The following is a 115,343-nucleotide window of genomic DNA, read 5'->3' as shown; positions in this document are numbered from 1 at the left end:
CTGAAATGTAATCTCCATTAAGATTCATTGTTGCAACCACATCGTGATCAGATGGACGCGTTAAAATTTGTTGTAAGAAAATATCAGCAATTGAATCTTTAATGATGATTTTGCCTTCATTTTCAGCTTGTGCTTGTGTAGCATTTGCTTCGTCTTTTCCTTTTTCTTCAACAATTTTATCATATTGTTGCCATGTGAAGACTTTATCTCCAAATTCACGTTCAGCTAAATCATAGCCCCATTGTTTAAAAGCGCCTTCAGTAAACTTCATAATATTACCTTTGTGCACAAGTGTCACTGACTTGCGGTTGTTGTCTAATGCATATTGAATCACCGCGCGTACTAAACGCTCTGTACCTTCTTTAGAAACTGGCTTAATACCGATACCAGATGTTTCTGGGAAACGAATATTTTTTGCACCCATTTCCTTTTGCAAGAAGTCGATTACTTTTTTAACTTCTTCTGAACCTTCTTTAAATTCGATTCCTGCATAAATATCTTCCGTATTCTCACGGAAAATCACCATATCTGTATCTTGCGGATTTTTAACCGGTGAAGGTACACCTTGGAACCAACGTACAGGACGTAGACACGTAAATAAATCTAACTCTTGACGCAACGCTACGTTTAATGAACGAATGCCACCACCAATAGGTGTGGTCAAAGGTCCTTTAATAGCAATAAGATATTCTTTAATAGTATCTAAAGTTTCTTGAGGTAGCCATTCACCTGTTTGATCAAAAGCTTTTTGACCTGCCAATACTTCTTTCCAAGAGATTTCTTTTTCACCGTTATATGCTTTCTTTACCGCTTCATCAATAACACGGCTAGCAGCTTTCCAAATGTCTGGCCCAATACCATCTCCAATAATGAAAGGAACGATAGGTTGATTAGGTACGTTTAGACCTTCTGCTGTTTTAACAATCTTTTCACTCATTATAAAGTAACCTCCATAAATTGTTTATCATTATCTTCTAAATTACAATAAATTAATTGCGTTTTTCAATAGGTTCATACTTGCGGTTTGTTTCACCAATATATGTTGCTCTTGGGCGCATAATACGGTTATCACGTAATTGTTCTAAAATGTGTGCTACCCAACCTGATGTACGACTCACAGCAAATATTGGTGTGAATAAATCATGGTCAATATCCATGCTATGGTAAACTGTCGCACTATAAAAGTCTACGTTAGGCAGTAAACCTTTTTCTTCTTTAACGATTTCAGCAATCTTTAAAGAAATTTCAAATAATTCACTTTGACCAGTTTCATCAGTAATTTTTTGACTCATTTCTTTTAAATATTTTGCTCTTGGATCTCCATTTTTATAAACACGGTGTCCAAAGCCCATAATTTTTTCTTTGTTTTCGAATGCTTTTTTCAAAAATGGTTCTACTTTATCTACTGAACCGATTTCAGTAAGCATTTTCATTACGCGTTCATTTGCTCCCCCGTGCAATGGCCCTTTCAACGATCCAACAGCTGCAGTAATACCAGAATACATATCTGACATTGAAGACACTGCACAACGCGCAGTAAACGCAGAAGCATTTAGCTCGTGGTCAGCATGTAAAATTAAAGCTTTATTAAATCCTTCAACTTCTACATCTGTTGGCTTTTCACCTCTTAACATGTACAAGAAGTTTGCTGCGTAGGAGAGTGATAAATCCGGTTTAACCGGCTTTTTGCCCTCACGTACGCGTGCAAAAGAAGTTACTAATGATGCAATTTTTGCTTGAATACGAATACCACGTTCATATAAAGCCGCTTCATCGTTATCATCAGCATTGTCATCAAAATGTGCTAAATATGAAACCGATGTACGCAATGCTGTCATTGGATGCACTTCATCTGTAGCATATTCTTCAAAATGACTATACATACGTGGATTAAGCGTCATATAGTGATGTAATTTATCTTTTAATTCTTGTAGCTCTTCCTTGTTTGGTAAACGATAGTTCCATAGAAGGAATACGACTTCTTCAAACAAAGCATTTTCCGCTAAATCATCAATATCATAACCAGCATAAGTTAATTGACTATCGATGATGGAACTAATCTTTGTCTCTGCTGCAATTACACCTTCTAAACCTTTCTGTAGTTCTGCCATGTAAATTTCCCCTTTACTATATATTCGCTCTTTTGTAATGGCTTTCATAAGTCATTATAGCTAATATAACGCAATTTGTGAATATTTAATGAACGTTGAAATATCTGAATAATCTATTATTAATTAATGTATTAATTAATGCGCTATAGGCACAAATACCGATATGACAGCGTTTGACACCTATTTTAGCGCAAATATACTTACTTCATTTGCTATCATTTGCTTTCTTTATCACATTTAATAATAAGATATGATATGTATTAAACTTCACATTTGTATTTTATCGCTGTGTTATGCGCATATTTACATGAGTGGCATATATGTATATAAAAACCACTCTATATCAGTTATACCCGATATGGAGTGGTTTTGTCTTATCTTATGCTTTAAATTAAGCAATACTATTATAAAACGTTAGCGTATCCTTCAAACACTTTGCCTTGTGATGCATCTACCGTTACAAGTATATTATCTTTCACATTTTGTGTCACATTGTCTACGCCTACAACAGTTGGAATGCCTTTTTCAAGGCCTACAATAGCACTTGGTGACGTTAAACCGCCCTCTTCAGTGATGAGACCTACAGCATTTTCTAAATAAGGTACGAATGTCTCATCTATTGATGATGTGACAACTACAGCTTGAGATAAATCTTTACCTTCTAATTCAGACGCTTCATTTACAACTATTGTACGTCCTACTGCCGAAGTACGACCAATACCTTGGCCAGACGCAATTTCATCTCCGATAAGGTGTAGTTTCATTAAGTTTGTTGTACCTGTTTCACCTGTTGGTACACCCGCTGTAATGATAATAAGATCACCGTTTTCTACACGTTCTGATTCAATTGCAGTCGCAACCGCATTATTTAATAATTCGTCTGTTGTATAATTACCTTTTTTAACAATTGGATGTACACCCCAAATTAAAGAACATTGACGTGCAGTTGTTTCATTTGGTGTTACAGCAAGAATATCTGATTTCGGACGATATTTAGAAATCGTTTTAGCTGTGTTTCCACTTTCCGTAGCTGCAACGATAGCTTTAACATTTAAGTTTAATGCTGTATGCGCTGCTGATACACCGATAGCATTAACAAGTGATGTTTCAACTAGTTTAGTACGGTCAGACAATAACTTTTTATAATCTTGTGCCTGTTCAGCAGCAACAGCAATATTGTGCATCGCTTTAACAGCTTCTTCTGGATATGAACCAGCTGCCGTTTCACCTGATAACATAACCGCATCTGTACCGTCATAAATGGCATTTGCGACGTCTGAAGCTTCAGCACGTGTTGCGCGTGGATTGCGTTGCATAGAATCCAACATTTGTGTAGCTGTAATGACAGGTTTACCTAATTTGTTACATTTACGAATTAAATCTTTTTGTACAATCGGCACAGTCTCTGGAGGTATTTCAACTCCCATATCGCCACGAGCTACCATGAGACCATCTGACACTTCAAGAATTTCATCAATATTGTCGATACCTTCTTGGTTTTCAATTTTAGGAATAATACTAATTGTGTGATGATTTGCTTCTTCTAATATTTTGCGAATTTCTAATACATCACTTGAACGTCTCACAAAACTCGCTGCAATGAAGTCTACATTTTGTTCAATACCAAAGCGAATGTCATCCGCATCTTTTTCAGTAATTCCCGGTAAATTGACACTTACACCAGGTAGGTTAACCCCTTTTTTGTTTTTAAGCTCTCCGGTATTTAAAACTTTACAATGTACGTGGCCTGCTGGTTGGTCAATACGCTCAACTTGCAATTCAATCAAACCGTCATCTAATAAAATATATGAGCCTTCATGAACATCATTGATTAAATTTTCATATGTTACAGAGAACATTTCTGGTGTGCCTTCAACTTCTGTCATACTTACTGTGACATTAGCACCTTTTTCAAGGGTAATTAGACCATCTTTCATGTTATGCGTACGGATTTCAGGGCCTTTAGTATCTAATAAAATACCTATATTGTAATTCAGTTTATTTGCAATTTTGCGGATAGACTCTATACGTGCACGATGCTCATCATGAGAACCGTGTGAAAAGTTTAAGCGCGCAACATTCATACCCGCTTTCATTAATTTTTCCAACATCTCTTCTGATTCTGATGCTGGGCCAATTGTACACACAATTTTAGTTTTTTTCATGGCAATGCCTCCTAATATTAAATCGATAATTCTTTTGTTAATTCAAGCATACGTTGATTAATTTTCTTATCTTGAGCTGCATTGAAAATGTTATCAAAATCTGTAGCTGTTAAATGGTTGTCTTTAATTCCTACCCCTTTAGCAGTCTCACCATTCATTAATAATTCCATAGCATAGCCGCCAAGTCTTGAAGCTAGTACTCGGTCGACACCTGTAGGACTGCCACCACGTTGAATATGACCTAATACAGAAACGCGAGCATCTACATTAATATATTTAGTTAGCTCTTCAGCACATTGATTTCCTGACATACATCCTTCTGCCACAATAATAATAGAATGTTTTTTGCCACGATCGATACCATGTTGAATTTTTTCAGCAATATCTTGAATGTTGTAGTCTGTTTCTGGTAATATGATTGATTCTGCACCAACTGCTAAACCTGACCATAAGGCTAAGTCACCACAATCACGTCCCATTACTTCAATGATAAATGTACGTGCATGACTTGAAGCGGTATCTCTAATTTTATCGACAGATTCTATAATAGTGTTAAGTGCTGTATCAAAACCAATTGTAAAATCTGTGCCATTAATATCATTATCAATCGTACCTGGAATACCGATAGTTTGAATTTCTTGGCACTCCTCGCTGATACGTTGCGCACCACGATAACTACCATCGCCGCCTATAACAACAAGACCTTCAATACCACGTTTTTTTAAGTTTTCAATCCCTTTCGCCCGAACATTTTTGTCTTTAAACTCAGGACAACGTGCAGAATATAAAAACGTTCCACCACGTTGAATCGTGTCACCTACTGACCCAAGTTCAAGCAAATGAATATCATCGTTGATTAAACCTTGATACCCCTGATAGACCCCATAAACTTCAATATTGTGATAAATCGCTTTACGAACAACTGCTCGAACTGCTGCATTCATTCCCGGCGCATCTCCGCCACTTGTTAAAACTGCAATTTTTTTCATGTAGACATTCCCTTTCTCGCTTTGTTGTTACTTTAAAAATAACATAAATCATAAGGGCAATCCATTAAAAAAAGAGGCTTCGATAGATGAAAACGGTTTAATGTCAAATTGTCAACAAACGTTCATATTACACGTTTTCATATGTGTTTTCACAAAGCAATATATGTCATTCTATTCGGGTGAAAATAGGCAATCAATATGTCATAATCAAATCATTTTTAAGCCATATACAATTAAATGTAGAAGCATTTAATACGCAAGAAAATAATCACTTTGAAACGTATTGCGCGCTTTTAAAGCCTCTCAATAATTAATAATCTAATGTAAATGATGACACAAACTAAAATCGCAATCTTATGAAATACCCATAAGACCGCGATAATACTAGCTACGCCAAGCAATATACAGCTTTACAATGAATCATATACTATTTGAGTATAACATTCCAATGAAAATTTTCAAACAATAACAAAATGCATTATTTATAACAGTATAACTCTATATAATTAGACGCCCTAAGATCTACTTTAATCATTTTAAACCCTATATTACTATTTCAGTATACAAAATAAAGGGCTAGCACATTTTGTTGTCCTCGCCCTTTTTATTGTTATTCTACGAAAGTACCCATACGTCTAAATTTTTCAAAACGATCTTCTTTAATTGCATTGGCACTCATAGTTTCAAAGTCTTTTAAGTGCGCTTCAAACTTCTCTTTAATTTGTGCAGCTTGTAACGTAACATCTTGATGCGCGCCGCCAAGTGGTTCTTTAATGACTTCGTCAATAATGTCGAGCTCTTTCAAATCATAAGCCGTGATTTTCATTGTTTCAGCAGCAATTTTTGCTAACGTACTGTCTTTCCACAAGATTCCAGCAGCACCTTCAGGAGATATAACCGAATAAGTACTGTTTTCTAGCATTAATATACGATTACTCACACCTAATCCTAGTGCGCCACCACTACCACCTTCACCTATAACAAGCGCTATCACAGGGACAGTCAATCCTGCCATTTCAATGAGGTTTCGTGCAATCGATTCACTTTGACCGCGTTCTTCAGCCGCTTTACCCGGATACGCACCCTTTGTATCTATGAAAGTGAAAATAGGTCGTTTAAATTTTTCGGCCTGTTTCATTAAACGTAAAGCTTTACGATATCCCTCTGGATGCCCCATGCCAAAATTACGATATATATTATCTTTCGTATCTTTACCACGCTGTTGGCCAATGACTGTAACGGGCTTGTCATTAAAGTAGGCTACGCCACCAATGATAGCAGGATCATCTCTAAAATTTCGATCTCCATGGAATTCTATAAAATCATCAAAAATATGAGGGATATAATCTAACAATGTTGGTCGCTCTTGTAAACGTGCAATTTGTACACGATCCCAAGGTTTTAAAGTTGTGTAAACTTTCTCTTTTTCTGCATGTAATGCAGCTTCTAACATGTCAATCTCATCAGAAAGGTCTACATCATTTTTAGACTGTGCTTCTTTTAAAGAATCAATTTTATTTTTTATTTCTTGAATTGGTTTCTCAAATTCTAGCATTATGACTTCACCTCACGATGCATTTCAAATAACTGTGCCAATGTTTGTTTCATTTCGCTTCGATGTACAACTTTGTCAAGTTGACCGTGCTCAAGTAAAAATTCAGCAGTTTGAAAGTCATCTGGCAATTTTTCATTAATCGTTTGTTCAATAACTCTACGTCCCGCAAAACCGATTAACGCTTTAGGTTCTGCTAAATTAATATCTCCAACCGACGCAAAACTTGCTGATACGCCACCTGTTGTAGGATGCGTCATATATGAAATAAACAATAGACCCGCTTCAGAATGTTTTTCTAAAGAGACACTTGTTTTAGCCATTTGCATCAATGAGATAATACCTTCTTGCATACGTGCGCCACCTGAAGCTGTAAACAATACAAATGGCAAACGATGCTCTGTACAATAATCAACAATTCTACATATCTTTTCTCCAACAACCGATCCCATGCTTCCCATTCTAAAACGTGAGTCCATCACACCTACGCCAAACTTAATGCCGTTAATGCTAGCCGTCCCTGTTACAACAGCTTCATACAACCCCGTTTTAGTTTGGTCTTTTTCCAATTTTTCTTCATAACCAGGAAAATTTAAAGGATTGGCAGAGGTCATTCCTTTATCAAATTCATTAAACGTGTCTTTATCAGAAATTGCCTCAATGCGACTATGCGCAGACAATGGAATGTGGTGGTCACAATTAAAACAAACATTGAGGTTTTCTGTGAGTTCCTTTGTATACATGATTTTTTTACAATTAGGGCATTTTGTCATAATCCCTTCAGGAACATCGTTTTGTTTTGAATCCTGCACCGTCACATATTTTTTCTTCTTTGAATTTCTGTTGAAAAAATCTTTAAACATACATATACCTCCACACTACCTTTATCTCTCTGAGTTATTTAAGGTCAGTTAATGCTAATGTCTTTTGATAAATCTCTTCAGGATCGACGTCTATTCTTGCCACTCCTGATTCCATCGCCGCTCTAGCAACTTCTCTCGCTACAGATGGCGCAACCCGTTTATCAAATGGGCCAGGTATCACATAGTCAGAATTCAATTCATCTTCAGTGATTAAGCTCGCAATTGCTTTTACTGCTGCTTGTTTCATTTTTTCATTAATGTGTGTCGCACGTACATCTAACGCGCCTCTGAAAATGCCCGGAAATGCTAACACATTGTTAATTTGGTTTGGAAAGTCTGATCGACCAGTTCCGATAACTTTAGCACCTGCTTTTTTGGCAAGATTTGGAGTAATTTCAGGGTTAGGATTTGCCATTGCAAAAATAATTGGGTCATTAGCCATTGTTTCAACCATTTCTTCAGTTAAAATATTAGCTACTGATACGCCGATAAATACATCTGCGCCTTCAATAACATCCGCTAATTTGCCGTTGATTTTATCTTTATTTGTCCACTTTGCAACAAACGCTTTTGTTGGGTTCATTCCGTGAGGACGCCCTTCATAAATAGCGCCTTGTGAATCACACATAATCATATTACGCACGCCGTAAGAATATAACAATTTGACAATAGCAATACCTGCAGCACCGGCACCATTTAAAACGACGCGGATATCTGCAATATCTTTGTTAACGATGCGTAATGCATTCATTAGTCCAGCCATTGTAACAATTGCTGTCCCGTGCTGATCATCATGAAACACTGGAATTTTTGTTTCTTTTTTTAAGCGTTCTTCGATTTCAAAACAGCGTGGCGCAGAAATATCTTCTAAATTAATACCGCCAAAGTTAGGTTCTAAAAGCTTAACGGTACGAATAATTTCTTCTGTATCTGTCGTTGAAAGGGATAATGGAATGCCGTCAACACCTGAAAAGCTTTTAAATAAAACTGCTTTACCTTCCATTACTGGGATACTTGCCTCAGCACCAATGTTGCCCAACCCTAAAACTGCTGTACCATCAGAAATTACTGCAACTGTGTTACTTTTCATTGTATAATCATAAACCTTTTCAGGTTGTTCATGGATATCTTTACAAGGTTCTGCAACACCTGGTGAATAAGCTAAGCTAAGTTCTTCCTTATTCGTTACTTTCACTTTAGGTGCTACGCCTAATTTCCCATGGTTTTCTTTATGCATATGCAAAGCATCGTCTCTTAAAGACATTCACTATCAACTCCCATTTTTACTGTCTCATTTTGATAACTGCTTAAACAGTCGAACTTAAACGTCATTATACTATAGGTCTTTAAAAATTGATATATAAATTACATTTCCAACCCTTTTATAACAATCTTATATTTTCAGGATTAAAGTCTTGAATAAAACTTTCAACATCATCTCGCTGAATATAACCAAGCGTTTGAGTCGCATTGGTTTTATCATCGAAAAACAAGACACTTAAAATATTTTGTTGATTGTCTTGTTGCACCACTGTGCGCTTTAACAATTGTTGTTTAGCTTCAGATAAGTGTTCACGCGTGACGATTTGATTGGCAAACCCTAACTTGTGTTGTTCATACACTTTTAAAGTATTCAGTTGGTTCACGACAATTTGAACTTGGTTGTTACGTTGCTCAAATTTTCCTTCAATGACATAGAAACTTTGTGTATCTAGAGAGGACTCCACCGTTTGATATAGTTTTGGAAATATAACGCCATCAATTTGACGCAAACCATCGTTGAATACTACAAACGCCATCTTTTGCCCTTTTTTAGTACGAATGACTTTAATCTCTTCCAACATCACCAAAATAGGTTCGTTATGGGCTTTCGTTGTAAGTGGATAAACACCAAGATACTGTTTTGCGCGAAATGCTTTTTCTGCTGGATGCATCGATACGTAAAAGCCTAAATATTGTTTTTCATAATCCGATTTCTGCTGTTCAGGCATTTCTTCAGTTTCTTGATATTCTTGTTTCGTTGTGGAAAAAGCTTCTAAAAAGCTTTGATCAAGGTCAGATTGTATATCACTTACTTTATCAATAGATTGCAAAAGGGTCGCTCGGTTCTTTTTAAAACAATCCATTGCTCCTGAAAGAATAAGCGCTTCCAATAATCTCCTAGAACGGATACGTGTAGGTATGCGCCGACAAAAATCAAAGAAATCTTTATAAGCACCATTTTCTATTCGCTCTTTAACGATTGTTTGAACACTTTGATAGCCAATACCCTTTATTGCCCCTAACGAGATGTAAATTTGATGTTTTACTGCACGATAGCGCCATTGGCTATGATTAATATGAGGTCCGTTAATTTGAATGTGTTGTTGCTTGGCCTCCAAAATAATTTGTGCCGTTTTCGTTTCGTTCCCTACCACATTGCTTAAAATATTCGCATAAAAATAAGGTGCATAGTGTACTTTTAAGTAAGTCATGATGTAAGCAATTTTAGAATAACTAACAGCATGCGCTCTAGGAAAACCGTAATCCGCAAATTTTAAAATCAAATCAAAAATTTCTTTACTCAATGCTTTTGAGTAACTTTTTTTACTTGCCCCTTCAATAAAATGTTGGCGTTCATTTTCCAAAACTGCACGGTTTTTCTTACTCATTGCACGTCTTAAAATGTCAGCTTCACCATAGCTAAAGCCTGCGAAGCGACTTGCGATTTGCATAATTTGCTCTTGATAAATAATGACACCATATGTCCGTTTTAATATCGGCTCCAAGTCCGGATGTAAATATTGAACTTCAGAAGGGTTATGTCTTCGTTTTATATATGTCGGTATTTCTTCCATTGGACCAGGACGATACAATGAGGTGACCGCGACAATATCCTCAAAATGCTGAGGTTTTAATTTTTGAAGTACACGACGTACACCTTCTGACTCAAGTTGGAAAATGCCTGTTGTATCTCCTTTAGATAACAATTGAAACACCGCTGCATCGTTAAAAGGAATACGTTCTATATCAATAGCAACGCCTGTATCTTTTTGAACTTGTTTCATCACTTGGTGAATAATTGTTAAGTTACGTAAACCTAAAAAGTCTATTTTTAATAGTCCAATTCGCTCCGCTTCTGTCATTGTCCATTGTGTTAAAACACCTGTTTCACCTTGGGTTAAAGGGATCGTTTCATATAATGGTTGATCATTGACGATAACACCTGCCGCGTGCGTCGAAGTATTACGAGGTAGTCCCTCAAGTTTTTTACATAATTCAAACCACTGCTCATGTCTGTGGTTTCGATGTACAAATTGTTTAAAAGCCTCTGTTGCATAGGCATCTTTTAACGTGACACCTAATTTACTTGGAATAAGTTTTGATGCTTCACTTAATGTTGCTTCGTCAAAGCCCATAACACGTCCGACATCACGCGCAACAGCTTTAGCAAGTAAATGGCCGAATGTAACAATACCTGCAACTTTAAAAGCACCATATTTTTCTTGCACATAGTGAATGACTTTTTCTCTTTGAGTGTCTTCAAAATCAATATCTATATCTGGCATAGTCACACGTTCTGGATTTAAAAAACGTTCAAATAGCAAATCATATTTCAATGGATCAATCGTCGTAATGTTTAATAAATAACTGACTAAAGAACCTGCTGAAGAACCACGACCTGGCCCAACCATAACACCGTTATTTTTAGCATAATTAATCAAATCACTAACGATTAAAAAGTAGTCGCTATACCCCATCGCTTTAATCGTATTGAATTCATGCACCACACGTTGTTGATATGCATTTTGGTTGAGTTGTTTTTTTTTCATTGCAGATTGAAGCTGTTCCCATAAATAATCGTCTGAAGTCATACCTTGAGGTGTGCTGAATTCAGGCAATAGTGGTTGATGGTATGTTAATGTCGCTTCGCATAGTTGAGCGATTTCATCCGTCGCTTCAAGCCATTGTTGCTGAAGATTCATATGGGTAAGCTCATCTATTGTTTTAAAATGTTGTTGCTTAGATATTGATTGTTCCACTAAATTCACTTTCGTATTATCCCGAATCGCACCTAACACTTCTACCGTATCCGCATCACTCGGACTTTCATAAAATGCGGATTCAATCCATACTTTTGGAATAGTACTAATATTGGAAAGGTGGTCTACATAAACAGAGGTAGATTTCGGAACGTTATCAAGCCATGTGGCTGTTTCATGTGTCAATGCTTTAAATATCACTACTGTATCTTCTATGTATTCGGGCAAATCATAGATATTAATATGACGTAGACGCTTTGTATTAATATCTGAAGACAATTTGAAAAGACGCTTTAACCCGTCGTTATTTTTTGCTAAAAGCACAGCTTCTTTCTCTACTAAATCGTCTGTTACATAGAGCGTCAGCCCTAAAATAGGTTGAATATTTGCTTTTAAACATGCATCAAAAAATTGAGGCACGCCATACATCACGTTAAGGTCGGTAATTGCAATGGCTGCATAACCTTCTTGCTTTGCTTTTGAAACGATCCGTTCGATTCTAATACTTGAGTTGAGCAAATCATATGATGTATGGATATTTAAATGTGCAACCATTGCAAATCCTCCTTACCTTTACGACAATTTTTCTTTTAAAGCTTGTGCTAACGATTCAAATGCATCCCAACTGTCCACAGATACACCGGATGCATTAGGGTGACCTCCACCACCAAAAGCTTGCGCAACATCATTAATCACAATTCCTTTCGAACGAATGCGACAACGAATTTCAGTGCCTTCATCAACGGCAAAAACCCAAATGCGTAACCCTTTGATTTCAGCAACCGCATTGACAAATAATGAAGCTTCATTAGGTGGAATTTGATAGGTTTTTAAAATATCGTTTGTAATTTGAACTTTACAAAAGCCATCTTCATCCAATTGGAAATTTTGTAGTACATAGCCTTGAAAAGCAAGTAAATATGGTTCTTTTTCCGCCATTTTGTTTAATAAATCATGGTGATCAATATCTTGTTCTAAAAGTGTGGCTGCCGCATTCATTGTGTGTGGCGTAGTATTATTGAATAAAAAGCGACCGGTGTCTCCCACGATACCTAAGTAGAGTGCAGAAGCGATCGCTTTATTAATCAACTGCTCATCTTGTGCTGCATGAATCATAGAAAAAATAATCTCGCTTGTGGATGATGAAGATGTATCTACATAGTTAAGCATGCCATAATTGTCGACCGGTGGATGATGATCAATTTTGATAAGATAATTTCCTTTATCATAGCGATGATCATCAATTCTAGGCGCATTCGCTGTATCACATACAATGACTAGTGCATTTTCATATAACGTATCATCAACACTATCCATTTTTCCAAATAAAGAGAGCGTTGGTTCATCACTCCCCACGCAATAAACATGTTTTTCAGGATATTTTGCTTGTATATATTTTTGTAAGCCTGTTTGGGATCCTAATGCATCGGGATCTGGTCTTACATGTCGATGAATAATAATTGTTTGATATTCTTTTATTTTTAACTGAATGTCTTCAAAAGTATTCATATTTAGCACTTCCTAACTATCTAATAATTGACACATCAATAAAGCTTTAGCAACTGGTTGTTGTCCACTTTGCATCATTACTTCTAACTTCGCAAAGTTACGTCCCATATCTAGTATATTATACAGAACTTCAACCTCATTCTCGATTTGTACGGTTTTGATATAAAAAATATTGAGACTTTCAATCATCACTTCAAGTTTCTTATGTTTACGCATCACATATTTAATCGTTTCTTCAATGATTGCCACAGAAACAGATTTACTCAACGTTCCAAACTGGTTCGTTAATTGCGGCGTAATTTCAACATGAATTTGATTATTACGAATATCAATATGTTTAGCAACTTGATCGTTAATCGTCTCTCCAACTTGCGGTTGACGCCCCGCAATCTGCATTGCTTTTAATACATCTTCACGAGAAATGACACCTATCAGTTTTCGATCAGCAGAAGTGACAGGTAGTAATTCAATACCCTCCCAAATCATTGAATGGGCACAACTCGCAACAGTCGTGCTTAACTGAGCACTCATTGGAGGCCTTGACATTACTTTATTCAATTGTACTAAAGGGGACTGACTTAAAATGTCTTTACTTGTAATAATACCCGTTAATTTCATTTCTTTATCAACGACAGGAAAACGCGAATGCCCTGTTTCCTGAGCCTTTTTACTTACTTCTTCTACCGACATAGAATCAAACAAATAAGACGTTTCTTCTAATGGAATGACGATATCTTCCACTAATAATATTTCTTTTTTTATCATTTTATTATACATCGCTCGGTTAATGATGTTCGCTACCATAAACGTATCGTAATTAGACGAAATGATTGGCAACTCGTGTTCATCCGCATAATGCTTAATCTCATTCGAGGCATCGAATCCACCAGTAATTAAAACGGCGCTCCCTTTTTTTAAAGCTGCTTTTTGAACATCTTCTCTATTCCCAACAATGAGTAATGTGTTTTTCGATACATAATTCACTACGTTTTCAAGTTCCATGGCGCCAATTGCAAATTTTGTTAGTGAATTAAATTGTCCTCCACGTCCCGCGATAATTTGTCCATCGATGATTTTAGCAATTTCACCAAAGGTTAATACATCTAACTGTTCACGTGACTTTTTTTCGATACGCACCGTCCCTACTCGGTCAATAGTCGCCACAAGCCCACGTTGTCCCGCATCTTTAATCGCACGGTAAGCCGTTCCTTCTGAAACATCTAAATCTTTTGCGATTTTACGAACTGATATTTTTTGACCGATAGAAAGTTTCTCTATATGCTTTATAATTTGTTCATGTTTTGTCATTTTAAATTACCTCAACCATATGTATCAATTTTAAAATAATCCCTTTTCGTTATAGATGTTTTTGTCCTATCTATTATACCTTTTTTTATACTGTGATGTGAAAGAGAATCCTATCCTTTCTGGATGATATTTAATGGAAATCAGCAAATGTTTTGTTTACAATAAAATAAAAAGGAGGAACTCTTATGCACAAACATATTTTATTAGCTGTTGATCCTGATTTAAAAAATGCTAAAGCAATTGAAGAAGTCAAAAAGTTAGCAGATGATGAAACATTAGTGACATTACTTCATGTCATCGGTGAACAAGATGTTCAAGCCTCTGTTCGTATGGGTACACATATCAATGAACTCAAAAAAGTTCGTGATGACAAAATGCAAGCTACGAAAGCACAATTAGAAGCGGATCATATTCAATATGAAGTCATTATTGAGCGTGGTAACCCTAAAGAAAAAATCGTTGCTTATGCTAATAGCGGTCGTTACGACATTGTCGTTGTAAGCAATAGAAAAGCCGAAGCGGCTAAAAAGTTCGTTTTGGGAAGCGTAAGTCATAAAGTCGCTAAACGCGCTAAAATCCCAGTTCTAATTGTAAAATAACAATACTTTTTAAATGTATTTTTACGAAGTGAAGTAAGGAGACCAAGACTTCAAAATGTCTTGGCCTCCATATTTTATGACAACTCAACAGACTCACCGGGTTTCAAAATTTGAACTTCACCGTGTGTGACTGCTTTTTTGAAATCTTCAGGGTTTTGTTCAATGAGCGGGAATGTATTATAGTGGATTGGCACACTAATTTTAGGTCGAATTAACGAGTTAATCGCATAACTTGCATCCTCAATCCCCATCGTAAAGTTATCGCCAATTGGCACAAAACATACATCTACAGGATGACGGTCTGCAATCAGCTTCATATCACTAAATAATCCTGTATCCCCAGTATGATAAATTGTTTTATTATCAAGTTCCAACACAACGCCCATTGGCATTCCTAAATAAATAGGTTTACCGTTATCGTCCATTAAACTTGAACTGTGAAAAGCTTGGACAAATTTTAATGTTCCAAAGTCAAACTCCCATTTGCCACCAATATTCATGCCATGAACATTTTCTATACCATGCGCTGAATTCAAGTAATTTGCCATTTCAGCCGTACCAATTACGGTTGCATTTGTACGCTTCGCAATCTCAAGCGTATCACCAAAATGATCTTCGTGACCATGCGTTAAAATAATATAATCCACTTCAAGTGTTGATGCATCTAAATCTGACAATTCATTTCCAGTGATAAATGGGTCAATAATTCCTTTTTTGCCATTTGCTTCAAAATACACTGTTGATTGTCCGTGAAACGATAATTTCATTATGCCATCCTCCTTTTTGCTATTAATATCACTATACCACGTCTTTATACGAACAACACATTCTAACAGTTTGAATTGTCTCAGATTTTTTATTTAAAATGTTTATATTAAGGAGGCGCTTCAAATGACACAAATCAATCAACTAATTTCAAAAATTAAAGCATCCAATGCAGATGCCGCTTGGATTTCTAATCCAATTAATATTTACTATTACACAGGTTACAAAAGTGATCCTCATGAAAGACTTTTCGCACTTCTCGTGAAATCAACTGGAGAACGCATTCTGTTTTGTCCACAACTTGAAGTCGAAGAAGTAAAAGCATCCCCTTTTGACGGTACAATTATAGGTTATCTCGACACTGAAGATCCATATGCGAAGTACAAAGATGAGCTCAATACGGTCTTAATCGAAGAAAACCATTTAACTTATCGTCGATACAACGAACTTAAATCTGCTTATCAATTGCAAGAAGTTCGTCCTGTCGATGCAATCATTCAAGAAATGAGAAATGTTAAATCTCAGGAAGAAATTGATATTTTAGCAAAAGCAGCTGAACTCGCTGACAAATGTATGGAAATTGGAGAAGCCTTTTTAAAAGAAGGTGTCACTGAACGCGAAGTTGTCAATCATATCGAAAATGAAATCAAGGCTTTTGGTGTCCATGAAATGAGTTTTGATACGATGGTGTTATTTGGAGATCATGCTGCAGCCCCACATGGCACACCTGGCGATCGGAAGCTTAAAAATAATGAGTTTGTCTTATTTGATTTAGGTGTGATTTATCAAAATTATTGTAGCGATATTACGCGAACAATACCATTCGGCACACCTAGCGATGAAGCTCAAAACGTTTATGATATTGTAAAGCAAGCACAATTAGCAGCGATTTCTAAAATTAAACCTGGTGTTAAAGTGAGTGAAATTGACAAAACTGCACGTACCATCATCTCAGAAGCCGGTTATGGTGAATTTTTCCCACACCGCTTAGGTCATGGTTTAGGATTAGAAGCGCATGAATATCCAGATATTTCAGAAACGAATGACCTTCTTTTAAAAGAAGGCATGGTGATTACAATCGAACCTGGTATTTATGTTCCAGATGTTGTAGGTGTCCGTATTGAAGACGATATACTGTTAACACAAAATGGATACCAATCATTATCATCGTATAAAAAATAGTTAAAAACAACAGCGGTAAGACGTTACATCCTACCGCTGTTGTTTTGATAACTTTTATTTTAATACTTCTGAAACCGGAGTGAAGTCTTTATTAAACGCTTCAGCTACAGCTTTATTCGTCACTAAACCATTATACGTATTTAAACCTTCAGATAAAGGTACGTTGTCGATAAGCGCTTGTTTATAACCTTTATTAGCAAGTTGGAGTGCATAAGGTAATGTCGCATTATTTAAGCCAATGGTAGACGTGCGTGGAACAGCGCCTGGCATGTTAGCAACTGCATAATGCACTACACCGTGTTTAATATAAGTAGGGTCATCATGTGTTGTAATGCGGTCTGTCGTTTCGAAAATACCACCTTGGTCGATCGCAATATCAACTACAACCGAACCTGCTTTCATTTTTTTAATCATATCTTCAGTTACAAGTTTAGGTGCTTTGGCTCCTGGAATAAGCACGGCCCCAATCACTAAATCACTCATTTTCACATGTTCTTCGATATTTAGCGGGTTGGACATAATCGTATGGACACGGCCGTCAAATAATTCTTCAAGCTGTTGTAAACGTCTAGGATTAACATCTAAAATCGTCACATCAGCGCCAAGGCCTAAAGCAATGCGTGCTGCATTTGTTCCAGCTTGGCCCCCACCGATAATTGTTACTTTACCTTTTTGAACACCAGGAATACCACCTAGTAAAATGCCCATACCGCCATTAAATTTCTGTAAAAATTGCGCACCAATTTGAGCAGACATACGTCCCGCTACTTCACTCATTGGTGTAAGTAATGGTAATGAGCGGTCAGCTAATTGTACTGTTTCATAAGCAATAGCCACCACTTTATTTTTAATTAACGCTTCCGTTAACTCAGGCTCATTTGCTAAGTGTAAATAAGTAAATAAAATAAGCCCTTCTCTAAAGAAATCATATTCTTCTTTTAAAGGCTCTTTAACTTTAATTACCATATCTACGTCCCAAACTTTTGCTTGAGCGTCGATGATTTCTGCACCAGCCTCAACATAATCAGCATCTTCAAAAAAAGAACCTAATCCTGCTGACTTTTCAACGACAACAGTATGACCTGCTTCGACTAATGCGTGGACACCACTTGGTGATAATCCCACTCGATTTTCGTTGTTTTTTATCTCCTTAGGAATACCAATTTTCATTCTCCCTGCACCTCCCAAGGCTAATGATAACGTATGTCTTTTGTAAGCGCAATCATAAGTTCTAATTCTTTTTTACAACTTATTTATAATTGGCAGAATTTACAAAAAACGTGATATAATAATAGTGAAATAAGAAAGGAGTTTTGGCCATGTTAATGTACAAAAATATTCTAATTGCAGTTGACGGTTCACACGAAGCAGAATGGGCTTTTAACAAGGCAGTTGCAGTAGCTCGTCGTAACGATGCGAAATTAACAATTATGAATGTAATTGACTCTCGTACCTATACTTCTTTTGAAGTGTACGACTCTAATTTCACTGAAAAGTCAAAATCATTCGCTGAAAAATTGTTAGACGGTTATCGCAAAGTCGCAGAAGAGGAAGGCGTGACACATATTGAAACCAAATTAGAGTTTGGTTCTCCGAAATCTATCATTCCTAAAAAAGCGAGAGAAGAAGGCAACATTGATTTAATCATGTGTGGTACTTCAGGCTTAAACGCTGTTGAACGTTTTATTGTTGGCTCTGTATCAGAAGCTATCGTACGCCATGCAGAGTGTGATGTGCTTGTTGTTCGTACTGAACAAATCCCTGAAACATTCGAGCCACGTGTTGCCACAAAAGAACTCCTACAAGATTACAATATTTAATCAACACTGCAATACTGCCAATGAAATGATGTACGCACTCTAGAGCAATAAAAATAATGTGATTCATATGCCAACAAATACGCCCTCTTCCATTTTGCCGGTATATGAATAATCTAATAACTTTACAGCATTACATTTATAGAAAGCGGACGTATGAGTAATTATGTTTACTTCATACGTCCGCTTTTTATTTTTCGATTAAACATCAATCAAAGAGATTGAAGCATTACCGCTTACTACTCTAGAAAACCGCTCAACGGTGTTTCATATGTAAGATTTTGCCTCAACCTCTTCAAATCATTTAACCAATGCCCTCATTCGGTCGTTTTATAAGCCACCAAATTTCATTACATCACGTGCAATCATAACTTCTTCATTTGTAGGAATGACTAACACTTTAACAGGAGAATGCGGATAGTTCAATTCTGCTTCCTTGCCGCGTAATCCTTCGTTTTTACGTGGATCCCAATAAACGCCCATAAATTCTAAACCTTCTAAAACACGTGCACGAATAACGTCTGAATTCTCACCAACACCAGCAGTGAAGACGATGACATCAACACCATGCATACGTGTTGCATATGAACCCATATATTTATGAATACGTGATGCAAAAACTTCTAATGCAAGTTCTGCACGTTCGTTACCGTTGCTTGCATCATCTTCAATATCACGTAAGTCACTTGACGTTCCTGTAATACCAAGTAATCCAGATTCTTTGTTTAAAGTATTTAATACTTCATCTGCTGTTTTACCTGTTTTCTCCATGATAAATGGAATTAAAGCAGGATCAATGTTACCTGAACGTGTCCCCATCGTAACACCTGCTAATGGCGTGAATCCCATAGATGTATCTACAGATTCTCCGCCATCAATAGCTGCAATTGAAGCACCGTTACCAATATGGCAAGAAATAATACGTAATTCTTCAACAGGTTTACCTAAAATTTCAGCCGCACGTTGTGATACATATTTGTGGCTTGTACCGTGGAAACCATATTTACGAATACCGTAATCTTTATAGTAGTTATATGGCAAACTGTAAAGATATGCAGATTCAGGCATTGTTTGGTGGAATGACGTATCAAATACTGCTACATGAGGGATATTAGGTAATAATTTTCTAAAAGCTTCAATGCCCATTAAGTTTGCTGGGTTATGCAAAGGGGCTAAGTCTGTTAATTTTTTAATATCTGTAACGACATCATCAGTAACTAATTCAGATTCAGGGAATCTTTCTCCACCATGTACCACACGGTGACCTGTACCATCAATATCATTGATGTCATTAATAATACCATGTGCTTGTAAACTGTCTAACATCATGTTTACAGCTTCTTCATGATCTTTAATGTCTTTTACTTCTTTTACTTTCTCTCCATTCACTTCAACAGTGAAAATAGAATCTTTAAGGCCAATACGTTCTATTAGACCTTTAGTAATTAATTTTTCTTCTGGCATTTCAATTAATTGAAATTTCAATGATGAGCTACCAGCGTTAATTGCCAAAATTAACTTAGACATGTAAACGTCCTCCAATATTTATAGTTTATATCCAAAATCTATTTAACCATTATCACAGTTGGATTTCAAGAGTACTACAGATTATTTTTTCGGGTGATTTTGATTCATCCAATTTTGGAGTTCACTCAAGAAATTTTGAAAGTTTTGTGGCTGTTTCAAATCAGGGATATTGGCTAACAAAACTTCAACAGGTCGGGTTACACCTTGTTCTTTTTTCTGAAGAATAAGCAATGATTTTTGCGCACGTTCGTTTTTAAATAAATTTTTAGGCAAATTAAGAAACGCTTGCATTTCCGTTTCTGTTGCAATAAAATTTTCTAACTGTTTCACTTTCTCATCTTCAAACAATTGTGTAGGAACGACTAAAAACGCATAGCCTGATGGTTTAAGCGCTGTAATCGCTTGCTCAATAAATAAATGGTGTGCATAGCTATGCCCTTCTTCAAAACCCAATTTCATCTGATGACTGCGTTCATCTACAGGATAGTAACCAATAGGCAAATCTCCTATCGTCACATCTGCTTCTTCAAATGGAAGTGGCATTAGTGCATCTTGAGGATAAACATCAAATGGTATTTCAAGAAAGTTCGCAAGATGTACGCTTAATCTTGATAAAACCGGATCCACTTCTACTAAATGATGCATCATCGTCTTATCAGACATCACTTCATGAATGGTAGCACTTAAATGCCCCGAACCGCCACCTAAATCTGCAATATGAAACGCTTGATTTTCTGATTCAAATTGTGAAATTAAATATCCTAAAATCAAACCAATTGAATCCGGTGTGATTTGATGGTTCGCTTGGACCTCTTCTTTTTGTAATTGACTTAAATACGCAAATTGGAAAGCTTTACGTCTATCTTGCAACGTCGCTTGCTCAATTAACTCACGATTTTTAGTGTACATTTGTTCCATAGCAAGTCCTAGATTTTCAATAAAGCTTTGTCCATTTTCTTTATTAAGTTGATGCGTGATTTCATCCAGTTTTTTATAAATTTTTTCCATAACTGTCTGTGATTCTGACATATTCTACGTCCTTTCAAAAAACAAGGCTGGTACATCAAAAAATGTTCCAGCCTCAGGATTAATTTATAATTCTTTATAGCTGACGATATGCTTGTAAAGCTGCATCAAAATTAGGAAAATCTGTACCTTCTGGCACAATTTCTTTATAAACAACTTTATTGTTTTCGTCTAAAACAAATACTGATCGCGCGAGTAATTGTAGCCCGTCCATCAATACGCCATAAGCTTCACCAAATGAACGATTTTGATAATCACTTAAAGTGATCACATTATCTAAACCATTCGATGCACACCATCTTTTTTGTGCAAAAGGTAAATCTAAAGACAATGTCAATACGAAACCATCTTCATCGTTCGCTTGTTCATTGAATTTGCGTGTTTGTTGATCACACACACCCGTATCTAATGATGGTACAACATTTAATAATTTTTTCTTCCCATCAAACTTTGCTAAAGTCACTTCTTGTAATTGCGTATCTACAACTTTGAAATCAGGTGCTTGATCACCTACATTGACTTCGTTCCCTAAAAGGTTAACAGGATTTTGTTTAAATGTAATTTGTGCCATAAATCTATTGCCTCCTTAAATAAATCCAAGTCATTTACATTATACGAGTTCTCATGATTCTTCGCACGTCATAGGCCTTCATTTTCTTTAATGTAATTAAGATATTTCTTTTTAACTACAACCGTATCTGCAAAATAATCGTGTACACCAATATGTTTTGGTGTAAAAATCACCGCAAGATACGGTAAGCCTAACATAATATTCGAAATGATACGTCCAATCCACTCACGAAATAATACATCTGACCATTGAAATGGTTTGAAATCATTACGATACACTTGAATACCTAAAATCATTTTACCAAGTGTTTGTTGGAAAAATTTTGTCATTAATACAAAATATAAAAAATAAAGTAATGCGTTGAGTACATTTGAAAGACTGAAATAATCAATCCATAATTTAAAACTATCGGCTCCTGTCAATGTTAAGAGCGGATTAATCACAATATTTGATACCGCCCAAAGAATAATTAAGTCTATGATATAACTTAAAAATCGAATACCGAACCCCGCGTAAAAAAATGCATCTAACTCATATTGATATTTTGTAAGAATATGAGGTGGTTGTTGACCTTGCATAGGTTCAAACTGCGACGGCGACACGTTTTGAAATCGAGACGTTTCCACTACGAACACCTACCCTTCATACATATACATTGGACGCGTGTCTGATTTGTTAGTTAAAATGTTACGCGCTTGTTGAATATCTGATTTTAAACCTTCATATGCAGATTTCAAGCCAAATAACGAACCAAATTTAGCACTATCTTCACTAAAAGATATAATTTGTGGGTTTTTGACTTTTAGCTCTTTTTTCATTTGTTTCAAAGCCGCATCTTTGTATCCAATTTCATCAATTAAGCCTTCAGACTTCGCTTGTTGCGCACTGTATATACGGCCGTCTGCAAGCTTACGCACTTTACTTTCTGACATATGACGTCCTTCTTTAACTACATTAACAAACTGATCAAAGCTATCTTTATTCACAGATTGTAAAATATTTCGTTCCTCTTGCGTCATTTCTCTATCTGGACTCATAATATCTTTATGACTTCCAGATTTTATCGTATTCGTTTTAACTCCTAAATTTTTCAATAGTTCTGAGTAGTCCATCGATTGAGAGATAACGCCAATCGAACCCGTTAACGTTTGAGGTCCCGCGTAGATTTTATCTGCAGGCATAGAAATATAATATCCTCCAGAAACGGCAACTGTTTCCATCTGTACATAAATTTTCTTGCCTTTTTCTTTAATTTCTTTTAATTTTTGATAAAATTCGTCACTTTCATATGTTCCACCGCCAGGCGAATTAACTGTTAACAATACACCTTTAATAGAATCGTCTTTCTTAATAGTATCTAACTGCTTCAATGCTGCTGCATGATCATAACCTTCACTACCCCCAAAAAGACCACCTGAGGCACTTCCAGTAATCTCACCTTTAACTGCAATTTCAGCAATTTGTTTTGAAGCGTCTCCTTTTTGAATGATACTACTTGGAGCATCTTCAACTTCACTTACATCACTACTAAAAAAAGATGAAGCTAGTGTAGTCAAAGTACTCATCAGTATACCGCCCATAACGATAACCACTGCTAAAATAATTGCTACAATTCTTTTCGACATGCAAAACTCCCTCTCCTTGTAATTTATTGTTTCTACAATAAATAGTTTATCATTTTATTAGCCATTTAGAAAAACCTACTAAGTTAATCTGCAAAAAAATTTATTTTATAGAAGATTTTGTCCTAATATGTAATTGCTTTTGATTAAAGTATAAAATCTTTAAAATAATCAAAAGCGTTTTTTAAGATAAGTACTAAAGTAACGCAAACAAATAGAACTTTAACAAAGCTAACACCTTTCCTGATAGCAAATTGCGCACCTGTATAAGCGCCTACTATGGAACTTATCAATAGGAAAAAGCCTAAAATATAGTCTACGTGTCCTAAGTACATAAACATAAGTAGCGCACCTAAATTAGAAGCAAAATTAAGCACTTTCGCATTTCCAGCAGCGCTCAAAAAATCAAACCCGACTATGAGTAACGCAAACATTAGAAATGAGCCCGTTCCTCCACCTAAAAAGCCATCATAAAAACCAATTAACATAATCAGTAAAACAAATAGTAACGCCTTGATAGTCGTTAATTTGGTATAGGTACGCGTAGCACCCCAATCCTTTTTGAGCAAGGTGTAGCAAAGCACACCTGCTAAAATGAGAATGACAATAGGCTTTAAAACTTCTGCTGGTAAAAATACAGCTAGCGACGTTCCTCCTATCGCGGTCAAAAAAGAGAGTGGAAATAATTTACTCACTATAGGTAAATCGACTTTCTTAGCACGAACAAATCGTAGTGCACTCGTAAATGATCCTGCTGCGCTTGCCATTTTATTTGTTCCTAAAGCTGTGGCGGGCGTAATGCCTAGGGCTAAGAGCGCAGGGATTAATATTAACCCCCCTCCACCAACGACTGCATCAATAAAGGCAGCTAAAAAAGCAAAGGCGACAGCGATTAATATGATTGTAATGTCTAATTCCATCCCCTTCACCCCAAACTAAAAGTTAAAATAAATCGTCATCCCATTGCGTCGTTTCACTTTGATGAATTTGATAATTTTTGTCAATCACTAGTGTTTCGATGTGCTCAACCGCTTCATTCAGCATAGGTTCGAAGTCAAAACCGGATTCATATTGAATGACTTTGTCGAATTGAGGTTCTGTAACAGGATTCTTCGGTGTAAAAATTGTGCAACAGTCTTCAAAAGGCTGTATAGACGTTTCAAATGTCCCCAACACTTTTGCCTTGCTTATAATCTCTTCTTTATCTAGTGATAATAACGGACGAAGCACAGGCGTAGATGTAACAGCATTGATTGCATACATACTTTTTAAAGTTTGACTTGCCACTTGCCCTAAATTTTCACCATTGACAATTGCGTCTGCACCAATTTGTTGAACGACTTTGTCTGCAATACGCATCATCATACGTCTTGTCGACGTCATTGTGTAGCGTTCATGTACCACTTTATGAATTTGCTTTTGAACTTCAGTAAATGGAACAATATGCAATTTAATTGTACCCACACGTTCTGCCATAATACGTGTAAGTTCAATCACTTTCTCTTTTGCTTTCTCACTGGTAAAAGGCGGGCTGTGAAAATGAATCGCTTCAATCGTTACACCTCTGCGCATTACTTCCATACCTGCTACAGGTGAATCGATGCCACCAGATAACATCAATAACGTTTTTCCTCCTGTTCCAACAGGAAGTCCTCCTATCGCAGGAATGACTTTATCATACATATAAACTGCATCAAGACGCACTTCTATTTTAATCTCATGGTCTGGTTGACGGACGTTAACATGTAAATCTTTTGAATGTTTTAATACAGCTCCACCTACCATGCGTTGTATGGCAAACGTTTCATATTCAAATTGTTTATCTGAGCGTTTAACTTCAACTTTGAAGCTATCCCCTGATTTATATTGTTCTGCAAAGATAACAGCATGCTGATACATCGCATCCATAGACTTTTCTATTTTTAGCACAGGGCTAATTGAATGAACACCATATACTTTAGAAATACGTTCTATCATGCTATCGATGTCAGCATGAGGCTCAAGTTGAATATACATTCTATCTCTATTTGCTTTTACCTCATAACCTTGCAAAGGCATCAATGCACGCTTCACATTCGAACGCAATTGATTGACAAACGTTTTACGATTTGCCCCTTTTAATGTTAGCTCTCCATATCTTACTAGAAGATGATCATAAATCATTTCCTTAGCAACTCCTCTACTTCTTTATATACAATATCTAATACTTCAAAAAATCGGTTTACATCGTCCATGGATGTATGACGATCAAAAGATAGACGAATACTACCCAAAATATTGCTTGAATCAATATTCATCGCACTTAATACTTCATTTAATTTGGCGTGCTTCGATGAGCATGCGCTTGTGGTTGAAACCATGACATCATGTTTTGAAAATGCATTGACTAAAACCTCTCCGCGCACCCCAGGAAAACTAATATTCAAAATGTGTGGCGAGGCGTCTTCTGGAGAATTAACAACAATACCCGGGTACTGTTGAAGTTGGTTTCTTATAGCCATATTAACGCCTTTTAATCCTTTGATTAATACATGCTGATGTGACACCGCCAAGCGAATCGCTTTAGCCAATGCTACATCACTTGGTAAGTTAACTGTGCCACTGCGCAAACCAAATTCTTGGCCGCCGCCTTGAATAATCGGCGTTAGTGCATGTGCATTTTTCAAAATTAATAAGCCTTGTCCTTTTAAACCATTAAATTTATGACCACTGATTGCTATACTATCAATATCTTGCATAACGATCGGTTGTTTACCAAGCGCTTGAACCGCATCCACATGAAAGTGCACTTTAGGATATGCTGACAACAACTGACTCATTTCTCTTATTGGTTGGATTTGTCCCATGATATTATTCACTTGCATACATGTCACTAAAATCACATCTGAATTCAATAAAGATTCAAAATGTGTTAAATCAATTTGCCCTTTATCAGTGACATTGACAAATTTCAATTTGAATCCTTCAGTTTCAAGTTGACGCATCACTTCTAGCACAGAGGGATGTTCAAGCACAGAAGTAATAATCGTTTTACCGAATGGCTTTTTTTGGTACGCCGCTCCTTTTAAAGCCATATTATTAGACTCCGTCGCTCCGCTTGTAAAAATGATAGTTTCCTCATTCAAATGTAGCGACTGTCGAATTTGCGCACGCGCTTCTTCTAGTAAACGTTGTGCTTCACTCCCTTTGACGTGTGGACTGTTAGGATTATAAAAAAACGTTTGATTCACCTTCATAAAACTGTTTAACACTTCTGGTTGAACACGTGTCGTTGCAGCATTGTCAAAATATAACATGATACAGGAACTCCTTGAATAAGATTGTGAATTATTATTATTGTACTACAATATTTCCACTCACATAAAACACATATTAGCTATTTTCTAAAATTTATCGCTTTGGGTCAATAAATAATTTAAAAGCGACCTTAAACCATTGCATCATAAGCGATGAGGAATGATAAAAATTAAAAAACTGAGACTTTAACCCGTCTCAGTTTTTAATCATATTTAATGTGTTTGTTGATTCATAACTTCGCGCTCGATGGCTTCTGAAATACCTGGCTCCACTCTTTCTAACGCTTGTGCCGATATCTCACTGGAACGCTTATAGCGGTTATTTTTAAATAAACGTTCTGCTTCGTTTAAGCTTTTATCTAGCTCATGATGGTCTTTTCGATAACGGTTACCATATTGAATGAGCTTTTCAGCATAAACCGCATTAATGAGTACATCATTAGCTTCATCTTCAAATTTATTCATTTGAAGGACAACTTTGTTCACTTTATCTTTAAGGTGTTGTACGTTAACTGGTCTTTCACTAAAGCGCACGTTCACTTCTCGAACTTCGTAATCGATCTCATTTTTAAGAATGATGAAACGCTCCGGTACACTTGTAAGGTTTGAAGCGAGTAAACGACGATAAATCTCTTCTTTTTTACTTTGAACACGTAAAATATGTTCTTCTGCTTCCGCTTCATCTTCGCGTAATGATACGAGGTGGTTTTGAAGTTTTTGTTGTTTTTCATTAATCACTTTCACATGATCTTCGATGTATTTAAGGTTATCTTGAACTTCACTATAACGTACGGATGATTTTGCCATTTCCATTAAAATCTCATCATAGACGGCAATCAAATTTTGAATTTCATTTTCAAATTGACGTACGCTTTGGATATCACTTTCATTAATATAATAGTTTTCGCGACCATACTCTATTTCAGTTTGAAGTGTATAGTTCATATCTTTAGCGAGAAACAGATCGTCAGTAATACGCTCTTTTGATTCTTCAACCGCATTTTTAGATTTAACTTCATGCTCAATTAAATCGTACATTTCGTCTAATTGTTGGTTAATATTTTCCAATTTTTTGTTTGCGTCTTCTAGCTCAAGTCGACTAATCATTGGTTCAACAAAACTTAGTTCTGTTTTCAATGATTGTAATGTACTATCAACTTTCACATGATCCAAATCGTAGCCTTCCACTTTCAAATCACGTACGCCGTATTTTAAATCTTGAAATTGACCAGGTAATTCTTTTTGAGCTTCGCGAATTAATTCTGGAATTTCTTTCATGTCTTCTTTTAAATACGTCAAGTCGTCATTTAAATTTTTAATGTGCTCATGTGCTTGTCTGTAATTGCCATCTTGTTTCAATTCTTCGTATAAAGACAGCTCTGGCTCGATTTGTTCGATTTCTTTTTCTAATGGAGGTGCCGCTTCACCGTATTGATGACGATTTGCTAAAACTTCTCGTTTTAACTTACGATGTTCTTCTTTAGTTTGATCATATAACGCGTCGCTCTCGTGATGCACTTTAAGTACTTTGTCTGCCTTTTCCGTTAACTCTAGATGTTTAGATTCGTAAGCATCCATCATTTCATGAGCATCATTAATGTCCGTTTCTGCTTGCGCAAATTTAAACTTATCTAAGTTCACTTCAGCTTCATGTATTTTTTCATCCACTGGCATTAAATAATCATTGTGTGATGATTTCCAAGAATCATTTAATGCATCATATTCAGCTTTCGTTTGGCCAGGCATATTAAGTTGTTCTAGTTTATGTAAGCTTTCGTCATATGAGAGGTCATTTAATTTTGCTTTACGATCTTCCGCAGTTTGGATCATTGTTCTTTTGTTTGATCGCATCATGAAAAGTACACCGATGCCTATCAAAATAATAATGATAATAGCTAAGATAATATATAATGCCATGTCCTTTCGTCTCCTCCTACAAACATAAATTCATTATAACGTAATTTGTAAACGCATTAAAATGAAATCTTAAATAATGATATACTTTTTAAAAGTTTACCATAGATTCTCTCTAAATTGCGCAGAACCTCTAAAAAGGCTATAATTATTTCAAAATTTTAAGAGATGAGGGATATTTATGGAAACGAACACCAATTACGATCTTTTAACACGACAACTTGATGCATTACTTTCTGGCGAAACAGACTTAATCGCAAATTTAAGTAATACCTCTGCGCTACTCAACGAAAACTTGTCTCAAATTAATTGGGTCGGCTTTTATTTGATGAAAAATAATGCTTTAATTTTAGGACCTTTTCAAGGAAAACCCGCATGTGTACACATCGAAGTTGGAAGTGGTGTGTGTGGAGCAGCAGTTAAACATGATGCTATTCAACGTGTAGCAGATGTCAATGCTTTCCCAGGGCACATCGCATGTGATGCGAACAGTCAATCAGAAATCGTACTCCCTCTTCATAAAAACGAGGAAATTATTGGCGTTTTGGATATCGATTCCCCTATTAAAAACCGTTTTAGCGAAACAGATGAAGCAGGGTTAAAAGCAATCGTCGACGTTTTACAACGCCATCTTTAAATATCATCATTTCACCTTGACTTTTAATAAGTACGTGGTAAAATGGACTTTGTGTGAAAAACGAAAATAGCAGTTGAATATTGTAAGGCGCTATGATATTCCCAAAGTGGGCGTGCCGTGTAACCAGAGCTATGAGGCGAGGACACATAAAATATCATATCTTTACGAGCATTCAACACTCTTTTTTGTTTTTTCATAACAACAAAAAAGAAATAAAGGAGGAGTCAATTATGGCTCGATTCAGAGGTTCAAGCTGGAAAAAATCTCGTCGTTTAGGTATCTCATTATCAGGTACTGGTAAAGAATTAGAAAAGCGTCCTTACGCTCCAGGTCAACATGGCCCAACACAACGTAAAAAATTATCTGAGTACGGATTACAATTACGTGAAAAACAAAAATTACGTTACTTATATGGAATGACTGAAAGACAATTCCGTAACACTTTTGAAGCTGCTGGTAAACAAGGTGGGGTTCATGGTGAAAACTTCATGATCCTTTTAGCTAGCCGTTTAGATGCGGTTGTTTACGCATTAGGTTTAGCACGTACACGTCGTCAAGCACGTCAATTAGTTGGTCACGGTCACGTTGAAGTAGATGGTAAACGTGTTGACATTCCATCTTACACTTTAAAACCTGGTCAAGTGATTACAGTACGTGAAAAATCACAAAAATTAGCAATTATCGAAGAGTCAATCGAAATCAACAACTTCGTTCCTGACTATTTAGACTTCGATGCTGACAACTTAAAAGGTACTTTCGTACGTCTTCCAGAACGTAGCGAATTACCAGCTGAAATCAATGAACAATTAATCGTTGAGTACTACTCACGTTAATATTGATTTTGTTAACCACCATGTCTCTTGCATGGTGGTTTTTCTTTGTCCTCCTTTTTTAGACAGAAGAAATCTTTATATAAATGTCCTCACTACGAACGCGCACTTTTACAATTTAGAAATCTTTACGTATACTAACATCAAATGTAAAGGAGGAATATCATGAAATTTTGGAATGAAAATGACATCCAAGCTATCTATCACATGTCTGACGCCATAAACGATATCGAGACCCTATTTACAAACATGAATGCGATTACACAAACACAGCGTATGGTTATCTCGACGGGAACCGGTGCAAAATCAATGCTGTATATGCCTTGTATACATAAAGACAAACAAATCGGCATCATTAAGATCACTTCAATCACACCTGAAAACCCTCAACTTGGCCTTCCTACAACACAAGCCAATATCATCATTACAGATATTAAAACAGGAAAACACCTTGCAAGTTTAGATGCAAGTTACCTCACACGATTACGTACGGGCGCTTTAAGCGGGATAGCACCTAAATATATGAGTAACTCAAATAGTCAATCACTCGGAATGATTGGCACAGGCGGGATGGCTTATGAGCAGTTTTTAGGTAATATCGAAGTACGCAATATCCAAAACGTTTATCTTTACAATCGTAGCCGCGACAAAGCAGAACATTTTAAGAGACAACTTCAACAAGCCCATCCCAATTTAGATATAACGGTTACAAATAATGTTCAGACTTTAGTTCAAAAGTCTGATATTATTAATTGCCAAACACAGTCAACCTCCCCTGTCTTTGAAGCAAAAGACATTCAAGATGGAACACACATTAATGGTATAGGTTCCTATCGTCCAGATATGAAAGAAATGGATAATCAACTCTTTCCAAGAGCAAGTCATGTCGTATTCGATGATATTGAAGGTGTTAAAGAAGAAGCCGGAGAATTTATCGAACCTCATGAAAAAGGAATTTTTAAATTTGAAGAAATAGATGGCGATTTAAAAAGCATTGTTTCAAAAAAACAACTTTTACGTCAATCATGTGAAGCCATTACAATTTTTAAATGCGTCGGTGCCGCGCACTTTGATTTAGCAGTTGCGATAGGTGCATATGAGAAATTAAATAAAACACCGCAATCATAAAACTAAGTGGTCAAGACATCGCGAGTAGAATTTCGACAAAACATTCATGATGCACAAAATAACTTCCATTTTGACGCATCGTGAATGTTTTGTTGAAACTTTTGCTTTTTTCTTAAAGCAATAACATGCCGTGTCCTCATCCTTGATTTTCAATATTATAATTTGAATAAACGGTCAGGTGCGTCCGTAATCACACCATCAACACCTAGTTTAATTAATTTTTTTGCGTCATCTATGTCATTTACCGTGTAAGGAATGACTTTCAATCCCTCTTGATGTGCGCGCTTAATAAATTTACGATTAATCAGTTTATAATTAGGATTAATATAATCTGCATACGTTGCAATGTCTTTGTAAGGTGGTTGCTTCAACCAATATTTCCGTTTACTAATTAACACACCTAATGTTAAATAAGGCGCAAGTGTATGAAACGTTTGAATAGATTTCGTATCAAAAGATTGAATGATAATTCGATGTAATGGAAATTGTTGATTTTTTATTTTTTGTAAAACGGCTTTTTCAATGCCTGGATAATTTTTAGGTGTTTTGATTTCAACTAACAACGTTTTAGAATAGTTTTTACATAACGTTAGCACTTCATCAAACGTCATTAATTCTGCCTTGTGATTTAACCCCTTCCAACTTCCAAAATCAAAATCTCTTAACGTTTCTAAAGTAAAATCTTTAATTGCACCTTTTGAATTAGATGTTCGATCAATTGTGTCATCATGAATTGCCACAAGCGCACCATCTTTTGTCATATGCAAATCAATTTCTAACATATCAATATGTCGGCCTAGCGCCGCTTGATACGCTTCACGCGTATTTTCTGGATAACTTTCAGAAAAGCCACGATGTGCAACCACTTTAAATGATTTAAACGGTTTACTCAGCTTCACAGGTTTAACTTCCTTTCCATTCTACTAATTTTCTACTACACTTAACTTAACACATACACAGGAGGAGTGAAGTAAAATGGTTCAGCATGATTTTAAAGTCTCCTTTCAATGGCAAGGTGGAGGCGATCAGTCCGGCCAATTAGATGGCGACATTATTAAAGAAACATTCTCTATTCCTTCAAGCCTAGGAGGAACTGGCATAGGTACAAATCCCGACGAATTACTCGTTAGCGCAGCTGGCAGTTGCTTCATTATCTCATTAGCCGCTACACTTGCGCGTGCTCATTTTAGAATAAAATCATTTAAACTTACTTCAATAGGAACAGCTGAATATCGCCACAACCGATTTTCAATGAAACAAATTACGCATAACGTAGATATTTATGTAGAAGATTCGGAAACTAAAGATAAACTGCTCCGACGCATCGATCGATTACTTCAAACTGCTGACGCCAATTGCATGGTCTCCAATAGTTTACGAGGAAATGTCACGATTACTACGCAGTCACATATATATTTAATTTCACAGAACGTATAGTTTGTGAAATCTCCCCTGTTAATTTGTCAGAATATTTGTTAAAATGTAAAAATATTATTCGAGGAGGTTGCTTATGTATTTCCAACACCCTTTATTATTAACACCTGGCCCCACACCCGTCCCTTTGCATATCCAAACAGAGATGAACTTGCCTATGGTAGGTCATCGTTCATCGGACTTTGAAGCTATTGCAAAAGAAGCCTTTGAAGCACTTAAACACGTATTCGGTAGTCATCAAGATGTTATGATTTTATCTTCAAGTGGTACGAGCGCCCTTGAAGCCAGTATGGTGAATTTATTAGAACCAGATGACCACTTTGTCGTTATCGTTTCAGGCGCTTTTGGTAATCGTTTTAAACAAATCGCAGAAACGTATTATACAAATGTACATATTTTCGATGTCCCTTGGGGAGAAGCATTCGATACAAAGCAAGTTATTACTTTCATCGAACAGCTAAATGCGCCTATCAAAGCTGTGTTTACTCAATACTGTGAAACTTCTACAGCCGTGCTCCATCCTGTCGCTGAACTCGGCGTAGCTTTAAAAACTTTAGATAATGAGATTTACTTTGTCGTCGACGGTGTGAGTTGTGTTGGCGCTGTGGACGTCAATATGGAAAGAGACCATATCGACATTTTAGTTTCAGGTAGTCAAAAAGCTATGGCATTACCTGCGGGCATTTCTTTTGTTGCATGTAATCAACGCGCTTTAGAGCAAATTAATGCAAGCACCACTCCAAAATTTTACTTAGATTTAGCCAAACATTATAAGTCACTGCTCGAAAGTTCTACACCTTATACTCCTAATATCTCTGCATTTAGAGGTGTCATTGCATACAGACGTTATATCGATGCTATAGGGTTCGATAACGTCATTCAACATCATTATCAAATAAGAGATGCTGTAAGAGCAGCCTTGAAAGCGTTAAATTTTGAGCTACTTGTCAATGATACTTATGCTTCCCCTACTGTTACAGCTTTTATTCCAAAAGACGAAGCTGAACTTCAAAAAATAAAAAAAGAACTCAAAACCCAATTCAACATCACCATTGCAGGTGGTCAAGGAAAATTAAAAGGCCGCATTTTACGTGTTGGACATATGGGAGATGTTTCGCCTTTTACTTTATTAAGTTTTATAGCTGCACTAGAAATATTGCTTACTCAGCATCGTAATACGTCATTCATCGGTCAAGGTACAAAAGTATTTACGGAGGTTTTAAAAGATGTTATATAAAGTGCTTGTCGCAGACCCTATCTCTGAAGAAGGCTTAAAAAGTTTAAATGAAGATCAACGTTTTGATGTGATACATCAAACAGGGTTAAGTGAAGCTGAACTAGTAGAACTCATCCCTGAATTCCATGCGCTTATTGTACGTAGTCAAACACAAGTCACAGCATCTATTTTGAAAGCAGGTACGCAATTGAAAGTCGTTGCGCGTGCAGGTGTTGGTGTCGATAATATCGAACTCGATAGTGCCACTAAAGAAGGTATTATTGTGATTAACGCACCGGATGGCAATACTATTTCTGCAACTGAGCATTCAGTAGCAATGATTTTAGCGATGGCACGTAATATTCCACAAGCTCACGCTTCACTTAGCCAAGGAGAATGGGACCGCAAAACGTTTCGTGGAACAGAACTGTACCGTAAAACTTTAGGCGTCATTGGGACTGGACGCATCGGTATAGGTGTCGCTAAAAGACTACAAAGTTTTGGCATGAATATTCTTGCTTATGATCCCTATCTTTCAGAAGATAAAGCAAAAGAGTTAGAGTTCACAAGAGCTACTGTAGATGAAATTGCTCAAAACGCTGATTTTGTGACCGTCCATACGCCGTTAACAGAAAAAACGAAAGGCATTGTAAATAAAGCTTTTTTCGACCAAGCAAAACCCAATTTACGAATTATCAACGTAGCACGTGGTGGTATTATTGACGAGCAAGCACTTTTAGAAGCACTCAATCATAATCAAATTGCGGGAGCCGCGTTAGATGTATTTGAAAATGAACCCGCCAATCATTCACCTATTACGCAACATCCGAAAGTGATCGTTACACCCCACTTAGGTGCTTCAACAGTTGAAGCGCAGGAAAAAGTGGCCATATCAGTGGCAGAGAATATTATCGACATACTCATCAATCAAAATATTTCACATGCTGTAAATGCACCGAATGGCATTTTCAGTGAAGATGAAGCATTACAACCTTATGTCCAATTAGCTAAAATGGCTGGTGAAGTCGGTATTCAATTATTACCAAAAGCTCCTCGTGAACTCAAAATCACATATGCTGGAGACCTTGCATTAGATGATACGAGTTTAATTACACGTACGCTTGTTAAAGGCGTTTTACAACAAGATATGGGTGACCATGTTAATCTTATTAATGCTTTAGTTTTATTAAATGAGCAAAATGTTACGTATACCATCGAAAAAACGAAAAGTAAAAAAGGGTTTAGCAATTATATTGAGCTAGAACTGATCAATAAAGCTGATAGCATCAAAATTGGCGGTACTGTATTGAACGGCTTTGGCCCTCGAATTGTACGTATTAATCAGTATCCAGTAGACTTTAAACCCGAACAATATCAACTTGTCATTCATCATTATGACCGACCTGGAGTAGTAGGTAAAACCGGACAAATTTTAGGAGAATATGATGTCAATATTGCTTCTATGCATTTAGGTCGTACACATATCGGAGGAAAAGCTATGATGATTTTGTCCATCGACAAGCCGATTCGTGACGAAGTAGAAGCAGAACTCTTAAATGTTGAAGGATTTAATTCGGTTACACCAGTTACATTAACGTTATAATAAAGGGAGCTGATGATCCTATATTTTTATAACGAGTAGTGGGACGACGAAATCAAATAGATTTCGTCGTCCCACATCTAATAAGAAGATTGCTGTTAAAAAGCTACAGTAGATGGCTAGACTAAAATTTCGCTTATTAGCTCTTTTCAATCGTTGTTCACCTTGTGGGGGACAAGGAAAGCAAATACGTACGCTTGATTTTCATTTGTATTATAAAAATATTGAACGAATATCTAAAACATTATTCACGATTTTATCAGCATGATAATGTTCTAATTCTTGTTGTGCCCCTTCTCCTTTTAAGCCTGTTAATGTTCCAATAAAATAGGCGTTTATTTTTTGAGCACAAAGCAAGTCAGCGAGTGAATCACCTACAATCGTAACGTTCTGCGGTTGAACACGATTAACTTGTGTTGTTGTATAATCAAAGTAGTCCTTCTTTTCATTGCCATTCAATGCCGCAATATAGCTAAATGGATTAGGCTTTCCGAGTGGTTTTAAATTTGGATAACGGGTTTCCGCTTCTATCACTTCACTTGCCGTAACAATATGTTCGTCTTCAAAAAATTGTAATAAACCTAGCGCTTCAAATGGAATTAAAGTTTCCGTTCTTGTACGTCCTGTTGCAATTGCAATTTTGTAACCTTTTTCTTTTAATGCTTTTAATAAAGATTGCGCTTCTTCTACTGGGACCAGCACTTTTTCATCATAAATATATCCTTGTTTATAATCTGATTTGGCAACTTGTCCTTCCACGTCTTCAAATAAATTTCGACCTAAATACCATTCTTGATAAATAGATTGAGTAAACTGCCATAATGGGCTTTGAATATCAAAAAGTGAACACGCCTCGGTATTTAATTGTGCTTTTGCGTAATGTTTTAATTCTTCATAAAGTACTTCTTTCCCTTCGGAACATGATGCTAAAAAATCTAAAGGTGCTGCATAGTCTAACGTGTTATGCGTAAGTTTTCGGCCTATTTCTTGTAGTTGTTTTTGAGAGATTGAGCGAGATTGTAAAAAAATTGTTCTTTCAGATTCTGAAAGTTGTTTTAATAAATGGATGAAATGAACTGAAAAGACAACGAATAACATGTCCCAATTTGAATTTATTCCTAATGATTTCAGTTGATTTAAAATCATATCATTTTCAAAAATTTCATGTCGAATCGATTGGATTTGAGAATCTGTTAAATTAGATAAATCCACTTTTGAGCCTAAATTTAAATACGTTTTATCGCGCAATATTTCATACACGGTTAAAGCAGCGACATCAAAACATCTTCCCTCGTCTAAAAAGACGCCATCTACATCAAATAATATTACTTTTTGCATCAGATACCCCCATAAACAGAATTTTCAGACAAAACCACTATAACATAAATATGAGGCAAAGTAGAAATGAATATCTGAAACATTTAACCTTCATTTTCAATACCTTGCCTCTAGCAACGCGTAAAACGTATTTATTTTTGTTTTACATAATCATTTAATTCTTTTTGTAATTCGCGTGTACGTTCGGAAATTAAATTTGTAATATAATCTACTTTCTCTTGTCGTTTTAAATCTTTTGGAAGTGCTGTCGTATCAATCGGCTCACCAAATTTAATGTACGCTTTTTTAGTAAACAAATGCAAAATTTTAGTTGGACCAACATAGGCAGCAGGTAAAATTGGCGCCTTCCCTAGCATCGCAATTGTCGCTGCACCTCTTTTTAAAGGTACTTCAACAGCTGTACGTTGACCGGATGGGAAAATACCTACTGTTTTGTTTTGATTTAAAATCTTTACAGGTATTTTTAATGTGCTTGGTCCTGGATTTTCTCTATTAACTGGAAACGCATTTAGTGCTGTAAAAAATTTATGCAACCATTTCTTTTTAAATAATTCTTGTTTTGCCATGAAATGGATTTCATTAGGAAACAATGCTAAACCTAATAAAATAATTTCATTGTAACTTTCATGATTACATGTCACAACGTAGCGATTGGTTTCTGGCTTTTGTTCCTTACCTATAACTTCTAAATTTTTAAGTCGTTTAACAATAATAGTATCTAATACTTTTGCGATTACTTTATATAACATTTTGACACCCACTTTTTACATCTTTTAACCCTTTAAATTCTATCACTTACGAGACATTTCAACAACCACATTTAAAATACGACTAAAGACGTAGAGCACCAGACTAGTCAAAGCATTGATTAAATAGGATAATAGTTATAAAGGAGGCATTTTATGAAAGAAGAACACAATTATAATCCTTCACATCAATCAAATCCACATCAATCCGCGGAGCCTTATCGATCGAAACGAAAATTTCCTTGGTTCAAAACGATACTTATAGCGCTAGCAGCGGGATTAATAGGTGGTCTCATTGCATTTGGTTTAACTAGTCTGTTTTCTAATTTTTCTTCCCCATTCTCAACGAAACCCGGCTCACAAGTGAATGAAGCTTCGCAAAAGCCAGGTGGCAATACACTCGATGGCAAAAGTGAAAAATATAAAACAGTGAATCAAATGATTAATGATAAAGCGCCTGCAATCGTAGGTGTCATTAACGAACAAAAAGTTCAAAATTTAGACGATTTACTTCGCGGTAAGTCAGCTAAGTCTAAACCATCTGGTATAGGTTCAGGTGTCATTTATCAAAAAGATGGTAAGAACGCCTACATCGTTACGAACAATCATGTCATTGAAGGGGCATCATCAGTCAAAATACAACTTCACAATTCTCAACAAGTTTCTGCTGAATTAGTAGGTAATGATCCTTTAACTGACTTAGCTGTTTTAAAAATTAAAGACCGTGATGATATAAAGACGATGTCTTTTGCAAATTCAAGCAAAGTTAAAACTGGAGACAGCGTTTTTGCAATGGGTAACCCTCTAGGATTAGAGTTTGCAAACACAGTAACTTCAGGGATTATTTCTGCAAATGAACGTACGATCGAAACAGATACTTCAGCAGGACCAAACAAAGTCAATGTTATCCAGACAGATGCTGCCATTAATCCTGGAAATTCAGGTGGTGCGCTCGTCGATATAAACGGAAATCTGATAGGTATTAATACATTAAAAATTGCAGCACCACAAGTTGAAGGCATCGGCTTTGCTATCCCAAGTAACGAAGTGAAACTCGTTATTGATCAACTGGTAAATCATGGAGAAGTGAAACGCCCTTCTATTGGTATTGAAATGATTAATGTGACGGATATTCCTGATAGCTATAAACGTCATGTCAATACAGATTCAGGTGTTTACGTCGCCAATGTTCCTCGACGCGGAATTGATTTAAAACGTGGCGATATTATCACTGAGATTGATGGACATAAAATTGATAGTGATTCTGATTTACGTAGTTACCTCTATAAAGATAAAAAACCAGGTGATAAAGTAACATTTACTGTAAATCGAGACGGTAAATCTACACAAATTAAAGTCACTTTAGATTCAGCAAAGTAAAATATGAAAAAATCCCTCTACAAACCCATAAGTAGAGGGATTTTATATTATGAATAATTAACCATGAAATATTTCTTTTTACCACGACGTATAATCGTAAAACTATCATCGTACTTATCATCGTTTGTCAGTGTATATTGTAAATCTTGCTGACGTTCGCCATTAATATAAATGGCACCATTTGTAACATCTTCTCGTGCTTGACGTTTTGATGGAGATATCTTCGCTTCAACCAATGCTTCAACAATGTTCGTTGTTTCGCTTGAAATTGTTACTTGTGGTACATCTTTGAAACCTGCTTTAATCTCATCTGCAGTTAACGCTTTTAAGTCGCCACTGAATAATGCTTTTGAAATACGTTCGGCTTCTGCTAATGCTGCTTCGCCGTGAATAAAACGTGTGACATTTTCTGCAAGCGCTTTTTGTGCTTGACGCAAATGTGGCTCAGTTTCAACAGTTTGCGCTAGTTTTTCAATCTCCTCTTGAGTTAAGAATGTAAAGTACTTCAAGAATTTAATAACATCCTCATCACTTGTATTAATCCAAAATTGATAAAACTCATATGGACTTGTTTTATCTCGATCTAACCAAATAGCGCCTGATTCAGATTTACCAAACTTTTTCCCATCAGATTTTGTCACTAATGGAATCGTCAAACCGTAAACTTCTGTCGTTCCATACATACGGCGCATTAATTCAATACCACTCGTGATATTCCCCCACTGATCTGAGCCCCCGATTTGAATTTTACAATCAAATTCACGATTTAAATGTCCAAAATCAATCGCTTGTAAAATGGTATACGTAAACTCAGTGTACGAAATGCCATTGGCTAAGCGTGATTGAATTGAATCTTTAGCCAACATGTAATTTACACCGACATGTTTTCCAAAGTCTCGTAAAAATTCTATTAATGAGATTTGGCTCAACCAATCTTTATTATTTACAAGAATTGGTCCATTCTCCGTTTCAAAATCAAAAAGTTGCTTCATTTGATTTTGAATACCTTGAACATTCACTTCAATTTGCTCTTCTGTTTGAAGCACACGCTCTTCTGACTTACCAGAAGGATCTCCAATCATTCCTGTTCCACCACCGATTAATACAATCGGACGATGACCATGCTCTTGAAAACGACGAAGTGTTAAATAAGGTAATAAATGTCCAATATGCAAACTATCCGCAGTTGGATCCGCACCACAGTATAGTTTAACTTCTTCTTTATTTAATAATGTTTCGATACCTTCTTCATCTGTTTGTTGATAAATCAGACCACGCCATTTAAGCTCTTCTAACAATTGATTTGCCATAAAAAAACCTCCTTAAAAATAAAAAAACACCACTTACTAAAAATGTAAGGGCGCTATCGCACGTTACCACCATACTTGGAAACTCTTACAATGTTACGCACATTGTCAAAACGTTGAAATCATTATAAGAGGTGTATTCGCTTTAATTTGTATGTCAGTTCTCACCTTCCACTGACTCTCTGAAAAACAAACGTAAAGTTACTTGTCCTCAATTTCAAATCCTATTGATAATGACTTATATTATAAAATGCCACTATTGAAAAGTCAATGAAATGTAGTATTAAATTAAAGAAACGCCTAAAATCAAATTATGCTATACTATAATTGTTAAAAAGGAGGTGATCGTCGTTTTGGATGACAGTCATCGATTAACTCAATTTCTTAAAGTATATGATGATTATTTTAAAAACATCAAACGTCTTTTTATGATTATCATCATCCTATCGATTTGGTTCTTTATCTTAGTATCCGGCATTGCACTAGGCTATTTTGCGAGTATTGTATCAGATGCAAATGAAATCAATGATGATGCGCTCGTAAGAGAAGTCACGCATCTTCCAGAAATGCCACAATTACAAACACGTAATGTGAATTTAATCGAACTTTATAATGCGCAAACACCTTTACTCATAGCTGGACCTGCTGAGGTGTCTCCATATGTTACAAAAGCCATTGTTTCGAGTGAAGACGCACAGTTTTACACACACCATGGCGTCTTACCAAAAGCCATTTTTCGGGCAATGTATCAAGACATTTTTAATCGAGACAATCCTACGGGCGGTAGTACAATAACGCAACAACTCGTTAAAAATCAAATGTTAACGAATCAAAAAACGTATGATCGTAAAGCCAAGGAAATTATGTACGCGATGCGCTTGGAAAACTTAATGACTAAAGATGAAATCATTTATACTTATATTAATCGCATTTCTTTTGGACGAGATACTTATGGCCAACATATTACCGGCATCACCTCAGCCTCTTATGGTGTTTTTGGTAAGCCTCCTAAAACGTTAAATTTAGCAGAATCCGCTTACCTTGCTGGAATTGTACAAAGTCCTTATTACTATACGCCTTATACAAAAGACGGTGACATCAAAAACGCCAAAGCGATTGCCCCTTCGATTCAACGTCAAAGATATGTTTTAAAACGGATGTATATCGAGAAAGTCATCACTAAAAATGAATATCGCGTTGCATTAAAATATCCGATTTCTGAAAAATTCATATAAAAAAGCCCTCCAAAGTATACGTAACCTCTACTTTGAAGGGCTTTTTTAATATCATTTTATATTACTTAGAATAAACCAATTGCATGGCCATCCGGAGTGACATCCATATTCAATGCTGCAGGCTTTTTAGGTAGACCTGGCATTGTCATAATCGCACCTGTCAACGCTACGATAAATCCTGCACCTGTCTTAGCCTCTAATTCACGAATTGTGATTTCAAAGTTTTCTGGTGCACCGAGTTGTGTGGCATCATCTGTAAAGGAATATTGTGTTTTAGCCATACATACTGGGTAGTTGTCCCAACCGTTTTCTTTAAATTGTTTAAGTTGCTTTTGCGCTTTGCTTGAGAATGTGACTTTAGAACCGCCATAGATTTCTTTAACAATTTTTTCAATTTTTTCTTCTAATGGTAATTCTAAATCATATAAACGTTTAAATTCATTAGGCTGTTCGATGACTTCGAGCACTTTTTTCGCTAAGTCAACGCCACCTTCGCCACCTTTTTCCCATACTTCCGTCAATGAAAGTCGCACATTATTTTTGGCTGCCCAATCTTGTACGAATTGTGTTTCCGCATCCGTATCATGAATAAATGCATTAAGTGCAATAACAGGTTCTACGCCAAATTTTCTAATATTTTTAACGTGACGTTCTAAGTTTTGAATACCTGATTTTAATGCGTCAACGTTCTCTTCTTTTAAATTATCTTTTGCGACACCACCATGCATTTTAAGCGCGCGGATTGTGGCAACTAATACAACTGCATCTGGTTCAAAATTAGCTTTGCGAGATTTAATGTTAATGAATTTTTCAGCACCTAAATCAGAGCCGAAGCCCGCTTCAGTTACAACAACATCAGCTAAATCACGCGCAGTTTCAGTTGCAATGATTGAATTACAACCATGTGCAATATTGGCGAACGGACCACCATGAACGAGTGCTGGTGTACCTTCAATTGTTTGTACAAGGTTCGGTTTAATCGCATCTTTAAGAATCATCGCTAATGCGCCTTCAACCTTTAAGTCTTTAACTGTAACAGGTTTACGATCACGTGTATAACCGATTGTAATATTAGCAATATTTTGTTTTAAGTCTGTAATACCAGTACTTAAGCATAAAATTGCCATAATTTCAGAAGCTACTGTAATATTAAAACCATCCTCACGAGGAACGCCTTGTGTCGGACCACCAAGACCTACGACAACTTGACGCAACGCACGATCATTCATATCTAAAACACGTTTCCACTCAATACGACGTTGATCGATGCCTAGTTCATTACCTTGATGAATGTGGTTATCGATAAATGCTGATAAAGCATTGTTGGCTGTTGTAATCGCGTGAAAATCTCCATTGAAGTGAAGATTGATATCTTCCATTGGTAAAACTTGAGCGTAACCACCGCCTGTTGCGCCACCTTTAATACCAAATGTAGGTCCTAACGCAGGTTCACGTAATGCGACCATAACGTTTTGATTGATTTTATTAAATGCATCAGCAAGACCTACAGTTACCGTTGATTTACCTTCTCCAGCAGGTGTAGGACTCATTGCTGTAACAAGAACAACCTTACCTTTTTCGCCTTGTGTGTTCACTTTAGAAATGTCAATTTTAGCTTTATAATGTCCGTATTGCTCAAGTGCCTCTTCCGAAATGCCAGCTTTTTGAGCAATCTCACCAATTGGTTTTAATGTCGATTGATTTGCAATTTCTAAATCTGATAAATGACTCACTATATTCAGCCCCTTAAATGATTTTCATTAACATTCATACGTATGTAGACGTATACAAACAATTATAAAAAACTATTTCCAATTTTAATAATAACGAACTCTTTCTTTAATGTCGAATATAAGTAGTTATAAAAGCCGTAACGCTCACTCAAAAAGCAATGCCATTACACCTTTCATTATAGAAGCACAATCCATTGTTAAACTTAATATCGATCAACAAAAACAGAGATTGAGACAAAATGACGATATGCTCTAGGAATCCAGTAATCGATATCCTAAAAAGCAAGGATTTGGTAGAAAGGTTCATGATAAGCAAAATATGCATATTTTGCTTATCATTCGCCCTCTACTCAAATCAAATCGCTTTCATCTCAATCTCTTGAAACGCATCTTTGAAACGTGTCATTATTTTTAAACCAATATTATAAAATGACTTGATGCATAATCGTAGCCATATTCCACTACTTAGGAGTATGTGTTTAAAATGTCATTACATATTATTGTCTATTATAAAAATGCGCGCATTAGTCTTCCATTGTACTTAAATCACCTGTAGGAAGATCAAGTTCCCAAGCTTTTAACACACGACGCATAATTTTACCTGAACGGGTTTTTGGTAATTTGTCTTTAAATTCTATTTCACGAGGGGCTGCATGTGCGGCAAGTCCTTCTTTCACAAATTTTCGAATGTCTTCCTTCAATTGCTCAGAAGGCTCATACCCTTGTCTTAATGCAACAAAGGCTTTAATAATTTCTCCACGTACAGGGTCCGGTTTACCGATGACACCCGCTTCAGCTACAGCTTCATGCTCTACCAATTTAGATTCTACTTCAAAAGGACCTACCCGTTCCCCGGCTGTCATAATAACATCATCTACACGGCCTTGGAACCAGAAGTAGCCATCTTCATCTTGATAAGCAGAATCACCAGAGATGTACCAATCTCCAATAAAATACGATTTGTATTTTTCTGGATTCTTCCAAATTTTATACATCATTGACGGCCAACCCTTTTTTATGGCGAGGTTACCCATACGATTGGGCGGTAGTGGATTACCTTCATTATCGATAATTGCCGCTTCTACGCCAGGTAACGGTTTCCCCATTGAACCAAGTTTAATGTCTATTGTTGGGTAATTGACAATCATATGACCACCCGTTTCTGTCATCCACCAAGTATCTAAGACACGTTTGTCATAAACCTTTTTAGCCCATTTAATAACTTCTGGATTGAGTGGTTCACCTACTGATAAAATACTTCTCACAGATGATAGATCATATTTTCCAACTAAATCATCTCCTGCACTCATAAGCATACGTAATGCAGTTGGGGCAGTATACCAAATTGTAACTTTAAAGTCTTCAATCATACTGTACCAACCTTCAGGAGAAAAACGACCGCCAGCGATACAGTTAGTTATACCATTAAGCCACGGAGCAAATATTCCATAAGAAGTCCCTGTAACCCAACCGGGATCTGCTGTACACCAATAAACATCATCATCTTGTAAATCAAGCACATATTTTCCTGATATGTAATGAACTAACATTGCTTTTTGGACATGTAATACCCCTTTAGGTTGCCCTGTTGACCCAGAAGTGTAATGCAATATCAAACCATCTTCTTTATCTAACCATTCAATTTCAAAATCATCGCTCGCTTTTGCTAATTCTTGGTTAAAATCAACGTATCCTTCCTCTACATGATCATCAACGATAATAATCGTTTCTAAGTTTGGTAAATCGTCTTTAGGAATACGCGATAATAAACTGTTCGTAGTAATCACGACTTTTGCATCACTATTTTCTAAGCGATCTTTTACCGCCTTTTCCATGAATGCTTCAAATAAAGGGCCTACAATTGCCCCAATTTTCAAAATCCCTAAAAATGCAAAATACAATTCAGGTGTACGTGGCATAAAGATAAAGACACGGTCACCTTTTTCAACATGTGCCTTATCTTTTAAAACATTGGCCGCTTGATTGCTTTTTTGTTGCATTTCTTTGAAAGTATAACTTTCTTTACGAGTGTCATCTTTATAATTTAAAGCAATTTTATCGCCTTTACCTTCATCAACGTGGCGATCTATACATTCATATGCCATATTAATTTTACCTGTCTCATGCCAAGAAAATGCTTTTTCTACATCTTCCCACTTAAAATCTTTATATGTTTTTTCATAGTCTTTTAAATTGAAGTTACCTTCTTCCCCTTTATAAATTTCGACTTTCATGTTGATTACCCCCTTGTTTGAAATCGCTTTCACGACAATTATAGCCTATCAAAAATCAATTTTCAAAAAATTATACTTATTCTGAATAATGCGTGAAAATAAATTTTTAATTCGCTATACTAACACTAATAGCATGGTAGAAAGGAGCCGCTCATGAAACATATTAAAACTTATGAAAAAGAAGCTGTAACGATAGACAATAAAACACTGATACTAGAGGGGCCAGTTGAAAAAGAACAACTCGAAACAATGACATTTGATGAAGGCTTAAATGCATTCCGTGTCCCTTTGGAACAATTTCAAGCCATCCAAGAAATTAGTACATTAGACGAAGGCAGAATTTATATTATACGTGAAAACAACCATATCGTCGGTTATGTAACCTACTTATATCCAGATCCTATGGAAAGATGGTCTAATGGAAATTTGCCCTATTTATTAGAACTTGGTGCTATAGAAATAAGTTTACCTTATCGAAATTATGGTCTAGGGCGGGAGCTATTAAAGTTGAGTACAAGAAGTCCGGAATTAGAAGATTACATAATCATCACGACTGAATACTACTGGCATTGGGATCTTAAGAACTCTGGATTAGACGTTTTTGAATATAAAAAATTAATGCAACGTATGATGGCAAATGGCGGCTTGGAAGTTTTTGCAACAGATGACCCTGAAATCACAAGTCATCCAGCTAATAGTTTAATGGCGAGAATTGGAAAAAATATTACTGTAGAGCAAATGAGCGCTTTTGATGATATACGTTATATGAACCGGTTCTTTTTTTAATGGGGGGAAGCAAGATGGAAACACAACACGCTTTACAAACGGGCTATGTTTATTCAGATGCACTTTTACAATACCGCTTTCATAATGAGCATCCATTTAATCAAATGCGACTCAAGTTAACTACTGAATTATTACTATCTACAGGCTTATTGAATGAGGCACAGTTTATCAAACCTAGAATAGCAACCGTTGATGAAATTTCTACGGTACATAAATATGATTATATTCAAGCTATTAAACGTGGTGAACGCAATCTACTCGCACCTGATGAAAAAGCAAAATATGGTTTAGAGGGCGAAGATACACACATCTTCCCAAAAATTCATAGAAGTGCTGCCACTATCGTTGGTGGCGGACTCAATTTAATTGATGCAATCATGGAAAATCGTTTCAAAAATGGCTGTCATTTAGGCGGCGGTTTGCATCATGCTTTAGAAAGTCGTGCAAATGGATTTTGTGTTTATAATGATGCAGCCATCTATATTCACTACTTAATTCATAAATACAATCAGCGTGTATTATACGTTGATACAGATGCTCATCATGGCGATGGTGTACAATGGCGCTTTTACACTTCAAATGAAGTCATGAATTATTCTATTCATGAAACAGGTAAATTTTTATTTCCAGGATCCGGTCATTATACTGAACGTGGCGATGACCAAGGATTTGGTTACACAGTTAATGTCCCTCTTGAACCCTATACAGAGCATGATAGTTTCATGTCTGTGTTTAAACAAACGTTAGAAAACGTTGCAGCTACCTTTAAACCGGATTTTATTGTCAGTGTGAACGGCTCCGATATACATTATCTTGATCCACTCACACATATGCATTGCGATTTAAATACACTTTATGAAATCCCCTATTTTGTAAATGCTATTGCAGAAAAATATGCGAATGGGAAAATAATCATGCTTGGTGGTGGCGGTTATAATATTTGGCGTGTTGTCCCACGCGCTTGGAGCCATGTTTATTTAAGTTTAATCAATCATCCGCCTTTACAAGGACATTTACCTGAATCATGGCTAAAAAAATGGAAACAGTATAGCCCATGCCCAATCCCTGAAAAATGGGAAGAAGATTTTCCTGATTTCCAAACGATACCAAGATGTGAAGAAATCACTCAAAAAAACGAAAGTGTTGCTAATAAAATCCAAAATTGGTTTTAAAATTAATAACACTAGACTTATATAAAGAAAAACCCTTGTATCATCGTTTCATCTTAAAAGTCGTTGTTATACTTTTAAGCATGCAGTGACAAACAAGGGTTTTATTTTATATTTTTGTTGTTCCGCGATACCTTATTTTATGCGGTAAAATCACATTAGGTTCTTCAATGTTTTCGTTATTCATATATTTCGTTAACAAACGCATGCCTACAGCACCGATATCATATAACGGTTGAATAACACTAGATAATTGAGGTCGCACCATTTCTACAAGTCGCGTGTTATTAAAGCTGATAACTTGAATGTCTTCAGGTACTTTAAGACCATGGTCCATTGCTCCGTGAACGATTCCAATAGCTTGTTCATCGCTAATAGATAATACGGCATCGGGTTGATACGTACTTAATTTTTCGAAAGCGCGTAAACCATCTTTGTAAGTTTCGTTACCAACGTACATCAAATGATGATCCACTTCCATATTATGTTGAGAAAGTTGTGTTTTCAAACCTTTTAATGCATCATCTTGTGCTTTTTTAGAATGGCCTCCGCCGACAAAAGCAAACTTAGTTGCACCTGATTGGATTAATTGCTCTGTAATTTCCTGACTCGCTTTTTCAAAGTCAATATTCACTGAAGCGATACCATCATCTTTACCATTTGTTCCGGATACAACAACAGGAATTGAAGCTTTAGCAATTTGTGCTTTAATTTCTGAAGTTAACGTACCGCCTAGAAAAATAATACCGTCGACCTGTTTACTTAACAAGTTATTAAAAATTTCTTTTTCTTTTTCAGGATCATCATCGGAATTTGAAATGATTGTGTGGTATTTATACATTGTTGCAATATCCTCTAAACCTCTTGCAAGTTGAGAATAATAAATATTCGAAATATCAGGTATAATTACACCTACTGTTGTTGTTTTTTTGCTTGCAAGCCCTCTTGCAACCGCATTAGGACGATAGTTTAATCGCTTAATCACTTCATTAACTTTTTCTCTTGTTTCTGGTTTTACATTTTGATTGCCGTTGACAACACGTGAAACTGTCGCCATTGAAACACGCGCCTCGCGTGCCACGTCGTAAATGGTTACCGTCATCTTTTCAACCTCCTTGGAAACGCTTACTCTATTATTATATTCCGTTTTCATCATATTTTCAAAGTTTACCATAATATTGTGTGTTTAGAAATATAAAAGTGAGGTTGTCATATGTTTGTCACGAATTAAATCAAATTTTACTACTTTAAAACAAACAAAAGGAACAAACTGAATAACATTTGTCCCTTTTGTAAAAAATTACTTATTTTAAAGTGTTGTTATTGTACATTTCAGATAATGGTTTAATTTCATTGTAAAATGCATCAAACTCATTTAAATCCATTTGTTGCGCGCTATCACTTAAAGCTACAGAAGGATCTGGGTGTACTTCTGCCATCACCCCATCTGCTCCAATTGCTAAAGCTGCTTTAGCTGCTGGTAACATGATGTCTTTACGTCCTGTACTATGCGTCACATCTACTAACACAGGTAAATGCGTTCCCTGTTTAAGAATCGGCACAGCTGAAATATCTAGTGTGTTACGTGTCGCCTTTTCATACGTACGGATACCACGCTCACATAAAATGATATTTTGATTCCCTTGCGATGCAATGTATTCTGCCGCATATACGAATTCTTCAATCGTTGCAGATAGTCCACGCTTTAACAAAATCGGTTTCGACGTACGTCCTGCTTCTTTCAATAATTCGAAATTTTGCATGTTTCTAGCGCCAATTTGAAATACATCTAAATACTCATCTGCAACCGCAAAATCATTCGGATGTACAATTTCACTGACTACATTTAAATCATATTTATCTTTAATTTGTTTGAGAATTTTTAACCCTTCTTCACCTAAACCTTGGAAATCATATGGAGACGTTCTAGGTTTAAATGCACCACCACGAATAAATTTCTCACCTTTTTGTTTTAAATTTTTGGCTACAGCTTCTACTTGTTCGTATGATTCAACCGAGCATGGGCCAAAAACGAAGGACTTCATGCCTTCACCTAATTTACCACCATTTTCAAACGTCACAATCGTGTCTTCAGGTTTGAGCTTACGAGAAACGTACAAATGTTTTTCATTATCAGATTTTTGTAAATCCGTTGAGGCTTTAAAAATTTCTTTAAATAACTGTTTAATCACATTGTCATTAAACGGTCCTTGGTTTTTATCTATTAACACATTCAACATTTCTTTTTCTCTTTGAGGGTCATAAATTACAGTACTTTGTTTACGTTTTTCCTCACCTATTTTCTTGGCAAGTTCGCCTCGCTTGGAAAGTAATGTTAAAATCCGTTCGTTAATTTCTTCTATTTCTTTTCTATATGTTTCTAAATGATTCGTCATACAATTCACCTCAACTCAGATTTTCTCACTCACTTTAAAGTGGTAAAATTAATTAATGATATTTGGTATTCTAACAAGAATAAATTATAATTTCAACCCATGATTCACAATTATCCTAAATTTTTAGAAAATTCTATCAATATAGTTGATTTTAAAAAGACTTACACACTATGTCAAGATGCTTTTACAAACAAAAGCGTAGTAATCTTCTTTCCAATAATCCTATTACAGCTTGTTTAAAATATGTATATACCAATATGTTTCCTGTAAAAAGATTTAAAAAGGCAAAGGCACGTTACTGCCCTCACCCTTTTAAATTAAACGCTTATTTATCAAATGTATGTTTATCGACTTTACTGCTTGTTTTTTTGCCCTCTTCACTTACTTTTCCATCGTGCTTTGCTTGTGCTACATCATTTGATTTTTCATGTGTAATAACACCTTTGTCAAATTTAACTTCTTTACGTGGTTGTTTTTCCACTTTTTCAGTACTTTTCTTGTGTGTAGTATTGTTTTTAGTATCTTTTTCCAATGCTTGACTTTGTGCACCTAAAGAGGTTGTTGAAGTGCGCGCACTAGCTTTTTCAGTATTAAGGTGTTTGTCTTTGCCTTCAGCTTTTGCTGTTGATGTAGGGCCTGTTTGTCCTTCTAACCGGTCAGAATCCACTTCTGCACGAATTGCACGCTTTTGAGCGTCTCTTGTGTCTTCTACCTTTTTACTGTCTTTTGCTTTATTTTGCGATTGACTGCTTTCAGCTGCTTTTGCTAATCCTTGTCCTGAGATGCCTGCTGTAGGTGCATGATCAGAAGTAAAGTGTGCCGTTTCTTTACGACAAGTTTCAGACTTTTGACTCTCTGATTGATGCTCTTCTACTTCGCTTTGAATCGCACGACGTTGAGCAGCTAATTCTTTTGAAGAAGGATCTTCAGAATTTGTTAGAGCCGTACGTTTACGCTCAGAGTCTTCACGTACACGACGTGCTTGTTCTTTTAATGCATCCGCTTTTCGTTTCGCTTCATCGCGTAAAGTTGTATCTTGATCATTAATTTTAGTTGTTTTAACTTTGTCTTGATGTTGCGCTTTTGCTTTTTTAGATTCTAATGTCGGTTTTAAAAGGAGTCCTAGAGAACTTCCTAAAACTGCTCCAGCTACAAAACCAAATACTAAATCTAAACGGTTTCTAGCTTCTCCGTCATATTGTGGGACTTCATAACTTTCTAATCCTTTAGAGTGTAAATCACGATTATACTTTTCCATTTGATTGTCCTCCTTAAAATAAAAGCACTTAAACAAAGGAATTACCTCATTTAAGTGCGTGAAATTAAGACTTATTCAACTCAGCATCGACTTATTTACGATTCGAATCATCATTTAAAGTCGTGTATTTTGTGTTTACTGATTCAGGATTTGTGTTGAAATCATCTAAGTCTTTATTTTCATATTCACTCTTCACTAATTCTTCGTTAGATAAAGATGAACCTGATTTAGAACTACGATTGACATCAGATGACACGTTGTTCGTTTTATAAGCTGCACTGTTTCTACGACTTTGACGGTTTTGCCATTTATCAGCAATTTCCATCGCAACATTTGACCATTGAACAACTTGAGAAATCTTGTCTTCATTTTGTGAAATGTTATTCGTAATTGAGTGTGTTACACGGTCAACAGAACCATTTAATGTTTGTACTGATTCGCCAACGCCTTTTACAGCATCAACAACAGAGTTTAAACGGTTTGATTTATCTTGGATATCTTCAGTTAAGCGATTCGCTTTATGAAGTAAATCCGTAGATTCACGTGTAATCCCTTGGATTTGGCCTTCCACACCATCAAGTGTTTTAGCAACATGATCCAAGTTTTTCTTAACAGAAACTAAAACTACAACGATTCCAATACATAAAATTAAGAATGCGATAGCAGCAATAATTCCTGCGAGTGGTAAAATCCATTCCATTCGTAAACGCCTCCTATTGACTTTTAAAATATGCTATTTATTTTATATAGATACCCAAACTCTTGTCACTCAAACATCAAAAACTATGTTCAACACCAATTTTTTCTAAGTATGCTTTTAAAACTTTTTGGATATCTCCAGCACCCATGAAAAGTATTACCGCATTTTCGTGTTTTACAAGCGCTTCGACGGTAGATTCAGAAATTAACTGGCCATTATCAACTAAGTCCAACAAATCATGAATCGTCAATTCGCCTGCATTTTCACGAATAGAACCGAAGATGTCACATAAGTATACGGCGTCTGCTTCGTTAAGTACGTTAGCAAATTCCTGTAAAAATGTTTTTGTTCTAGAGAAAGTATGCGGTTGGAATACAGCCACAACTTCTTTGTTTGGATACTTTTTCCTAGCTGATTCAATTGTAGCACTAATTTCTCTTGGATGGTGAGCATAATCATCAACTAAAACCTGATTTTTTGTGAAAATTTCATTGAAGCGACGTTTTACACCGCCAAATGTAATTAATGCGTCTTTAATATTGGATGTATCTAAGTTTTCCATAAATGCAATCGCTAACACGGCTAACGCATTCAGGATATTATGATCCCCGTATTGTGGAGAAATAAAATGATCGTAATACGCCCCTTTAACATATACGTCAAAAGCCGTACCCTTTTCGGTAACTTCAATATTATCTGCATAGATGTCCATCGATGAATCAAAGCCATAATAGTAAACTGGAATATCTACTTTAATGTCTTTGACATGAGGATCATCTCCCCATGCAATAATCGCTTTCTTAACATTGTTGGCCATGCCTTGAAAAGCATTAACAACGTCCTCGACATCCGCAAAATAATCTGGGTGATCAAAATCAATATTAGTAATAATGGCATAATCAGGTGAATAACTTAAAAAGTGACGGCGGTATTCACAAGCTTCGAAAGCAAAGTATTCACTTTGAGGTAATCCCATACCTGTGCCATCACCAATAAGGAATGACGTCTTTTTATCTCCGTTCATCACATGAGACAAAAGACCTGTTGTTGATGTTTTCCCATGCGCGCCTGTCACTGCCACTGAAGTATATTCGTTAATCACTTCTCCTAAGAAATCATGATAACGTATCACTTTTAAATTAAGTTCATGCGCTTTTTGTACTTCTTCATGCGTATCTTTAAACGCATTGCCTACTATCACCGTTAAATCTTCAGTGATATTGTCCGCACTAAAAGGCAAAATTTTTATTCCTTTATTTTTAAGTGCAATTTCAGTAAATACATATTGTTCAATGTCAGAACCTTGAACATCATAACCTAAATCATGAATAATTTGAGCAAGCGAACTCATTCCTGCTCCTTTGATACCGACGAAATGGTACTTTGTCATGATTATATGCCCCTTTCTATATTTATGAGTCTTGTAAGTCTGCTTCAGTGAGAAAGACATCTCGCGGTTTTGAACCATTTGAACCAGAAATGTAGCCGAGTTGCTCTAATTGATCGATAATTCTTGCAGCTCGATTATAACCAATTTGAAAATGTCTTTGAATAAGAGAGGTTGAAATGTTACCCTCTTTTATCATAAATTCACAAACTTCGTTGAATAATTCATCTTTAGGTGATTCTTCTGTTTTCTTCAGGAGCTCTTTCTCTTGGAATAAATATTCAGGTTCTCTTTGTGATTTAATGTATTCTACTACTTCATCAATTTCCTCATCTGAAACAAATGTGCCTTGAACACGAATCGGCTTATTCATACCACCACCAAGATATAGCATATCTCCATAGCCAAGCAAGCGTTCAGCGCCGCCACTATCTAGTATCGTTCTAGAATCTACGCTAGACGAAACCATAAATGCGATACGCGTTGGGATGTTTGCTTTAATCAATCCTGTAATGACATTAACAGAAGGTCTTTGCGTTGCTACGAGCATGTGTATACCACACGCACGCGCTTTTTGAGCAATACGTGCAATAGATTGTTCTACATCTTGTGGTGCCATCATCATTAAATCGGAAAGCTCATCGATAACGATGACTATTTTCGGCATACGCTGATCGTAACTCACCTTTTTATTAAACGCTGTAATGTTTCTTACATGTGTTTGCGCGAAACGTTTGTAACGGCGCTCCATCTCTTCTACCGCCCACTTCAAGCTTTGCGTTGCTGCTTTTACATCTGTAATAACAGGTGCAACGAGATGTGGAAGATCATTATAAGGTGCAAGCTCTACCATTTTCGGGTCAATTAAAAGTAATTTCAATTCTTCAGGATGATTGCGATAAAGCAATGATAATAAAATGCTATTAATTGAAACGGATTTACCTGAACCGGTAGCCCCTGCAATAAGCGCATGTGGTGTTTTAGCAATATCCATCAATAAAGGTTCATTATTAATTCGACTTCCCATTGCAACAGTAAGCTTTGACTCCGCATGCTTAAACGCTTGTGTCTCAAGAATGGAGCGTAAATTCACTTTCGTTGGGTGTTGATTAGGTACTTCTATACCTACTAAACTCGTCCCAGGTATTGGCGCTTCTATGCGAATGTCTTTTGCGGCCAAAGCCATTTTAATATCATCTTGTAAAGCGGTGATACGAGAAACTTTAACACCTCTTTCAACTGAAAGTTCGAATCTCGTTACACTTGGCCCTTCAATTACATTCACAACTTCTGCAGGCACGTTAAAATAGTAAAATGCATCGTTTAACTGTTGCTTCTTTTCTTCTATCCAAGCATTGTCACGTTCTTGTATTTCAGGCTGATCCAGTAAGTCTATACTTGGTAAATTCAGTATAGGACCACGGCGAATTTTTTTAGTTTCTTCACCATTTTCTGTCGACACTGTTGAGGCAGCGACTAATTCCGGACTTTCAACATGTTCAGATGACTTCTGTTGTTCAATTTGTAATTGAGATTGAGCTGCCCTGTCAACATTATTATTGTTTTTTGATACTGAAACATTTTTATCTGAATGTTGTACGTGCGCTTTATTTAACTTTTCACGATTCAACATTCTCTTTTTATCAGAAGGTGTCATGACAACATTAAACGGCTTGCTGCCCTTTCGAATTGGTGTTTTTGGCTCTCGCGTTTTGGGTTGTGGCTTGATTTCTGGTTTTAAAGGTGGCTCTTCTTGATTTGATTGCTTTACGTCCGCATTATTCAAATCTGCTTGCGCATTTAATTTCTGATTTTGACGCTCATTGATCGCTGGCGTTAGTTGAGGTTCATCGACAGTTGTTGATGTCGTCTCCTCTAATGGTTCCTCTTGGTGTGATTGAATATCTGAATGTGAATCATCGTATGTTTCGCGCTGCACATTAAACTTCGTATCATGAGTTTCTCTATTATCATTTTGATCAACATCTGTATAATCAATCTCATCTTCATTAGAGGTATTATCGTTTTGATTAACATTTTTACTTATTTTACCATCAGTGCCCATATCAGAATGCTGTGGCTGTTCTTGAGTTACCTCTGTTAATTCAGTGCCATTAGAGTTATCCTCTACCTCACGATTAGTTTCCCAAGCACTATTTAACGCTTCTTCACTATCACTAACGTTTTCACTCACATGCTCTATAGCTTCATTGACAGCTACATTTTCATTTGTCGATGTTGCTGATGTTGCATCCGCCTTATTCGTACTAGAGGTAATCTGATCTAAATCAATCTCTTCATATTCCATCTCTTGTATTGAGAGACTATCTTGACTATCATGAGACTCTTGTGCATTCATATCCACACAATCGTTTGGAACTGCGTCCTCTTGCTGTTCATCATTTTCAGATGCCGCGTATTGTTCTCCTAAAAGCTGACGCGCTTGTGATGCGTGCATTTCATCAATTGCTTTTTGCATGTCGGCATTTGCATCCGTTTGGTGTGCTTCTCTTTTTTGTTGTAACGCTTGTTTAAAGCGTTTCTTTTGCAACATTTTCTTTTCACGTTCTCTGCGAATCTCATCAACGATTTGAGACGCACAAATATTCTCAATATTTACCGTATTATCTCGTTTAGAATGTGTCGGTATGCTTTTCTTAGTTGTCGCAGTTTCCATCTTAGATTGTGATGCCTCAGAACGCGTACCAGGCGGTTGATTCAAACCACTTTTTTGTATTGGTTTACGATTTTGTGTACCAAAAATAGCAGAAGGCACTTCACTCGCCTTGAATTCTTGGTGATGCGCTAAATACGTATTCGTTTGTTGTTGTTTTTGAGAAGTACGACGACTTGTTGATGGCGACGATGTCGGTTGATGCTCTCGGGCTTTAGGATTGTTCCAACTTCTATTTGAGACATGGTTCGGATAACGATTGACATCCGAACGATTTGAAGTATGGAATTGGCTACGACGTGAGCTATCCTCATGCTGCGTCTGTGAGGTAGTAGCGTGCCTTTGTGTACGATGACGTCGTGACTTGCGATCTATACTATAAGCTTGTTGAGCTGTCCTTTCAGTCTTCTGAACGTGTGAATGATTAGATGGCTCTACATTTTCAGTTCTTTCTGAAAGTTGCTCTCCCATAGATATAGGGAATCTAAACTTCCCTCTCGGTCTTTGATAAACGTCATTCGTCTGCGGGATGAGGCTATGATTCTGTTTTTCAGTGATTGTGGAGCGTTTGTTTTTCGCAGATGTTTGGTCTGATGGATTGTCGTCTCCAAATAATTTATCAAACCAGCTCATATATTCACGCCCTCCTTTTTAAGCATTAAAAAATGATTGTCCTACTGTATAACTGTCATCTAAAACCATAATCCCTTTTTCTTGAGGTGCATTAGGCAAATTTAATTCTTTCATTGAACAAATCATGCCACTTGAAGCAACGCCGCGTAACGCTGCATCTTTAATTAACATGCCACTTGGCATTACTGCGCCAACTTTAGCTACAACTACCTTTTGTCCTTGTTCAATATTAGGTGCACCACACACAATTTGCAAAGTTTCTGTACCTACATCTACTTGACACACACTGAGTTTATCTGCATCTGGATGCTTTTCTTTGCTTTTTACGTATCCAACTACAAACTTCGGAGAAAAGTCAGCATTAAGCTGGTAATCTAAAGCTGATGCATCAATTGCTTTTTGAATTGCATTAGCATGTGCTTCAGTAAACTTAATATGGCCTTGCCCTTCTAACGTAAGATGTTCGTCTGCATTAAAAATATTCAACCCAACGACTTGGTTTTCTTTTTTGATTGCTACAATATCACCATATTTTTCATATTCGAATGGGCCTTCAACAGTATCAATTTTTAAAAAGGCAACATTTCCTACACCTTTAGGGTTATAAAATAAATTCATCTTAAACATCTACTCCTTATTTGCGTTTGTTTTGATCTTTTCTTGCACCTAAATGTTGAACGACATTAGGTGATGGGTTTGTTTTTTGTTTGTTATTTTCACCTAAAATAAACACAGGTTCAAAATGTCCCTTTTCATAGCCTAAAGACAACGATGTAATAGGCACTAAACCATTTGTAAAAAATTCCATCGTCATATGTGCCATAACATCATATCCTGTTTTATTTCTAATATCAGCAATAATTAATACATCTTGATGTGGAATCGCCACGAGCATTTCGCCCTCTATTTTATTTTCAAAATCATTTAATAAAGATGTATTTAAAATGCGACTCGCATCATAGCCATCATTCGTATTTATAAAATAGAATTGATTCCCTTTTACTTCATCAACTTTGTATGCATTGTTTAATTTGCGTATATTAAATAACGCCATTTCCTTAACTTGTTGTTTGGATAACTTTAATTCATTTAATAGCTCGGAATCAATTAATCGATAAGATTTCCCTAAATCTAATGCGTAATATATTCTGGTTTCTGCAGTATGAGACTCAGTAACAAACGCACGGCCTTCTTTTGTTTCGGTTGGAAAGCTCGTCGCACGTATGACTGGCATAATCCGCTTTTCATTCAATGTTTTATGGGCTTCGTCTTTCATTTGATGAATGGTTTCTTCAACATAATACACAATCTCGTCAACAATATGTACTTGCCCTTTATTAAATTTAGCTACTATTGGAGATAGTTTTACCGTAACTCCTTTTTGATTATCTGTTCGATAAATTCTTAACGATTCTTTATCACGATTAAATTGATAGTGAACTTTTAAATGGGTTAATCGTGATTTTAATAAATCTCTCATTTTAAAGACATTCATTTTTTCACTCCTAAATACATGCCTTACATTAGTTTACAATAAAAAGCCCCTCAGGACTAGAGAAAACCCATGTCCTAAGGGCGAAAATATCATTAAAATTGTGATAAAAAGTCATCAATTTGAGCTATTGATTTTCGTTCTTTACCAATGTAGTCTCCTACACGTTTCCCGTCTTCATATACGATAAAACTTGGAATACCCATAACGCCCTCTTCAATCGCTAAATCAATAAACGCATCACGATCCACAGAGATAAAATTAAAATTGGCATACTTTTCCTCCAACTTAGGGAGATCGGGTTCAATAACACGGCAATCTGGACACCACCCAGCTGTAAACATAAATACTGTTTTCTCTTGTGTTAGCTTTTTATAATCTGCTTCATTTTGTATTGTTTTCATTTTTGTTCCTCCTTTAGTCTCCATATTGTAAATGTTGAATTTTAGTTTCGTCGAGAGAATGAATTGTGCTCATCAACCATTTTTTAGCGTTGTCGTAATCACGTATGTCAAAAACGCTGTCACTGCTATGGATATAACGTGCACATACTCCAATGACTGCTGTCGGCACGCCCGTAAGCGATTTGTGAATGACACCACCATCTGTTCCTCCAGGAGAAATGTAATATTGATACATGACTTCATTTTCATGAGCAACATCTAATAAAAATGTTTTAAAAGCAGGTTTTAGCAACATTGTCCCATCTTTTATTCTTAAAAGCGCACCTTTTCCTAATTGTCCAGAAAGACCAGATCGGCCTTTCATATCATTAGCCGGAGAACAATCAACTACAAAAGCAATATCTGGTTGAATCAATTGTGTAGCCGCTTCTGCACCTCTTAATCCTACTTCTTCTTGCACATTCGCACCTACATATAAATCAACGTCTAATTCTATATCTTTTAGTGCTTCTAACAATTCAATTGCTATAACACACCCATAGCGATTGTCCCAGGCTTTCGCCGCAAATCGGTGTTCTGATAATTGATGTAATTCTGTATGAGGTACAATCGGGTCACCAATAGTCACACCTCTTTGATAAACCTCTTCATCATTTTCAGCACCAATATCTAATAATAAATCTTCAATTTTAGGAGCGCCTTCTTGTCCTGTGCGGAAATGTTTCGGAATATTGGCAACAACGCCTATAATTTCTTCATCGTTATTCGTTCTCACTTTTAAACGCTGTCCTTGCCAAATATCGTTCGCTACTCCGCCTAAAGCTGTAAATTTAATAAAGCCTTCTTTCGTAATTTCTGTAATCATAAATCCGATTTCATCCATATGCGCAGCAACCATCACGCACGGTGCATTGTCCTTTTTGCTCTTTTTAACGCCGTAAACACCGCCCATCCGGTCGTTAACAAATGTATCAACGAAAGGTGCCATTTCTTGTCTTAAAAAGCTACGCACAGGCGCTTCGAAATTAGGTGCACCATGTAATTCTGTCAAAGTTTTAATACGTCTTAACGTTTTGTTATTCACATATTTCACTCCTTAGTTATGCAATCACTTTATTACAGTATATCACTTAAATTATGGTAAACTGTAGCTAAGTCTTTCAAGGAGGCGAATACTATGTTTACGAAAAAGAACTGGCCCTTGATTATTCCAATTGCCGTAGGAACATTGATGGCAGGAAGTTATTTCTATGTTCTACGTCTTGAAAATGATAAAAACATTCCTCCAAATGAAGTGTTAGAATCTGTAAAACAATACTTCCATAATGTCACAGGTTCTTTTATTTTGTATGAGACGATTTCTTATCAGAAAGCTAACACCGACTATATTGCGTATAAAGGCGGCATTACGACAGAAAGAAATAACATCGTTCATCAATATACCTTTTACGTTGACGCGAAAACCGGAGCAATTATAGATATCATTGAAAATCAAGAAAGTTAATATGCGCAATACAGGCGCATAACTCAAACGTACACACATACAAATACACTTTATAGGGGCACCCACTCGGGCCTCTATTTTTTATGGAATCGACAAACCAAAATATAGTATCCTACTTTTAGCTTTCACTACATTGAAAAAACCGTTTTATTCATTCATCTCTTTTAATGGAAGACATGATGTGCTTACCATCTTCTGTTAATTTAATCGCTAAGTGTGAGACATCATGATAAAACAAAATCCAATATCCTTCAGCCGCATATTGCCGTGTTAAACGTTCTTTTTCACGGATAGATTGCATAGGATAGTCATCGTATGCTGTAACCCATAACGGGTTAATATGAGCAGTTGTCGATAAAATATCCGCCATATGAACCGCTTTTTCACCTTCACTTTGAAATTCAATAATACAATGTCCAAAGCTATGTCCTCCCGTATGTTTCATTTTAATCCCTGGATATGGTTCAATCTCATCTTCAAATAAAATAAGTTTCGATTCATATGTGCCTCTATTTTGTGTCCAATACGTGGCTTTACTTCTTATATTTGGACTGATAAACTCATGCCATTCATCTTGTTGAACATAATGCCATGCATTAGGAAATATAGCTTTGCCTTCACTATCGGTTAGACCTGTCGCATGATCGAAGTGCATATGTGTCATTAAAACAAGATCAATGTCTTCTACAGTAAGATGCTGTTTGGCTAGCGCTTCTCCTATTTTGCTTTCTTCAGTTACACCATAATTTCTAATTTGTTTTTCTGAAAGTTTCCCTCTTCCAATTCCAGTATCGATGATAATATTTTTATCTCCTGTTCGAATAAGCAATGGATGTGTGACAAGTGGCACTTGATTGTTTTCATTCACTGGATATTTTTTTGACCATAACGGTTTCGGAACGACGCCAAATATTGCTCCGCCATCCATTTGCGTCTGCCCCCCATTCAAAGCAATAATTTCAAAAGCCCCTACCTTCATATTTTTCACTCCTTCGTTAAAATAAAAAAGCGAGACACGAATCAAACCATGTTCATTTGATCTCAGTATCTCACTTTTAACTATGTAAAACCTAATATTGTATCTTTAATCTTTGTTCATTTTATGTTCAAAGTTGTGATGAAATTTGGCTTCCATACGATAAATACGTGAGCCTTTTTCAGAAAATTTATGTTCATATTCCGTTGGGATATTATCCCCTTCATCCTCTTGATGAAGATTGAGGTTGATTTTAGTAAAATACATACCAAACTGAGACATACTTTCTAGACTGTACGCATATAAACCGCGGTTATCCGTTTTAAAATGAATTTCACCATCTCGCTCTAAAATTTGCTTATAAATTTCTAAAAAGCGATGATTCGTAAGCCGGCGTTTGGCGTGTCTCGTTTTTGGCCAAGGGTCAGAAAAGTTCAAATAAATTCTGTTGATTTCATGAGGTAAAAAGTAATCTGTTAGTACAACAGCATCATTACATAACAATTTAATATTCTTTAAATTGTGTTCAAGGACTTTATCTAAAACTCGAATCATTACGTTTTTATCACGCTCAATCGCAATATAATTAATATCAGGATTTTGTGCAGCGAGCGTCGTAATATATTTTCCCATACCAGATCCTATTTCAATATGAATAGGTTGCTTTTTTTCAAACCACATAGCTACTTGTTGTTTGTGATCACAATCCAAATCAACAATATCTACATGTTCTCTAAGATACGTCTCAGCCCATGGTTTATTTCGCATTCTCATGATTCATAGTCTCCTTATATAAATACATCACTCTTCATCACTGCATGCAAAAATTTGAGCCATGTATTCATGTCCTTAAATCGTTTATGTTCTTCATTCCACTGGACCATACCAATAGATTGAATCACTGTATACCATTTCATACGTTTTTTTAAATTCATCGTTTCTTTAACTTCGTAAATATCAAACCATGACGACCACTCATTTTTTGGAACGTAATTGTATAAGAGCATTCCAATATCGATTGCTGGATCAGCAATCATTGCACCTTCCCAATCAACTAAAAAGAGTTCATTTTTATCAGATAATAACCAATTGTTGTGGTTAACATCTCCATGTACGACGGTATAAAAACGAGAATCATATTCAGGAACATGCGATTCTAAATATGTTAGCGCATGACGAATAATATGATGCGTCAACACATCACTTGATAGCGAAGCATTAATTTTATTCAGCATAATTTCCGGTGTAATTGGCTCCATTTCCATACGCTTTAACATTGTTAAAAGTGGGCGTGATTGATGAATTTTTTTCAATAAGTGAGCAACTCGATGTTGATTCATCTCATCAGCTTCTAGTTCTCGTCCGTTTTTCCAATGTTGCGCCGTTACTACTTCACCTGTCTCTATTCTTTTTGTCCAAACAAGCTTAGGCACAATTCCTTCTGCAGATAAAGCTGCTATAAAAGGATTGGAATTACGTTTCAAAAACAATTTTTGACCATCTTGTTCTGCCATATACGCTTCACCTGATGCGCCACCAGCTGAATCGAGTGTCCAACCTAATTGATAGAACTGCTCCACAACACGTTCACCTCACTTTCAAAGAGAAAAGGCTCTAGAAAGGTATTCAAGAGCCATATTAATAACATTTTTACTTCGTGTACGTTCGTTTTCTCATTTAGCACTCAATAAAGATTTTATAATTAATACACTAATTTTTCAACCAAAAATGAGACACTAAAGTTCACTTTTTTCTATTTTCAAACCCATCCTAAAACAAAGTATTTCAACTTAATAAGTCTCTTTATTCAGAGTGGGATTGAATATATTTCTCAAATCCGGCTTGTAAGCGACGTGTGATGTCTCCTACTTTGCCATCTGCTACATCTTCACCATCAATTTTTACTATTGGCATAACTTCAGCAGAGGTACTTGAAATGATGACCTCATCTGCATTCTTCAAAAAGTCTACTGAAAAAGCTTCTTCCTTAAATTCGATGTTTTCATCTTCGCATACCCATTGTATAACTCTGCGTGTAATACCATTTAAAATATAATTGTTAGCTGGATGTGTGTATACGACATCGTCTTTTACCGCATAAACGTTACTAGATGCACCTTCTGTTACCGTATCACCGCGATGTTGTATCGCTTCTTCAGCATTGTATTTTGCGGCATATTCCTTCGCTAATACGTTACCTAATAAATTTAAACTTTTAATATCACAACGTAACCAACGAATATCTTCAGTTGTAACCGCAAAAACGCCCTCTTCAAGCTTTTGATAAGGTCTGTCATATGCTTTTACAAATCCAGTTAAAACAGGAGTGACTTCTGGCGTTGGAAAAGCATGATCACGTGGCGCAACGCCTCGTGTCACTTGAATGTATACACCGCCATTTGAAACGTCATTTACTTGCGCAAGCTCACGCACGAGTGATGTTAGTGATTCAACCGTATGATTGAGTTCTAATCCAATTTCACTAGCACTACGTAAAAGACGCTCGAAATGTTCTTTAGCTGTAAAGAGCTTATGATTATAAATGCGAACGTATTCATAAATGCCATCACCAAAGTTATATCCTCTATCATTAAATGCAACTTTAGCTTCTTGTTCTTCTACAAATGATTCATTTAATAATACTTTTGTCATATTATTCCTCCACACATATAGAGTGAATTGCTTCTAAATAAATGCTTGTCGCGTCAAAAAGCTGCTTTTTCGTAATATATTCATTTTTTTGATGCATTAAATCTTCAGAATCCTCAAACATCGCACCAAATGCAACACCTTTTTCAAGGTTACGTGCATACGTTCCACCACCAATAGTAAATGATTCACGCATGTCACCTGTCTGGTTACGGTAAGCAGTTAATAGTTTTTGAACAAATGGGTCGTCAGGATTTACAAAATGTGGTGTTTGAACTTTACCCACGTTCAACTCAAAACCTAGTGGATTTATTTCATTTGTAAATTCTTGAATCACTTTTTCAAATTCAAATCCTTCTGGGTATCTTAAATTAATACCAAACTTTCCACCAGTATCTTTCTGATATTGAATCACACCAATGTTCGTTGTTAAGCTACCCATAGCATCCGTATGAAAACGCATACCCATCTTTTCTCCAAAATGAGAATCAAATAAATACGTATCGCTTAACTGCACCCAATTTTTAGCATTTTGATCTAATTTTAAAGTGTTTAAAAAGTGTGTTAAATATAAACCAGCGTTCACACCGATAGACGGATCCATACCGTGTACTGCCTTACCTTCAACACATAATTTTAATACACCACTATCTACTTCATGATGTCCTTTTAAAGTATGCTCTGATAAAAATGCTTCAAAACGTTGAATGCAATCTGTCATATTTTCTTTCACTAATAAATTCGCTTCAGCAAAGTCAGGCACCATGTTATAACGCTCACCAGATTCAAAGCGCAGCAATTCTACTTCTGGTTCGTCATCATCAGCGACACTTTTTGTTTGTTTAATATCAAATGTTGTAATCCCTTTTTCCCCATGAATTAATGGAAATTCAGCGTCAGGCGCAATTCCAATTGAAGGCATTTCTTCTGTTTTAAAATAGCGATCTGTACATAACCAATCTGACTCTTCATCTGTACCGATAATAATATGTATACGCTTTTTCCAATCTACATTCATATCATTTAAAATTTTCACTGCGTAGTATGCCGCGATTGTTGGACCTTTATCATCTAATGTGCCACGCGCAATAATACGATCTTCAGTAACTACTGGAGAAAATGGATCAGAATCCCATCCATCGCCTGCAGGTACAACATCTACATGTCCTAAAATACCAAATAATTCTTCGCCTTTGCCCGCCTCAATTCGGCCAGCAATATGATCTGTGTCAAAGGTCGTAAATCCGTCACGTTTAGCTAAAGTATACATATACTCCAAAGCCTCTTTAGGGCCAGGGCCTACTGGCATCTCTTCAGATGCATTTGCATCATCACGGACTGATTTAATCGCAAGTAGTCCTTTTAAATCTTCAACGATTGCCGTTTCATATTCACGTACTTTTTCTCTCCACATGTTGATCATCTTCCTTTTGTGTTTGATGTCTCCTATTTTACACGATTTGGATCATAAACAACAGCAGAACCCTAAAACATTGTTTTGATTTTTCTGAAAACAATGTTTGTCGAGGATTCGATTGCGTTATGTAAAGTGATTTAAATTCAGCTCAATACCTTATCTCTTAAGACGCACAACAAAATCACTTTAAATTCGTCAATCACATTTTATAGATAGGGTGTAACGAATGAGTCCTTACGAAAATTGGGGAACAGTGTCCTAATCCACATTAAAAGTGCTAGATATGCTTCTACAAAGCGAAAAGAGGCTGGGACATAGAAATGTCCTAGCCCCTTCCAATAACTTCTTTTTATTATTTGTCAGTACCGCTATTTTTATTATTTTTTAAATCTTCTTCTGTGACTACACGTAAATTGTTAGACGGGTCTCCGCCGCCTTCAGCATCAAATGCTGCTTCTCTTGCATTATCGTGTGAGGCATCGCTACTACCTTGCGTAAATTGTTCTTTTTTATCGTTTAAGAATGCTTTTGGATCTTGCTTAGCTTCATTAACGTACGCTTTTGGATCAGCTTTTACTTTATTAAGTTCTTCTGTTGCTAATGCACCTACATTAGATACTTTTTCGCGTGCATTTTGTTTATAACTTTCTGGATCTTCTTTGTATTTATCAATTTCTTGTTTCAAAGCATCGCGATTTTGTTTTTTTGATAAAACAACCGCTAATGCTGCACCACCGATACCGATGATTGCTTTTAATAGATTTGTTGATTTCGCCATTTTAATCACCTCTTTGAATTCTAACAATACCATACCCATTATGATATTTTATAAACATTTTAAATCAATTTATGCATGCATTTCAAATAGACAAAGTCATCGACATCCAATACGATTTAAGCCATTTATATTTCATCCTCATTAAAAGCTAAACCTAATAAACTAAATTCTTCAGGTTTCAATTTTCGATATTCACCTAGTTTTAGATTATTATCTAAGGTCAAATCAGCGATTTTAATACGTTTTAGATAAGTGACTTCATTATTTACCGCATGAAACATACGTTTAATTTGATGAAATTTACCTTCTGTAATTGTTACATAAGCTGCCTTCGTATTTAAAATTTGTAGTTCTGCTGGTTTTAGCTTGCCTTCTTTTAAAATCACACCGTCTTTAAAACATGCTATAGCTGAGTCTTCGATAGGGTTTAGCGTTTCAACATAATACGTTTTTGGTACATGGTGGTTTGGACTCATAAGTTGATGGTTAAATTGCCCATCATTGGTAATTAATAATAATCCTTCTGTATCTTTGTCTAATCTGCCAACTGGAAAAAGATTTAAATGTGCATACTCCTTAATTAAATCTATAATTGTACGATGCGCATCATCTTCCGTTGCAGAAATCACACCTTTAGGTTTATGCAACATTAAATATACATAAGGCTCATATGCAATCAATTGATCATCCACCGATAAGCGGTCACTATTCGGATTAATTTGTAACTTTGGCGATTTTACAATTGTATCGTTCAATTTGATTTTGCCTTTTTTGAGCAAAAGTTTAACTTCAGATCGTGAACCTACACCCATTTGAGATAAAAATTTATCAATTCTCATTATAGAAAGTTCAGTCCTAACTTACGGCGTATTTTATTTGGCAACTCGCCTAAAAACTTATCCGCTAGCCTTGTGCGCATTGTCATAGCACCATAGAATAAACCACCAACGATAACGCAAATTATCGTGATAATGAGGGCGCCCCACTGTGTAGTAGGCGTAACGAGTAGTTGAATTATGAAATACGTAATTTCTACTGCAATCATCATAATGAAACCAAACAGTAAGATTTTACAAACATCAAAAATAGTGTCTTCAAATTTAAAATGTGCATATTTCTTCAATACAAACAGATTACAAACTATGGCAAATGTTAGAGCGATGCATGTGCTTAAAATAGCGCCTGCTGTATGAAATACAACAATTAAAGGCGTATTTAAAATAAATTTGATTAACACTGATCCAACAACGATAAACACTGTAAGCTTTTGTTTATTAATCCCTTGAAGCATTGATGCCGTCACACTTAATAAAGAAATTAGAATGGCAGCTGGTGCATAAAAGAATAATAGTCTACTTCCGTCATAACTAAATTCATAAAATACGGTATATAGAGGAACGGCTAAAGCCATAATTCCCAAACTCGCTGGCACTGTAATGTACATCAATACACCTAACGATGTGCGAATTTGCTTATGCATTTCGTGATAATCCCCTGACTCATACGTTTTTGTAATATAAGGAATTAAACTAATTGCAAAACCTGCTGCTAAAGATGTTGGTATCATTACAATTTTATTTGTAGTCATATTAAGCATCGTAAAAAACGTATCCTGTAAACGCGGCGCAAAACCTGCAATATTAAGCGCATTGTTGTGCGTTAATTGATCCACAATAATAAATAATGGGAAGTTTAAACTTACAATAACGAATGGGATACTATACGAAATAATTTCTTTATACATTTTGCCATAAGAGACGTCAATCCCAGTCATATCAGATTCAACCATTTTTTGAATATGTGGTCTGCGTTTAATCCAATACCACCAAAGTGTTAACAGCCCTGCAATTGCACCAATGGCTGCACCAAATGTGGCAATCCCATTCGCAAATAGTACCGAGCCATTCGCTACATTTAATACAATGTAACTTCCGACTAAAATGAATAGAATACGCGCAATCTGTTCAGTCACTTCAGATAAAGCGGTTGGCCCCATAGATTTATATCCTTGGAATACACCTCTCCATGTGGCTAGTAATGGGATGAATATCACTACAAAACTAATCGTACGAATAATGGATGTGATTTGGTCAACCGTCCATCCTTCTGCTTCATTGGAATGATTAGCGATTGTAATAGAAGCGATGGTAGGTGACATGAAATATAAAACTAAAAAGCCAATGACACCTGTTATACTCATTACGATAAAACTTGATTTGTATAATTTTTGACTCACTCGATATGCTCCGAGTGTATTATATTTTGCGACGTACTTAGAAGCTGCTAATGGTACACCAGCAGTGGCTACAGCAATCGCAATATTATAAGGACCATAAGCATAGTTAAATGGCGCTAAATTATCAGCACCGCCTATAATTTTGTAGAAAGGAATGATATATATAATCCCTAAAATTTTAGTAATAAGAATGCTAATTGTTAGAAGAAAGGTCCCTCTCACTAATTCTTTATTTTCACTCATAGCTCAACCTACCTAACCTACTGATTTCAAAAATTTATTATAACATAATACGGTCATTATACACATAAACGCAATATGTTAAAATCGTTATATCAAAACGAAGGAGAAATCATTCTATGTGCTATCAAACAATTGTCATAGGTGGTGGCCCTAGTGGTTTAATGGCAGCCATATCTGCCAGTGAACAGGGCCAACGCGTATTGCTTATTGAAAAGAAAAAAGGGCTCGGCCGTAAACTTAAAATTTCAGGCGGCGGCCGATGTAACGTTACAAACCGGCTGCCATATAGTGAAATTATTAAGCACATTCCTGGAAACGGTAAATTTTTATATAGTCCATTTTCCATTTTTGACAATACGTCTATTATCGAATTTTTTGAATCACGTGGTGTCCCTTTAAAAGAAGAAGATCACGGCAGAATGTTTCCAGTCAGCAACCAATCCGAAGATGTGCTCAATGCACTTACGCAAACATTAAAAAAGCAACATGTAACGATTAAAGAAGAAACGACCGTAACGACAGCTTATAAAATCGAAAACAATCTATTTGAAGTCGTCACACAAAATCAAACGAAATATACTGCGAAAACATTAATTATCGCTACAGGTGGTACGAGCGTGCCACAAACTGGTTCTACAGGTGATGGTTACCGATTCGCAAAACAATTTGGTCATAGTATTACCCCACTCTTTCCTACAGAAGTGCCTATAAAATCTTCTGAGCCTTTCATAAAAAAGCAAGTACTTAAAGGTTTAAGCTTAAAAAATGTAGCGCTTTCTGTACTGAAGAAAAATGGTAAAAAACGCATTACACATCAAATGGATATGCTTTTTACTCATTTCGGAATTAGCGGTCCTGCCGCTCTTAGATGTAGTCAATTCATTTATTATGAACAAAAAAGTCAAAATCAGCAATCTATTACGATGCACTTAGATGTGTTTCCAAATTTGACTGAAGCTGACCTAAAACTAAAAGTTCAAAAAATGTTCGAAAAAGCACCGGATAAAAAGATTAAAAATAGTTTGCATGGTCTGATTGAAGAACGTTATTTAAACTTCATTATTCAAAAAGCTGATATCAATCTTGAAACAACTTTCCATCACTTGGCTTCACATCAATTGAATCAATTCGTACATTTGTTGAAAAATTTTACATTTCTCGTTAATGGTACTTTACCCCTTGATAAAGCATTTGTCACGGGAGGCGGCGTCTCTATTAAAGAAATCACACCTTCAACTATGGAATCCAAACTGACACCAGGGCTTTTCTTATGTGGCGAAGTTTTAGATATACACGGCTATACCGGAGGCTACAATATTACAAGCGCCTTAGTTACTGGCTATGTTGCAGGCTACTTTGCCGGTTTTCACGCGGAATAAAGTTATAAAAGACGTGGCGATGCCAATGCACGCCACGTCTTTAAATTTAAATTCTTTTATATTCTAAACCTTCATCGCCCCATGCTCTCATGCCACCTTCAACATTGACAGCATCGATATCTTGATCATTTAAATAGTCCACTACTTTGGCACTTCTAACGCCACCGGCACAAACAATATAGTATGTTTCTTTTTGATTAAACTCATTTAAATGATTCGGAATTTCATTCATAGGTATATGTTTCGCATCGGGAATCATACCCATCTCAACTTCTTCGTCCTCACGTACGTCTACCACATTGACACGATCATGACTCAATAACAAAGATTTTAATTCCTCTGTAGTTATTTCCTTCATTTTTGAAACATCCTTTCATTTATTATTTGGCAACGATATTTACTAACTTTTGTGGTACAGCAATTACTTTTTTAATATCTTTGCCTTCAATTGCTTGCTTAATATTGTCGTTTTCAAGCGCAAAGTGTTCCATTTCTTCTTTAGAAGCATTTTTAGCAATTTCTAATTTGGCACGTACTTTACCATTTACTTGAACTACTATTTCAACTGTATCCCCTTCAAGTAACTTTTCATCGTAACTTGGCCATGGTTGATATGTGATTGTGCTTTCGTGACCAAGAATTGACCACAATTCTTCACCGATATGTGGCGCAATTGGCGCTAACATTTTCACAAAGCCTTCTACAAAAGACTTATTGATTTTTTCCGCTTTGTAACAGTCATTTATGAAAACCATTAATTGACTGATCGCCGTATTGAAGTTTAATGTTTCAAAATCCTCAGTTACTTTCTTAACTGTTTGATGATACGATTTTTGCAATTCAGGTGTTTCTTCATCAACCACTTTCGCACTTAACGTATGAGCTTCAGTCACAAGCAAACGCCATACACGGTCTAAAAAGCGGCGTGAACCATCCAAGCCATTTTCACTCCAAGCAATCGAAGCATCTAGAGGTCCCATAAACATTTCATACAATCGTAATGTGTCAGCACCATGTGACGCCACAATATCATCAGGATTGACTACATTACCTTTAGATTTACTCATTTTTTCGTTACCTTCACCAAGAATCATGCCTTGGTTGAATAACTTTTGGAATGGTTCTTTTGTAGGAACTACACCAATATCATAAAGCACTTTGTGCCAGAAGCGAGCGTACAATAAATGTAACACAGCGTGTTCTACGCCACCAATATATAAATCAACAGGCAACCAATGCTTTAACTTTTCTGGATCTGCAAGCATTTGATCATTATTAGGATCGATGTAACGCAAGTAGTACCAACAACTTCCTGCCCATTGCGGCATCGTGTTCGTTTCGCGACGTCCTTTCATGCCCGTTTCAGGATCAGTCACATTTACGAAATCGTCTATATTCGCTAATGGTGATTCGCCAGTGCCTGATGGCTTAATTTCATCCGTCTTAGGTAACAATAGCGGTAATTCATTTTCTGGAACTGTTGTCACCGTGCCATTTTCCCAATGTATGATTGGAATTGGCTCTCCCCAATAACGCTGACGACTAAAGAGCCAATCACGCAATTTATAATTTACTTTCTTTTCGCCGCATCCTTTTGATTCTAAAATTTCAATTGCTTTGGCAATGGCTTCTGTATTATTTAACCCATTTAATTCGTTGGAATGAATATGTGTACCGTCTCCAGTAAAGACGCCATTCGTCAAGTCACCTTCAATAACATGTTGAACTGGCAAATTGAACACTTCTGCAAATTCATAGTCACGCTCATCATGACCAGGAACAGCCATGACTGCACCTGTTCCATACGTAGAAAGCACATAGTCAGCAATCCAAATAGGGATACGTTCACCAGATAAAGGATGAATCGCATAAGCACCAGTAAAGACGCCCGATTTTTCTTTCGCAAGATCCGTACGCTCTAAATCTGATTTTTTAGCCGCTTCCGTTTGATAAACTTTAATTTTCTCTTTTTGTGCTTCGGTAGTAATTTCATCTACTAAGGCATGTTCAGGGCTCAATACTAAAAATGTTGCGCCGTAAATTGTATCTGGACGTGTAGTAAATACTTCAATGGTTGCATCTGATTGCTCCAAGTTGAAATTCACTTTTGCACCTTCAGAACGTCCAATCCAATTGCGTTGCATATCTTTAAGAGATTCAGGCCAATCTAAATCGTCCAAATCTTCTAAAAGACGGTCTGCATAAGCTGTAATTTTTAAAACCCATTGTTTCATTGGACGACGCACAACTGGGTGTCCACCACGTTCAGATACCCCATCAACCACTTCTTCATTAGATAAAACTGTACCTAACGCTTCACACCAGTTAACTGGCACTTCATCAATATAAGCAAGACCTTTTTTATACAGTTGAATAAATATCCATTGCGTCCATTTGTAATATTCTGGATCTGTTGTACTTACTTCACGATCCCAATCATAACTAAAGCCTAATTCTTGAATTTGACGTTTAAAAGTTTGAATATTTCTCTTAGTGAACTCAGCTGGACTATTACCCGTATCTAAAGCATATTGCTCTGCTGGCAAGCCGAAAGCATCCCATCCCATCGGGTGAAGAACGTTATATCCTTGCATACGTTTATATCGTGATACGATATCTGTAGCAGTATACCCTTCTGGATGCCCTACATGTAGTCCTGCACCAGAAGGATACGGAAACATGTCAAGCGCATAAAATTTCTTTTGACCTAAGTTATCTTTCGTTTTAAATGTTTTATTTTCTAGCCAATAATTCTGCCACTTTTTTTCAATTTCTTGATGATTGTAATTCACAAGTTTTCCTCCTAATTTAAAAAACATCCCAATTCAATTATGTTTAAGCAGGGACGACTTTTGCCGCGGTACCACCCTGGTTCACTTTAGTGCACTTCATTACATAATGGATTGAGATGTCATCGAATTGAATTATAATGTCGGCAAGTTCACTTCTTATATTACGTTAGTTTGCACCACCACTAACTCTCTTTAGAAATATGAAAAAGTTACTACTCCTTGACTTGTCACCTTTCAAAAATGCGACAAACCCATGTTGTTGTGTTTTATAGTCACACAGTATATTCATTACTATCATATGAAATTTAAAGATTTTATGCAAGTTTATAAGATAACTTAGCGATAAAGCATTTTTTTATCAATTCGTCGGTCGAAAATCGACAGAAAACCTATTGATACGAACAATAAACCAATCATAAATAAAAACATAACTTGCATATTAAATATATCTACAAGTATGCCTCCTATCAGTGGTCCGAATGCTTTACCTACAGTAGATGCTGAGTTAACGATGCCTTGATAAACGCCCTCTCTTCCTTTTGGAGAAAGCGCATTTGCGATTGTAGGAACTGCCGGCCAAACAAACATTTCTGCAAAAGTCATAATGACCATACCTACGACAAACATTGAAAAGCTTTCAGCAAAACTTGTCACAAAAAAGGAAACGATAAAAACAAAGACACCAACATAAAGTTGCTTTTTCAATTGTCCTTTAAGCAGTTGGATAATCGGTAAAATTAAAGGTTGGCCGAGTAAAATAAGCGCACCATTGACTGTCCATAGCAAACTATACTGGCTCATCGAGATGCCAATTTCTTGAGTGAATGATGCAATTGTAGTTTGCCACTGTACATAAGCAATCCAACATATCGCAAACATGACACAAATGAGCATTAATGCTGTAAAATGTTTTTTATTTTGCACATGTGTCATACCTTCAATCGTCTCAGCTGTTTTCACTGTTGCATGATACTCCATTTTAAAATTAAATAAAGCAATAAGGAAAAACGCAACATACATCATTAAATTAGCGAGAAAGATATAATTAAAACTCATTTCCGCAACAAATCCACTTAGAGCTGCCCCGACAGCAACACCAATATTTTGTGCTAAATAAATCGCATTAAACGTTTGACGCCCACCTCTAGGCCATACCGCCCCCGCCATTGCATAAATCGCTGGGACAATCATTCCGCCACCGAAACCTAAAATAACAAGCCATAGTGGATACCAAGGCCAACCATGAAAAAAGTTTAATCCTGCTGTTGCAAATAAACTGATCCATGTTCCTAACATTATCGTGCGATACCCACCTAAACGATCAAACAATGTACCTCCGATTAAATTTCCAGCGACCATACCAAAAGCATTTACCATCAAAACAACACCCGCAGTACTTAACGATTTACCAAGTACCTCATTCATATAAATGGTGTTGAGCGGCCATAAAAAACTGGCACCTGTGATGTTAATTGCCATTCCAATCACGAGCCACCATATTTCTTTCGGCATTTTCATATGTTCGACACCTCTTTAATTATTTCTCTATATTCATTCACTATAACACGTCATCGTTAAAATATGTTAAAATCTTGAAATACATTGAATTAAAGAAAGGAAGTTGCAACACATGGGCAAATATTTCCCCTATGCTTTTGAAGACAAACGATACCACACTTTAAATTATCATCTTAAAAATCGTTTTGGTCAAAAAATATTTAAAGTTGCATTAGATGGTGGTTTTGACTGCCCAAACCGAGATGGCACTGCCGCATACGGAGGTTGCACATTTTGTTCGGCTGCCGGAAGTGGTGACTTTGCTGGTAATCGTGCAGATGCGATTAACGTTCAATTCAAAAAAATTAAAAATCAAATGCATGAAAAATGGCATGAAGGTCAATATATTGCTTATTTCCAAGCTTTTACAAATACCCATGCACCTGTAGAAGTATTGCGCGAAAAATTTGAAGCTGCTTTAAGCGAAGATGGTGTCATTGGTTTATCCATTGGAACGCGCCCTGATTGTTTACCAGATGATGTTGTGGACTATTTAGCAGAATTGAACGAACGTACCTACTTATGGGTAGAACTTGGTTTACAAACGATACACCAAGAAACCTCTGACCTTATTAATCGTGCGCATGATATGGCTTGTTATTATGAAGGTGTTCAAAAATTGAGAAAGTATAATATCAATGTATGTACACACATTATTAATGGATTACCCGGAGAAAATTATCAAATGATGATGGAGACTGCACAAACTGTGGCACAAATGGATGTTCAAGGCATCAAAATTCATTTGCTCCATTTACTTAAAGGAACACCGATGGTAAAGCAATATGAAAAAGGATTGCTTGAATTCATGACGAAAGAACAATATATTAATTTGGTTTGCGATCAACTCGAACTATTGCCTCCATCTATGATTGTACATCGTATCACTGGTGATGGTCCTATCGACTTGTTAGTAGGTCCGATGTGGAGCGTTAATAAATGGGAAGTTTTAAATGATATCGATAAAGAGCTTGAAAAAAGAGGCTCTATGCAAGGCAAAAAATATACATTACAAAGGGCGACTTTTTCATGAAAGTACAACGCATCCTCCCTTTCGCCAAATCTTTAATTACGTCACATATCAATGAAGAGAGCGTTGTTATAGACGCAACATGCGGCAATGGACATGACACGCTTTTTCTAGCTGAAGCTGTTCCAAATGGTCACGTCTATGCTTGTGACATTCAACAACAAGCTATCGAAAATACGCAAGATAAAATTAAAGATTTTACCAATGTTACGCTTTTACAAACTGGTCATGAAACAGTAACCGATAATATCAATACAGTACATCGCCAACACATTGATGCTGCTCTTTTTAATTTAGGTTATTTACCTAAAGGAGATAAATCTATAGTGACCACTGCGGAAAACACCATTCAAGCCATTGAGAAAATTTTCAAATTGTTAAGAACAGATGGCATTATCGTACTCGCAGTTTATCCAGGTCATCCAGAAGGGTTTGAAGAAAGCCAAACCTTAATGGAATATTTTATAAACTTTGATCAACAACAGGCTCATATATTAAAATATGAATTTATCAATCAACAAAACAATCCTCCATATATTATCGGCATAGAAAAAAGGTAGCCTTAACATGTCGATATATGTGAAGCATTATAGTTACAGAACAACTAAACAAAAACGACTGTACACTTTATATGGTGGTTATGTATCTATAATAATTAAGCCGCAAACTTCCAATTGCTTCTTCGAATCTCGCTTTCCCAGGCGCCTTACCTCTGAATGAACACGTTTGAATGTAATGATATACGTGTTCAGTACACATGCGAACATAAGTAAGCAGGTGTTCCTTTTCAACGCAGTCTATGACTGGGAGTGGGACAGAAATCTATTTGATTTCGTTGTCCCACCCCCACAAGGCTGACTAGGATTGAAAGGAGCTAGTAAGCGAAGTTTCAATCCAGACAGCTACTGTGACTTTTTAACTGTTATTCTCTCATTAAATGCGGGACAGAAATCTATTTGATTTCGTTGTCCCAGCCCCTAGGCATAGTTGCGGGGGAGATACTACGAAATCAATGTTATGTGATTTCTGTATCTCTCCCGGATTTTCGGTTTCGGCTCTATGCCTCGGGAGTCTCGACTCGGTACGCAATCTATTTAAGCAATTTCACTATTGAAGAGTGGGGTTGCTTTTTTCTTTGGTCACTTAAAATTATTGAGGCATTTGCGCTATTTTCTTACAAAAAAGCAGGATGACTTATGTCATCCCACCATAAAAAATGAAGAACCACAAAAACAAGCCAGGACATCATAGTGCCCTGGCTCTTATATTAAGTAATATAAAACGAAAATCAATTGTTAATCTTTTAAACTACACTGTTATAACTTACAACCATTAATAATAGAGTCGAGTTGACGTTTTAAGCTTTCTTGACGCGCCTCTATTTGCGTACATGTGAAATTAATCAATTCTTGTTTATCTTGTACTTTGTCCTCATTAAAATGAATGATGACGGTACGTTCATCGTCTGAAGGTCTTTCTTTTATAATCCATTTCTTTTCAACTAAATTGTTAAATGTTCGCGTACGTTTATATGCTTTAACTTTAACGTATTGATCCATCTCTTTCAATGCCATCGAACCTTTATCCCATAGCGTCAATAGAATTAAAAATTCTTCTTTAGACAGGCCATACTGTTTTTCAATTTCATCAAAAATACATTCGACTTCTTTTTGTAAATTGTCTAAAAGAACGATATCACTAACTTCATATTTCGGTTTGTTTGACATGATTAAGCCCCCATTATAGATTAACCTGTTATCCTTTTATATTATTATGACATCATTACCCTATTTTTTAGAAGTTTAATCATTTAGTTCTTTCAACAAGTAATGCATGTAACACTAAAATTTAACAATTAGTATCGGGAATTATTTTTCAAATAAGTAATCAATTGAATCTTGCATATCTTTTAAAACTTTAACAGATTTTGCAAATTTTTCTGTTTCTTCTTCATTAAGTGGCGTTTCAATAACACGAACCGCTCCTTCGCCGTTAACAACAGTTGGTACTCCTGTATAAACACCTTCGTGTCCATATTCACCTTCTAAATAACTTGAAACGGTTAATACTACATTTTGATTGCGTAAGATTGCTTTAGAAATATGCATCAATCCCATTGCAACTCCGTAGTAAGTTGCACCTTTGGCTTTAATAATTTCGTATGCTGCATCACGTGTTTGTACGTAAATATCTTCAATTAAGTGACTTTTTTCTGGATTATTTTTTAATGCATCATATAGTGAAACACCCGCAACAGTAGCGCTTGACCATACTGGCACTTCTGAATCTCCATGCTCCCCAATAATGCTAGCATGAACACTATTCGGTGCTACATCAAATGCTTCACTTAATAAATGTTTAAAACGTGCTGTATCTAAAATCGTACCTGAACCAATAACTTTATGTTTAGGTAAACCTGAATATTTTAACGTTACATATGTGAGAATATCTACAGGGTTCGCTGCAATCAAGAAGATACCATCAAAACCACTATCCATAATTGAAGTAATAATGTCTTTATAAATTTTGGCATTCTTCTCAACTAAATCCAGACGCGTTTCCCCTACTTTTTGAGGTGCGCCTGCACAAATAACAATTAAGTCAGCGTCGCCACATTCTTCGTACTTACCTGCCTTTACTTTTACAGGAGACATTGCGTAAGGTGCACCATGGTTTAAATCTAACACATCACCAAGTACTTTATCTTCATTGATATCAATGATAGCTAACTCATCTGCTATCCCTTGACTGACCATTGTAAATGCATAACTCGCACCTACAGCACCATTACCAACTAATACTACTTTATTACTTTTCTTTGTCATACTGAACCGCTCCTATCGATGAAGTACTTAAAATTTTTGTTTATATTGTGATTTTTTTCACATTATTAATTTATCATGCTTTCACTTGTTTTGCAATATTTAGTGTAGTATTTTACTACATCTACTTATCTATCGTTTCTTGATCTTCAACTACAAAACCTGCAGTATAGATGCGATTGTTTAAAAAACTTAAAACATACCGCATCACGGCTTCACGCTCAGGCTCATTATGAATTTCATGAACTAAACCAGTCCACGACTTGTAATATAATTCTTGTCCCATGCGACGATGTATAAATTGTTGCGTCATTTGCACGTCCGAAACTGTATCTTCAGTACCATACATCACACACATAGGATACGTTTTCATTTTATCGATATGTTCCATGGTTTTTTTCATAGATTGTGCCACTTGTTTATACCAATGATAGCTTACTTTTTTTAGCATTAGGGCGTCATTCATCGTCTCTTCTTGCACTTCAGGATAAGATGTTAACTTTTCTATGTCTATACCTAGTTCAAATTTCGCACTTTTTGAAACATCCCCGACATGTGAAGTCAAAGCATGCTTACGTGCTTGTGTTGAAGCATGAAAAGCAAACAATGGTGATAAAAGCACTAAACCTTCGATAGATAAATCAACTTTTTCTAAAAGATTTACAGCAATGAGACCGCCTAAGCCCACACCAATAATAAATGTCGGTAAATGATATTCCTCAGCAATCTGCATCCATTCCAAGACGCGTTCTTGATACACATCAAAGCTTTCAAAATGTCCTTTTTTAGTTCTCGAACTTTGACCTTGTCCTGGCAAATCACCCATGATGACATGGTAACCATTTCTGCGTAAATGCGTAATCACATAGGCGTAACGTCCAGTATGTTCTAACATGTTATGTATAATGACAATAACACCTTTTGCTTCAGTTTCTGTTTCCCATTTCCACATATTGCATGTTCCTTCCTATATCTGAAATCCTTTATTTTATCTTATCAATTCTAGGCGCAATGCGCTAACAAATATAAAAAACGCACGTTTGAAATTAAAAGACTCAGTTTTCAAACATGCATTAAAATGATAAATCATCATTTATGTTTCGTATTCTTTTGTTTTACATCATGACGATTAAGCGAGATGAAACTTTTTGCGTATCATCGGCACTCGAGAAATTAATACTACGAGTAAAATTTCATAGAAGGTTGGGAAAAATTTCGCAACTAACATTAAGAAAAATTGACCAATCAATGACCCTTGGCCTTGTGTAGCATTAAAGTTACCTATGATAGCTGCGTCAATTACATTTAAAGCAAGAATAACAACAACAGCAATCCATAACTTTTTCGTTAGTAAAACAATTGCTAACCCAAGTACAACTAACAAAATAAGTTCAAAAATAAAGTATTGAGCAAATGTATCAAGCTCAGTTCCCAAAGTATAAAAGACTAAATCTCTAAACATTTAACAAGACTCCCTTTAGTGTGCTTAATGTCATTTTATCATGTAAACAACACTTTAAATTTAAAATTACCGTTAAGATTTGAGTCTACGATTTACAAATAATTAATAAAAAGTGCTCGGGCAAAGTACATTTAAGTATAATTTACAACATCTTAGTATCTACTTTATAAACATGTGCTAAGTTTGAAGTAAGACATATCTATAAAGGAGCCTTTTATGAAATTCATTTTGAAATGTGTCATCAGTTTCTTTATCATTTTTAACATTCCTGTTTTCTCTGCAATGATTCAAGATCCAATTGATGCTAGCATACAAATTTCTAAATAAACGGGCTAAAATGTACAAAAATGATATTCTTTTCACTAAATTCTAAAAACTTTAGTTGAAACCGTTTTCTCCTATATATAATCGTGATACACTATCATTATCAGCAATACAGTGATATGGGAGGAATAACAACATGGGTTTAGTTAAGAATTTTTTTATGGCTTTATCTAATAATGCCTTTTTAAATACGACTGCAAAAAAAGTCGGACCTTCTCTTGGTGCAAACAAAGTCGTGGCAGGTAATCAACTTCCAGATATTGTTCGAACGATTAAGCGATTAAATGATAAAAACATCGCTGGTACCGTCGATATACTTGGGGAATTCGTCCACACTCGACAAGAAGCCATTGATGCGAAAAATGAAATTTTAGAAGTAATGAAAGTGCTATATGACAACCGACTTAACGCGCACATGTCTATTAAATTAAGCCAACTAGGCATTGAATTTGATCGTGCATTAGCGTACGAAAATGTCTATGAAATCGTCAAAACAGCAAAATCTTATAATAATATGCACATCAATTTTGACACTGAAAAATATGAAAGCCTATTTGATGTCACACAAACACTCGATCGTTTAAAAAGTGAATTTACAAATGTAGGTACGGTCATTCAAGCTTACTTATTTAAAGCAGATGTCCTCCTCGATAAATATCCTGACTTACGTTTACGCTTAGTCAAAGGCGCTTATAAAGAGTCACCACATATTGCCTACCAAACTAAAGAAGAAATTGATCAAAATTACATAAGATTAATCGAAAAACGTTTACTAAATACAGACAATTTCACTTCTATTGCGACACATGATCATCATGTTATCAACCATGTGAAAGCTTTTGTTGAGGAACATCAGATTGATAAATCTAAGTTTGAATTCCAAATGCTTTATGGTTTCAGAACTGAACTGGCAGAGCAAATCGCAAATGAAGGCTATCACTTTACAATTTACGTCCCTTATGGCGACGATTGGTTTGGCTACTTTATGCGTCGTTTAGCTGAACGCCCACAAAACTTAACGTTAGCCTTTAAAGAGTTCGCTAAACCTAAAAGACTGGCAATTTTTGGCGGTATTGCACTGTTTACAACTTTATTTACTCTTACACTTAAAAAGAAAAATAAGCAACCAAAATCTACAACAGCTACTGAATCAAATGCACAGCAACAGCGTTGTATCAAAATATTATAGTAATAATTAAGGGGTGGGACATCAATATGTCCCACCCCCCTTTTCACATTATTGAATTGACTTAAGTAAATTCGCCATTTCAATAGCGCTTACTGCTACGTCAGAGCCTTTATTGCCCGCTTTTGTACCTGCGCGTTCAATGGCTTGCTCGATATTTTCTGTCGTTAGCACACCATAAATTACTGGAATTCCAGTATCTTCACTTGCCTTAGAAATGCCTTTTGCCGACTCATTACATACGTAATCATAGTGAGATGTTGCCCCTCTTATTACACATCCTAGCGTAATAATCGCATCATACTTGCCCGTTTGCGCCATTTTTTTTGCTACAAGTGGTAATTCAAATGCACCAGGTACATATGCAATATCAATATCTTCTTCTCCAACTTGATGACGTATCAATGCATCGAATGCTCCGTCCACAAGACGCCCCGTAATTAAATCATTAAAGCGACTCACTACAATTCCAATTTTTAAACCTTTACCAATTAATTGTCCTTCGAATTTCATTATATTTCCTCCTAAAATTAATTTAAATTAAATGTCCCATTTGTGTTTTTTTAACTTTTAAATAATCATGGTTGTTCTTATTCTCGCTAGTAATGAGAGGTATTCTCTCTTTAATATCAATTTGATATTGTTTTAAACCTTGAAACTTATCTGGGTTATTACTTAGTAATTTAACAGACGTTACACCTAAATATTTTAAAATTTGTGCTGCAATATCATAATCTCTTAAATCAGGGTCAAAGCCTAAAGCTTCATTTGCAGTAATGGTATTATAGCCTTGCTCAATAAGTTCATAAGCTTTTAGTTTATTCATCAACCCTATGCCTCTACCTTCTTGAGGCAAATAAAGAATGATACCGTCATTTTCTTGAATGTATTTCATTGCGTTTTCAAGTTGTTCACCGCAATCACACCGTTCACTATGAAAAATATCGCCTGTGACACAAGCTGAATGAATACGGACGTTCATTTCAGGTTGAATTTCTCCTTTAATAATGGCAAGGTGCTCTTGACCATCGAATTTTGAAGTAAAGCCAATCATATCAAACGCACCGTAGCGCGTCGGTAATTTGACTTTAGCTTCTTGTTTAATGAGTTTTCGGTTCACTTTAATATAAGCTACGAGTGCTTCAATCGTAATCATTTTTAATTGATGCTTATATTTAAACGCGTTTAGCGCTTCACCTCGTGCCATCGTGCCATCTTCATTCATAATTTCACAAATGACACCGGCTGGTTTTGCCCCTGTTAACAGTGCTAAATCAATTGCAGCTTCCGTATGGCCACGACGTGCTAGCACGCCATTATCTTGTGCAATTAAAGGAAAGACGTGTCCAGGTTGATTAAATGACTTGGCATCAACATCTTCTTGAATTAATGCACGAATCGTTTGCGTCCGTTCAAAAGCACTGATACCTGTCGTAGCAGATATATGATCAATACTCGCTGTAAATGCAGTGCCGTGTGGGTCAGTATTTGTTGATACCATTGGTGACAGCCCGACCTGTTCAGCTATCCCTTTAGATATCGGTGCACAAATCAATCCGCGGCCATATTTAGCCATAAAATTAATGGTATCATCTTGCATCCATTCTGTTATTGCAACGAGGTCACCTTCATTTTCACGATTTTCATCATCTAAGACGACAATAGGTTCACCCCTTTTTAGCGCAACTAAGGCACTTTCAATTGAATCAAATTCCATCCTTATTCCTCCATTAGAAACCAGCATTAATTAAGTCTTCCATAGCTAGTTCTTGTTTATTCGTATTGAGCGCTTGGACATATTTAAATAACATATCTGTTTCAAGATGAACAACATCACCTTGTTTTTTCGATGATAAAGTCGTAGCCTGACGCGTTTCAGGAATTAAATGAATTTCAAAACTTGAAGTATTTTTTTCAAACACAGTCAAACTAATACCATCTACAGCAATAGAACCTTGTGGAATCATTTGTGCCAAAATAGACTTAGGTGCATCAATTGTATAAATCCATTCATTTGCGGATTGCTGTACACGTGTAATGACACCTTTATTATCAACATGACCTTGAACAAAATGGCCCCCTAATCGGCCTGTTGCAAGTAATGCTCGTTCAAGATTCACTTGATCTCCAGTTTTCAATTGTCCTAAATAGGTTTTATTTTCTGTACCTAAAATAACGTCAACGTTAAAGCTATTCTCATCGAATGAAGTTACAGTTAAACATGTGCCATTAACACTAATGGAGTCTCCAACTGACATATCATTCAAAATTTTAGAGCATGCAATAGTCAGTTGTGTTGTAGGATTGCGTTTGCGGATAAATTGAATTGTTCCGACTTCTTCAATGATACCTGTGAACATGTTGTCACTTCCTTTTCATGTGTATTTTCACATTCGTATCTATTAATGATGTCTCAACAATTTCAAATTGATGGAGGTGGTTTAACTTCTTAATTTCATCAGTTTGATAAAACTGGTTTAAACCTTGTCCACCTATTAATTTCGGGGCTAAATATAAAATAAAATGGGTTATCATATTAGATGATAAAAATTGTGAGGTTACATTAGGACCTGCTTCGACAAGAACACGTCCAAACCCTTTTTGGTATAAATCTTTTAAAATCGCACTCACTTCACACCTTTCAAGATAAACAATTTCTACATGTGAAAGAGATGTTTGAAGTTGTGCGTTTTCTGTATATATAAATATGGGTGCTTGATGGTCGTGAAACAACTGAGCGTCCCATTGTATTTTCCCACTTCGAGAAAGTATGACACGCGTCGGATGATGACCATTTTCTCGGCGTACAGTCAAACTTGGATTATCACTATGTAACGTGCCAGAGCCCGTTATAATCGCATCATGATGATGTCTGAGTTGAAAAACATCCGTTTTGACATCAGGATTTGTAATCCATTGACTTTCGTTATGATCCGTAGCTTGTTTGCCATCTATACTCGCGCTCACTTTAACTGTCACAATAGGTGTTTCACTTTTTTTACTTTCAAAAAAAGGTTGATACAGGCGCTCACTTCTTGGATGCGGTCGATAATCTACTTTAACACCTGCTTCTTCCATCATACGATGTCCTGTAGCTGGTAAAGTGACATCCCTCGCTGCATATATGACGCGAGCAATCCCTGTTTCTATAATTCGCTTTGCACATGGGGGTGTTTTACCAAAATGTGAACATGGCTCAAGTGAAACATACATCGTTGAACCTTCGACATGTTCAGCACCTGCCATATCAATTGCTTGAATTTCAGCATGGCGCTCACCTTGTTTTAAATGTGCCCCCATACCTATAATGCGACCATCTTTAACGATAATCGCGCCAACTGGGGGGTTGCAACTCGTTTGGCCTTCTACCATTTCAGCTAAAGTTATCGCTTTATCTAAATAATTCGTCAATCTTTCACCTCAAAAAAAACCACCCGATTGTCGCTTCGAGTGGAGGTTATATCAATATAAATAAGACATACATGCCTTATTTAGTCATCAGCAAATAAACATAAAATAAATGCTATTTTATGTTTGTCACCGTTATTCTTCCTCCCATCCAGACTTTCACTGTCGGCTCTAGATTTTCACTAGATCAGCCGTAGTTAAATAACTACGGGTCGCAGGCTTGCTTTACTGCCGGTTGGGAATTTCACCCAGCCCCGAAAGAATACGTTATGAAATTGTTATTGAGATAAAAAGATACTCAAGCACTTTAAAATAAGTACTTGAGTCTATATTAGCTTAACTTTTTTAAATTTACAAAGAATTGACATAGTTATATTGAGATATTACTTTTTATTTTTCTTATTTTTCTTTTTCTTGTCTTTTTTCTTTTTATCTTTATCTTTCTTTTTGTACTTATCTTTATTCGTTTTTTCAGATTTGTCACGCTCTTTTTCTAACGTTTTCAAAGCTTTTAACGTTTCGTAAAGATTTTCAACTGATCGTACCGCTTGCTGCACAATTGCAGGTACGCCATTTCGATGATAGTTTACACCATTCGTCGTTTGACCTATCGCTCTCAAATTGTTTAACGTGCCATATAATGGACTGATCACTTCATTGGTAGTTGGTACTATTTGAATGCCCCCCATTGGGTGCGGTTGCACGATTTGACGATTTGCAATATCTAACAATAATGCATCGTCGTCATCTAATTGAGCCAAATGCTTTTTAGATCCTGTAGCATTAATGACAACATTCACTTTGATTTCTTCATCACTTTGTTTAAATCCAAGTCGAAATTTCCCGTAATAATGGCGGACACTTTCTAGTCCGGAAAGCACTTTTATGTTGCCATCTTTAATTTCTTTAACTACTAATTTAGCAGTTTCTTGCGGCATAGGATTCGAATTTTCTACTATATATCTTTGGTATTTATGAATGAACCGCTCTTGATCTTCCCTACTAAAGCTATTCCATATCCAATCCATATTTTCCTTAATTGCTTCTAACAAACTTTGCAATGTTCCGACTGCTTCAGGATGATTCAAATCATAATTCAAATCACGTATAGGGTCATATTTTCTGCGTTTCAGTAATTTTTGTAATGGAATTTGATAATCTTCACATTCTTGTTTAAATAAAGCAATCGCATTTTCTAGCGGTACAAACCCCATATGGCGTTGCTTTAAGTCATCAAAGTTTTCAGGGGTCACATGCTTTAATGTTATCTCTATCATTTCCCCACGTACACTAGGCATTTTACCACTACGACTTGCCACTACTATCGGTTTCTTTTTATGATGATTGACGATATATCGAATTACATCTAAACTTGCAAGTCCGCTTCCTATAATGGCGATGTCATCATCTTCTCGGACTTCTTCAAGGGTGCGATTGGCTGGGTATGGTGATTGAATATAATTTGTTGTACCTTTAAGTTGATACGGATCATTATAACTCATCGTACCAATAGTTAAGAAAACGTAGTCATATTTTTTACAAGAAGTAATGTCATTTTCCGTACACACATTAATCGATTGTAGAAGAATTTGGTTGCTTGCTTCTTCTATGTACATATGTGTCACTTCTTCATTAATAATGTTGAGATTTTCATAAGTACTGTTAAATGTCTCTAATTGACTTTTCATATAATGGCCAAAGACAAAACGTGGCAAATATTCAACATTTTTACCATAATCAAATTGTTGTTGTGCTTCATACCATTCTTTAAACTCATTAAGGTTATCTTGATTTAAAGAAATCATATCAACAGGAACATTCGTTAATAAATCTTCACTATCATCTTGAAACGGCTTCCCTTGTCCCATATTTCGTGCATTATCATATACATCCACTTCTAATTTTTTAAATTTCTTAAACTTTACTAAATGCCTTAATACGCTAACGCCTGCAGTCCCCATCCCTATGATTGCTACCTTCATGTTATTCACCCTTTCTCCAACTGTTCTCTTATTTCTACCCTAAATCACCCTTTATAATTCCCTATCGTTCTAACTTTTTAACAGGTTCACATTCATGTTAAAATAAGCTCAGACATTACTTAAATACTAAAGAGGTGAGCATATTGCTCAAACGTATTTTAAAAGTACTTATCACTGCTTTCATAATGTTCTTCTTCTTTGGACGAAAGAACAATGCAGAGTAACACAATTCATCAAAAAACGACTTTCAAATAAATTTGAAAGTCGTTTTATTATTTATTCATGATTTTTGCCGTCACGATGTTTGATATCGTCTTTATATACATACCAATTAAAGTATTTTCCTTCAGTTTTCATATCTTTATAGAAGTCAGCCATAATCGTTGCATTGCTTTTTGCCCAATTAATATCTGTCGCATATTGATGTTCTCCTGGATTTTTAGGATTCCATCTCATACTATAAAGCGTATTTTGTTTAGGATTTTTTAAATAATGATCGTGGATAAACTCCGCACCTCCATAAATGGCTTTTTCTGGAGTATCCCATCCTTTTTTCTTAGCATATGCAGCACCTGTTTTAATCGGATCTTCATCCAGTGCACCTACACCATAGAAGTTGTAATATTTTTTTCCATCAATTTCTACACCTTTTGATAGTTCAGAAGCTACAGAACCCGTTTCAAGCAATGCGTGTGAAATCAAATATACTTCGTTAACTTGTTTTGCTTTAGCAGCATCTAAAAAATCTTCCGTATGATTGAGTAAAGTCGGATGGTTAATTAACATACGTTTAATACGATTCTCATCAATTCCTTGATATTTCGATAAATCTAAGAATTGATATTTCTGTCTTTTATCATCCATAAAATCAGAACTGTCCATCGCCTCACGAATTTCAGTCGCTGAAGCATCACGCCAATTTGTATGATCTTTATTAGAAACTTGTTGGCTTGTATAATTATCTATTTGTTTTTTGGACGCCTGAGCAAGTGTGACATCTAGTCTTTCCACACGTTCGACTTGCTCTACTGATTTAAAGAATATTTGATCTTTAATCATCGAAAAAAATAAAAACCCTGCAATCGCAGTTACGATGAGTAACACCACTACAGAAATAATGGAACCTTTTTTGTGCTTTCTCATAAACACACCTCTTCAATATGTTGTTTCAATAGAAATATATCTATTAAACATTCACGCTTGAATACAAATTTTACCACCAAAGCCGACTGAACACAATTGAAGTTGCACCTTGTCATGAATTCATAAAAAAAAAGTAATGAATATGTAAAGAAATTCATTACTCTTTCTCACGAGAATAATCCATCATAATAAAACTTACAGCTTGAGAACGATTTTTATAATAATATCTTGTTAAATCTATAGTGCCTTCTGTTACACCTTCACGGTACATCATTTCTTTTGTCATATTATTAATCATTACAAAATCGGCACGGTCTCGAATAATGTCTAAATCATCATTACGCGCAAAAAAGTGTTCTAAATTTAAATGTTCGTAGTCCATATTTTCTCCATCCTTTTTTATAAAAATATGTCAAACCTGCGTTGAAAACACCCATTTATTCATTCATTTGCTCATTTTAACGTCTTTACGTTGAATTTAATCTAAAAATATCATAAAAATGCACGTGCCACAATTAATAATAACTGATAAAAATAATTTGACCGGTCAACAAATTAAAGGAGGCTTACTATGAATTTCGACACATTGTACTTAAAATATGAAAAATTCATTCACTTTCTTCTCAAAAAATATTTTATTCAGTATAATTATGATGAGTATTATCAAATGTTATTAATTCGTCTATGGGAATTAGAACAACAATTTGACCCTAAACGTTCCAAGCAATTTCATCCTTATATCCGCACAAAACTTCACTTTTATCTTTTAGACCTTTTAAGACGAGAATACGCCAAATTGGACACGCTTGATATCGACTCACATCCACAAAAAGTGCCATCTTCTTCGTATCTTTCTCTAGAACTATCTTTTATTTCACATTTATTATCTCCGAAACAACAACTCTGGCTTACCCTTCATTTAAACGGCTATACCCAAAAAGAAATCCATCAAATGATGAACTGTGCTCTCAGTACTGTTAAAAATTATAAAAAAACTACTTATGCCATTTTAAGAAAAAGCCTCAGTCAACACCTTTAGAAAGGATTCTAGCATATGCAGCATTTTAATACCCTTTTATACGCTAAAACATCACAAACAATGACGCACCAGTTAGATATACAATTTTCCAACTTCAGAATTAATACATCAATAAGTATGTACCAATTTTTGAATGATTTACTAAAAACGAATCATAAAGATTTAACTACACAACAACACTTGTCAAGCGAGCTGTTAAATATCGGGCAGTTCATTCCTATTTTTGTTACTCCCCAAATCGTGTTATGTCCGCTTTATGCGAAACGCGCACCTCATCAAATGTATATTAATATGGCTCAAGTTATCGGGATGGTTTCATCTAAAAACCAAACACGTATCTTCTTCCCTAACAATCAACACGTAGTTGTAGATATTCCAATTACATTCTGCTCTAAAAAATGGAAAGAATGCATTCTTCTCACTCAACTACTTATGGGCGACTCTGTTTAGCTTATAATCTAAAAGTCGCTTCGTAAGCCAAGCGTTCGTAGGCTTCATAAGTAATAACGCACCCAATCCTACGAACAAGCTCGCCACCAAAATCATAACAACATAGGATGTATCTAACGTTGATGAAGATGATAGTAAGTGCTTCATTGATGTTAATGATAACAATAACCCAGTAATAAACGCACCTAAAAGTAAAACGTTCATCACCATTAAACCTACTAATGTGGTTACTAGATGTAATTGTGATTTCGGCCGTTGATTAAATACATGTTGCTTTAAAAAAGTAATGACAAAATGATTTTTTGATACGTAATGTGCTTTAAACGTTGCATCTTCCAATGCGCTAAGTTGTTGCTGTAATAATACTTTTTCTCTTTTACTTAAAAACCATAATTGCTTCTCAATACTCGATTTAATTGAATACTTGCGCATGATTTCCTCCCGTTTCGCAACTGAATTGATTAAAAAAAGAGACTCAAACCTTCGTGATAATTCGAAGTGTTTGGGTCTTATTTATGTTTCTATAAGTGGCTTACTTTTTCACTAGTGAAAATTGTGCAAATAACATAGTGGTCTCATCTCTTTATGATTTCAAATTCAAATCATCTGATGTTACTTCGCCTCGCACAATATCATTATCTAAATTCTTTAACATATCTTGGTATAACTCTTGGAATCTGATTTCGTCTTCATCTGAATACCCTTCAAAGACAACACGTGCTATATTTTCAGTATTAAAATAAAAAATCTCTTCGCCTACCAATCCTAAAGGATATTTGCAAGCAGCATAATCAAACATAACTTTTTTATTTTCTTGTTCTAAAATAGGACCACGATTCAATATCATCATTTTTTGGGATCCGCCTTTTAAATATATAATACTACCAATTGTAATCATTTTTCCACCTCCTTTATTTTAGAGATGACATACACCTTTTCATTCCCAATTGAAGACATATTTGCTAAAAAAAAGAATAGCGTTAATATTGACCAACAAATATACACGATTATATTTTGGGATTTCATTCCTACAAGCATCGATAAAAAAAGAAATGAGAAACATACAGAAAAGATATATGCGAATAAAAGCAAGCAAATATGTTTAAAATTAGGAAATAACATTATTTTACCTTTATGCTTCGTGCGTGCTTTAAAATAATCTATTGTCAGCCTTTTGTTTAAATAGAAACAAAAGATTAAAATACCGAGAAACGTGATAGCACATATCGTAATTACTAAATTTTTTTCTAATTGAATATCTAACAAATGTCCATATTTTCTAAGAGTGAATGAACCCATTGTCGCTCCTGCCATTGACGGCCAAAAAATTTTGTTTTTAGTAGGTTGTACAAGGGTTAATTTTTCAAACTCTTCTTGACTAATTTTGGCATACTTCTTGGGTATCAACCAATTAATCATCGGCAAGAAAAAAGCTAACCACGTACTCACAAGATCAACCATTAAATACTCATTCTGATATTTAATAATCCGATACTTCGGATTTTTATAAATAATTCTAGTTTCACAACGCAACTTCTCCACATCCATTTGATAGGATTATCGATTTTTTGACAATACAAATGTCTAAACGCTCTTTACCGTGTCATCTACTGCTTTTGTTTTAGATACGACATATACCTTTTCATTGCCAATTGCGCACATACTTGTTAAGAAAAAGAACATGGTCATTATAATCCATAAAATAAATATAAGTATATTTTGGAAATCCATCGTTACAAGCATCATAAAAGAAAGTATTGAAAACCCTCCAAACACGATATACAAGAATAGTGTAAAACAAAAGTGTTTAAAGTTAGGAAGTAACATTATTTTACCTTTATGTTTTGTACGTGCTTCAAAAAAATCAATGGTCAATTTTTTATTTAGATAAAAGTAAAAAATTAATATTCCTAATAATAAGATGGCACATATTGTAATTACTAAAGATTTTTCTAATTGAATGTCTAAAACATGTCCATATTTTCTGAGTGTGACTGAACCCATTACAACTCCAGCTGTTGTTGGCCAAAATACTTTGTTTTTAGTAGGTTTCACAAGGGTTAATTTATCGAACTCTTCTTGACTAATTTTGGCGTACTTCTTGGGTATCAACCAATTAATCATTGGGAGGATAAAAGCTAGCCATGTACTCACAAGATCAATCATTAAATATTCATTCTGATATTCGATAATTCGATATTTCGGATTTTTATAAATAACTCTAGTTTCACAATGCAACTTCTCCACATCCATTTGATAGGGTATCGATATTTCTTAGACAATACACATGCTCTAAACACTCTTTAGCATATCATCTATCTCTTTTGTTCTAGATATGACGTGCACCTTTTCATAACCAATCGCAGCCATATTAACTAAAAAAAAGACCATAGTTGTCATAACCCAACAAATAAATAGAATTATGTTTTGAGGCTTTACTGTTATAAGTGCCGTTAAACAAAGTATTGAAAACCCTCCCAAAAAGATATAAAAGAAAACTAACAAACAAGCATGTTTAAAATTGGGAAATAACATTATTTTACCTTTATGCTTTGTGCGCGTTTCAAAAAAGTCTATTGTCAATCTTTTGTTTAAATAGAAATAAAAAATTAAAATACTTAAAAACGAGATGACGCAGATTATAGTTATTAAACTTTTTTCTAATTGGATATCAAACACATGTAGATGTTTTCTAAATGTGACTGAAAACATTGTCACTCCCGCCATTGTCGACCAAAAAGCTTTGTTTTTAGTAGGTTGTACAATGGTTAATTTTTCAAACTCTTCTTTACTAATTTTGGCATAATTTTTAGGTAGCAACCAATTAATCATTGGAAAGAAAAGAGCTAACCATGTACTCATAAGATTAACCATCAAATACTCATTTTGATATTTGATAATTCGGTATTTCGGATTTTTATAAATAACTCTAGATTCACAACGCAATATTTCCACGTCCATTTGATAAAATCATCTCTATTTTTAATCAACATCACTTGTCTTAACGCTCTTCACCATATCATCTACCTCTTCTGTTTTAGATATGACGTGTACTTTTTCATAACCTATTGCAACCATTCCCGCTAAAAAGAAGAGCATCGTCGTTACAATCCAAAGAGCAAATATGATTATGTTTTGGGGCTTTACCGTTATAAGTGCCGTTAAACAAAGTATAGAAACTCCCGCTAAACAAATATACGCCAATAGTATAGAACAAGCATGTTTAAAATTGGGAAATAACATTATTTTTCCTTTATGTTGGCTACGTGCTTTAAAATAATCTATTGTCAATCTTTTATTTAAATAAAAATAAAATATTAAAATGCCTAGAAATGTGATAACACATATAGTGATTATTAAACTTTGTTCTAATTGAAAGTCTAACAAATGTAGATGTTTTCTAAATGTGACTGAACACATTGTCACTCCTGCCATTGTCGGCCAAAAGGCTTTGTTTTTATTAGGTTGTACAATGGTTAATTTTTCGAACTCTTCTTGACTAATTTTAGCGTACTTTTTAGGTATCAACCAATTAATCATCGGGAAGATAAAAGCCAACCAAGTACTTGCAAGATCAACTATCAAATATTCATTATGGTATTTGATGATACGATATTTAGGGTTATTATAAATAACTTTTATTTCACAACGCAATGTTTACCACGCCCATTCCATAGGATTAATATGGTCACCAATATTTTTGACAACGTCACCAACGTCTTTCGCACGCTCTACAGCATCGTTTGCGGACGTTTTAATAGCATCTATACCATCATCAATTTTGTGACCTATCCAATCCACCTTATCTTTCGTACCAAATAAATTACTTTCGTAAGCTAAATTTGCTCCAAATGAAAATAAAGTGGCAACTGCAAAGCTACCTAAAACAGCCCATCCGACAGGATTACTGCCTAAAAAAATTCCTGCTAAAGCCATTCCCCCCGCACCTGCTGCTAAAGTAAAAGTGTTATGAGATAATGCTTCACCGACTGTTCTACCATCTGAAAGATCGTCGTACATTCCGATCCCAAAACCGAGTCCTGTTATCGATTTAGAACCATATTTACCAATTTTTCCCCAAGTTCCACTATGGTTTATAAATATATTTCCCCATGAACGTTCAATTGTTCGAAATGAGTTAGGTCCCTCTGGTCCTTTCAGTCCGCCTGCTGTATTTATAAAGGCACCTAATCTAACTGAATGTAACCCAAGTTGTTCTAAAAGTGTTGATGTAATATCTAGGCCTAAGTCACGTAAAATACTTTCTTTATTATTTATAATGTAATTTTTTAACCATGATTGCATCGTTTCATCTGGATGTTTTTCTGCGTATTCCTTGATGATTTGACCGTCTTGTTTATCTAATTTAGCATTTTTAGCTTTTTCTTTGATTTTTTGCATTTCAACACTTAAAAACTTTTCATAACTCGCTTCTGCCCATTCTAAGTCTTTGCCTGAAGGAATATTGAATACTTGTTTGACCGGATCCCAACCATTTTGTAATTGTGCAATCCCTTGTTGAATAATCTGATGGAACGATTCAACTTCTTTAAATATCTCTGGAGATACTTGATTAAATGCACGTAACTTCCTCAGTTTTTCTTCTAACTCATACTTTTGTTGTTGCAAACTTGAGATGATTTGTTGGTTACCTTCGATTGCGCTACGATTATCAGAAAGATGCTTCTTTAAAACGATGTTTAAGTCTTCAAAACGTGAGATGCGTTGTTTTAATTCGTTAATGTCTTCTTCAAGTTCGGATTCTTTTAAAGTCTGCGTGTCTACTTCATTGGTATAACGTTCTACAAACGTATTAGAAGCTTGTTCCATTAAATCATTCAATGTTTTCATACTAGTCATTAAAGGGATAACAACTGCACTGAAAAACTGTTTGGCTGATGTATACGCTTTACCTTTTAATTCTTCTTCATTTATAAATTGAAAAACTGCTGTTTCTAGACTGTTATAATTTTGATTCATTGATTGATTTAAATTGTGTACGCTAGACGCTTGACTCCTTGCTCTACCTAAATACATATCAATACTCATGATTACCCCTCCTTTTTTCTATCTCTATACTTCTTTGTGATGTTACAAATCTGTTCATCATTTCATACGTATCATAGGTATACTTTTAAATGTTAAGTTCTCACCTACACTGAAATAAATAATGGATGCATATGTCTTAGCTCAATGGGCAATCACACGTTTTATAATGCTAACTTTAAATATGTTCGATTCATTTACACAACAGTTATTTCTGATATATGTATCACGCTTTAATGTTATTAAGCATTACTGTGCAATTTCATTACCTATCATCATGTCCATCGTATTAAAACTGTCCCCAACATCTTTAAGTGCTGTGTTCACTTTATTAAGTGATGTTGTGATAGTTTGATTTGTACTTAATATTTTGTCTATCGCGTCATGGGCATGCTTATTTCCCTTAACGGTTGTACTTTCATCTTTTTCTGGTGCTGTTACGTTAGAACATTTTGAAATCGCACTGTTTATCATGAAATAAGCATGTTGCGTTTTCTCAAGATCACTTTTTATTTCTCCCATAAACTCCCTACTTTCTATATATAAATTCATGATTTCATATCCTATATATATGTTAGAATTTTATATTCTTAAAATATTTTACAACACAAAAACTCAGATAACTAGTCAAAATATAAAAAAAGAGGCAAAAAAATAAAGTCTTTGCCTCTGACATAATAAATATCTTTTATCATAATGTGCTAAATCTACCAAAATTATATATTCTATCGTTCATACCTTTACTAAAGATATTTACGAGTTATTATATCTTCTCCTATTGTATGAAATATTCCCATTACGACCTTTTGGGCTTAAATTTCATTAGTGACACTAAAAAACCCCTGTAAACACTATGCTTACAGGGGTTACCGATTATAAAATAGAAAGTCCTGAACTTTGAATATCTTTAGCGAAGCCTTTTACAGTATCAACAGAAAGTGATTCTATATCTCGACCGATATTAGGGATTTTTTTAACCACATCCGCTGGACAAGTAATAATATCTGCACCAATCTCATCGGCTTGAATCACATTGAATAATTCTCGGCAACTCGCCCATAATAATTGTACACCTTTTTTGCTATGCGTAATTTCAACTGATGCTTTCATCAATGGTAACGGGTCAACACCTGTATCTGCAATACGGCCGGCGAAGACTGATACATACGTTTCGACACCTTCTGTCACAGCTTCAGTGATTGCTTTAACTTGTTCGATTGTGTAAACTGCCGTGACATTAAGTTTTACACCTTTTGCTGATAGTCTTTCAATTAAAGGTAACATGGATTCCCCTTTAGTGTTAACAATAGGGATTTTTACAAAAATATTTTCCCCAAACTGTTGAATGATTTCTGCTTCTTTTTCCATTGTGTCCATATCATCGCCGAATACTTCAAATGATACAGACGCGTCTGGAATCGCTTCAACAACTTCTTTAGCAAATTGTGTGTAATCCTCCACGCCTGCTTTAGCCATTAAACTTGGGTTTGTAGTAAATCCATCAACTTCTTTATTTTTATAAGCTTGTTTCATTTGATTAATATCTGCACCATCTGCAAATACTTGAACGTTTAATTTTTTCATAAAGTCCTCCTAGATGTATGTTGTCTTATCTATGTTATATCATTTTTAGTTCACATTACGCTATATTTACGCTTACACAAAGTGAAAGTATCCATTTCTTTAATAGTTTAAAATATGATATGATATGTATCGATAAGGAGGCATACACATGTCGAAGTCAAAAAAATACTTTTATTTATCATTTCTATTATTACTTATTAGTTTATATTTAAATTCCATGAATCCGTTATTGAATTTACATTTCAATTCTGTTGTTAAAATTATCGTAGTAAGTATTTTTGTTAATGCTATCGTCTTAATATTTGCTATCATTTTCGCGGATAAATCTATTAAACATTTACCTGAAAGAAAAAGTTGGATTCATAAAGCAGCCAAATTATTACCTTGGCTTTTATTCATTGTTCTTATCATTCATATTTTAACATCACTATTAACATTCGGAATTATTTAGAGGTGAAAAAAGATGCAATATCTTTTTATCTTTATAGGTGGCGCAGTTGGCGCTTTATTGCGTTATCAATTATCATTTCTTCCGTACTGGTATGAGCTACCGATAGGCACGCTTTGTGCGAATATTATCGGTGCTTTTTTTATGGGGTTTTTAACACCCCTTTCTTTACGAATTTTTAATCGATACCCTTATTTAAAAAAGGCCATTACAACAGGATGTCTCGGTGCTTTAACAACTTTTTCAACTTTACAATTTGAAATATTTTCACTCTTTCAAGCTGGAGCATGGTTAACAAGCTTTATTTATGTTTTTATTAGCGCTTTGCTTGGCGTAATTAGTTGTGGGCTTGGATTTAAGTTAGGAGTTGATCGTCCTTGACGCTTGTTTATATTATGATCGGTGGCGGTATAGGTGCTTTATTGAGAAGTTTAATTACCACGCTGATTAATCAAAACTATCGACCTTCATTTCCATACGCCACTTTAATCATTAACTGTATCGGTTGTTTTGTTTTTGGTATGCTTAGCCCTGTTCTTATCTCACAAAGTGACATCTATTTTTTCATTTTAGTTGGAACATTAGGGGGTTTTACAACCTTTTCCACACTACAATTGGAATTGATCACACAAATCAACAACAAAAAATGGCGACAATGTTCACTGCTTTTTCTAGCGCAATACGTAGGGTGTTTTGCGTGTTATGTTTTAGGATACGCATTCATACACATTTTGCCTTAAAAAGAGATGCTACTAAAATAATAGCTTGTAATATTTGAACGCTCGAGGATATACGCCTATGCATTGAAGCTATCGATCAGCGTACACAAAAAACCGTTACTGGAATCCGTAACGGTTTTTAACGATGTCTATTAATTAAATGTTTCTATTTCGGTCATAATGGCTTGTAAATCATTCACATCATATTGAATTCTACCATGGAAAACAAATTTATTGAAGAATTCGTCGAGTTGTGTCGGACCTACAAGTACTTTTGTACCACTTTGTGGTGCGTAATTCGAAATTGTAATATCCCCTTCATGTCTAGGGTTAAAATATAATATCGCTGTTGGTGCATATTTTAGGTTTAATTTTTGTTGTAACGTCGTTGCTAATTTTTCTACTGCTTCAAGTTGTGAAGTATAATCTACAACTGTTAATGTACGGTTTGTTTCTTGTTGATCAAGCACTACAGTTTGTGGTGTTTGTGCATCTAACTCTAATGTTTTGAACACTTGTTCCATCATCGGGTTTTCTTTGAATTGATTCTGAGTAACACCTTGATAAACATGGCCTTTAAGTAGCTCTGAATCAATAATATATAAACCGGTACGTGTCAAAACAAGGTGGCTAATACGCGTAATATCTTCTAAATCATTTGTTGGCATAAAAATGTTAGCCATAATATGCATATCTTCTGGACGAATACGTTTTTCTTTTACAAGACGTTCTCGAATGCCTAAAAGACGCATATCTGTAATGTATTCGCTATCATTTTTTGAGAATAATTTTAATGCATCAATTTCACGATTTTTAGAAGATAACATTGTGTCATATTGTTCCTTATGACGCGTATCTGATTTTTTCTTTTCAATTCGTGCTTTTTCTAACTCTTCTTTATGTTCATTATTTAATTTTTCTTTTTTGGATTGATACTGACTTGAATATGTTTCTTTTACCTTCTTTTTGCTTCGTAACGCAAACAAAAATAAAATCAGAAACAAGAGTGCAAGGACACTCGCAGCGATTAACCCAATTTGAATTGGATCCAATTGTGACATTAACAATTACCTACCTTTTCTACATTTGCTTTATTATATTCATTATATAAAAAAGCTAATAAAATCGCGAGTGTTTATGGAAAAAACATTAATTTTGAGAAGCCACCGCTTCTTTTAAAATGTCGATTTTGTCCGTTTTTTCCCATGGTACATTAATATCATTGCGACCAAAGTGTCCATATGCAGCAGTTTGCTTATAGATTGGGCGTTGTAAATCTAACATTTTAATGATACCCGCTGGGCGTAAATCAAAATGCGTACGCACTGCTTCAATTAAGCTATCTTCTGAAACTTGTCCGGTACCAAAAGTATCAATAGCGATAGATACTGGCTGTGCCACGCCAATCGCATATGCAATTTGAACTTCACATTTTTTAGCTAAACCAGCTGCAACGATATTTTTAGCAACATAACGCGCCGCATAAGCTGCAGAACGGTCTACCTTTGTAGGATCTTTTCCAGAAAAAGCACCGCCTCCGTGACGCGCATAACCGCCGTACGTATCCACTATAATTTTACGACCTGTTAAACCAGCATCACCTTGTGGTCCACCAATAACGAAACGTCCTGTAGGATTAATAAAGAACTTTGTATCTTCATCAATTAAATTTGCATCTACTGTTGGATAAATCACATATTTTTTTAGGTCCTCTTGGATTTTTTCTAATTCGATTTCTTCATGGTGTTGTGACGAAATAACAATCGTATCGATACGCTTCGGATGATTTTCCTCATCGTATTCAACCGTTACTTGTACTTTACCGTCAGGTCTTAAATATTCTAAAGTACCATCTTTACGTACTTCCGTTAAGCGTTTCGCTAGCTTATGAGATAAATCTATAGGAAGTGGCATATACGTATCTGTTTCATCTGTTGCATATCCAAACATTAACCCTTGGTCCCCTGCACCAGTATTTAATGCTTCATCATTATCGTCATCACGATATTCTAATGCACGATCTACACCTTGGGCAATATCTGGTGATTGTTCGTCAATCGCAGTTAAAACAGACATCGTTTTGTAGTCATAGCCATATTTTGCACGTGTGTAACCAATCTCTTTAACTGTTTCGCGTACAACTTTTGGAATGTCGACATACGTCGAAGTTGAGATTTCCCCAGCAATTAATGCCATTCCAGTCGTTACAGTTGTTTCACAAGCCACTCGTGCACTTTTGTCACCTTTTAGTATCTCATCTAGAATTGCATCAGAAATTTGATCTGCAATTTTATCTGGGTGGCCTTCAGTCACTGATTCTGATGTAAATAATCTTCTATTGTAAGTCATAATAAGCTCCTTTAAATTTTATATTACGAAGTTCTCTCTTTTTCTGAGCTAATAAAAAAAGAGCCTCTCACACTATAAACATAGAGAGAAGGCTCTAAACGTCCATTCGCTCTTATCGTTCAGACAATATCAGTCTGCAAACGGTTTGGCACCTTTCTTCATTAAAGAAGAGGTTGCTGGGTTTCACTGGGTCCATGTCCCTCCACCACTCAGGATAAGAGAATCCGTTAGTCTCATATTACCTAAATTTATAAGTAGTGTCAATTCTCTTTCTAACTCATGTTACACAAATATAAAAACGATTCCTCAACCTAATTATTTTACTATTTTTCTATCAAAATCACCTAATTTCGGTATGGATTATTTATCCATTGTGTTATACTCTTGAATTGTAAAGGCTTACATTATTGAAATAACTATCATTACTGAAATAACTATCGGAGGGATAAAACATGTCATTCAATACAAAGAAAATTGACGCATTAATTGACAAGCCTTCATCTCATTTTCAACTTACAACTACAGAACTCTACAATAAGATACTAAAACGAGACGAAGCTGAATTAACAGAACTCGGGGCGATTAATGCTAAAACTGGGGAATATACTGGTCGTTCTCCTAAAGATAAATATATTGTAGATAATCCTCAAGTTAAAGATGATATTGACTGGGGAGCAGTAAATCAACCTATTTCTGAAGAAAAATTCTTAAATTTATATTATCAAGTCATCGATTATTTAGATAAAAAAGATGAGATATTTGTTTTCAATGGTTATGCAGGTAGTGACAAAGATTCACAACTTGATTTAACTGTCGTCAATGAGTTTGCATGGCATAATTTATTTGCTCAAAATTTATTTATTAAACCTACTTCAAAAGAAGAAGCTTCAAAAATCAAAGCTGATTTCACTGTAATTTCTGCACCAACTTTTAAAGCAAATCCTGAAAAAGATGGCATTCGCTCTGAAACTTTTGTGATTATTTCATTCAAACACAAAACAGTCTTAATCGGTGGTACAGAATATGCAGGTGAAATGAAAAAATCTATTTTCTCTGTAATGAATTATTTATTACCGAAACAAGACATTATGAGCATGCATTGTTCAGCCAACGTAGGTCATAAAGGTGATGTCGCTTTATTTTTCGGTTTATCTGGAACAGGTAAAACAACGTTATCGGCTGATCCTGAGCGTCGCCTCATCGGCGATGACGAACATGGTTGGAATGACAATGGCGTGTTTAACATTGAAGGCGGTTGTTATGCGAAAGCTATTCAATTGTCCGAAGAAAAAGAACCTCAAATTTTCAATGCTATCCGTTATGGTACAGTTCTTGAAAACTGTGTAGTAGATGCTCAAGGTTATGTTGACTTTGATGACAATCAGTTAACAGAAAATACGCGTGCAGCCTATCCTATTCACCACATTGAAAATATTGTTGTTCCGTCTAAAGCATCTCACCCAAATACGATTATTTTCTTAACTGCAGATGCTTTTGGTGTATTACCTCCAATTTCAAAATTATCAAAAGACCAAGCAATGTATCATTTCTTAAGTGGTTTCACATCTAAACTCGCAGGTACAGAACGTGGTATTACTGAACCACAACCTTCTTTCTCAACATGTTTTGGCGCTCCATTTTTGCCGTTAAATGCAAAAGTGTATGCAGATTTACTTGGTGATTTAATCGATAAACATCAAGTCGATGTGTACTTAGTTAATACCGGTTGGACTGGAGGAAAATACGGTGTAGGTAACCGTATCGAACTGCGTTATACACGTAAAATGGTTAATGATGCCATTAGTGGAAAATTGAAAGACACAGAATTTGAACAAGATCATATCTTTGGTTTAAGCATTCCAAAAGCAGTAGAAGATGTCCCAACAACGATTCTACAACCGATTAATGCTTGGACAGACAAAAAAGCTTATGAAGCACAAGCTAAAGATTTAGTTTCAAGATTCAAAGAAAACTTCAAAAAATTTGGAGAAGATACGCAACATTTAGAAGAAACTGGCGGTTTCAAAGGTTAATTTAAAAAAGCTGTGAAGTAAAATCCATTTGGAAATCTTCACAGCTTTTTTTCGTTGTTTTTATAAGCTTCAACATTAGCCATCCACGATTGGATAATCTTTAAAACGTCTTTCATGGCTTGTGGCCTAGGGACATGCCCTTCTTGCATTTGATAAAATGTTTTATACGTGGCCCCTACTTCTTTTAAATGCGTTTCTAAAACATACGCTTGATGAATACCTACTTGCTTATCTTTACCACCATGGACAATCAATATCGGTGGCGCATCCGACTGAATGTGTGCCAACGCATCACGCTGACGATAGGCTTCTTTAGCTTTCTTTGGATGACCTACCATACGTCTTAATATATTTCTTAAATCGACACGTTCCTCATACATCAAACGTAAATCGCTAACGCCACCCCATATAATGTAACTGTCTACATTCACTTTTTGAAACGTTAAAAGCCCTTGAATGCCCCCTCTAGAAAATCCAACAAAATGGATAAACGCTTGAGGGTAACGCGCTGTCAATATACGCATTGCACTGGTTACATCATTTAAGTCGTCACCCGCAAAATCATCCTGCCCTTCACTGCCATTGTTCCCACGATAATAAGGTGCAAAAACAAGCGTGTTTTTATTAAGAAATTGCAACATTCTAGCGAGACGTACACGTCCAACTTGTCCTTTGCCTCCACGCAAGTAAACTACAATTCTCTTTACGGGGAGAAATGGCGTTAAGCATAATCCCTTAACATTGAACTGATCTGCTTTATATGTCACTTCTTCAACTCTATGTGTTTGAAGGTCTGCAGGCATTAATTTGCGCTTAATGAAATCCAAGCTGATACATCCTTTCCACACATTTTAAAATCGCTTCATCCTCTAGTAAAAAGCTTTTTTCATCAGATGGAATAACGTCTATTGAATCAAAACAAATCGGCCCATCTGTTTCCATATAGTCTGTCTTTGGCTCAATTTCATTGATATAACAAACAAACACATCTTTAGTGAACACACGTGTTTGTGTAGTGACTGTATACTGTGCTATATAATACGCCGCTTCGATCTTTCCGCCGGTTTCTTCATAAATTTCACGTGCAAGTGCAACTTCACTTGTTTCATTCGCTTCGCATTTGCCACCTGGAAATTCAATACCGCGCTGTCGATGTTTTGTAAATAACAATTGGCTTCCGTAATGGGCTAATCCTAGAACATGGTCCCCTGATTGTTCATCATTAGCATTACAAAAGCGTAACGTCACATGTTGATTTTTCTGGTCAATAAACTCCACAACCTGTTCCCCTCTACTCAATATGTTAAAATAAATTAAATCTCTAAAAGGAGGCTATTATTATGAGACAACTCTTCATTGCACCCATTCGATTCTATCAAAAATTTATTTCTCCTTTAACGCCGCCTTCATGTCGATTTTACCCTACATGTTCAAACTATACCATAGAAGCTATCCAGGTTCACGGCGCATTAAAAGGAATGGGATTAGGTGTAATACGGATATTAAAATGCCACCCTTTTCACAAAGGTGGATTTGATCCCGTCCCTTTAAAAAAGCAACATAAATAGTAATTAATATTTCGTTAAATATCGACGGTCAACTTTAGGCGGCTCAAAGCACAACATTCCTTTATCAAGTTGACCAGATGTTTGACACAAATCTTCTTCAAAGTAATAGCCATGTGGTGTAACGTCTCCTGCAAAATCCCCGCTTCGACTCAACATCGCTGTAAAATATCTACTTAGCGCTGTTTCATACATGCCTCCTATCACGACTTTAACACCCTTACTTTGTAATTGATGCATCATATATAACGTGCGATCAATTCCCCCTAATCGAAAGGGTTTTAACACTACAACCGAAATGGGATATTTTTCTATAAGTGAAGCAATTGCGTCTAATGACGTTGCACGTTCATCTAGCGCTATAGGCGGCCACTGTATGTTTTCATCCAAATATTCTATCTGTTGAAAAGGCTCTTCAATATATGAAATATTTTCTTTTCTCAATGCTTCTAACGTTTTAAAATCGTTTTTCGCTAATGTTTGATTTGCATCCAAACTTATCGGAACATCAGGGTATACTTTTCTGACCATACGGACGTGTGCTAAAACATCCTTTGACCATTTTATCTTGATTCTCGCGACATTATCTAATTGTAAAACCCTTTGATTGAAATCTCCGTTAATCGTTTGAACCGGTGGAATTTTAAATGTAGGTAAGCGGTGAAAAGAAGGGTACAATGCCATCATAATTGTAGCCCTTGCAGCAGGTGACTCATTGAAAAATTCAAGTTCAGAGACTAACTGACGCATAGAAGTAATAGCTTTGCCTCTAATTTGATAAAACCATTGGTCAATTGTCTTTTTTACAGTATCAATTGTTTCTTCATAATACCAATTTGTTTCAAATACGTTTGCTTCACCAAACCATTCATTTCCTTCGTCATCTTTCAGTCCTACAATTAATGTGGGCCGATTCACCATTGAAATTTTCGCTGTTGTAATCGGTTGTTTGAACGTAGGCTTGAATAAATAAAATCGTCTTTCTAATAATTTCATTTTTCTACCCCTGTTAATACTTGACGTTGTAATTTACCCGTACTCGTATAAGATAAAGATGAAACTAAAACAATTGTTTTAGGATGTTTATATTTTGCTAAATGTTGACGTAAGTATTGTTCTAAATCATGGATTATCATTTCACCACGATCACTTACAATATATAAAATAGGCCTTTGCCCCCAAGTATCATCTAAAATACCTACACACATCGCATCTTTAACCCCTTCAAAAGCCTTTGCTTTAGTTTCAATTTCAAAAGGATAAATGTTTTCTCCACCACTAATAATCAAATCTTTACGGCGATCATAAATCGTTACGTACCCTTGATCAATGCTCGCAATATCTCCAGTATTAAAATACCCTTCTTCATCAAATGTTGACATATTAGCTTGCTTTGGGAAAAGATAACCATCCATAACATTGTGGCCTTTTACCAACAATACGCCGTGACCTTCATCATTAGGATGCTTAATTTTAATCTCTTGATTTTCACTCACACAGCCTACAATATCAGGTCTATCACGTAACATATTAGGCGCAGCTGTTAAAAATTGGGAACATGTTTCAGTCATTCCGAATGAATTGTATATTGGCAACGCTTTGTTCAAAGCATCCATAATTAAAGTTGGATCTAATTTTGCGCCCCCTAACAATATTTTTTCAAGCGTATAGGGTTGATTTAAACCAGCATCCATCAAACGTTTTAAAGTTTGCGGAACTAACGAAATATGTGTAATGTGTTTGTTTTGTATACAGTTCAAAATATCATTCGGTTCAAAACTTTCCTTTAAGTAAACGGTAAAACCAAATAATACACTTCGTAAAACAATACTCAAACCTGAAATATGATAAATCGGTAAAACCGTAAGCCATTTAGAATCACTAGAAAAACCTAATGACGCCTTACACTCCTTTGCACTTGCTTCATGATTGTAAAAGCGTTGCGGCACAGCTTTTTGCGGACCCGTCGTTCCAGAAGTGAACATAATAGATGCAATACGCTGTGCATCAAATGGTGATTCTGTCACGTTTTCTGATGACGCTAAATTTGAAATAGATTCATAAGATATCACATTAAATGTCTCATCGAGTTCAAGAGATAATGTAGCCACAATCGTTGTGACATTTACGGAATTCAGCTGATGTTTTATTTCACTTAGTGTTAAACGATGGTTAATCATCACCACTTCTATCCCATATAGCCATGAAGCATGAATACATGTAAGTGCTTCAACGGAATTATTAACATAAAATCCTAGGCGGGAGGTATTTAACGTTTTGAGTTTTGCTCCTATTTCAATCGCTTGCGCATATAAGGTTTCAAAAGTGAGTTGTCTTTCGTCTGTTTCAATCGCAACTCGTTTTGGATGTTTTTTTGCTTGTCTCGCAAGCCAATGTTCCATTTTATCCCCTCCAACGCTAATCTCAATTACTATTATACGCATTATTGTATCGTTTCTCTTAAAAACGGCTCAATGCTTTATCCTATTTATTTTAGCATGTTGTTATACATTTTATGTGATATTGTTTAAAAACGTGCTTAGTATCGCTCCCCGTTCACTCTTTTATTACGCAAAAAACTGCCGACAAAGCATTCAACTTTGTCGACAGTTCATTCTTAACGCCCTAAGGCAAGCTTTTATTGGATATTATTGTAAGTTTTTGTTGTCGTTGTTTTGTTTATTTTTGTCGTTTTTTTGTTGCCACTCTTTACGAGTCATCACATCATCAACTTGCATATTCACTTCAACTACATCTAAACCAGTCATGTGTTTCACTTGTTCTTTAATAATGTCAGTTACTTTACGGAAGATTTTAGGAGCTGACTCACCATATTCTAAAACAACTTTTAAATCAATAGCTGCTTGTTTTTCACCGACTTCAGCACTCACACCTTGAGCTACATTGTTGCCACTTGTAAGAGAATCGCTGATGCTATCTACAAAGCCGCCTTTCATGTCTAAAATGCCGTTAACTTCACGCGCTGCAATACCAGCAATTTTTTCAACGACATCATCTGTGAATGTTAAGCTATTTTTGAATTGTTGTTCATTTTTAGCGTTTTGTTCTTCACGTACTTTGTCGTTTACACCTGTTTGTTCATTATAAGCTTGTTTGAAATTGTTGTTTTGAGTTGACATTTAAATACACTCCTTGTTATTTATTGTTAATTAATTTAAAACATCTTAACCGAAACTAGCTAATCCTGTTTATAAAATTAATAAACTCTTGCGTACAGTCTTTGATATACCCTACACCTACACCGATTAAACATAAGAAAGCGATTAAGATAGTTTTCCAAAAGCCAAGTGTTATGAATAAAATGGCTAAAATTAAGAATACAAAAAAGCCAATGATTCGCCATTTATATTTATTAATAAATGCAGCAAGCTTTTCTACGCCATCTCGGTTTGATTGTTGATTATCATTATTACTCATGAAAACCCTCCTTTACACTACACGTGGCTCATTTGAATTTTTTCGTTGATCACGCACATTAATTTCAAGTTTGCGTACCGGTATTTCAGAAAAATGTTCCACACTTTCTTTAATATCGTTACGAATTTTCTCATTTAGTGTTTGAATATTTGTAGCACTTGTTGGCACTAAATAATCAGCTTTTATATCGATATAGCTTTCGTTTTTCTTGTTATACAATTTTGATATTACGTTTGGTTGGCGAATATCATCATATTTTTTTAACGTATCGTAAACCGTATTTTCAATTGATTTGCGGGAAACGTAAATGTGTCCATCGCTATAATCTTTATACAATCCTGGTTTACGGTGCGTCGGCTTAAATGTACTGAAAAACAAGATTAAACCAATTAAAATCAGCAATCCTGATAATCCTATTAACAATGGTTGGAACCAATTAAATTGGTAGAAATAATCTTGATATTGTTTAATAGACTGATGGTCTATGTACATAAATAATAAAAAGCCTACAATAACTACAATTAGCAATCCTAAAATGAAATTTTTAAGTCTTTTCATTATTAAGCTCACCTCCTAATAATATTTAAGTCATTTTAGTTTACCCATATATTTATACTGAAAACCTCTACAGTTACATTTCATTCGATAAAAGATACTTTTTTAAGAAGACTTCATTTAAAATTTGTCCTTTCCTCACTCGCCAAAAGTAACTACTCCCCTCATGGATGTAAAAATCAGCATTTTATCATTTAAAGGCACCTCTCGTTAATTCCTTTAAAAGAGAATGCCTTTCACATGCCAATATAACTATAAATATATTATAATATAAAATATACGTATTATACGAATGTGTTAGACACAAAGGGACTTTATTTATACCAACATTTCTACTGTAATGGCCAGCGTACTAACATTGTCAGATGGCAAAGTGATAGTTCATTTTTTAATAGGGACTATTTCTCAGATTGAAAAAGATTCTATTTTTGTTAGTTGAATTTTTGAATCTAGAAAAATAAGGGGGAATATATGGGGATTAATTTTTATTGTTTTCTAAAACTTTTAAGCTATATACTAAATACCTATTTCGATCAACCACCATAAAAAATACAATAATAACTTAACGATTCATATTCATTAAAGGGCGTTTAAAATGGAGAAAGTGATTACTTGTATTTTATTGTTTTTAGCTATTTTATCTGGAAATACCATTCAGTCCGAAGCACTTGTGAGTAATCGTTTTTAACCTACTATAAAGGAAGCAAGATTATTATGAGGGAACTTTTAACGAACGCTTCCCCCTCACTTGTCATTTACTTTCAATTCTTGAAGCGCACGTGCTTAAACGATATCAAAATATAAATGTGTATGAATCAAATCAAGCATAATATGAGTTTGAACAAGCGTTCCAATTAACTTGTGTTTACATTAATATACCAATTCAGTCTTTTATTTTTTCATAAAACTATAATCATACGCACCAATAGTATTATGCTGGTTCGTTCGCTTATCTTATCGTTAAATACTGAATTGAAATGGGTTAGCGTATTAACATTTTACACTAGCACTGTTTTATGACTTTTGCGCTACATATTTAAAAATCACTTTTCATAATACATATTAAGATTTAAGTGATTTTTAAATGACAAGCTCATGTATTATTCCTATTCTAATGCTTAAAATCTATTTTCTTTAACATATAAAATACAATAAATATAAAATTTATGTTACTATGATTAATAATATAAAAGACACAATCCTATTTATCTTCCTTTGATGGCATATCTATATCGTCTTAATGACACTTACTAATATTTAGAGACTTCGGAGGTAATTTTATGAACAACAAGGATTTAATCAATGAAACAGGTTGGACTATGAACGAAATTATTAAACGAATCAATAGCTTCCCGCATGTGAGCAAGAAAATTACTGAACAAGACTTAAAGAAAATGAGTAAAAACGAATTTAAAAATCTATTATTAGGTATAGAAGATTAATGCGCCGATTTGTATATGGTTTTTCAATTTTTATTTCTTTTGTTACAATCATACTCTAGTAACAGCAATAATAAATTACTCGAAAAACTGTTAAAATCCACGTAAGCTTTGCAATCGGTGTTTAGCTTTTCTAATTTTCAAAGCTTTAAATGAATATTTAAAAAGTGTTAAAAGGAGGAATGACGTGATGCAATTTAATGGATGGGAAATCATCGTTAACTGCAAGGATAATTATGAAATCACAACAAATGAAACAACACTCGTCGTGATAGATCGCGATAATGATGTTGCGTTAGCTGTTAAATATGTAGATGGTGATTTGAAAATCAACCACATTAACTACAGCACAGATTTTTATATTAATGCCGACAATAAAGAACTTAAATTAGTGATTCATGATTTTAGTGAGTAATCAAAGACAATGGAATTTAGCATGATATGACGCTTTACTACCTATGAAAAAAGGAGCTGGACATCGAAACGTCCAACTCCTTAAATTGTTTATTGAGATATCTGAAACTCATATTGAGTTGCTAATGAACACAACTCAAAGCAATCTTATTGAAATACGCGTTCATTATTTATTTTTAAAGTACCTGATCACCCTCACTAACATAGAAAGTGTAGGGAAAATCATTAAAAATTGAACTATAAGACTAATATTTACTATTAAATTTTCCATCTGAAATGGCACGAGAAAACCCGATAAATTTATCAAAATGACAATAACCACATTGATTAATATATTAAATGCAAAATGAGATGGCTTAGATACGCCTGTGTAATTAAAAGTGTTCTTCCAATAATTGATATACATAGATGTCTCCTTAAAATGATGTCATATGTAAATTGTAGCACAATCAAAACAATTTGTATCCCAATACTTTATTTCACCTTTTATCTTATTTCAGAATCCTCTCTTTACCTTCAGCCAAATTAAACTTCCCGTATTCCCTCTCTACTGTTAGTCACTTTATATTCCAAATGACTCCCAAACCTTGACATCTTAGATAGGTTCTCACTTTCCGAGACATTAATTTCTCATCTTATTATTCACCGAACATCAAATATACACTCAAAATTACATTTTACCCTCTATTGATTCGTTCTATTAATAAACAAGTACAGTTAAGTATTCCTAACTGTATTATGTGTACATTTTATGTCAAATTAGTGGTAAATTTTTTGTATTTGTTCACACTTAAGAACGAATAACATGGACTTAGGCACTCTTTCACATTATTAGAAATTGATACCTTATACTGTACTTAACTACTAATTGGAGGTGAAAACAATGTTTATCATCGAATTAATCAAAAAAGCTATCGAATTCTTCAAAGGCTTATTCAAAAAATAATTAGCTAGGTGTGTGTTTGGCGGTTAGTGAGACTCTCTCACTAACCGTTTTTTATTTGTCTTCTAATCGTGTATTATTTAAGTGTAAATATCTTACTTGCTAGTAATATTAGAAAATTGGATTAGTAATATAAAGTAAATATCGTATTAGCTGTTATTTTGACACTTAAGCATTCGGATATAGCGTTGAAACACACTTTATCTCAAATAAGGAGCAGGTGATTTTATGGCAATGTTCATAATGATATTCCTTTTTGTATATGCCATTATCATTACTTTAATGTATTTTAAAAAGAACAAGTAATACTTTTAAGGGGAAAATATAGAGTTATCTTTCCCCTATTTCATTTGATCGCATAGCAATAAATATTTTAAGGGGACTAACAAAATTGAGTTCTTTCATTTCTAACCACGTTTCACACAGATTGATAAAGCTTAAAACTGGCATTTGCATTCCCTTTTCTTTCATTAATTTGACTAAAATACTATTTACCTTTGCCATTATAATGCCTTTTATCGAATCGCGTCATAAAAAGTCTTTTTTCGTAAACCTCCACAAAATGTTGTAAAATATTGTGATAAGTTAATATTAACTTTCTAAAACAATAACGCACATCACGACGTATGCTAAATCATAAAAAACAAACTGATTTTAAAATATATGAAAAAATACTTTATCTACTTCTTCGCAGTACTTTAAATCAATAGTGGATTTGATAATAAAGCTGGCAATAGTTTAAGCGTTCTAGATAATAATTATTTAAGGAGGGTTTGTTATGAGTAATAGATTTATCATTGATATGGGATACTGGTACGATGGCGAAACACTTGCTTATCCTCTCATCTTTGCCGATTCAACATTTACTTATTTTATTATGTGGATTGAAAGAGGTTTAGAATGGTATAAAAATCCATGGTAATGCTTTATATAAAAACCACCCATACATGTGCTACGCCTCTAAAATTGTATTTCGTTACAACTTCGGGAGAGCAATGCATACATGGGTGGTTATTTTGATATAGCCAAAAATTTTATAATGTCATATATTTAACTAAGTTAGCTTGATTTAACGCTTAAGTGGCATAACTTTCAAGTAAGTCGCTGTTCTCCAAATGTATTCTAAAGGACCATATTTGAAATGCTTCAGCCATAGCATACTGAAAATAATTTGAATGCCATAGATTACTAAGCACATAAACAGTGAATTTAACATTGTAATATTACCGTTAAAAATCAATTTCACAAATCCTAAAATGAAAAGCGTTTGGCATATATAATTTGTTAAAGCCATACGTCCGTAATATTTTAATGGCGCTAATACTTTACGTCCAAATTCGTTTTGTACTAGCAATATAATCGTTAATATATAAAAACTAGCGATAAATGGAGAAGTCATGGTTATTACATGATCAAATAATATGCGTTTTTGAACGTATTCTTCATAAATACCCGCATGTTCAGCAATAACGTAGTTTGGATGTGCGAAAAACACAATTAATAAAACCAAGCTTACGATTGTCAAAATCAAAGAAATCATCCAAGCTATTTTCCACTTTTTTAAATTAGTGTTTAATTTATAGATGAGTCCATATTGAGCTATCGTGAGTCCTAGAATAAAGTATGGTATAACGAACAAAACTTTTGCATCTAGTCCTATAACAGCAATTAATAGGCCCATACCAATCAATAAATTGATTTCTTTTTTTAGATGTATAAAAATTAATAACAGCAGACCAACAACCGCGTATATCGTTAAGGCTTCACCAGGTTGTAGTAAAGCATGTAATATACCAAAAACAAATAACACTAGTAATCTACGTAAATATAAAACATATTTATTTTGGGCTTTTAATTTTGCCCTTTCCATAAAGATGTAAAAACCTATCCCAAACAAAGTAGAGAAGATAGCAAAAAATTTACTTTCCACAAATATTGATAAAAAGCTAGCATAAAGCCCTTCTATACCAATATTAGCTGGCTCTACACTAATAAATCTTATTCCTATTACATTAACGAGAATAATACCTAATAATGCAAAACCTCGCAAATAGTCTAGCGTGTCAATACGCCTATTTATGTCTTCCATTCCTTCACGTCCTTTTTTATAATTCCTAAAACAGTTTATTCAATAAACATTATTATGTCTATCAGACTTATGTAGGAAATATTTAAATACAAAAGTGAGATATACAACATTTAGAATCAAACCAAGTAACTCTAATATTATGGAAATAATAGTAAAACATCCCTTTATTATTTTTACTTTTTGAGAAAAAATGAGAAGATGGTAGCAGATCAATTAAGTATATTTGTATTGAGTGAAAATTTATGGACAACCCAATTGCTTTTGTCCAAGTATAAAAGAGTTAAAGGCGACGAAATCACTTGTTTTACTAATTTTAAATCGTAAAAAAATCAAGTGGCATTGACATTCCAAAGTTTAAGCAAAGTTCTGCTTCTACAAATAACGAATTAGCGTCTCTTAAAATTATCAAATACTGACGCAATAATTCAAGAAGAATTTGATGATAGAAAGAAGAAATGACTCGACTATAATTTTTCGTTTTTTAAGCCCTCGTGGTGCTTAAATATAAATTTATTCAAAGGAGAGATCTAAAATGAAATTTAAAGATTGGAAAATTACTATTAATGGAAAAGGTACTCATAATGTTGTAGCTAGCGACGATACTTTATTAATTTTACATGGATACCAACACGTTGAAATAGCATTAAAATTTGAAAATGATACCATCCAAGTCAAATCTCTAGGTTATGACCAAGATGCTACTATTAACCCTACTACAAAAGAGATTATTGTTAATGTAACCGACTTATTAGAAGACGATGAATAGTTTAATATATGTCAATAACGGTGTCTATCGTACCCAATAAGAACAGAAGGCTCATGAAATTTGGTAAATGACCAATATGAATTCAAATAATCATGATAATTATGAATAGAAACTACCGCTTCCTCCACCTCTACAGAAATGAATGTATGGGTTAATTGTAAGATATTGGAGGTTTCGGAATAAAAAAAGAGCGTTCACGTTCGCTCTTTTTTCTTGTTTACAAAACCGAACATACGTTCTATAATTGTGTAGAGGTGTTTTTGATGAAGAAAATAATTAACCCTGATATGCCTGAAATTTTTGCGTATGAAGCAGATTATAGAAAAATACCTAGAAAGTACTTAAACTCAAGTATTCCTAAAGGAAGAGGAAGTATAAAGTGGCAGCCTTTTATGTCTATTCCTGAACAATTTGAGAATATTTCTGAATATATTAAAGCTCAAAATAAAATTGCTATGCCATCGCTAGACAACGATCACTTAGAATTTCTTAATGACCAACTATCTCTTAAATTGAACGGAAATAAGCGTGCAGAAATCACTTATTGGAAAAATGGACATATCTTTTCTATTAAATGCTATATGAAAAGTGTTAATAAGTTAGAGGGAATTTTAGAAGTGACTAATTATAGTAAAAATGAATTCTTGGCGATTGATTTGAAAAGCATTATAGAAATCAATTAATAGATTATTCAAGGTTGTGAGACATATGTACGATTATCATTATTGTGAAGATAGAGATATAATATGTGTTGATTTACAGAGCTTTTTTGCGAGTATATCATGTAAACTTAATAATTTAGATCCTCTAAAAGTTAAACTAGCTGTGGTAGCAGATACAAAAAGACAAGGATCTGTTGTACTTGCAGCCACTCCTGAACTAAAAAAATTAGGAATAAAAACAGGGTCCCGATTGTATGAAATACCTCATAGAAGCGACATTTATATCACAAACCCTAAAATGATGACCTATATAAAAGTTTCTAACGAAATAACCAAAATCGCTTTACAGTATTTGCCACACGTAGATTTTCTTCAGTACAGCATCGATGAGTTTTTTATGGATATAACTGAATCCTATCATCTATTTGCAAAAACACCTTTTGAATTTGCGGAATTATTGCAGAACCAAATATTTAATCACACTGGTATTAAAAGTACAATTGGCATAGGGTCTAACATGCTCCTCGCTAAAGTATCTATGGATATTGAAGCCAAAAAAACGAAAACTGCTATAGCAGAATGGCGCTATGAGGATGTACCTAATACCTTATGGGCTATTGATAACCTTACTGATATGTGGGGGATCAATAAACGGACAGCCCAAAAGTTAAATAAGCGCGGCATTTTTAATATCAATCAACTGGCTCATTATCCATACGAATACTTAAAAAGAGATTTTGGAATTATTGGACTTGATTTACATTTGCATGCCAATGGTATAGATGAGAGCTTGATAAGAAAACCGCATAAAACTAAAAATAAAGGACTAGGTAAAAGTCAAATTTTGATAAGAGACTATAAATTAACTGAATTAAAAACAGTATTGATAGAACAAGTTGATGATGTATATTATAGGACAAGGAAAAAAGGCCTCTTCCCCACTACAGTATCTGTTAATGTAGGTTATGCAGATTCTGGAGGTATTAGAAAGCAATTCACTAACAAAAATGGATTTAAATCTACCACTGCTGTTATTGACATATTGTGGGGTTATTTAAAAGAAAGATTAGAATTTGATAGGTTGTATAGAACTATAGGTATTCATTTTACTAATTTTAAAAGCAACTCTATCAAACAATTGGAGCTTTTTAAAGACGAAAGAGAACAAAAAACAGAAATGATTGATTTCGCTTTAGATGCAGTTAAAACGAAATACGGTAAAGATATAGTAATGAAGGCTTCTAGCCTGACACAATCAGGTACAATAAAAGAAAGGAAGGACCTCATTGCAGGTCATAAATCCTAGTCTTTAACTTGATCTAGACATACATGTATATAAGTTCAATTAATAAATATAATCCAACTGACCAAATGCCCATTAATATAAATAGCGATATGTTCCATGTAGGCACAACTTTAATCACATAACCCAATAACAAAATTATTACAAGAATTTTGTTTAGAACACAAACTTGGAAAATCACACTCTACGCCATTCGCCATAAGCATTACTCCCATTTACTACACAACGGCGTGTCGATACATTACATTTCAAACGATTAGGCCATAAAAATATCAGAACAGCATTGAGAGATGTTTATTACTTTCTATCTATGGCCAACGAAACCAAACTATTTTGACATGCCCAATAAGAAAGCGACCATTTTTGAGCTGACCCCAAATATTGGGAATAGTATAATTTTTCTATAGTGCGAAATCTTGCATCTCTAATGTTTGTATTACCATTTTTTAAATCTGTCACAGTTTGCCTTGGCAACCCTGAATTTTTGGATATATTGTAAGGCGTATTATTTTTTAATAAACGTTCAATAGATTCTATTATGTTACTTATTTCGTTCATTTTTATCGCCCTTGTAAATTTTTATTAACACCAATGTAGTAAGTAAAGTTACAACACTATTACTTATGTTATTTCCGAAAAACAGATTAAGCCAAATGAGCAAAATTAAAATAATGTAAATTGTTTTCATATAATTTTAGTGTTAGAGTTGCGGTAGACAATCCCTTTTAGGCTTTGTTTCACTACTTATCGTCTTTTATTAGTGTTTTTACAATTGCCAGTGTGGACACTACATAAAAGACGATTTTTGCTATTGTCTTAAGCGTTTCTAACACCTTCCCCCCCTCTCAACTAGTATACCTTATTACAGAACGATTAGCCGTACGAAACAACTCATTTCCTCATTCTTTTTATTTTTTTCATAGAAAAAGAGCCAACCGTCGCAACAGTTAACCCCGAGTACACTCGTTATTTCTATTTTTATTGTAACCTAAAAAGAGTACAAACCGTTGTGCATCCGAGGAAGATTAAACGCCTTTATGCTTGTAGAAATTGAATCC

111 protein-coding genes, 1 pseudogene and 2 riboswitches (1 of these 114 running past the window's edge) are annotated in these 115,343 nt (G+C 35.2%); of the genes and pseudogenes, 32 read left to right on the top strand and 80 right to left on the bottom strand.

Features of this window, described 5'->3' with window-relative positions; translation table 11 throughout:
* From icd to LN051_RS04985, 10 genes are all read right to left on the bottom strand, one after another.
* Window positions 1-940 carry the 5' portion of an NADP-dependent isocitrate dehydrogenase gene (gene icd / locus LN051_RS05030; protein WP_229293622.1) on the bottom strand. The gene continues 326 nt to the left of window position 1, outside the view, so only the first 940 of its 1,266 coding nucleotides appear in the window; the start codon lies at window positions 938-940; its stop codon lies off the left edge, out of view.
* Between the two features lie 49 nt (window positions 941-989).
* A complete protein-coding gene (locus tag LN051_RS05025) occupies window positions 990-2,111 on the bottom strand; it encodes a citrate synthase (RefSeq protein WP_229293462.1) in 1,122 nt (373 codons plus the stop codon).
* Between the two features lie 404 nt (window positions 2,112-2,515).
* The gene (gene pyk / locus LN051_RS05020; RefSeq protein ID WP_229293461.1) at window positions 2,516-4,276 is read right to left on the bottom strand and encodes a pyruvate kinase; all 1,761 of its coding nucleotides are present in this window, start codon (window positions 4,274-4,276) and stop codon (window positions 2,516-2,518) included.
* A gap of 17 nt (window positions 4,277-4,293) precedes the next feature.
* Window positions 4,294-5,265: a 6-phosphofructokinase gene (gene pfkA, locus LN051_RS05015; RefSeq protein WP_229293460.1), complete on the bottom strand. Its 972-nt coding sequence runs from the start codon at window positions 5,263-5,265 to the stop codon at window positions 4,294-4,296.
* A 610-nt stretch (window positions 5,266-5,875) separates the two neighbouring features.
* Window positions 5,876-6,820 (bottom strand): acetyl-CoA carboxylase carboxyltransferase subunit alpha, encoded by a 945-nt coding sequence (locus LN051_RS05010; protein WP_229293459.1) that lies wholly within the window; start codon window positions 6,818-6,820, stop codon window positions 5,876-5,878.
* Complete coding sequence (gene accD, locus LN051_RS05005) at window positions 6,820-7,680, bottom strand: acetyl-CoA carboxylase, carboxyltransferase subunit beta (RefSeq protein WP_229293458.1); 861 nt, start codon at window positions 7,678-7,680, stop codon at window positions 6,820-6,822. Before accD ends, LN051_RS05010 begins: the two co-directional genes overlap by 1 nt.
* Before the next feature lie 34 nt (window positions 7,681-7,714).
* Window positions 7,715-8,944, bottom strand: a complete 1,230-nt coding sequence (gene ystJ, locus LN051_RS05000; RefSeq protein ID WP_229293457.1) for an NADP-dependent malic enzyme — start codon at window positions 8,942-8,944, stop codon at window positions 7,715-7,717.
* Between the two features lie 118 nt (window positions 8,945-9,062).
* Window positions 9,063-12,257: a DNA polymerase III subunit alpha gene (locus LN051_RS04995; RefSeq protein WP_229293456.1), complete on the bottom strand. Its 3,195-nt coding sequence runs from the start codon at window positions 12,255-12,257 to the stop codon at window positions 9,063-9,065.
* Window positions 12,258-12,275: 18 nt separating this feature from the next.
* Window positions 12,276-13,211, bottom strand: coding sequence for a DHH family phosphoesterase (locus LN051_RS04990; protein WP_229293455.1), 936 nt, complete (start codon window positions 13,209-13,211; stop codon window positions 12,276-12,278).
* 12 nt (window positions 13,212-13,223) lie between these two features.
* A complete protein-coding gene (locus tag LN051_RS04985; protein ID WP_229293454.1) occupies window positions 13,224-14,519 on the bottom strand; it encodes a DRTGG domain-containing protein in 1,296 nt (431 codons plus the stop codon).
* A gap of 185 nt (window positions 14,520-14,704) precedes the next feature.
* On the opposite strand from LN051_RS04985, the gene LN051_RS04980 reads away from it, so the two are divergent.
* A complete protein-coding gene (locus tag LN051_RS04980) occupies window positions 14,705-15,118 on the top strand; it encodes a universal stress protein (RefSeq protein WP_229293453.1) in 414 nt (137 codons plus the stop codon).
* A gap of 74 nt (window positions 15,119-15,192) precedes the next feature.
* On the opposite strand, the gene LN051_RS04975 is transcribed toward LN051_RS04980, so the two are convergent.
* Window positions 15,193-15,885: a metal-dependent hydrolase gene (locus LN051_RS04975; RefSeq protein ID WP_229293452.1), complete on the bottom strand. Its 693-nt coding sequence runs from the start codon at window positions 15,883-15,885 to the stop codon at window positions 15,193-15,195.
* Between the two features lie 124 nt (window positions 15,886-16,009).
* On the opposite strand from LN051_RS04975, the gene LN051_RS04970 reads away from it, so the two are divergent.
* Entirely contained in the window at window positions 16,010-17,065 is a 1,056-nt protein-coding gene (locus tag LN051_RS04970; RefSeq protein ID WP_229293451.1) for a M24 family metallopeptidase, read from the top strand.
* A gap of 54 nt (window positions 17,066-17,119) precedes the next feature.
* Here the strand turns inward: LN051_RS04970 and ald are convergent, their stop codons facing one another.
* Window positions 17,120-18,235 (bottom strand): alanine dehydrogenase, encoded by a 1,116-nt coding sequence (gene ald / locus LN051_RS04965; protein ID WP_229293450.1) that lies wholly within the window; start codon window positions 18,233-18,235, stop codon window positions 17,120-17,122.
* A gap of 149 nt (window positions 18,236-18,384) precedes the next feature.
* Here ald and LN051_RS04960 point away from each other — a divergent pair, with 149 nt between their 5' ends.
* On the top strand, window positions 18,385-18,885 hold the full coding sequence (locus LN051_RS04960) for a universal stress protein (RefSeq protein WP_229293449.1): 501 nt from the start codon (window positions 18,385-18,387) through the stop codon (window positions 18,883-18,885).
* A gap of 327 nt (window positions 18,886-19,212) precedes the next feature.
* On the opposite strand, the gene LN051_RS04955 is transcribed toward LN051_RS04960, so the two are convergent.
* The 9 genes from LN051_RS04955 to ezrA form a co-directional block, all read right to left on the bottom strand.
* Window positions 19,213-20,409, bottom strand: a complete 1,197-nt coding sequence (locus LN051_RS04955) for an acetate kinase (protein WP_229293448.1) — start codon at window positions 20,407-20,409, stop codon at window positions 19,213-19,215.
* 81 nt (window positions 20,410-20,490) lie between these two features.
* Window positions 20,491-21,438, bottom strand: a complete 948-nt coding sequence (locus tag LN051_RS04950) for a class I SAM-dependent methyltransferase (protein WP_229293447.1) — start codon at window positions 21,436-21,438, stop codon at window positions 20,491-20,493.
* 73 nt (window positions 21,439-21,511) lie between these two features.
* Complete coding sequence (tpx, locus tag LN051_RS04945; RefSeq protein ID WP_229293446.1) at window positions 21,512-22,006, bottom strand: thiol peroxidase; 495 nt, start codon at window positions 22,004-22,006, stop codon at window positions 21,512-21,514.
* A gap of 68 nt (window positions 22,007-22,074) precedes the next feature.
* Window positions 22,075-22,632 carry an RDD family protein gene (locus tag LN051_RS04940; protein ID WP_420853994.1) on the bottom strand — a complete coding sequence of 186 codons (558 nt, stop codon included), beginning with the start codon at window positions 22,630-22,632 and terminating at the stop codon, window positions 22,075-22,077.
* 9 nt (window positions 22,633-22,641) lie between these two features.
* Entirely contained in the window at window positions 22,642-23,631 is a 990-nt protein-coding gene (gene sppA / locus LN051_RS04935; RefSeq protein ID WP_229293445.1) for a signal peptide peptidase SppA, read from the bottom strand.
* Between the two features lie 143 nt (window positions 23,632-23,774).
* A complete protein-coding gene (locus tag LN051_RS04930) occupies window positions 23,775-24,548 on the bottom strand; it encodes a sulfite exporter TauE/SafE family protein (RefSeq protein ID WP_229293444.1) in 774 nt (257 codons plus the stop codon).
* Window positions 24,549-24,570: 22 nt separating this feature from the next.
* Window positions 24,571-25,791: a tRNA uracil 4-sulfurtransferase ThiI gene (thiI, locus tag LN051_RS04925; RefSeq protein ID WP_229293443.1), complete on the bottom strand. Its 1,221-nt coding sequence runs from the start codon at window positions 25,789-25,791 to the stop codon at window positions 24,571-24,573.
* Window positions 25,788-26,924 carry a cysteine desulfurase family protein gene (locus tag LN051_RS04920; RefSeq protein WP_229293442.1) on the bottom strand — a complete coding sequence of 379 codons (1,137 nt, stop codon included), beginning with the start codon at window positions 26,922-26,924 and terminating at the stop codon, window positions 25,788-25,790. The genes thiI and LN051_RS04920 overlap by 4 nt, the downstream gene beginning before the upstream one ends.
* Window positions 26,925-27,137: 213 nt before the next feature.
* Complete coding sequence (gene ezrA, locus LN051_RS04915) at window positions 27,138-28,841, bottom strand: septation ring formation regulator EzrA (RefSeq protein ID WP_229293441.1); 1,704 nt, start codon at window positions 28,839-28,841, stop codon at window positions 27,138-27,140.
* A gap of 178 nt (window positions 28,842-29,019) precedes the next feature.
* Between ezrA and LN051_RS04910 the strand changes: the two genes are divergently transcribed.
* From LN051_RS04910 to LN051_RS04900, 3 genes are all read left to right on the top strand, one after another.
* Window positions 29,020-29,475, top strand: a complete 456-nt coding sequence (locus LN051_RS04910) for a GAF domain-containing protein (protein WP_229293440.1) — start codon at window positions 29,020-29,022, stop codon at window positions 29,473-29,475.
* Window positions 29,476-29,705: 230 nt separating this feature from the next.
* A complete protein-coding gene (gene rpsD / locus LN051_RS04905) occupies window positions 29,706-30,308 on the top strand; it encodes a 30S ribosomal protein S4 (protein ID WP_229293439.1) in 603 nt (200 codons plus the stop codon).
* Between the two features lie 162 nt (window positions 30,309-30,470).
* A complete protein-coding gene (locus tag LN051_RS04900; RefSeq protein WP_229293438.1) occupies window positions 30,471-31,433 on the top strand; it encodes an ornithine cyclodeaminase family protein in 963 nt (320 codons plus the stop codon).
* Window positions 31,434-31,588: 155 nt separating this feature from the next.
* Here LN051_RS04900 and LN051_RS04895 read toward each other — a convergent pair whose 3' ends face one another.
* Window positions 31,589-32,332, bottom strand: a complete 744-nt coding sequence (locus tag LN051_RS04895; RefSeq protein WP_229293437.1) for a glycerophosphodiester phosphodiesterase — start codon at window positions 32,330-32,332, stop codon at window positions 31,589-31,591.
* 76 nt (window positions 32,333-32,408) lie between these two features.
* Here LN051_RS04895 and LN051_RS04890 point away from each other — a divergent pair, with 76 nt between their 5' ends.
* The 3 genes from LN051_RS04890 to serA all read left to right on the top strand — a co-directional run bounded on the left by LN051_RS04890 (window position 32,409) and on the right by serA (window position 35,686).
* Complete coding sequence (locus tag LN051_RS04890) at window positions 32,409-32,870, top strand: OsmC family protein (RefSeq protein ID WP_229293436.1); 462 nt, start codon at window positions 32,409-32,411, stop codon at window positions 32,868-32,870.
* A 73-nt stretch (window positions 32,871-32,943) separates the two neighbouring features.
* The gene (locus tag LN051_RS04885; protein WP_229293435.1) at window positions 32,944-34,104 is read left to right on the top strand and encodes a pyridoxal-phosphate-dependent aminotransferase family protein; all 1,161 of its coding nucleotides are present in this window, start codon (window positions 32,944-32,946) and stop codon (window positions 34,102-34,104) included.
* On the top strand, window positions 34,094-35,686 hold the full coding sequence (gene serA, locus LN051_RS04880; RefSeq protein WP_229293434.1) for a phosphoglycerate dehydrogenase: 1,593 nt from the start codon (window positions 34,094-34,096) through the stop codon (window positions 35,684-35,686). The genes LN051_RS04885 and serA overlap by 11 nt, the downstream gene beginning before the upstream one ends.
* Window positions 35,687-35,896: 210 nt before the next feature.
* On the opposite strand, the gene LN051_RS04875 is transcribed toward serA, so the two are convergent.
* The gene (locus LN051_RS04875; protein ID WP_229293433.1) at window positions 35,897-37,021 is read right to left on the bottom strand and encodes an HAD family hydrolase; all 1,125 of its coding nucleotides are present in this window, start codon (window positions 37,019-37,021) and stop codon (window positions 35,897-35,899) included.
* Window positions 37,022-37,152: 131 nt separating this feature from the next.
* Window positions 37,153-37,770 carry a lysophospholipid acyltransferase family protein gene (locus LN051_RS04870; protein WP_229293432.1) on the bottom strand — a complete coding sequence of 206 codons (618 nt, stop codon included), beginning with the start codon at window positions 37,768-37,770 and terminating at the stop codon, window positions 37,153-37,155.
* A 153-nt stretch (window positions 37,771-37,923) separates the two neighbouring features.
* Here LN051_RS04870 and LN051_RS04865 point away from each other — a divergent pair, with 153 nt between their 5' ends.
* Window positions 37,924-39,147 carry a S1C family serine protease gene (locus LN051_RS04865; RefSeq protein ID WP_229293431.1) on the top strand — a complete coding sequence of 408 codons (1,224 nt, stop codon included), beginning with the start codon at window positions 37,924-37,926 and terminating at the stop codon, window positions 39,145-39,147.
* Between the two features lie 47 nt (window positions 39,148-39,194).
* Here the strand turns inward: LN051_RS04865 and tyrS are convergent, their stop codons facing one another.
* Window positions 39,195-40,457, bottom strand: coding sequence for a tyrosine--tRNA ligase (gene tyrS / locus LN051_RS04860; protein WP_229293430.1), 1,263 nt, complete (start codon window positions 40,455-40,457; stop codon window positions 39,195-39,197).
* A 341-nt stretch (window positions 40,458-40,798) separates the two neighbouring features.
* On the opposite strand from tyrS, the gene LN051_RS04855 reads away from it, so the two are divergent.
* Complete coding sequence (locus LN051_RS04855) at window positions 40,799-41,689, top strand: transglycosylase domain-containing protein (RefSeq protein WP_229293620.1); 891 nt, start codon at window positions 40,799-40,801, stop codon at window positions 41,687-41,689.
* A gap of 65 nt (window positions 41,690-41,754) precedes the next feature.
* On the opposite strand, the gene LN051_RS04850 is transcribed toward LN051_RS04855, so the two are convergent.
* Window positions 41,755-43,422, bottom strand: a complete 1,668-nt coding sequence (locus LN051_RS04850) for a formate--tetrahydrofolate ligase (protein ID WP_229293429.1) — start codon at window positions 43,420-43,422, stop codon at window positions 41,755-41,757.
* Between the two features lie 524 nt (window positions 43,423-43,946).
* Window positions 43,947-45,656, bottom strand: a complete 1,710-nt coding sequence (acsA, locus tag LN051_RS04845; RefSeq protein ID WP_229293428.1) for an acetate--CoA ligase — start codon at window positions 45,654-45,656, stop codon at window positions 43,947-43,949.
* A gap of 153 nt (window positions 45,657-45,809) precedes the next feature.
* Between acsA and LN051_RS04840 the strand changes: the two genes are divergently transcribed.
* Window positions 45,810-46,442, top strand: a complete 633-nt coding sequence (locus LN051_RS04840; RefSeq protein ID WP_229293427.1) for a GNAT family N-acetyltransferase — start codon at window positions 45,810-45,812, stop codon at window positions 46,440-46,442.
* A 14-nt stretch (window positions 46,443-46,456) separates the two neighbouring features.
* Window positions 46,457-47,614 carry an acetoin utilization protein AcuC gene (locus LN051_RS04835; protein WP_229293426.1) on the top strand — a complete coding sequence of 386 codons (1,158 nt, stop codon included), beginning with the start codon at window positions 46,457-46,459 and terminating at the stop codon, window positions 47,612-47,614.
* 106 nt (window positions 47,615-47,720) lie between these two features.
* On the opposite strand, the gene ccpA is transcribed toward LN051_RS04835, so the two are convergent.
* The 10 genes from ccpA to LN051_RS04785 all read right to left on the bottom strand — a co-directional run bounded on the left by ccpA (window position 47,721) and on the right by LN051_RS04785 (window position 59,639).
* Window positions 47,721-48,713, bottom strand: a complete 993-nt coding sequence (gene ccpA, locus LN051_RS04830; RefSeq protein ID WP_229293425.1) for a catabolite control protein A — start codon at window positions 48,711-48,713, stop codon at window positions 47,721-47,723.
* A 202-nt stretch (window positions 48,714-48,915) separates the two neighbouring features.
* A complete protein-coding gene (locus LN051_RS04825; RefSeq protein ID WP_229293424.1) occupies window positions 48,916-50,007 on the bottom strand; it encodes a bifunctional 3-deoxy-7-phosphoheptulonate synthase/chorismate mutase in 1,092 nt (363 codons plus the stop codon).
* A 325-nt stretch (window positions 50,008-50,332) separates the two neighbouring features.
* Window positions 50,333-51,265: a hypothetical protein gene (locus tag LN051_RS04820; RefSeq protein WP_229293423.1), complete on the bottom strand. Its 933-nt coding sequence runs from the start codon at window positions 51,263-51,265 to the stop codon at window positions 50,333-50,335.
* Between the two features lie 91 nt (window positions 51,266-51,356).
* Window positions 51,357-51,965 (bottom strand): DUF948 domain-containing protein, encoded by a 609-nt coding sequence (locus tag LN051_RS04815; RefSeq protein WP_229293422.1) that lies wholly within the window; start codon window positions 51,963-51,965, stop codon window positions 51,357-51,359.
* Window positions 51,966-52,041: 76 nt separating this feature from the next.
* Window positions 52,042-53,355 (bottom strand): UDP-N-acetylmuramate--L-alanine ligase, encoded by a 1,314-nt coding sequence (murC, locus tag LN051_RS04810; RefSeq protein WP_229293421.1) that lies wholly within the window; start codon window positions 53,353-53,355, stop codon window positions 52,042-52,044.
* A 22-nt stretch (window positions 53,356-53,377) separates the two neighbouring features.
* A complete protein-coding gene (locus LN051_RS04805) occupies window positions 53,378-56,659 on the bottom strand; it encodes a DNA translocase FtsK (protein WP_229293420.1) in 3,282 nt (1,093 codons plus the stop codon).
* 18 nt (window positions 56,660-56,677) lie between these two features.
* A complete protein-coding gene (gene ytpR, locus LN051_RS04800; protein ID WP_229293419.1) occupies window positions 56,678-57,277 on the bottom strand; it encodes a YtpR family tRNA-binding protein in 600 nt (199 codons plus the stop codon).
* Between the two features lie 16 nt (window positions 57,278-57,293).
* Window positions 57,294-58,154, bottom strand: a complete 861-nt coding sequence (locus tag LN051_RS04795) for a DUF1444 domain-containing protein (protein ID WP_229293418.1) — start codon at window positions 58,152-58,154, stop codon at window positions 57,294-57,296.
* A gap of 92 nt (window positions 58,155-58,246) precedes the next feature.
* Complete coding sequence (locus LN051_RS04790; protein ID WP_229293417.1) at window positions 58,247-58,555, bottom strand: thioredoxin family protein; 309 nt, start codon at window positions 58,553-58,555, stop codon at window positions 58,247-58,249.
* 13 nt (window positions 58,556-58,568) lie between these two features.
* Window positions 58,569-59,639 carry a M42 family metallopeptidase gene (locus LN051_RS04785; RefSeq protein WP_420853993.1) on the bottom strand — a complete coding sequence of 357 codons (1,071 nt, stop codon included), beginning with the start codon at window positions 59,637-59,639 and terminating at the stop codon, window positions 58,569-58,571.
* 93 nt (window positions 59,640-59,732) lie between these two features.
* Between LN051_RS04785 and LN051_RS04780 the strand changes: the two genes are divergently transcribed.
* On the top strand, window positions 59,733-60,059 hold the full coding sequence (locus LN051_RS04780) for a PepSY domain-containing protein (RefSeq protein ID WP_229293415.1): 327 nt from the start codon (window positions 59,733-59,735) through the stop codon (window positions 60,057-60,059).
* A gap of 151 nt (window positions 60,060-60,210) precedes the next feature.
* On the opposite strand, the gene LN051_RS04775 is transcribed toward LN051_RS04780, so the two are convergent.
* From LN051_RS04775 to LN051_RS04740, 8 genes are all read right to left on the bottom strand, one after another.
* A complete protein-coding gene (locus LN051_RS04775; protein WP_229293414.1) occupies window positions 60,211-61,038 on the bottom strand; it encodes a YtnP family quorum-quenching lactonase in 828 nt (275 codons plus the stop codon).
* 105 nt (window positions 61,039-61,143) lie between these two features.
* The gene (trmB, locus tag LN051_RS04770; protein WP_229293413.1) at window positions 61,144-61,809 is read right to left on the bottom strand and encodes a tRNA (guanosine(46)-N7)-methyltransferase TrmB; all 666 of its coding nucleotides are present in this window, start codon (window positions 61,807-61,809) and stop codon (window positions 61,144-61,146) included.
* 14 nt (window positions 61,810-61,823) lie between these two features.
* On the bottom strand, window positions 61,824-62,615 hold the full coding sequence (locus tag LN051_RS04765) for a phosphotransferase family protein (protein WP_229293412.1): 792 nt from the start codon (window positions 62,613-62,615) through the stop codon (window positions 61,824-61,826).
* Window positions 62,616-62,838: 223 nt separating this feature from the next.
* Window positions 62,839-63,687 (bottom strand): D-amino-acid transaminase, encoded by an 849-nt coding sequence (dat, locus tag LN051_RS04760; protein ID WP_229293411.1) that lies wholly within the window; start codon window positions 63,685-63,687, stop codon window positions 62,839-62,841.
* A 1-nt stretch (window position 63,688) separates the two neighbouring features.
* Window positions 63,689-65,098, bottom strand: a complete 1,410-nt coding sequence (gene pepV / locus LN051_RS04755; protein ID WP_229293410.1) for a dipeptidase PepV — start codon at window positions 65,096-65,098, stop codon at window positions 63,689-63,691.
* Between the two features lie 355 nt (window positions 65,099-65,453).
* Entirely contained in the window at window positions 65,454-65,879 is a 426-nt protein-coding gene (locus tag LN051_RS04750; protein ID WP_229293409.1) for a YtxH domain-containing protein, read from the bottom strand.
* Window positions 65,880-66,004: 125 nt separating this feature from the next.
* Window positions 66,005-66,718 carry a pseudouridine synthase gene (locus LN051_RS04745; protein ID WP_229293408.1) on the bottom strand — a complete coding sequence of 238 codons (714 nt, stop codon included), beginning with the start codon at window positions 66,716-66,718 and terminating at the stop codon, window positions 66,005-66,007.
* Entirely contained in the window at window positions 66,718-68,358 is a 1,641-nt protein-coding gene (locus LN051_RS04740; RefSeq protein WP_229293407.1) for a putative polysaccharide biosynthesis protein, read from the bottom strand. The genes LN051_RS04745 and LN051_RS04740 overlap by 1 nt, the downstream gene beginning before the upstream one ends.
* 116 nt (window positions 68,359-68,474) lie before the next feature.
* On the opposite strand from LN051_RS04740, the gene LN051_RS04735 reads away from it, so the two are divergent.
* Window positions 68,475-69,737, top strand: a complete 1,263-nt coding sequence (locus LN051_RS04735) for a BaiN/RdsA family NAD(P)/FAD-dependent oxidoreductase (RefSeq protein WP_229293406.1) — start codon at window positions 68,475-68,477, stop codon at window positions 69,735-69,737.
* A 46-nt stretch (window positions 69,738-69,783) separates the two neighbouring features.
* Here LN051_RS04735 and LN051_RS04730 read toward each other — a convergent pair whose 3' ends face one another.
* From LN051_RS04730 to LN051_RS04720, 3 genes are all read right to left on the bottom strand, one after another.
* Window positions 69,784-70,095 carry a rhodanese-like domain-containing protein gene (locus tag LN051_RS04730; protein WP_229293405.1) on the bottom strand — a complete coding sequence of 104 codons (312 nt, stop codon included), beginning with the start codon at window positions 70,093-70,095 and terminating at the stop codon, window positions 69,784-69,786.
* A 22-nt stretch (window positions 70,096-70,117) separates the two neighbouring features.
* A complete protein-coding gene (gene leuS, locus LN051_RS04725; protein WP_229293404.1) occupies window positions 70,118-72,556 on the bottom strand; it encodes a leucine--tRNA ligase in 2,439 nt (812 codons plus the stop codon).
* Window positions 72,557-72,865: 309 nt separating this feature from the next.
* Entirely contained in the window at window positions 72,866-74,047 is a 1,182-nt protein-coding gene (locus tag LN051_RS04720) for an MDR family MFS transporter (protein WP_229293403.1), read from the bottom strand.
* A gap of 112 nt (window positions 74,048-74,159) precedes the next feature.
* Between LN051_RS04720 and mnmL the strand changes: the two genes are divergently transcribed.
* Window positions 74,160-75,119, top strand: a complete 960-nt coding sequence (mnmL, locus tag LN051_RS04715; RefSeq protein ID WP_229293402.1) for a tRNA modification radical SAM protein MnmL/YtqA — start codon at window positions 74,160-74,162, stop codon at window positions 75,117-75,119.
* Window positions 75,116-75,676, top strand: coding sequence for a tRNA 5-(aminomethyl)-2-thiouridylate-methyltransferase MnmM (mnmM, locus tag LN051_RS04710; protein ID WP_229293401.1), 561 nt, complete (start codon window positions 75,116-75,118; stop codon window positions 75,674-75,676). The genes mnmL and mnmM overlap by 4 nt, the downstream gene beginning before the upstream one ends.
* Window positions 75,677-76,432: 756 nt before the next feature.
* On the opposite strand, the gene LN051_RS04705 is transcribed toward mnmM, so the two are convergent.
* From LN051_RS04705 to LN051_RS04690, 4 genes are all read right to left on the bottom strand, one after another.
* Complete coding sequence (locus tag LN051_RS04705; RefSeq protein WP_229293400.1) at window positions 76,433-76,843, bottom strand: transcriptional regulator, SarA/Rot family; 411 nt, start codon at window positions 76,841-76,843, stop codon at window positions 76,433-76,435.
* Window positions 76,844-76,984: 141 nt separating this feature from the next.
* On the bottom strand, window positions 76,985-77,941 hold the full coding sequence (locus tag LN051_RS04700; RefSeq protein WP_229293399.1) for an L-lactate dehydrogenase: 957 nt from the start codon (window positions 77,939-77,941) through the stop codon (window positions 76,985-76,987).
* 121 nt (window positions 77,942-78,062) lie between these two features.
* Entirely contained in the window at window positions 78,063-78,890 is an 828-nt protein-coding gene (locus LN051_RS04695) for an alpha/beta fold hydrolase (protein ID WP_229293398.1), read from the bottom strand.
* Window positions 78,891-79,067: 177 nt separating this feature from the next.
* A complete protein-coding gene (locus LN051_RS04690; RefSeq protein WP_229293397.1) occupies window positions 79,068-79,400 on the bottom strand; it encodes a hypothetical protein in 333 nt (110 codons plus the stop codon).
* Between the two features lie 460 nt (window positions 79,401-79,860).
* Between LN051_RS04690 and LN051_RS04685 the strand changes: the two genes are divergently transcribed.
* A complete protein-coding gene (locus LN051_RS04685; protein ID WP_229293396.1) occupies window positions 79,861-80,913 on the top strand; it encodes a proline dehydrogenase family protein in 1,053 nt (350 codons plus the stop codon).
* A gap of 48 nt (window positions 80,914-80,961) precedes the next feature.
* Here the strand turns inward: LN051_RS04685 and ribH are convergent, their stop codons facing one another.
* The 7 genes from ribH to LN051_RS04650 all read right to left on the bottom strand — a co-directional run bounded on the left by ribH (window position 80,962) and on the right by LN051_RS04650 (window position 87,825).
* Window positions 80,962-81,423 (bottom strand): 6,7-dimethyl-8-ribityllumazine synthase, encoded by a 462-nt coding sequence (gene ribH / locus LN051_RS04680; RefSeq protein WP_229293395.1) that lies wholly within the window; start codon window positions 81,421-81,423, stop codon window positions 80,962-80,964.
* A gap of 22 nt (window positions 81,424-81,445) precedes the next feature.
* Window positions 81,446-82,627, bottom strand: coding sequence for a GTP cyclohydrolase II (gene ribA, locus LN051_RS04675; RefSeq protein WP_229293394.1), 1,182 nt, complete (start codon window positions 82,625-82,627; stop codon window positions 81,446-81,448).
* Window positions 82,628-82,640: 13 nt separating this feature from the next.
* On the bottom strand, window positions 82,641-83,270 hold the full coding sequence (locus LN051_RS04670; protein ID WP_229293393.1) for a riboflavin synthase: 630 nt from the start codon (window positions 83,268-83,270) through the stop codon (window positions 82,641-82,643).
* A gap of 4 nt (window positions 83,271-83,274) precedes the next feature.
* Complete coding sequence (gene ribD, locus LN051_RS04665; RefSeq protein ID WP_229293392.1) at window positions 83,275-84,321, bottom strand: bifunctional diaminohydroxyphosphoribosylaminopyrimidine deaminase/5-amino-6-(5-phosphoribosylamino)uracil reductase RibD; 1,047 nt, start codon at window positions 84,319-84,321, stop codon at window positions 83,275-83,277.
* A 132-nt stretch (window positions 84,322-84,453) separates the two neighbouring features.
* Window positions 84,454-84,584, bottom strand: a riboswitch (FMN riboswitch).
* A 117-nt stretch (window positions 84,585-84,701) separates the two neighbouring features.
* Window positions 84,702-86,300 carry an FAD/NAD(P)-binding protein gene (locus LN051_RS04660; protein WP_229293391.1) on the bottom strand — a complete coding sequence of 533 codons (1,599 nt, stop codon included), beginning with the start codon at window positions 86,298-86,300 and terminating at the stop codon, window positions 84,702-84,704.
* A 276-nt stretch (window positions 86,301-86,576) separates the two neighbouring features.
* Window positions 86,577-87,443 carry a peptidoglycan release complex glucosaminidase SagB gene (sagB, locus tag LN051_RS04655; protein ID WP_229293390.1) on the bottom strand — a complete coding sequence of 289 codons (867 nt, stop codon included), beginning with the start codon at window positions 87,441-87,443 and terminating at the stop codon, window positions 86,577-86,579.
* A gap of 157 nt (window positions 87,444-87,600) precedes the next feature.
* Window positions 87,601-87,825, bottom strand: coding sequence for a hypothetical protein (locus LN051_RS04650; RefSeq protein ID WP_229293389.1), 225 nt, complete (start codon window positions 87,823-87,825; stop codon window positions 87,601-87,603).
* A 189-nt stretch (window positions 87,826-88,014) separates the two neighbouring features.
* On the opposite strand from LN051_RS04650, the gene LN051_RS04645 reads away from it, so the two are divergent.
* Window positions 88,015-88,482, top strand: a complete 468-nt coding sequence (locus LN051_RS04645) for a sigma-70 family RNA polymerase sigma factor (RefSeq protein WP_229293388.1) — start codon at window positions 88,015-88,017, stop codon at window positions 88,480-88,482.
* Between the two features lie 15 nt (window positions 88,483-88,497).
* Complete coding sequence (locus LN051_RS04640) at window positions 88,498-88,932, top strand: hypothetical protein (protein ID WP_229293387.1); 435 nt, start codon at window positions 88,498-88,500, stop codon at window positions 88,930-88,932.
* Here LN051_RS04640 and LN051_RS04635 read toward each other — a convergent pair.
* The 9 genes from LN051_RS04635 to LN051_RS04595 all read right to left on the bottom strand — a co-directional run bounded on the left by LN051_RS04635 (window position 88,909) and on the right by LN051_RS04595 (window position 95,562).
* Window positions 88,909-89,364: a hypothetical protein gene (locus LN051_RS04635; RefSeq protein ID WP_229293386.1), complete on the bottom strand. Its 456-nt coding sequence runs from the start codon at window positions 89,362-89,364 to the stop codon at window positions 88,909-88,911. The genes LN051_RS04640 and LN051_RS04635 overlap by 24 nt on opposite strands.
* A 151-nt stretch (window positions 89,365-89,515) precedes the next feature.
* Window positions 89,516-89,830 carry a DUF4176 domain-containing protein gene (locus tag LN051_RS04630; RefSeq protein ID WP_229293385.1) on the bottom strand — a complete coding sequence of 105 codons (315 nt, stop codon included), beginning with the start codon at window positions 89,828-89,830 and terminating at the stop codon, window positions 89,516-89,518.
* Window positions 89,827-90,480, bottom strand: a complete 654-nt coding sequence (locus tag LN051_RS04625; protein ID WP_420853992.1) for a DUF443 family protein — start codon at window positions 90,478-90,480, stop codon at window positions 89,827-89,829. The genes LN051_RS04630 and LN051_RS04625 overlap by 4 nt, the downstream gene beginning before the upstream one ends.
* Before the next feature lie 36 nt (window positions 90,481-90,516).
* Complete coding sequence (locus LN051_RS04620) at window positions 90,517-91,185, bottom strand: DUF443 family protein (protein WP_229293384.1); 669 nt, start codon at window positions 91,183-91,185, stop codon at window positions 90,517-90,519.
* Window positions 91,186-91,224: 39 nt separating this feature from the next.
* Window positions 91,225-91,881 carry a DUF443 family protein gene (locus tag LN051_RS04615; RefSeq protein ID WP_229293618.1) on the bottom strand — a complete coding sequence of 219 codons (657 nt, stop codon included), beginning with the start codon at window positions 91,879-91,881 and terminating at the stop codon, window positions 91,225-91,227.
* Window positions 91,882-91,914: 33 nt separating this feature from the next.
* Window positions 91,915-92,586, bottom strand: a complete 672-nt coding sequence (locus LN051_RS04610) for a DUF443 family protein (RefSeq protein ID WP_229293383.1) — start codon at window positions 92,584-92,586, stop codon at window positions 91,915-91,917.
* Between the two features lie 3 nt (window positions 92,587-92,589).
* Window positions 92,590-93,981: a T7SS effector LXG polymorphic toxin gene (locus LN051_RS04605; protein WP_229293382.1), complete on the bottom strand. Its 1,392-nt coding sequence runs from the start codon at window positions 93,979-93,981 to the stop codon at window positions 92,590-92,592.
* Window positions 93,982-94,227: 246 nt separating this feature from the next.
* Window positions 94,228-94,530 (bottom strand): TIGR04197 family type VII secretion effector, encoded by a 303-nt coding sequence (locus tag LN051_RS04600; RefSeq protein WP_229293381.1) that lies wholly within the window; start codon window positions 94,528-94,530, stop codon window positions 94,228-94,230.
* A gap of 321 nt (window positions 94,531-94,851) precedes the next feature.
* Window positions 94,852-95,562, bottom strand: a complete 711-nt coding sequence (locus LN051_RS04595) for a transaldolase (RefSeq protein ID WP_229293380.1) — start codon at window positions 95,560-95,562, stop codon at window positions 94,852-94,854.
* A 148-nt stretch (window positions 95,563-95,710) separates the two neighbouring features.
* Here LN051_RS04595 and LN051_RS04590 point away from each other — a divergent pair, with 148 nt between their 5' ends.
* Genes LN051_RS04590 through LN051_RS04580 form a run of 3 tightly spaced genes read left to right on the top strand, consistent with a single transcriptional unit; the run spans window position 95,711 to window position 96,750 of the window.
* Window positions 95,711-96,013 carry a hypothetical protein gene (locus tag LN051_RS04590; protein WP_229293379.1) on the top strand — a complete coding sequence of 101 codons (303 nt, stop codon included), beginning with the start codon at window positions 95,711-95,713 and terminating at the stop codon, window positions 96,011-96,013.
* A 12-nt stretch (window positions 96,014-96,025) separates the two neighbouring features.
* Complete coding sequence (crcB, locus tag LN051_RS04585) at window positions 96,026-96,391, top strand: fluoride efflux transporter CrcB (protein ID WP_229293378.1); 366 nt, start codon at window positions 96,026-96,028, stop codon at window positions 96,389-96,391.
* The gene (locus tag LN051_RS04580; protein WP_229293377.1) at window positions 96,388-96,750 is read left to right on the top strand and encodes a fluoride efflux transporter FluC; all 363 of its coding nucleotides are present in this window, start codon (window positions 96,388-96,390) and stop codon (window positions 96,748-96,750) included. Before crcB ends, LN051_RS04580 begins: the two co-directional genes overlap by 4 nt.
* A gap of 131 nt (window positions 96,751-96,881) precedes the next feature.
* Here the strand turns inward: LN051_RS04580 and LN051_RS04575 are convergent, their stop codons facing one another.
* Both LN051_RS04575 and metK read right to left on the bottom strand, forming a co-directional pair.
* On the bottom strand, window positions 96,882-97,790 hold the full coding sequence (locus LN051_RS04575; protein WP_229293376.1) for a nuclease-related domain-containing protein: 909 nt from the start codon (window positions 97,788-97,790) through the stop codon (window positions 96,882-96,884).
* An 88-nt stretch (window positions 97,791-97,878) separates the two neighbouring features.
* On the bottom strand, window positions 97,879-99,078 hold the full coding sequence (gene metK, locus LN051_RS04570; RefSeq protein ID WP_229293375.1) for a methionine adenosyltransferase: 1,200 nt from the start codon (window positions 99,076-99,078) through the stop codon (window positions 97,879-97,881).
* Between the two features lie 109 nt (window positions 99,079-99,187).
* Window positions 99,188-99,299: riboswitch (SAM riboswitch) on the bottom strand.
* Between the two features lie 231 nt (window positions 99,300-99,530).
* On the opposite strand from metK, the gene pckA reads away from it, so the two are divergent.
* Complete coding sequence (gene pckA, locus LN051_RS04565; protein WP_229293374.1) at window positions 99,531-101,111, top strand: phosphoenolpyruvate carboxykinase (ATP); 1,581 nt, start codon at window positions 99,531-99,533, stop codon at window positions 101,109-101,111.
* Between the two features lie 38 nt (window positions 101,112-101,149).
* On the opposite strand, the gene LN051_RS04560 is transcribed toward pckA, so the two are convergent.
* Window positions 101,150-101,938: an alpha/beta hydrolase family protein gene (locus LN051_RS04560; RefSeq protein WP_229293373.1), complete on the bottom strand. Its 789-nt coding sequence runs from the start codon at window positions 101,936-101,938 to the stop codon at window positions 101,150-101,152.
* Window positions 101,925-102,389 carry an RNA deprotection pyrophosphohydrolase gene (gene ytkD, locus LN051_RS04555; RefSeq protein ID WP_229293372.1) on the bottom strand — a complete coding sequence of 155 codons (465 nt, stop codon included), beginning with the start codon at window positions 102,387-102,389 and terminating at the stop codon, window positions 101,925-101,927. Before ytkD ends, LN051_RS04560 begins: the two co-directional genes overlap by 14 nt.
* A 62-nt stretch (window positions 102,390-102,451) precedes the next feature.
* Between ytkD and yidD the strand changes: the two genes are divergently transcribed.
* The gene (gene yidD, locus LN051_RS04550) at window positions 102,452-102,679 is read left to right on the top strand and encodes a membrane protein insertion efficiency factor YidD (protein ID WP_229293371.1); all 228 of its coding nucleotides are present in this window, start codon (window positions 102,452-102,454) and stop codon (window positions 102,677-102,679) included.
* 3 nt (window positions 102,680-102,682) lie between these two features.
* On the opposite strand, the gene menC is transcribed toward yidD, so the two are convergent.
* From menC to amaP, 5 genes are all read right to left on the bottom strand, one after another.
* Window positions 102,683-103,672, bottom strand: coding sequence for an o-succinylbenzoate synthase (gene menC / locus LN051_RS04545; protein ID WP_229293370.1), 990 nt, complete (start codon window positions 103,670-103,672; stop codon window positions 102,683-102,685).
* Window positions 103,669-105,078 carry an o-succinylbenzoate--CoA ligase gene (gene menE, locus LN051_RS04540; RefSeq protein ID WP_229293369.1) on the bottom strand — a complete coding sequence of 470 codons (1,410 nt, stop codon included), beginning with the start codon at window positions 105,076-105,078 and terminating at the stop codon, window positions 103,669-103,671. Before menE ends, menC begins: the two co-directional genes overlap by 4 nt.
* 246 nt (window positions 105,079-105,324) lie before the next feature.
* Window positions 105,325-105,816: an Asp23/Gls24 family envelope stress response protein gene (locus LN051_RS04535; RefSeq protein WP_229293368.1), complete on the bottom strand. Its 492-nt coding sequence runs from the start codon at window positions 105,814-105,816 to the stop codon at window positions 105,325-105,327.
* A 55-nt stretch (window positions 105,817-105,871) separates the two neighbouring features.
* Window positions 105,872-106,114, bottom strand: a complete 243-nt coding sequence (locus LN051_RS04530; RefSeq protein ID WP_229293367.1) for a DUF2273 domain-containing protein — start codon at window positions 106,112-106,114, stop codon at window positions 105,872-105,874.
* 12 nt (window positions 106,115-106,126) lie between these two features.
* A complete protein-coding gene (amaP, locus tag LN051_RS04525) occupies window positions 106,127-106,672 on the bottom strand; it encodes an alkaline shock response membrane anchor protein AmaP (RefSeq protein ID WP_229293366.1) in 546 nt (181 codons plus the stop codon).
* A 1,277-nt stretch (window positions 106,673-107,949) separates the two neighbouring features.
* Between amaP and LN051_RS04520 the strand changes: the two genes are divergently transcribed.
* The 3 genes from LN051_RS04520 (at window position 107,950) to LN051_RS11495 (ending at window position 109,468) form a co-directional block, all read left to right on the top strand.
* Window positions 107,950-108,111: a hypothetical protein gene (locus LN051_RS04520; RefSeq protein WP_229293365.1), complete on the top strand. Its 162-nt coding sequence runs from the start codon at window positions 107,950-107,952 to the stop codon at window positions 108,109-108,111.
* A gap of 184 nt (window positions 108,112-108,295) precedes the next feature.
* Window positions 108,296-108,523, top strand: coding sequence for a hypothetical protein (locus LN051_RS04515; RefSeq protein WP_420853991.1), 228 nt, complete (start codon window positions 108,296-108,298; stop codon window positions 108,521-108,523).
* A gap of 882 nt (window positions 108,524-109,405) precedes the next feature.
* Complete coding sequence (locus tag LN051_RS11495) at window positions 109,406-109,468, top strand: epsilon family phenol-soluble modulin (RefSeq protein ID WP_420854005.1); 63 nt, start codon at window positions 109,406-109,408, stop codon at window positions 109,466-109,468.
* 327 nt (window positions 109,469-109,795) lie between these two features.
* Here the strand turns inward: LN051_RS11495 and LN051_RS04510 are convergent, their stop codons facing one another.
* Window positions 109,796-109,969 (bottom strand): hypothetical protein, encoded by a 174-nt coding sequence (locus LN051_RS04510; protein ID WP_229293364.1) that lies wholly within the window; start codon window positions 109,967-109,969, stop codon window positions 109,796-109,798.
* A gap of 274 nt (window positions 109,970-110,243) precedes the next feature.
* On the opposite strand from LN051_RS04510, the gene LN051_RS04505 reads away from it, so the two are divergent.
* On the top strand, window positions 110,244-110,387 hold the full coding sequence (locus tag LN051_RS04505) for a hypothetical protein (RefSeq protein ID WP_229293363.1): 144 nt from the start codon (window positions 110,244-110,246) through the stop codon (window positions 110,385-110,387).
* A 147-nt stretch (window positions 110,388-110,534) separates the two neighbouring features.
* Here LN051_RS04505 and LN051_RS04500 read toward each other — a convergent pair whose 3' ends face one another.
* The gene (locus LN051_RS04500) at window positions 110,535-111,554 is read right to left on the bottom strand and encodes a DUF418 domain-containing protein (RefSeq protein ID WP_229293362.1); all 1,020 of its coding nucleotides are present in this window, start codon (window positions 111,552-111,554) and stop codon (window positions 110,535-110,537) included.
* Between the two features lie 532 nt (window positions 111,555-112,086).
* Between LN051_RS04500 and LN051_RS04495 the strand changes: the two genes are divergently transcribed.
* From LN051_RS04495 to LN051_RS04485, 3 genes are all read left to right on the top strand, one after another.
* The gene (locus LN051_RS04495) at window positions 112,087-112,320 is read left to right on the top strand and encodes a hypothetical protein (RefSeq protein ID WP_229293361.1); all 234 of its coding nucleotides are present in this window, start codon (window positions 112,087-112,089) and stop codon (window positions 112,318-112,320) included.
* A gap of 263 nt (window positions 112,321-112,583) precedes the next feature.
* Window positions 112,584-113,003 (top strand): YolD-like family protein, encoded by a 420-nt coding sequence (locus LN051_RS04490; protein ID WP_229293360.1) that lies wholly within the window; start codon window positions 112,584-112,586, stop codon window positions 113,001-113,003.
* Between the two features lie 25 nt (window positions 113,004-113,028).
* Entirely contained in the window at window positions 113,029-114,288 is a 1,260-nt protein-coding gene (locus tag LN051_RS04485) for a Y-family DNA polymerase (RefSeq protein ID WP_229293359.1), read from the top strand.
* Window positions 114,289-114,666: 378 nt separating this feature from the next.
* Here the strand turns inward: LN051_RS04485 and LN051_RS04480 are convergent.
* Window positions 114,667-114,843, bottom strand: a pseudogene (locus tag LN051_RS04480) (hypothetical protein); the annotation flags it as partial.
* Window positions 114,844-115,343 lie beyond the last annotated feature (500 nt).

It is taken from the genome of Staphylococcus ratti (assembly GCF_020883535.1).
Classification (GTDB): domain Bacteria; phylum Bacillota; class Bacilli; order Staphylococcales; family Staphylococcaceae; genus Staphylococcus; species Staphylococcus ratti.
Note: the sequence above shows the minus strand (reverse complement) of the source record. Positions and strands in the feature narration are given on the sequence as shown.

Coding starts and splice junctions, on each gene's coding strand:
- LN051_RS05025 (WP_229293462.1), bottom strand. CDS start 2,111: ATGGCAGAACTACAGAAAGGTTTAGAAGGTGTAATTGCAGCAGAGACA.
- pyk (WP_229293461.1), bottom strand. CDS start 4,276: ATGAAAAAAACTAAAATTGTGTGTACAATTGGCCCAGCATCAGAATCA.
- pfkA (WP_229293460.1), bottom strand. CDS start 5,265: ATGAAAAAAATTGCAGTTTTAACAAGTGGCGGAGATGCGCCGGGAATG.
- LN051_RS05010 (WP_229293459.1), bottom strand. CDS start 6,820: ATGCTAGAATTTGAGAAACCAATTCAAGAAATAAAAAATAAAATTGAT.
- accD (WP_229293458.1), bottom strand. CDS start 7,680: ATGTTTAAAGATTTTTTCAACAGAAATTCAAAGAAGAAAAAATATGTG.
- ystJ (WP_229293457.1), bottom strand. CDS start 8,944: ATGTCTTTAAGAGACGATGCTTTGCATATGCATAAAGAAAACCATGGG.
- LN051_RS04995 (WP_229293456.1), bottom strand. CDS start 12,257: ATGGTTGCACATTTAAATATCCATACATCATATGATTTGCTCAACTCA.
- LN051_RS04990 (WP_229293455.1), bottom strand. CDS start 13,211: ATGAATACTTTTGAAGACATTCAGTTAAAAATAAAAGAATATCAAACA.
- LN051_RS04985 (WP_229293454.1), bottom strand. CDS start 14,519: ATGACAAAACATGAACAAATTATAAAGCATATAGAGAAACTTTCTATC.
- LN051_RS04980 (WP_229293453.1), top strand. CDS start 14,705: ATGCACAAACATATTTTATTAGCTGTTGATCCTGATTTAAAAAATGCT.
- LN051_RS04975 (WP_229293452.1), bottom strand. CDS start 15,885: ATGAAATTATCGTTTCACGGACAATCAACAGTGTATTTTGAAGCAAAT.
- LN051_RS04970 (WP_229293451.1), top strand. CDS start 16,010: ATGACACAAATCAATCAACTAATTTCAAAAATTAAAGCATCCAATGCA.
- ald (WP_229293450.1), bottom strand. CDS start 18,235: ATGAAAATTGGTATTCCTAAGGAGATAAAAAACAACGAAAATCGAGTG.
- LN051_RS04960 (WP_229293449.1), top strand. CDS start 18,385: ATGTTAATGTACAAAAATATTCTAATTGCAGTTGACGGTTCACACGAA.
- LN051_RS04955 (WP_229293448.1), bottom strand. CDS start 20,409: ATGTCTAAGTTAATTTTGGCAATTAACGCTGGTAGCTCATCATTGAAA.
- LN051_RS04950 (WP_229293447.1), bottom strand. CDS start 21,438: ATGTCAGAATCACAGACAGTTATGGAAAAAATTTATAAAAAACTGGAT.
- tpx (WP_229293446.1), bottom strand. CDS start 22,006: ATGGCACAAATTACATTTAAACAAAATCCTGTTAACCTTTTAGGGAAC.
- sppA (WP_229293445.1), bottom strand. CDS start 23,631: ATGTCGAAAAGAATTGTAGCAATTATTTTAGCAGTGGTTATCGTTATG.
- LN051_RS04930 (WP_229293444.1), bottom strand. CDS start 24,548: ATGGAATTAGACATTACAATCATATTAATCGCTGTCGCCTTTGCTTTT.
- thiI (WP_229293443.1), bottom strand. CDS start 25,791: ATGATTTATGATCATCTTCTAGTAAGATATGGAGAGCTAACATTAAAA.
- LN051_RS04920 (WP_229293442.1), bottom strand. CDS start 26,924: ATGTTATATTTTGACAATGCTGCAACGACACGTGTTCAACCAGAAGTG.
- ezrA (WP_229293441.1), bottom strand. CDS start 28,841: ATGGCATTATATATTATCTTAGCTATTATCATTATTATTTTGATAGGC.
- LN051_RS04910 (WP_229293440.1), top strand. CDS start 29,020: ATGGAAACGAACACCAATTACGATCTTTTAACACGACAACTTGATGCA.
- rpsD (WP_229293439.1), top strand. CDS start 29,706: ATGGCTCGATTCAGAGGTTCAAGCTGGAAAAAATCTCGTCGTTTAGGT.
- LN051_RS04900 (WP_229293438.1), top strand. CDS start 30,471: ATGAAATTTTGGAATGAAAATGACATCCAAGCTATCTATCACATGTCT.
- LN051_RS04890 (WP_229293436.1), top strand. CDS start 32,409: ATGGTTCAGCATGATTTTAAAGTCTCCTTTCAATGGCAAGGTGGAGGC.
- LN051_RS04885 (WP_229293435.1), top strand. CDS start 32,944: ATGTATTTCCAACACCCTTTATTATTAACACCTGGCCCCACACCCGTC.
- serA (WP_229293434.1), top strand. CDS start 34,094: ATGTTATATAAAGTGCTTGTCGCAGACCCTATCTCTGAAGAAGGCTTA.
- LN051_RS04875 (WP_229293433.1), bottom strand. CDS start 37,021: ATGCAAAAAGTAATATTATTTGATGTAGATGGCGTCTTTTTAGACGAG.
- LN051_RS04870 (WP_229293432.1), bottom strand. CDS start 37,770: ATGTTATATAAAGTAATCGCAAAAGTATTAGATACTATTATTGTTAAA.
- LN051_RS04865 (WP_229293431.1), top strand. CDS start 37,924: ATGAAAGAAGAACACAATTATAATCCTTCACATCAATCAAATCCACAT.
- tyrS (WP_229293430.1), bottom strand. CDS start 40,457: ATGGCAAATCAATTGTTAGAAGAGCTTAAATGGCGTGGTCTGATTTAT.
- acsA (WP_229293428.1), bottom strand. CDS start 45,656: ATGAAAGTCGAAATTTATAAAGGGGAAGAAGGTAACTTCAATTTAAAA.
- LN051_RS04840 (WP_229293427.1), top strand. CDS start 45,810: ATGAAACATATTAAAACTTATGAAAAAGAAGCTGTAACGATAGACAAT.
- LN051_RS04835 (WP_229293426.1), top strand. CDS start 46,457: ATGGAAACACAACACGCTTTACAAACGGGCTATGTTTATTCAGATGCA.
- ccpA (WP_229293425.1), bottom strand. CDS start 48,713: ATGACGGTAACCATTTACGACGTGGCACGCGAGGCGCGTGTTTCAATG.
- LN051_RS04825 (WP_229293424.1), bottom strand. CDS start 50,007: ATGACGAATCATTTAGAAACATATAGAAAAGAAATAGAAGAAATTAAC.
- LN051_RS04820 (WP_229293423.1), bottom strand. CDS start 51,265: ATGGAAAAGTATAATCGTGATTTACACTCTAAAGGATTAGAAAGTTAT.
- LN051_RS04815 (WP_229293422.1), bottom strand. CDS start 51,965: ATGGAATGGATTTTACCACTCGCAGGAATTATTGCTGCTATCGCATTC.
- murC (WP_229293421.1), bottom strand. CDS start 53,355: ATGACAAAGTACCATTTCGTCGGTATCAAAGGAGCAGGAATGAGTTCG.
- LN051_RS04805 (WP_229293420.1), bottom strand. CDS start 56,659: ATGAGCTGGTTTGATAAATTATTTGGAGACGACAATCCATCAGACCAA.
- ytpR (WP_229293419.1), bottom strand. CDS start 57,277: ATGAATTTATTTTATAACCCTAAAGGTGTAGGAAATGTTGCCTTTTTA.
- LN051_RS04795 (WP_229293418.1), bottom strand. CDS start 58,154: ATGAATGTCTTTAAAATGAGAGATTTATTAAAATCACGATTAACCCAT.
- LN051_RS04790 (WP_229293417.1), bottom strand. CDS start 58,555: ATGAAAACAATACAAAATGAAGCAGATTATAAAAAGCTAACACAAGAG.
- LN051_RS04780 (WP_229293415.1), top strand. CDS start 59,733: ATGTTTACGAAAAAGAACTGGCCCTTGATTATTCCAATTGCCGTAGGA.
- LN051_RS04775 (WP_229293414.1), bottom strand. CDS start 61,038: ATGAAGGTAGGGGCTTTTGAAATTATTGCTTTGAATGGGGGGCAGACG.
- trmB (WP_229293413.1), bottom strand. CDS start 61,809: ATGAGAATGCGAAATAAACCATGGGCTGAGACGTATCTTAGAGAACAT.
- dat (WP_229293411.1), bottom strand. CDS start 63,687: ATGACAAAAGTATTATTAAATGAATCATTTGTAGAAGAACAAGAAGCT.
- pepV (WP_229293410.1), bottom strand. CDS start 65,098: ATGTGGAGAGAAAAAGTACGTGAATATGAAACGGCAATCGTTGAAGAT.
- LN051_RS04750 (WP_229293409.1), bottom strand. CDS start 65,879: ATGGCGAAATCAACAAATCTATTAAAAGCAATCATCGGTATCGGTGGT.
- LN051_RS04745 (WP_229293408.1), bottom strand. CDS start 66,718: ATGAGAATTGATAAATTTTTATCTCAAATGGGTGTAGGTTCACGATCT.
- LN051_RS04740 (WP_229293407.1), bottom strand. CDS start 68,358: ATGAGTGAAAATAAAGAATTAGTGAGAGGGACCTTTCTTCTAACAATT.
- LN051_RS04735 (WP_229293406.1), top strand. CDS start 68,475: ATGTGCTATCAAACAATTGTCATAGGTGGTGGCCCTAGTGGTTTAATG.
- LN051_RS04730 (WP_229293405.1), bottom strand. CDS start 70,095: ATGAAGGAAATAACTACAGAGGAATTAAAATCTTTGTTATTGAGTCAT.
- leuS (WP_229293404.1), bottom strand. CDS start 72,556: ATGTTTTTTAAATTAGGAGGAAAACTTGTGAATTACAATCATCAAGAA.
- LN051_RS04720 (WP_229293403.1), bottom strand. CDS start 74,047: ATGAAAATGCCGAAAGAAATATGGTGGCTCGTGATTGGAATGGCAATT.
- mnmL (WP_229293402.1), top strand. CDS start 74,160: ATGGGCAAATATTTCCCCTATGCTTTTGAAGACAAACGATACCACACT.
- mnmM (WP_229293401.1), top strand. CDS start 75,116: ATGAAAGTACAACGCATCCTCCCTTTCGCCAAATCTTTAATTACGTCA.
- LN051_RS04705 (WP_229293400.1), bottom strand. CDS start 76,843: ATGTCAAACAAACCGAAATATGAAGTTAGTGATATCGTTCTTTTAGAC.
- LN051_RS04700 (WP_229293399.1), bottom strand. CDS start 77,941: ATGACAAAGAAAAGTAATAAAGTAGTATTAGTTGGTAATGGTGCTGTA.
- LN051_RS04695 (WP_229293398.1), bottom strand. CDS start 78,890: ATGTGGAAATGGGAAACAGAAACTGAAGCAAAAGGTGTTATTGTCATT.
- LN051_RS04690 (WP_229293397.1), bottom strand. CDS start 79,400: ATGTTTAGAGATTTAGTCTTTTATACTTTGGGAACTGAGCTTGATACA.
- LN051_RS04685 (WP_229293396.1), top strand. CDS start 79,861: ATGGGTTTAGTTAAGAATTTTTTTATGGCTTTATCTAATAATGCCTTT.
- ribH (WP_229293395.1), bottom strand. CDS start 81,423: ATGAAATTCGAAGGACAATTAATTGGTAAAGGTTTAAAAATTGGAATT.
- ribA (WP_229293394.1), bottom strand. CDS start 82,627: ATGGAATTTGATTCAATTGAAAGTGCCTTAGTTGCGCTAAAAAGGGGT.
- LN051_RS04670 (WP_229293393.1), bottom strand. CDS start 83,270: ATGTTCACAGGTATCATTGAAGAAGTCGGAACAATTCAATTTATCCGC.
- LN051_RS04660 (WP_229293391.1), bottom strand. CDS start 86,300: ATGAAGGTAGCAATCATAGGGATGGGGACTGCAGGCGTTAGCGTATTA.
- sagB (WP_229293390.1), bottom strand. CDS start 87,443: ATGAGAAAGCACAAAAAAGGTTCCATTATTTCTGTAGTGGTGTTACTC.
- LN051_RS04650 (WP_229293389.1), bottom strand. CDS start 87,825: ATGGACTACGAACATTTAAATTTAGAACACTTTTTTGCGCGTAATGAT.
- LN051_RS04645 (WP_229293388.1), top strand. CDS start 88,015: ATGAATTTCGACACATTGTACTTAAAATATGAAAAATTCATTCACTTT.
- LN051_RS04640 (WP_229293387.1), top strand. CDS start 88,498: ATGCAGCATTTTAATACCCTTTTATACGCTAAAACATCACAAACAATG.
- LN051_RS04635 (WP_229293386.1), bottom strand. CDS start 89,364: ATGCGCAAGTATTCAATTAAATCGAGTATTGAGAAGCAATTATGGTTT.
- LN051_RS04630 (WP_229293385.1), bottom strand. CDS start 89,830: ATGATTACAATTGGTAGTATTATATATTTAAAAGGCGGATCCCAAAAA.
- LN051_RS04625 (WP_420853992.1), bottom strand. CDS start 90,480: ATGGATGTGGAGAAGTTGCGTTGTGAAACTAGAATTATTTATAAAAAT.
- LN051_RS04620 (WP_229293384.1), bottom strand. CDS start 91,185: ATGGATGTGGAGAAGTTGCATTGTGAAACTAGAGTTATTTATAAAAAT.
- LN051_RS04605 (WP_229293382.1), bottom strand. CDS start 93,981: ATGAGTATTGATATGTATTTAGGTAGAGCAAGGAGTCAAGCGTCTAGC.
- LN051_RS04600 (WP_229293381.1), bottom strand. CDS start 94,530: ATGAATTTATATATAGAAAGTAGGGAGTTTATGGGAGAAATAAAAAGT.
- LN051_RS04595 (WP_229293380.1), bottom strand. CDS start 95,562: ATGAAAAAATTAAACGTTCAAGTATTTGCAGATGGTGCAGATATTAAT.
- LN051_RS04590 (WP_229293379.1), top strand. CDS start 95,711: ATGTCGAAGTCAAAAAAATACTTTTATTTATCATTTCTATTATTACTT.
- crcB (WP_229293378.1), top strand. CDS start 96,026: ATGCAATATCTTTTTATCTTTATAGGTGGCGCAGTTGGCGCTTTATTG.
- LN051_RS04575 (WP_229293376.1), bottom strand. CDS start 97,790: ATGTCACAATTGGATCCAATTCAAATTGGGTTAATCGCTGCGAGTGTC.
- metK (WP_229293375.1), bottom strand. CDS start 99,078: ATGACTTACAATAGAAGATTATTTACATCAGAATCAGTGACTGAAGGC.
- pckA (WP_229293374.1), top strand. CDS start 99,531: ATGTCATTCAATACAAAGAAAATTGACGCATTAATTGACAAGCCTTCA.
- yidD (WP_229293371.1), top strand. CDS start 102,452: ATGAGACAACTCTTCATTGCACCCATTCGATTCTATCAAAAATTTATT.
- menC (WP_229293370.1), bottom strand. CDS start 103,672: ATGAAATTATTAGAAAGACGATTTTATTTATTCAAGCCTACGTTCAAA.
- menE (WP_229293369.1), bottom strand. CDS start 105,078: ATGGAACATTGGCTTGCGAGACAAGCAAAAAAACATCCAAAACGAGTT.
- LN051_RS04535 (WP_229293368.1), bottom strand. CDS start 105,816: ATGTCAACTCAAAACAACAATTTCAAACAAGCTTATAATGAACAAACA.
- LN051_RS04530 (WP_229293367.1), bottom strand. CDS start 106,114: ATGAGTAATAATGATAATCAACAATCAAACCGAGATGGCGTAGAAAAG.
- amaP (WP_229293366.1), bottom strand. CDS start 106,672: ATGAAAAGACTTAAAAATTTCATTTTAGGATTGCTAATTGTAGTTATT.
- LN051_RS04520 (WP_229293365.1), top strand. CDS start 107,950: ATGAACAACAAGGATTTAATCAATGAAACAGGTTGGACTATGAACGAA.
- LN051_RS04510 (WP_229293364.1), bottom strand. CDS start 109,969: ATGGCAAAGGTAAATAGTATTTTAGTCAAATTAATGAAAGAAAAGGGA.
- LN051_RS04505 (WP_229293363.1), top strand. CDS start 110,244: ATGAGTAATAGATTTATCATTGATATGGGATACTGGTACGATGGCGAA.
- LN051_RS04500 (WP_229293362.1), bottom strand. CDS start 111,554: ATGGAAGACATAAATAGGCGTATTGACACGCTAGACTATTTGCGAGGT.
- LN051_RS04495 (WP_229293361.1), top strand. CDS start 112,087: ATGAAATTTAAAGATTGGAAAATTACTATTAATGGAAAAGGTACTCAT.
- LN051_RS04490 (WP_229293360.1), top strand. CDS start 112,584: ATGAAGAAAATAATTAACCCTGATATGCCTGAAATTTTTGCGTATGAA.
- LN051_RS04485 (WP_229293359.1), top strand. CDS start 113,029: ATGTACGATTATCATTATTGTGAAGATAGAGATATAATATGTGTTGAT.